A 115,343-nucleotide genomic window follows, 5' to 3' on the forward strand; every position below is an offset into this window, starting at 1 on the left:
CCCGGACAACGGCACGGTATCGGACATGTACCCTACCTTGCTGGCGGCGGCCGGCTATGCCTTCTCGATCTGGGGCCTGATCTTCGTCCTGGATATCGCCTATGCGGTCTGGCAGCTGAATGCGGAGCGCCAGCCCGTGCCGGCCGTGCGTACGCCGGCAGCCCTCGGCTTCGCGCTGACCGCGGCATGGATGCCGGTGTTCTCCTGGGGCCAGTTCTGGCTGGCGCTGCTGATCATCTGGTGCGCCTGGGCCGCACTGCTGTGGGCGTCCGTGAAGCTGGTGGATGCGCCGTCCCAGGCTGGCCTCTATCCCTGGCTGGCCAAGCTCCCATTGCCGTTGCACGCAGGCTGGCTTTCGCTGGCGATCTTTCTCAATACGGCCCAGGTCGTGGTTGCGTATCGGCTGCTGGATACCACCGCCATGCTCGGCTGGAGCCTTGCGCTGTTCGGCCTGGCCGCGGCGCTGTTGCTGATCGTCACTGCGCGGCTGCGAGGAAATTGGGCGTTCGTGGCAGCAGCGATCTGGGGACTGGTTGCGGTCGCCGTGAAGCAGTTCGGCGCAGGTCTCGACGGCAGCAAGGTCATGGCCTGGGCCGCGCTGGTTGTCGCCGCTGTCGTGCTGGTGCAAGCCGTGGCTTTGCAGCTGCGCCGGAGTTGATCAGGGCTTTGTCGGATCGAGTCGTTCGTTGACGGCTCGTATCTGTCGCACCGCCGACAAAGTAAGCACGGACAGTTCGGATAAACGGCCTTCTGGTGGTTGTTCGCGCTCGATCCGCACAGTGATTTGTACGCTCTTGTCGGTCAGCCGGCTTAACGACGAGGTTATCCCGACCGGCCAGTCGTATGTGTCCACGCGGTCGATAAAAGCGCGACGGTCCGCCGAATCCAGGCATTCGGCGGCCCTGCTGGCATTGTGGCTGCCAAATTCCCATGAGGTGTTTGGCAGCAGATAGGCGCAAAGTGCCTTTCCCGGGGCATATCCGAAGTGTCGACAGTCATGCGTCATGAGCGTTTCTGGCGTATCGCCGCCCCACCCTCCTCTAAGCACAACCGAGTGGCTTTCGCCGGGCTTGACGCTGGCGGCGAATGCGGCAATCCGGGAGCACAGCTGGTCCTCGCTGCTCGCGGCTCGCAGGGTGCAGGACGACAAGGCCGGCAGAACGAGCAGGACAAGGCAGTGAGAGCCGGGGCGGTTCATGATGGCGTTCTCATGGGGTTATGGGTGTCCTGGTTACGTCCTGGTTACGCAGGCAGCGGGGACGCCGCTGGGGATCGTCTGGCTTGGTGGTTGGCCGGTTCTGCATTGTGGGTGTCCTGGTTTTCCGCCTCCTGGTTTTCCGCTGCGCGTGGTCGTGGGTGTCCCAATTACGTCGGGGTCCCAATTACGTGCCAGTTACGCTGGAAAGCGTCCGGCCTGGCTGTCGGCCGGTCGGAATTGTGGGTGTCCCGGTTCATGCCGGCTCGTGCGCTGGCGTGGGCAGACACTCAGGGCGTGCCACCTTTGACGTAAATAGCAAGGTAGGTGATCGTTGGGGCACCGATGCCAAGGCAACCAGGCTGCGACACCTGGAATACGGAATGCAGTTTGTAGCCTTGGGCCGCGCGAGACGAAAAGCGCTGGCCAAGCGCGGTAACAGCAGTGTTCGAGAATTGCGCGCCAATCGGCTCTATCAGATATTCCATTTGCTCTCTCCTTACGGCAAGTCAACGCCTCCACGCCCCGGCTTGCAACGCAACAGACGGAAAAGCGTTGCGGTAAGGCCGCCGAAAAAACCACGCTTGCGGAACGCAAGCTCTGAATAGCGGGAACAACTGGGGTCACACACGCAGCGCAGACCGACCGCGGCCGGCCTGACGCGCCTGTAGGCCCGAAGTGACCGAATGCATGTGCGCAGCCAAAGCGGATGACGTGGCAACTCAAGCGCGTCAACTTCAGCATCCAGGCTGGTGCGGCCAGCGAAGGCTCGCAGCACGGACGGCGCCAAGTCAGCACCTACTTGCAGGTCGATTTCGATGCCGTCGAGCTTTATGCGCGCCATGAATTCCCCGTCATGAGTGCCGAATGCTTGTGCTGAAATCAAGCCACGCCGCGAAGCGGCATCGGTTTGAATGAATTGACTGTGGACCGTCAAGTCGGTCGCCATTGCATTTCAGCGACCAAGCAAGACCTGCCAGATCAACTGCCATCAGTCCCGGCATCCTCCCATCCCTGCGGCAGATTCGCTTTTGTTGCCGATACGCTGTTCCAGCATGCCGCACTGCGGCTGGCGGTACCCGAGTGGCCCGGCTCCGGATCACCCGACTGGAATCGTTTTCGTGGAGAACGCGATACCGGGACGATCAAAGACCGGACCGTCGTCGGCACCGGCCTGAGCGCACAGCAGCCAAAGCGTCGCGGAGTGCAGTCCCTGTGAGTATGGCGTCGCCCCCTCTCCCGCTACCGGCGGTGCCGAGATCGGCGAGATAGGGACATTCCTGGTGCGTCGACCTGGGACAGGCTTCGCCAGGTCAGCGAGCAATGTCGATACGTGCGCCGAGATGAAAGGCAGACGAATCGGGACACCCATGTTATCCGGCGTCTTGCATACCGACACGCAAACGCCAGTGCACCAGGTTGCCGCAGAGAAGCGAAAACCAGCGCCAGGGCGCCGATCATCGTCGTGCGCAAAAACAACAAGGCCGCCCTCGGGCGGCCTCGTCGCATTGCAGATGCCGGCGCCTGGCCGGCAGTACTGTCCTACTTGGTCCGCACGATCGCCGTCAGCGAGGTCGCCGGCATCGGAGCTACGCCAGTGCGCTGCTGTACTATCGCCGGTTGCGCCTGCCCGCCCGTCACGCCGAAGCGCAGCCAGCGCGGACCGCCGCCGCCGCCGTAGCCACCGGTAAACATTACGCCATTGCTCAGGGGCACCGTCGCCATCGGGAAGCCGCCGAGGCCGCCGTAGACCGAACGGTAGTTCCAGCTCAGATGGGTGTATTCCGGAGCGATGCCGGCGACGGCGTCATCCACGTAGCTTGCCACGGCCATGTCGCGCGCCCATAGGTTGGGATCGGCGCCCAGCCGTGCCTGCAGATTGGCGATGCCCTTGGTCGTAGCATTGGTCAGCGCGGTGAAGAAGCTGGCTTCCGAACCACCGAGCCGATCCGCGGCGTAGCGCAGGAAATGTCCCATGACCGCGTCCTGCTGCACCTGCGATTCATGTTGGTTGACGGCGCCGATCGCAAACGGCGTACGCCGCAGCGGCCCCACGCGCACGCCATTCAACGGTGCTGTCGTCGGATTCTGCAGGTAAAAGCTGCGCACATTGCTGTAGCGCGGGTTGATGTAACTGTTGAACGCCGCCACGCGCCGCGATGCGTTCGGGCCTGTGGTCAGGTCGGCGAGCTGGATATTGCTACGGGTGGTCAGGCCGAACGAGCTGTTGAAGAACAGCAGCTCCTCGGAGATCCACGCCAGTCCTTCGTCCAGCCAGGGTTCTTCCAGCTCCGGAGCGCCGTTGACGTACATGCGCCGCGATGCATTGACCAGATGGGTGTGATGATGCATCAGGGTGCGCACGGCGTTGCCGGCCACGAAGCTCAGTGTGCGCACATTGCTGTTCACCTGGCCGGTCGGGTCGGGCACCATCATGTAGAGGTATTCGCCTTCGTTGCTGCGCGGACAGCTGCCGGGGTCGGCGCTGAACAGGTCGCGCGTTTCGAACGCCCCGGGAGCGAAGCTGCTGCTGGCCGGCGGCGACAGCTCGTTCAGTGCACGGGTAAAGAACACGACGACGCCGCCGTTGCTGTCGAGGTCGGTGACTTCGCCGAAGTTGGCCAGCTGACTGTCGCGCCCGCCCGAGTACACCGACGAACCCAGTACGCCGCCCGCTGCCGTGGTGCCCGGCGCATTGCCGTCGAAGATATCGCGGATCTGTTCGAATTCCAGGCGCGAGAATCCGCCGGGTACGGCGGGCACATAGGTGCCGGAACCGGCCGGCTGCTCGATCACTTCCTGCACCAGGTACAGGCGCGGCTTCGCCGGCGTGGACACGGGCGACACCGCTTCGACGCGGCCCTTGCGCATGTCCAGCGTGCCGCTGCAGCCCGGTGCGGCCTGAATATCGAGGATCTGGTCCACCGCCGGCGGGCCGCCGCCGGTGAGCTGGGGCCTGGTCTGGATTTTCACCTGTGCGAACTTGTCTGCCGAGCTGAAATCAGGCAGATCTGCTGCCTGTTCGAGATGGAATTCGCGCATCTCGGGATCCGTCAGCGGCGCCAGGCCCGCGGCCAGTGCGCCCGAGTCCGGGGCGATCGGCGTAGGCGGACCGGTCACCGGGACGATGTTGTTGGCCGTGGTGCTCACCGAGAGCGCGGCGCTGTCGGCGGTGTTGACGGGGATCAATGTGTACTCGCTGTCCGCCGCCGCACTGTTGACGCAGAAATCGCTGGCCGCGGCCGGATCGAGCAGCCGCACCTCGCCCAGGTTCAGGGTGACGCAGGCCGCGGTGCCGACCGTAATTGGCAAGGCACGCGAGGCGACGCAGCCGTTACCATCGGTGGCAACGATGCGCGCCATCGCGCTACCGAGGGAAGCCGGTGTCGGCGTGCCGCTGAGTATGCCGGCGCTGGACAGGCTCAGACCGTCAGGCAGCCCTTCGGCGGTGTACTGGTAGGTGCCGCCGGCGCTGACCGAGAACTCCACCGGCGTATACGACTGCAGAATATTGGCATTGGGCAGGCTGCCCGGGGCCACGTTGGCGGGCAGGCATTGCGCGCCCGCGGCGCCGGCGAACAGGGCGGCGCTGCCGGCCAGGACAGAAAGCGTCTTCTTCATGCGCGGCCTCATTCGACGTCAAACTGCATCAGGGTGACGGGGACGCCGGACGCATTGTGGAAAACCACCTGGTCGAAGCGCGCGCTGTGCACGTCGCTACCGCTGAGCTGCTCCACGAAGATACGCACCTGGGCGCTGGAGGTGCCGGCCGGCGCCGTGGCCGAGCCGACGAAGCCGCTGCCCGGCGCCGCATTGCCCGGTATGCCGCCCCAGACCGTGTCGCTGAGCGGATAGGCCGTGCCGATCACCGCGCCCTGGCCCTGGGCGCCGTCGAATGTGGATGAGCATTCGACGTTCGGGAAGAACGCCACTTCCATCATCGCGCGCGCCAGGCCGACGGTCTGGCCAGTCAGGAACTTGACGCGGGCGTAGTAGGAATAAGTCTGGCCTGCCGTCACCGGCACGCACTGAGCCAGGCCGATCTGCGAGCCGGCTTCTTCCACCGTGAACTCGGCCGAGCCCGACGTCGGCATTGCGTCGACATCGTCGGCATTCCACGTACGTGTACCGTCGCCGGGCGCGGTGGAACCGAAGTCCAGCCAGCCACTGAGGTCGGTGGCGAAACCGGTGTTGTTCACCAAGTTCTGCGCCTGCCCTTGCGCGCCCCAGAACAGGATCAGGCCGGCCACGAACAGATGAAGGTAATTACGGCGCACGTACACCTCCCATAGTGGACTTCCCCGATTGCGTTTTCGTGAAAACTGTCGAACGCAAGTCGTCGCGAACTCGCGCACCAATGCATGCGCCGAGACTATGCGCTGCGCCAGCGCCGTGCAACAGTCTCCATTTTTCACAAATCATTGACAAAACAGCGGCTGGTCGCGCTGGCGACATGACTTGTTCGACCTTACAACGACTACTTCAAGCAAACCTCCGCTCCGCTCGACGAGCGTTCTCGGATACCTATAAAGCAAGCCGTAGCGCCAACCGAATGCCCTTGAGCCAACGCTGCCCAAGCTTTTCCGCCCAGGCCGCAAGATCGTGCGCCGATCCGACAGCACGGTACCAGCCATCACCATAGCCGCGGACACGCAGCGTCCAGCGGGAGGAAGATTCTTCGATCCGGGCAAGCGCCACTGGAGCGCCCGCCGTTATCTTGCCGGGTTTTCCGGGCGCCAGAACACGTCCTGTCCAGTCGAGAATCTGCAGGTATTCCCCTGCGCTCAACGACAATTTCGGCAGCGGCGTCCCCATGACCGGCCGCATCGGTTCAGTGAGTGTTTCAGGCGAATTTCCACCTGTCGAAATCCGCTTATGCACACTGGTATGCGTGGACTCGTCCAGCCGCTCTACCGTGCCCGCCCGGATCGGATTGAGATCCACATAAGCCATAGCCGCCAGCACAGCACGCTCATCACAGAGAACCTGACACTTGAAACGCCCCTCCCAGAAACGTCCTTTACAGTCGTCTTCCCGATTGGCACGGCGTGCGATGGGCTCGGCCAGGCAGCGCATGAACCAGGACAGATTGCTCAGCCGCCTGCGGATCACGGCAAGCCGTTCAGGGTTGGCGACCAGTTGCTCACATCTGAGCTTCACATCGTCATCGCCGGCCGCAGGGAAAAGCCGAAGCCAGCGCGCCGCCACCTCGGCATCACTCCACGACGAAGCCAGCGCCGGATTGATCTGGACAACGAGGTGGAGGTGATTACTCATGATCGCAAATGCATGGATCGCCACGGCGAAACACTCGCCCAACAATCGCAAGCGATCCTCGACCCAGACTTTGCGATGCTCGTAAGATCGACCGGTATAGCGATCTTCGCCACAGAGAAAAGCACGGCGTACGCAGCGTTGAATGCAGTGGTAACACCCTTCGGCATCGGGTGCGACGAGATGAGATCTGGCAACGGTCATGGCCAACAGCATGACCGACTGCATAGGCGGATGCGTGAGGAATCATCCGGGGTGGTGGTCAGAGGATTCTGAGTTGTGGGTGTCCCGCTTATCGCCGCCTATCGTCTTCGATGGGTGTCCCATTTGTTGCTGTTGTTCGGCATAGGCGGATGCGTGAGGAATCATCCGGGGTGGGGGTCAGAGGATTCTGAGTTGTGGGTGTCCCGCTTATCGCCGCCCATCGTCTTCGATGGGTGTCCCATTTGTTGCCCCATTTGTTGCCTTCGATGGGTGTCCCATTTGTTGCTGTTGTTCGATGGGTGTCCCAATTGTTGGATTCGCCCCATCTGCAGCCCGATCCAATCAGCTGCAATCAATCGAAGTAGACCGAAACTCCCACTCCGCCCTGAATGTCGGCCGCGGCCTCGTTCAGACCAAAATCCGCCGAAATATCCAATTGCACGGAAGGTGTCGCCATCCAGGTGAACCCACCGCCCGCTACCGCCGTCGCCGCCACTCCGCTGCCATCGCTGTAACCGGCCTCGATGAAGGCGCCACCACGCTCGCCGAGGGCAAAGCCCATGCCCGGAGAAAATGTATAGGTTTCCACACCGTCAAGGCGATTTACGCCGGCATACAGCGACAGCGAACGCGAGCCGCCAAGATCGATACCAAGCGTACCGGCAAGATCGTACTGGGTTCCTCCTGCGCTGAACGCCGCATCGCCGGTGGCCAGAGTGACGCCGCCGAGCACGGCCCAGGAGAGGGTTTCCGACCCCGACGGCAACGCCGCCTTGAGCGCAACGCCCAGATCGCCGCTACCGTTGATGCTGCTGCGAAAGCCGGGACCGCTCGCACGCTGATAGTTGAACGCCGCGCCGCTGAGCTGCATTTCCAGCCGCGGCGCCAGGCCGAAGCGCAACGTAGTATCGGCGCTGTAGCTGCGCGAACGGACGCCGCCTTCGTCGTCGAATGCGAAATCCGGCAGGCCTTGTTCCAGCGACAGTGCGCCGACCGCAATCGTCAAAGTGGAAAAGGCGATGCCGGGGCGGTCGAAGGCCGGGCCTTCGTCGGCAGCGGCAGTATCAGCCGCAGCAAGCAACGAAAGCAGCATTGCCATGGAATGCAGACAGCGGCTGTAGCGCATTTTCTTTCTCCGCATGAATCCGCCTCTGCAGATCGCTGCCGGGTACTAAACAGGTTTGATGCCGCCCACGGGACAGGTTTCGATTCCACGCCAATGGGCGTGGCTCCGGCCAGAGCAGGATGCCAGTCCGCTGCCAAAAGGAAAAATCCGACCGGTGGATTTCCCGACTACAGAACCGACCATGCCAATCCAGCTGTGCGGAATGAACCACCAGCTTTCGCCCTGGATCCGTCGTTGCAGGTCGGACCCTGGCACGCTGCTCAGCCGACCGCCGACGCTTGCAGCCGCATGCAGGAACCAGTCGCGCGAAAACATCGGAACGTGCGCCATAGGCCCGGAAAAGCGCATGCTTTTGCAGCATGCCCGATCATCGTCGACAAAGTCCGCGGCGATGGCCAGTGCACGCGCTCGATTCCGCAGGCGTTCCGCCCGCGCCCTTGCCACAGCTCTGGCAAGCCTCGCCATCGAACACTGACACGCCCGGCCTCCGGTTCGCAGGATCGGAGCTTCGCGCCCCGCCACTACCAATCAGCGCGTATCCGACTCCCATCCTGCTTCCTGTCCCACGCGCGCAGATCATCGCGGATATGCGAGATGCGCTGCCGCCCCAGCGCGTTGCGTTCCTCGTCCAGCACCACCGCATCGAGCAGTTCGGCCAGGCGCTGGGCGGTGGGCAGCATGGTGTCCCAGGCATCCAGCGCGGGCAGCGGTCCAGGCAAGGCCATGAAGAAGCTCAGGCCCGGAGTGCTGAGTTCGTCGATGCGGCTCATGTCGAAATGGCCGGGCTTGACCATGTTGGCGACGCTGAAGATCGGTCCCAGCTCGCGCTTGCCGTCGACCAGGCGGTGGAAGATGCCAAGGTCGCCGAATTCCATGCCGCATTTTTCCGCCGCGACAACCAGGTCGCTGCCGCGGATGGCGGTGCCGGCGCGCGCAGCGATGAACAGGGTGACGATGCGTTCCACCGGCTGCTCGGGACGCTGGCCCAGGCTGGAGCGCGGCGGTGCGGCGAACAGATCGCCGGGGTCGCTGTAGCGCGGTGCGGTGCGGGCTGTGCCGGTATCGGCGTCGGTGTCGTAGTCCTCAGCCGGATCACCGGCGTCGTCGGTGGCGCGCATCGACGGCAGGCCGTCGTCCTCGGCATCGCCGCCGAGGGTGGGTTCGCGCCGGCCGGAGGCCTCGCCCTTGCCGCCGGCGACGCGGCGGCCCTGGCCGGGCTTGCGCGGCGTGCCCAGGAAATAGATCACGGCGAGCACGATCGCGCCCAGCACGATCAGGATAAGCCGCAGTTCGTTGGCGCTCAGGCCTTGCTGTTCCATGCCCTGTCTCCCTTGCTCAGGCTGCGCCGACCAGCTTGGACGCCTCGGCCAGGTCGACCTGGACCAGGCGCGACACGCCGGGCTCGCGCATGGTGACGCCGCAGAGCTGGTGCGCGGCCTCCATGGTGGTCTTGTTGTGCGAGACGAACAAGAACTGCACGTGTTCGGACATTTCGTTGACCATGTTGGAGAAGCGGCCGACGTTGGCCTCGTCCAGCGGCGCGTCCACCTCGTCCAGCAGGCAGAACGGCGCGGGGTTGAGACGGAAAATGGAGAACACCAGGGCGACCGCGGTCAGCGCCTTCTCGCCGCCGGACAGCAGCGAGATCGAGGTCACGCGCTTGCCGGGCGGCCGCGCCATGATGGACACGCCGGTGTCGAGCAGGTCGTCACCGGTGAGTTCCAGGTACGCATGCCCGCCGCCGAACAGGCGCGGGAACAGCTCCTGCAGGCCGCTGTTGACCTTGTCGAAGGTTTCCTTGAAGCGCTGGCGCGTCTCGCGGTCGATCTTCTTGATCGCGCCTTCCAAGGTCTCCATCGCGGTGCTGAGGTCGGTCAGCTGCGCGTCGAGATAGGTCTTGCGCTGGGACTGTTCCTCGTATTCCTGGATCGCGGCGAGGTTGACCGGTTCCAGGCGGCGGATCTTGCCTTCCAGTTCGGTCAGCGCCTGGGCCCAGTCGCCGATGTCGGCATGGGCCGGCAGGCCGGCGATGACGGCGTCGAGTTCCAGCCCTGCCTCGGCGATGGCCTGGGCGAGATTGTCGGCGCGCAGCTTGAGGCTGTGCTCGGACATGCGCCGCTCGGCCAGCGCTTCGCGGCGCTGGGTCAGCACGTGATCCACGCGCTGGCGCTCCTGCTCCAGCCGGCGCAGTTCCGCGTCGCAGTCTTCCAGCGCGCGGCGCGCGTCGACCAATTGGCGGTCGACCAGCAGGCGCTGGTTGAGATAGGTCTGCCGTTCGCCGTCGAGTTCAGTCAGCGGATCCTCGTCGGCAGCGAGTTGGGCGGCGATGTCCTGGCGGCGCGTCTCCAGTTGGGCGATCTGCGCCTGCATGCGGCCCAGCGCCTGTTCCAGCGAACCGATCGCGCTGCGCTTGGATTCCAGCGACAGGGCCAGCTGGTGCGCCTGCTCGCGCGCTTCGCGCGAGTTCATGCGCGCTTCCTCGCGCTGTTCCAGCGTGCGCCGGCGCTGGCTTTCCAGCTGCTGGCGCTGCTGTTCCAGGTCGCCCATGCGGATCACCGCCGCATCCAGGCGGCCGCGGGCTTCCTTGACCTGGGCCTCGTCCTCGGCCAGCTTGGCGGCGAGCTGGGCGATCTCGGCATCGACCTTTTCCAGCCGCGCCTGGGCCGTCTCGACCTTGCCGCGGTGACTCTGCAGCTGGCCGCCGATCTCGGCCAGGCGGCGGTGCGCCATGTACAGCTCGCGCTGGGCGTCGTCGCGCTGGCGCTCGCTTTCCACTTTGCTCGATTTCAACTCGTCCAGTTGTTCGGCCAGATCCTGGGCGCGCTCGTCCAGCGCCTCGCTCTGGCCCTGCAGGGCGTGAATCTCGCGCTCGCGCGCGAGCACGCCGCTCTGCGCACCGCCGCGGCGCAGCACGCGCACATGGCCGGCGCCGAACCACTCGCCGCTGCGCGTGATCACCGACTGGCCGGCGGCCAGTGCGGCGGCGAGGCGGCCCGCCTCGTCCAGATCCTGCGCCAGCTGTACCTGGGCCAGCAGGCCCAGCACCGCGGCCGGGCCGCGCGTGACGGCGGACAGGGTGCCGGGCACGGCCTCGCCGCCCTGGGCACTGGCGATCAGCACCATGTCGGCTTCGCGCAGGCCGGCAAGCTCGGCGGCGTAATCCTGCGGCGCCTCGACCAGCACGCCTTCGAGCAGGCCGGAAAGCACGGTCTCCACCGCGGTTTCCCAGCCCGCGTCCACGTCCAGCGCCTCGCCCAGGCGGCGCGCGTCGCTCAGGCCGGCCTGGGCCAGCCACTGGCTGGCGGCGCCTTTTTCCTGGCCCAGCGCGGCGTGCTGCAGCGCCTCCAGCGAGGCCAGGCGCCCGCGCAACGTCTGCAACTGCTGGCGCGTATCGCTCAGGCCCGACTGCGTGCTGCGCTCGGTTTCGAGCAGGCGCTCGTAGGCGGTCTTGCGCTCGTCCAGCAGCGCGGTCAGGGTTTCCACTTTTTCGCGCTGGTTTTCCTGCTCGTCGCCCAGCGATTCGGCCGCGGCGCTGAGCGCGCCCAGGTCGGCGGCGCGCTTCTCGCCTTCAAGGGTTTCCAGGCGGCGCGCCACGTCCAGGCACTGGCGGTCCAGGTAGTCCAGGCGGGTGCGCTCGACCTCGGCCGCGCGGGTGGATTCCGAACTGGAGGCCGAATACTGATCCCAGGCCTGCTGCCATTCGGCCAAGCGCGCCTCGGCGTCGCGCAGCACGTCGGCGGTGGCCTCGTCGGCCTCGCGCAGCGCTTCCAGGCGCGGCTGGCCCTGGGCGACGGCTTCGCGCAAGGTCTCGATCTGTTCCAGGTCGCCGGCGATGTGCTCGGCCAGCTCGCGGTGAGCGCGCTCGGTTTCCTCGCGGCTCTTGTCCAGGCGCTCGCGCAGCTCCCGGTTGTGGGCGATCTGCTGCTCCACCCGGGCGATGTCGGCGCCGACCTTGTACACCTCGCCCTGGACCAGGCCCAGGTGTTCGTTGGCGCTGTGGTGGCGCTCGCGGCTGGCTTCGATCTGGGCTTCGATCTGGCGCTGGTCGGCGACGAATTTCTCGATCTCGATTTCCGCCTGGCGCAGCGCATTGCCCTGTCCTTCCACCTCGTCGGCGATGGCGCGGTAGTTCAGTGCACGCAGTTCGGCTTCTTTCTGCTTCTGCTCGGCCTTGAGTTCCTGCCAGCGCGCCGCAGCCTTGGCCTGGCGGTTGAGGTGTTCGAGCTGCTTGTCCACTTCGTCGCGCACGTCGCGCACGCGGTCGAGGTTCTCGCGCGTGGACTTGATGCGGTTTTCGGTTTCCTTGCGCCGCTCCTTGTACTTTGAAATACCGGCGGCTTCTTCAAGGTGATGGCGCAGGGCTTCCGGATCGGATTCCACCACCTGCGAGATCATGCCCTGCTCGATGATGGAATAGCTGCGCGCGCCCAGGCCGGTGCCCAGGAACAGATCGGTGATGTCGCGGCGGCGGCAGCGCGCGCCGTTGAGCAGGTACTGCGACTGGCCATCGCGGCTGACCACGCGCTTAACCGAGATTTCGTTGAACTTGGCGTATTCGCCGACGATGGTGCCGTCGGAATTGTCGAACACCAGCTCGACCGAGGCCTGCCCCACCGGCTTGCGTGCGCTGGAGCCGGAGAAGATCACGTCGGTGAGCGAATCGCCGCGCAGGCGGCTGGCGGCGCTTTCGCCCATGACCCAGCGGATCGCGTCGATGATGTTGGATTTGCCGCAGCCGTTGGGACCGACGATGCCGGTCATGTTGGTGGGCAGGTGCAGCGTGGTCGGATCGACGAAGGACTTGAATCCGGCCAGTTTGATCGTGGTCAGGCGCATGGGGTTACCGCGGCGCACGCTGCTGGGCCGGAGCGGTGAACGCGGGAAGGCCCGACCCGGCCCTTCCTTCTGCCGCCGGCAGGCTCAGCGCATGCGCCTGCATTGAAGACTTGCCGTGTCCGACTGCCGCCAGAAGGCGCGGCCGGACGCCAGTTTCCCCCGCCGGAGGCCCGGCGCGTGGGCTGGCAGTATAGCCGAGGGTACCGGCGCCGGGGGCGCCGCCCGCACCGGCGGCGAGGCTGGCGCCCGTGCTCGGGCGCCAGTCATCTTCCGCGTAGTTTCAAATGTTTGCAGCGTATTGCTGGGACCGATTCCAGCTCTGCGGCGGGCTCAGCCCTGCTTGGCCGGGGCAGGCTGCGCGGGCGCTTCCGGCGCCGCTGCGGGAGCACCGGGGACGCCCGGCGTACTGCCCTTGGGGCTCTTGAGGTCCAGGATCACCGCCTCGGTGCGCATCTTCTGCATCCAGGCCTCGCTCTGGCGCTGCAGCATCAGCCGGCGCAGCTCCGCGCTGACATCGGCAAAGGCCGGCGGGGAAACCGGCTTGCTCGCGCTCAGGTGCAGCAGGTGCCAGCCGTACTGGGTCTTGACCGGCACCTTGGTCGAGTCGCCGGGCTTGAGGTTCTTGATCGCGCTGATCAGCTCCGGCGCCGGCAGCTGGATCAGGCGCACGTCGGTGAACTCCCGCGCCTGCTTGGCCTTGTCCTTCCATTCGGCATAGACCGCGGCCCAGTCCTTGCCGCCGAGCAGTCCTTCGGCCGCCTTGAGCGCATCGGCTTCGCTGGCGAACAGGATCTGGCTGAAGTCGTAGCTCTCGCTGCCGGCCTTGGCCACCTGCTCGTCGTATTCGGCCTTGACCACCTGGTCGGCGATGGGATGGGTGCGGTCGTAGGCCATCACGGTGGCATTGGCCACGCCCTGCAGGCGCTGGGCCTCGACCGCGGCGTTGAACTGGGGATCCTTGTCGTAGCCCTGGCGGCGGGCGTAGTTGGCCAGCAGCACGTAGTCGGACAGTTCCTTGATCGCCGCCTGGCGCTGCTCGGGATTGGACAGGTCCAGGCCGCGGCCGCGGGCGACTTCGTCCAGCAGGGCCGAAACCACGGGCTGCTCGTTCACGCGCAGCACGGCTTCGCCGCCGGAATACTGGATCACCGGCGCCTGGCCGCTGTCGCCGGAGGAACAGCCGGCCAGCACGGCGGCCAGCAGCAAGGGCATCACTCTACGCATGGCAACTCCTCTAGGAATTTCTGATCATGTGTCCGCAGCGCGGTTCGTACACTCGGCCGCCGGTCTGCACAACCCCGCCGCATGCCTACTCGCAGGCGTCCGGTCGCCCCTTGAATCCAGGGGTTCGGCGCAATCCCGGGCGGGATCCCGGCTTGTCCGGGGGAATGCCTACTGCTCCTGCGGCGCGCGCGCCTCGATGGCGAGCGCGTGGATATCGGTCTGCATCAGCTCGCCCAGCGCCGCGTAGATCAGGCGATGGCGCGCCAGCGGCGCCTTGCCGGCGAACTGCTCGCTGACCACGCGCACGCGGAAATGGCCGCGGCCGTCGCGCGCGCCTTCGTGGCCTAGGTGCTTGTGGCTTTCGTCGATCACATCCAGCTGCTGCGGCGCCAGGGCGGCCTGCAGCGCGCCGCGGATCTGTTCCAGCCGGGTCACGGCAGGACCTTCCGGAACGGCTTCACCGTCACGCCGGCATAGACGCCGGCGGCGACGTAGGGATCGGCCTCGGCCCAGGCCCGCGCGGCGGCGAGATCGGCGAATTCCGCCACGATCAGGCTGCCGCTGAAGCCGGCCGGGCCGGGATCTTCCGCGTCGACGGCGGGGAACGGACCGGCCAGCAGCAGGCGGCCTTCCGTTTTGAGCTGCTGCAGCCGCGCCAGATGCGCGGGCCGTGCTTCCAGGCGGCGCGGCAGCGAGCCTTCGGCATCCGTTCCTTCGATCACATACCACATGGTTCAGGTCCTTTCGCAGTCCGGCGCCCGCCGCGGCTGGCGCCGGCGGCGGGCGAGCGAGAAATGGAACCGGCGTCCCGCGGGGCGCGGAAACGCAGGGAATCCGCATTCTAGCGGATTGCCCCAGCCCGGCTGCGTTAAAGCCCTGTCAGTATCGCCCTACGGGTTCTGGTCGAAACCGTCGAGGAACAGGGTCGGCTCGATGCTGCGCTGGTCGCCATTGTCGGCCGGGTTCAGTTCCGTCTCCGCCATCGCCGGGTTGAGCGCGGCGCTGGCATCGAGCGTGTTCAGCGGCACGCCGGCCTGCAGCGGAATGTCGGCGAAGAACGTCACCGACGCGCCTGCCGCCAGCATGCCCGGGATCAGCGTATAGCTCCGGTTGCCGGGCTGGGCCGCCGCGCACAGGCCGGACTGGGTGGACTGGCAGCTCCAGCGCACCGGCGGCGCATCCTGCGGAGAAACAGCGGTGCGCAGGGTCGGCTGGCGCGCACCGTAGGTGCTGTCGTTGCGGAAGCGGATGCTGCAGCGGACGAAGCGCTCCTGCCGGTTCTGCGGCGCGCAGGCCACGTCGGTGCGCAGGTCCAGCGGCACGTAGATGCGCTGCTTCAGCAGCACGATTTCGTCGCCGGGCCGGGTTTCGCTGTCGTCGGAAGCGACGCTGGCGGAAAATTGCACATGATTGCGCGCATCGGCGGGAACGCTCATCTGCAGGAGGTAGTCCGCACTGCTGCCGGCGGCCAGGCTGTCCGCGAGATTGCACTGCGGGTATTGCGTACCCGCGGTGCAGCCGGCGGCGGCGACGAAGCTCAGGTTGTTCGCCGTGGCGACGGTACGCACGCGCTGCGCCGCATCCAGGCCGCTATTGGTCACCGTGACCAGCAGCAGCACATCCTGTCCGGGCACCAGGCTGGCGGTGGGGGAAATGGCGGCCGCGATACTGAGATCGACGCTGCCGTAATACCCCTGCGCCTTGAGCAGCGAACTCCAATCCGGTGACAGCGCGGCCGCGGCGGCGGTGGCCGCAAGCCCACAGGCGAAGAGCGCGCGGCGCAGGCCGCTGTTGCGTGCATTGGAATTCATTGACGTCCCTGATACGTGGTTGAAACAGCGGTCTGCCGCGCCAGTAGCCCCAGCAGCAGGGCTCCCAGCGTCCACACCCATAGTCGTAAAAAGCTGAGTTCCGTGATCGCGAGCAAAACGAATACGAGCAAGGCCGCTGCCGTCGCACACGCCAGCGGCTGCTCCTCGCAGCACAGGCGCAGCGCACGGCGCCGCATCGTCTCCGCCAGGGCCAACAGCGCCGCAAGACCGGCCGCACCCAGTTCCGCCAGCACTTCCAGCGCAAGGCTGTGCGGCCAGGGCGTGAGGCGCGGATCCACCAGGGCGGCGGCCGGCACGGCCGAGGACTCCCGGTAGGCAAGGACGAAATTGTGCAGTCCCACCCCCAAGGGATGTTCGGCGAAGACGTGCAGCGCCGCCTGCCACAGCTGCAGCCGCGCCAGCATCGACGGCAGCAGCGTCGCCGCGGCCATCAGCGCCAGCAACGCCGCCGCCACCGTCGCCAGCAGCAGCGGCAGCGCGAACAATCTGACGCCGCGGCGCAGCAGTTCCTGCGCGGCGAGCGCGAGCAGCACGGCGCCCAGCAGCGTCAGCGAATGCAGCCACAGCGCCAGCGCGAGCAACACGGCGGCGGCCGGCGGCCCTAGCCAGCGCGGCGCGGCGGCGCGCACGAAAGGCAGCAGACAGGCAGTCCAGGCCAGGTCGTTGGGCACCACCAGCCAGGCCGCGCCGCTATCGCGCACCCAGGCGGCGGGTTCGCCGCCCGGCTGGCGCCACGCGGCGAACGCAAGCAGCGCGATCTGGGCCGCGGCGGCCAGGCCCAGCGCCGGCGCGATCCAGCGCGCCAGCGCCGGCCAGGCATCGCCGCGCACAAGCAGGAACCACAGCGGCACCGCCGCAAGCACGGGCACGCTCAAGGCCAGCGAACGGCGCGGGTCCAGCCCCGCGAGCGAAGCCACGGCCGCCACGGCGAGAAAGGCCAGCAGCGACCATTCCAGCGCGTCCGGCGCGCGGCTCAGGTCGATGCGGTCGCGCCACAGCGCCAGCGCGGTTGCCAGCACCAGGCAGGCCCAGGCCGGCCCCAGCGTGACATCGGCGCCCTGCAGTGCGAGAAAGCCGGCGAGGCCTGCTGCACTGGCCAGGCCTGCCCCCCGCAGGCCGGCCACGGAATTCAGGCTTCCGGACGCATGTACGGGAACAGCAGCACGTCGCGGATCGAGGCGGCATCGGCCAGCAGCATGACCAGGCGGTCTATGCCCACGCCCAGGCCGCCGGTCGGCGGCAGGCCGTATTCCAGCGCGCGGATGTAGTCGGCATCGAAGTGCATGGCTTCGTCGTCGCCGGAATCCTTGGCCGCGACCTGGGCCAGGAAGCGTGCCGCCTGGTCTTCCGGATCGTTCAGCTCGGAAAAGCCGTTCGCCAGTTCCTTGCCGCCGACGAACAGCTCGAAGCGGTCGGTGATTCCCGGATCGCTGTCGTTCTCGCGCGCCAGCGGCGAGACCTCGGTCGGGTACTGGGTGATGAAGGTGGGCTGCACCAGGGTCTGCTCCACCGTGGCCTCGAACAGTTCCAGCAGCAGCTTGCCCCAGCCGTAGGACGGCTTGACGTGGATGCCCTTGCGCGCGCAGTGCGCGGCCAGGGCGTCGCGGTCGCGCAGTTCATGTCCGGCAATTTCCGGATTGAACTCGCGCACGGCCTGCTCCATGGGCCAGCGCCTGAACGCGGGGCCCACGTCGATATCGCGGCTTTCCCAGCGCAGCGCCGTGGTGCCCAGGGTGGCCTGGGCCGTGTCGCGGATCATGGCCTCGGTCAGGTCCATGATCTCGTTGTAGGTGGCGTAGGCCTGATACAGCTCCAGCATGGTGAATTCGGGGTTGTGCCGGGTGGACACGCCCTCGTTGCGGAAATTGCGGTTGATCTCGTAGACGCGCTCGAAGCCGCCGACGACCAGGCGCTTCAAATACAGCTCCGGCGCCACGCGCAGGTAGAGTTCCAGATCCAGCGCGTTGTGATGGGTGACGAACGGCCGCGCGGTCGCCCCGCCCGGGATCACGTGCATCATCGGCGTCTCCACTTCCATGAAGCGGCGCGCCGGATCTTCCAGCCACTTGCGGATATGGCCGATCACCGCCGAGCGCAGCTTGAACACGCGGCGCGATTCCTCGGTGACGATCAGGTCGACATAGCGCTGGCGATAGCGCTGTTCCACGTCGCTCAGGCCATGCCACTTGTCCGGCAGCGGGCGCAGCGACTTGGTCAGCAGGCGCAGGCTTTCCACCTTTACCGAAAGTTCGCCGGTCTTGGTGCGCGTCAGCAGGCCTTCGGCGGCGATGATGTCGCCCACGTCCCAGCCCTTGAAGGCGGCATAAGTTTCTTCACCGACCGCGGCCTGCTGCAGGAACAGCTGCAGCCGCGCCGACATGTCCTGGATCTGGGCAAAGCTGGCCTTGCCCATCTGGCGCTTGGCCAGCAGGCGGCCGGCCACGCGCACGCGGCGCTGCAGGGCATCGATGGCCTCGGCGGACCACTGCTCCTTGTCGGCGAATTCGGCCTGCAGGTCGCCGGCGAAGGCGTCCGGGGCGAAATCGTTGGGGAAGGCGATGCCGGCGGCGCGCAGGGCCTTGAGCTTGTCGCGGCGTTCGGCGATCAGGCGATTCTCGTCGGCGGCGGACGGGGCATCCTGGGCGGTGGTTTCGGTCTGGCTGTTCATCGCATTCGTTTCCGGTTCGGCCCGCCGGCGGCGGCTTGCACGACGGGGGTAATCGGCCGCCACGGGCGGCGGCCTGGGCAACTTACTTGGCCGTCGCGCGCTTTACCAATGACATTAGCTTCGCATTGTCCTGCTGGCCTTCACTGAGCTTGGCCGCGCCTTCGGCCGAAAGCCGGGCGCCGGCGTCGATCAGTACTTCGGCGTTGTCGTATTTGCCCACGATCAGCGCCATCGACAGCGGCGTGAAGCCCTGCGGCAGGCGCACATCGAGCTTGGCGCCGCCGGCGATCAGGCGCTTGACCACGGCCGGCGTGCACTGCTGCGCGGCCAGGATCAGCGGCGGCATCATGCCGCTGTCGTCGGCGCGCGCGCCGTAGCGGAACAGCAGATCCAGGGTCTTCAGCACGTCGGCCTCGGCGATGCGCTTGTCCATGCAGGCCGAGACGGCGAATTCCATAGTGCTCTGCGGCGTCTGTTCCAGCTTGCCGTTGGGATCCACGCCCAGCACCAGCATGGCCTCGACGATGTCGGCCTTGGCGTTGAACAGGTTCACCGGCAGGTTTTCCTGCATCACGTCGGTGCCGTCTTCCTCCATCAGCGCTTCGGCCTGCGCGCGCGTCATGCGCGCATCGGCAGGCTGTGCGGAGGCGAAGCCGGCGCAGCCCAGCAGGACGGCGGCGGCGAGATAAGCGTAGCAACGCATGCGTTTCTCCTTGAGTGCGAGGCACCGCGCCATGCCTGGCGCGGCCGTGTTCATTGGCCGGGCTTGATCGCGCGCTTGAGCACGGCCAGCTGGGCCGGATCCTGCGGCTTCTCGAAGAACAGCTGGTCGGCTTCCCCGGCCGTGATGCGCGCGCCCTTGCCGACGAGGAAGTCGGCGATGTCCCAGTGACCGCCGATCAGGGCCATCTTCAGCGGCGTGAACTGCTGCGCGTTGACCGGATCGGGCTCTGCGCCGCCGGCGACGAATTTCTCGATCACCGGCAGCGGACAGGACTGCACCGCCGCCATCAGCACGGTATTGCCCTGCGCGTCGCGCGCATTCACCTGGGCGCCGCGGCGGAACAGGATATCCAGCACGTCCAGCTGGCGTTCGACCGGGTTCTTGTTGCTGCAGGCGATCATCGCGCCAACGGTCAGCAGGCTCATGCCGGCCGGCCCCGGCGCGTTCACGTCGACGCCCGCGTCCAGCAGCGCGGACACCACATCCGGGCGGCTCTTGCCGACGGCATCGCTGAGCGAATCCGCCGATACGCCGACGCTGCGCGTGCGCAGCAGTTCCAGCGCCTGCTGTTCCTTGGCCGCGTCGGCGGGCCTGGCCGCCGCGCTGCTGCGGCCGCTGCGGCGGCGGCTGTCCTTCCAGTCTTCCAGCAGGGCGCCGCGGCTGCGGATATAGCCTTTCTGCTCGCTCGTATCGGCGCGGGCAATGGCGATGGCCTCGTCCAGCACCACATCGGACGCATCCAGCGTGCGCAGCGCCATCAGCGCGTCGCCGCGCAGGCTCCAGCCGGCCTGGCTGCGCGCCACGTCCAGCAGCACCGGCGGCGCCTGCTCGGCGAACCAGGCCTTGACCGCGGCCGGGCTGGCGCCGTCGGCGTCGCCGAGTTTCTCTATCGCCGAAATCAGGCTGTGCCGGGCGCTTTCGTCCCTGACCGCACGCAGGTTTCGCAGCAGCGGTTCAAGATCGCGCTGCGGATCGGCCGTGCCCTGCTCCACCTGGGCCTCGGCCCGCTCGATCAGCTGGGCAGGGCCGGGCGGCTGGCGCGCCAGGGCCGCGCCGGCCAGGGCGCAGCCCAGCGCGAGGGCAAGCAGGTTTCGCTGCAGCTTCATGCACTTCCTCCGTGAGTGGCCGCGGCTCAGGCGTCGATGCGCTTGGCGCCGGCTTCCAGGCCCAGCTTGAGGCTGGCTTCGATGTATTCGTCCAGGTCGCCGTCGAGCACTTTCTGCGTGTCGGTGCGCTCCACGCCGGTGCGCAGATCCTTGATGCGCGACTGGTCCAGCACGTAGGAGCGGATCTGGCTGCCCCAGCCGATGTCGGACTTGGTCGCTTCCAGCGCATCCTTCTCGGCGTTGCGCTTCTGCATCTCGATCTCGTACAGCTTGGCCTTGAGCATCTTCATCGCGCGGTCGCGGTTGGCGTGCTGCGAACGCTCGGTCTGGCAGGCCACGACCACGCCGCTGGGCACATGGGTGATGCGCACCGCGGATTCGGTCTTGTTCACGTGCTGGCCGCCGGCGCCGGAGGAGCGGTAGACGTCGGTCTTCAGATCGGCCGGATTGACTTCGATGTCGATATCGTCGTCCACCTCGGGCGAGACGAAGATGGACGAGAACGAGGTGTGGCGGCGGTTGTCCGAATCGAACGGCGACTTGCGCACCAGGCGGTGCACGCCGATCTCGGTCTTGAGCCAGCCATAGGCGTAATCGCCCTCGACCCGGAACGAGGCGCTCTTGATGCCGGCGACATCGCCGGCGGAGACTTCCATCAGCTCCGTCTTCCAGCCCTTGTTCTCGCACCAGCGCAGGTACATGCGCAGCAGCATCTCGGCCCAGTCCTGCGCCTCGGTGCCGCCGGCGCCGGCCTGCACGTCGACGAAGGCGTTGGCCGCGTCCATCTTGCCGGAGAACATGCGCTGGAATTCCAGCTTGTCCACCTTGGCGGCAAGCGATTCCACATCGTCGGCGACCGCGAGCGCGGTGCCTTCGTCGGCTTCGGCGACGGCCATTTCCAGCAGTTCGGCGGCGCCGTCCAGGCCTTCGACCAGGCTCTTGATGCCGTGGACGATCTTTTCCAGCTGGGCGCGTTCCTTGCCCAGGTCCTGGGCCCGTTGCGGGTTGTCCCAGACGGTGGGGCTTTCCAGCTCGCGGCTTACTTCTTCGAGGCGTTCAGCTTTGCTTTCGTAGTCAAAGATACCCCCTAAGCGACTGCACCCGACCCTTGAGGTCGTCGATGCGCGCGGAGATCGGATTGGTCTCGATCATGGTCGTGGCAATGGTTGAGCGGGGAAAAAGATTGGCAGAATACCAAAACGGGGGGCCCAGCTGGCGATCAGGGCGCTCAGCTGGCCGGAAAGGGGGCCCGGCCACCCTCCGCAGTCCGGGGCGTCGCAGGAGCGAATCCGTCTGACGCCACGGGCCGGCCGTTGTAGCAGACGGCCTTTGTCGAGCCGCAGTCACCGCACCATTCCGGCCGGGCCGGACCAACTGGGGAAATGACATGCTTCGATCTGTTCGTGTGTCCGCCATGATCCTCGCTTTGCTCTGCAGCACCGCAGTCCTTGCCCAAGGCACCATTACCGATGGAGCCGCCACGTTTGCCCGCACCGGCACTCCCTTCGACGCCACCCCTACCGGCAACTTCACCGGTGTTTCCGCGACCACGGTCCAGGACCACCTGTTCGAAGCCGGCTGGTACTTCCGCGTCTCCGGCGACACGCGCGAGTTCTTCTTCCCCGCGCCGTCGACCCAGAACTACACCGCCAATACCGCGACCCTGGACTGGACCGACGTCGGTGCCCGCGGCCTGTTCTCCGCGCGAGAAGTGTCGGTCGTGACGAATTTCAACGGCCCTTCCGGCCGGGTCGAGCAGACCATGACCATCACCAACCTCAGCCAGACCAATCCGCTGGTCATCGACATCTTCCACATGCTCGACTTCGACGTGCAGCCCACGGCCGGCAATGACTCGGCCACGCAGATCGGCACCACCCGCATCGGCCTGACCGATCCCGGCGGCGCCACCGGCGAATACGTCGGCATCGGGGCGAGCGCCTTCATGGTGCGCCCGTTCGGCGGCACCGACCTGGGCGCCGTACTGGACGACGCCGCCGTGACCAACCTCGACAACAGCGGCCTGCCCTTCGGCCCCGCCGACTACACGTCGGCCATGCAATGGGCCAGCCAGACGATTGCCCCCGCCGCGTCGGCCAGTTTCGTGGTGCAGTTCTCGGTCAATACGACGACGGTGCCGGTGACGCTGCAGTCGTACTCCGTCGATTGAAGACTCGCCCTCCCCTGGCTCGCCTGGGGAGGGTTTTTCCGGTTTCATACGACAGCCTGGGTATCCATGGCGAGCACGGCCATGGGTAGCGCTCAGAACACCACGACGTCGGTATCGCTGAAATTCGCCGTGGTCACGAGCAGTTCGACAGCGACCGGTGCGGCGCATTCTTCACACCCGTAGACGCGCGAGACCGCATCCCCGCCCAGCAGCCGCGGCTGCGGAGCGCCGCCTGCGAAGGCCACCTCGGCCGCGGCGATGAAGAACGCGGTCTCGGACACGGCGATGCGCTCGCCAGGCTGCAGCAGCAGGCTGAAGCGGCGCGTTTCCGGCGCATTGGCCTGCGGCAGGTGGATGGGATAGACCGGCGTCTGCGGCATGGGGAAGGCATCGCCATTCAGCACGCGGCGCACCGGAAACAGCTGCAACGGACCCAGGCTGCGTTCGGCCCGCAGGCCCGCCTGGGCGGTCAGCGTGCGCGCCAGTCCCAGCCAGTGCTGCCGCGCCGGATCGGCACCGCCGGCGATCGCATCGCTGCGGCCGCAGGCCAGGCGCATCTCGATGGCGTAGTCGTGCAGCAGGTGGCGCGCATAGGCGCCGTGCACGCTGGGCGCGGCCTGGCTGCAGAGGAACTCGCCGCTGGCCCGCATGGCCCGCGCCGGCAGCAGCGGCAGACGCTGGGCAGCGGCGCCCGTGCCGGTCACATCGAACAGCGCGGCGAAATCGAAGGGCCAGTCGCCGCGGCGCAGATAGGCATTCGCCGCGAGCAGGCTGGCCAGGTTGAAGGCCAGCACCAGCCCGGTCAGCGCCGCGGCGCCGGCGCACCGCCAGCCGCGCGGCGCCGCAGCGCCGGCACCGCCGCCCAGCGCCGCCAGGCCCAGCGCAATGCCGCCGAGCGCGGCGATGCGCAGCGGCGTGGTCATGTAGTAGGTGGTCTGGGCGCGGATCAGGGCCGTGGTCAGCGCAATCGCGGCTATCGCCGCCAGCACCTGCAACGCCAGCGCCGCGCCGCCGGGTTGCCGGCGCAGCCGCCACAGTCCGGCGGCGGCGCCCAGCGGCAGCAGCGCGAGCAAGGTCAGCGCGACAGGCAGCAGTGCCCGCGGCAGGTTCAACATGTGCTGCAGCCAGTACAGCGCGCCGCCGAGCGCCGACTGGTACAGCACCTCCGGCAGGCTGGCCAGGTTGCCCGTGCTGCGGCCGTCGCTGAGATAGACGCCGCCGGCACGCAGGTCGGCGAAATCGTTGTTCCAGCTCCACAGCAGATACGGCAGCAAAGGCAGCAAGGCCAGCGCCGCAGCAACCAGCAGCGATTTCAGGCGCAGTTCCCGCCGCAGCGCCGTCGCCGCCAGCACGCCCAGCACCGGCCAGGCGAAACCGACGCTGCTCGGATGCGCATGCACTGCCAGCACCAGACCCAGCGCCATGCCCGCCAGGTATCGGGTGCGCGGCGCGCGGCGGTAGCGCAGCAGGCACACCAGCGTGGCCAGCAGCAGCGGCGCGGTGAGCACGTAATGCTGCGGCAGCAGCCATTCGAACGAACTCCAGGCCGGCAGCGCGAGCAGCACGGCCCAGAGCAGTCCCGTACCGCGGCTGTGCAGTTCCTTGCCCGCCAGATAGGCCAGCGGATACTGCAGCGCCGACAGCACGCCCAGCAGCAGCAGCACGCCCAGCCAGCTGCGCGTCAGCGCCAGCAGCGCGGCCAACAGCCAGTACCAGGCCGGTCCCAGGTGGATAGTCGCCGCCAGCACCGGCCCGGCCAGCGGCACCTCCTCGCCGTGCAGGAAACGCCAGGCGACGAAGATGTCGCGGGCCAGATCCAGATGCGTGGCCGCGTACGGCACGCGCGCCAGCGCCAGCAGTACCAGCACGGCCAGCAGCACATAGCCGGCGATGCGGCACGTGCGCGGCCTGGCCGGGGCGGCGTTCAGGCGGATTTCCGGGCCTGCAACTTTATCCACAAAGTCACTCCGCCGGCCGCTACAGCGGTTCGATATGGCGGATCAGCAGGCGCAGCCGCTCGCGCCCGTTCCAGTCGTCGATGCCGAGCTGGAAAGCCGCGCGCAGCCGCGCCGGCGGCGGGCTGCCCTGGTAGCCGCCGAACATCACCGCGGCCAGCGGCTCGCGGCAGCGCGCGTGGCGCAGGTTCAGGCGCAGGTGAGTCTCGCCCATGGTCTTCCAGTCGATCAGCTGGAATTCGTCGTCGAACAGCGGCTCGGGAAAGGCCTGGCCCCAGGGCCCGGCGAAGCGCAGCTGGCGCGCCAGTTCCAGGTCGTAGTCAGCCGCATCGAGACAACCGTCGGTGTGCAGCACCGGATCGAGCAGGGCCGCATCCAGCCGGCGCCGCGCGACCGCATCGAAGGCGGCGGCGAAATCGTGCAGGCGTGCCATAGAAAGGCTCAGCCCCGCGGCCATGGCATGGCCGCCGAAGCGCTGGATCAGGCCGGGTTCGCGCGCATCGACTTCGGCCAGCGCGTCGCGCAGGTGGAAGCCGGCGATGGAACGGCCCGAGGCCTTGATTTCGTCGCTGCCCTCGCCGGCCGGCGCGCAGGCAATCACCGGCCGGTGCAGGCGCTCCTTGAGCTTGGATGCGACCAGCCCGACCACGCCCACATGCCATTCCGGCTCGAACAGCACCACGCCCAGCGGCAAGGTGTCGGCGCCGTGGCGCGCGAGGTATTGCGCCACGGTAGCCTCGCCCTGCTCCACCATCTGTGCCTGCAAATCGCGCCGTTCGGCGTTAATCGCCGACAAGGTATCGGCCAGCTCGCGCGCGCGGCGCGGCTCGTCGCAGAGCAGGCAGGCTATGCCCAGGCGCATGTCGTCCAGGCGTCCGGCTGCGTTGATGCGCGGCCCCAGCGCGAAACCGAGATCGCCGGCGCACAGCGTGGCCGCATTGCGCTTGCTCGACTCGATCAGCGCGGCCACGCCGGCGCAGGCCAGGCCGGCACGGATGCGGCGCAGGCCGGCTTCGACCAGGATGCGGTTGTTGTAGTCCAGCGGCACCAGGTCGGCCACCGTGCCCAGCGCGACCAGGTCCAGCAAGGTGGACAGATCCGGTTCGGCACGCCCGGCGAACCAGCCGCTGCCGCGCAGGCGCGCGCGCAGCGCCAGCAGCACGTAAAACATCACGCCGACGCCGGCCAGGGCCTTGCTGGGAAAACCGTCGCCGTCGAGATTCGGATTGACCAGGGCCGCGGCGGCGGGCAGCGCATCGCCGGGCAGATGATGGTCGGTGACGATGACGGCGATGCCGTGCGCGTTCGCCGCGGCTACACCTGCATGCGCGGCGACGCCGTTGTCGACGGTGAGGATCAATTGCGGCCGGCGCGGCAGCAGTTCCTCCACCAGCGCCGGACTCAGCCCGTAGCCGTGGGTGAACCGGTTCGGCACCTGGAAATCCACCTCGGCCGCGCCGAGCAGGCGCAGGCCGCGCACGGCGACCGCGGTGCCGGTGGCGCCGTCGGCATCGAAATCGCCGACAACGACGATGCGCTGCTGCTGGCGCAGCGCCTGTTCCAGCAGTTCGCAGGCGCGCTCCATGCCGCCAAGCTGCTGCGGCGCGAGCAGATGCGCCAGACGGTGTTCGACCTCGCGCGCCGCGGCGATGCCGCGCGCGGCGTAGATGCGGCGCAGCACCGGATGCATGCCCTCGGGCCAGCCGTCGTCAACGGCGGCGGCCTCGCGGCGCACGATGCGCCACGGTCTCATGCGCGCAGCGGACGCACGCGGCGCCAGAAGCGCCAGCGATGGCCGGGCCTGACCACGGCGCGCTCGCCGCTGGCCAGGTACAGGCGCAGTTCGGCGACGCGCTTGCTGCCGAGCGCGTTTTCCGCCAGCGGCAGCCAGTGCGCGCCCAGTTCGCCCAGGGACTGGGCATCGTCGAGATCGATCAGGGTATGCCCGTCGAAGCCGGCCAGCTCGCCCGGTCTGGGCGCGACCACGGCGACCTTGGCCCGCGCCGCCAGCGCCGCCAGGGCCTCGTCGCGGCTCAGCACGCGGCTGAGCGGGCTCTTGACCCAGTCCGGCAGGCTGCCCGCGCCCCAGAACCACAGGCTGTTGACCGGCAGCTGGCCGCGCGCGGCGCGCTGCTGGTTGAGCGGATGGTTGTGCAGCACGATCTGCGCTTCGTTGAGCAGGCTGCGCCAGCGCCGGCCTTCATCGCCCTCGGGCAGGTGCAGGCGCAGATCGTCGCCGAGGGCCTGTTCCGGCGGCACGAACGCGGGCAGCTTCGCGCCGGTCGGCGCGCGCAGATACCAGCGCGACGGCCGCGCGGCGTCGATGGGAAAGCCGCTGTCGCCGAACAGCGGCTTGAGCGGGCGCAGCAGTTCGGCGCAATCCTCGGCGCTGAGGCCCAGCTCGCCGCAGGCGAGCATGCGCGCGGTGGCCATGTCGGCGCGCACATGGGCCGGATCGGCGCGCAGCCAGGTGAAGCCGGCGGCATCGCCGCAGTCGGCCTGGCGCGTCAGCGCCGCGACCGGGATGCGCGTGCCGGCAAACTGGAAAAATTCACGAATGACGGTTTCGCGGCCGACGGCGGCGGCCGGCAGCGCATCGCCGCGGGTGAACCAGCGCGCCAGCGGCGCGCCGGCGAGGCGGCTGTCGGCGGCCAGGCGTACGCGCGGCGGCAGCAGCAGCGACAGTATGTTCATGCGACTCCCTCCGCCGGCTCACCGGCCGCGGCGGCGGAACCGCGCCGCCGCGCCGGGTGCCGCATCAATCGTAGCGGACTGCCGTGATCTCGTAGCGCTTGACGCCGTTGGGCGCCTGGAACTCGAAGGAATCGCCCTGGCTCTTGCCGATCAGCGCGCGCGCGATGGGCGAGCTGACTGCGATCAGGCGCTGCTTGATGTCGGCTTCGATGTCGCCGACGATCTGGTAGGTGACCTGGTCGCCCGAATCCTCGTCCTCCAGCTCCACCGTCGCGCCGAACACGATGCGCGGCGCCGCTGCCAGCTTGGCCACGTCGATGACCTCGGCATAGCTCAGCGTGGCTTCCATTTCCTGGATGCGGCCCTCGACGAAGCCCTGCTGCTCGCGTGCGGCGTGGTACTCGGCGTTTTCCTTGAGGTCGCCGTGGGCGCGCGCTTCGGCGATGGCTTCGATGATGCGCGGGCGGTCTACGGTCTTGAGCTTCTCCAGCTCGTCGCGCAGGCGCTCGGCGCCCTTGAGGGTCAGTGGCGGACGCTTCATGCTTTCAATTCCTTGTGCAGCTCTTGCAGGCTGTTGACGCTGCCGTCCTCGCGATAGTCCAGCGAATGCAGCAAGGCACGGGCGCCGGCAATGGTAGTCGAATAGGTGATGCGCTGCTGCAGCGCCTCGCGCCGGATGGAGAAGGAGTCGGCGATGGCCTGCTTGCCCTCGGTCGTGTTGACGATAAAGACGATCTCGCCGTTCTTGATCAGGTCGACCACGTGCGGGCGGCCCTCGATCACCTTGTTGACGCGCTCGCAGGCCAGGCCCTGGGCCTTGAGCCATTCGCAGGTGCCGCTGGTGGCGACCAGCGAATAGCCGCGGCGCAGCAGGTCCTGCGCCACCAGCAGCAGGCGCGGCTTGTCCGGATCGCGCACCGACACGAACACCTTGCCCTTGGGCGGCGCGGCGATGTTGGCCGCTTCATGCGCACGCGCGAACGCGGCGCCGAAGCTGCGGCCCACGCCCATCACCTCGCCGGTGGAGCGCATTTCCGGGCCCAGGATGGGATCGACGTTCTGGAACTTCAGGAACGGGAAGATCGCTTCCTTGACCGAGTAATACTGCGGGATCACTTCGCGCGTCGCGCCCTGGGCGGTCAGGCTCTGGCCGACCATGCAGCGCGCGGCGATCTTGGCCAGGGCCACGCCGGTGGCCTTGGACACGAACGGCACCGTGCGCGAGGCGCGCGGATTCACTTCGAGGATGAAGACCTTGTCGTCCTGGATCGCGAACTGGGTGTTCATCAGGCCGACCACCTTCAGCTCGCGCGCCATCGCCTTGACCTGCTCGCGCAGCTGGTCCTGGATCTCCGCCGACAGCGAATACGGCGGCAGCGAGCAGGACGAGTCGCCGGAATGCACGCCGGCTTCCTCGATGTGCTCCATGATGCCGCCGATCAGCACATTGCCTTCGGCGTCGGCGACGATGTCCACGTCGACTTCGACGGCGTTGTCGAGGAAGCGGTCCAGCAGCACCGGCGAGTCGTCGGACACGCGCACCGCCTCGGTGATGTAGCGCTTGAGGTCCGCATCCGAATGCACCACTTCCATGGCGCGGCCGCCGAGCACGTAGCTGGGACGCACCACCATGGGATAGCCGATCTCGCGCGCCAGCGCGAGGGCCTCGTCCGCCGTGCGCGCGGTGCGGTTGGGCGGCTGGGCCAGGCCCAGCTTCTGCACCATCTGCTGGAAGCGCTCGCGGTCTTCGGCGAGGTCGATGGAATCCGGCGTGGTGCCGATCACCGGCGCGCCGTTGGCCTCCAGCGCGCGGGCGAGCTTGAGCGGCGTCTGGCCGCCGTACTGCACGATCACGCCCCTGGGTTTTTCCTTGTCGATGATCTCCAGCACGTCTTCCAGGGTCAGCGGCTCGAAGTACAGGCGGTCCGAGGTGTCGTAGTCGGTGGAGACGGTCTCCGGATTGCAGTTGACCATGATGGTCTCGAAGCCGTCTTCGCGCAGGGCCAGCGCCGCGTGCACGCAGCAGTAGTCGAACTCGATGCCCTGGCCGATGCGGTTGGGGCCGCCGCCCAGCACCATGATCTTGTCGCGCGTGCTCGGCAGCGCCTCGCATTCTTCCTCGTAGGTCGAATACAGGTACGCGGTGGACGTGGCGAATTCGGCGGCGCAGGAATCCACGCGCTTGTACACCGGGCGCACGTTGAAGGCGCGGCGCAGGTGGCGCACGGCGTTCTCGTCGGTGCCCAGCAGCGCGGCCAGGCGCGAGTCGGAAAAGCCCTTGCGCTTGAGGCGCAGCAGGCGCGCCGCGTCCAGCGCGCCGAGGCCGCGCACTTTCACTTCGGCCTCGCAGCGGATCAGGTCTTCGATCTGGGCCAGGAACCAGCGGTCGATATGGGTGAGCGCGTAGATCTCTTCCAGGCTAAGGCCGGCGCGGAAACCGTCGGCGACGTAGAACACGCGCTCCGGGCCCGGCTCCTTGAGTTCGCGCTTGAGGCGCGCCACGCCGTCGTCGCTGTTGAGATCCAGGCGCGTCGGGCTGAGGCCGTCCTTGCCGGTTTCCAGGCCGCGCAGGGCCTTCTGCAGCGATTCCTGGAAGCTGCGGCCTATGGCCATCACTTCGCCGACCGACTTCATCTGCGTGGTCAGGCGCGCATCGGCGGCGGGGAATTTCTCGAACGCGAAACGCGGAATCTTGGTGACGACGTAGTCGATGGAAGGCTCGAACGAGGCCGGGGTCAGGCCGCCGGTGATCTCGTTGCGCAGCTCGTCCAGCGTATAGCCGACCGCGAGCTTGGCCGCGACCTTGGCGATGGGAAAGCCGGTCGCCTTGGAAGCCAGCGCAGAGGATCGCGACACGCGCGGGTTCATCTCGATCACGACCACGCGGCCGTTCTCGGAATTCACGCCGAACTGCACGTTGGAACCGCCGGTGTCCACGCCGATCTTGCGCAGCACGGCGATGGAGGCGTCGCGCAGGCGCTGGTATTCCTTGTCGGTGAGGGTCTGCGCCGGCGCCACCGTGATCGAGTCGCCGGTGTGCACGCCCATGGGATCGAGGTTCTCGATCGAGCAGACGATGATGCAGTTGTCCGCGGTATCGCGGACCACTTCCATCTCGAACTCCTTCCAGCCGAGCACGGATTCCTCGACCAGCACCTCGCCCACCGGCGACAGTTCCAGGCCGCGGCTGACGATCTCGACGAATTCCTCGCGGTTGTAGGCGATGCCGCCGCCGGAGCCGCCCAGCGTGAAGGACGGCCGGATGATGGTCGGGAAGCCGACCTTGGTCTGTGCGTCCAGCGCCTGTTCCAGCGTGCGCGCGATCTCGGCGCGCGGGCATTCCAGCCCGATGTCCTTCATGGCGTGGCGGAACAGCTCGCGGTCCTCGGCCATGCGGATGGCTTCGCGCGAGGCGCCGATCAGTTCAACCTTGTACTTTTCCAGAATGCCCTTGTCCGCCAGTTCCAGCGCGCAATTCAGCGCGGTCTGGCCGCCCATGGTCGGCAGCAGCGCGTCGGGCTTTTCCTTGGCGATGATGCGCTCGACCGTGGCCGGGTTGATCGGCTCGATGTAGACCGCGTCGGCGGTCTCCGGGTCGGTCATGATCGTGGCCGGGTTGGAATTCACCAGCACCACGCGGAAGCCTTCCTGCTTGAGCGCCTTGCACGCCTGCGCGCCGGAATAGTCGAACTCGCAGGCCTGGCCTATGACGATGGGGCCGGCGCCGATGATCAGGATGGTCTTGAGATCAGTTCTTTTTGGCACTGTCGTCTCCGGCGGAAGCTTCAGTTTCGGTCAGGACTTCGACGTCCTTGACCGAGCTGCTGGGAATATCGAGTTCTACGCCGCCGTCGGCCGGGCTCAGCCGCAGCCGCAGGGCGGTCTGGGTATGGCGCACCAGGGTTCCGGCGCGGCGCGAGCCCAGGGTGGTGCGTACCACGATCTGGGCGCCCACGTGGTTGCCCAGCTGGGCGTAGCTGACCACTTCGACCACGCGCACGCGGCCGGCGGCGAACACGACGGCGCTGGCCAGGCTCAGACCGGCCAGCACCGCGATGCGGCGCATCAGGGAAAAACCGTTCATGGCCGGACTCAGGCGGCCGCGCGCTGGCGCGACTGCATCATGTGGATGAAGGGATCGAACAGCGCGATCACGTCCTGCGGACCCGGGCTGGCTTCCGGATGGCCCTGGAAGCTGTAGGCCGGCGCGTCGGTCAGCGCAATGCCCTGCAGCGAGCCGTCGAACAGCGAACGGTGGGTGGGCTTGACGTTGGCCGGCAGGGTGGCCTCGTCCACGGCGAAACCGTGGTTCTGGCTGGAGATCATGACCCGGCCGCTGGCAATGTCGATCACCGGATGGTTGGCGCCGTGGTGGCCGAACTTCATCTTCAGCGTCTTCGCGCCGCTGGCCAGGCCGAGCAGCTGGTGGCCCAGGCAGATGCCGAACAGCGGCAGGCGCGCAGCGACGAATTCGCGGATCGCGGCGATGGCGTAATCGCAGGGCTCCGGATCGCCCGGGCCGTTGGAGAGGAACACGCCGTCGGGCTTGAGCGCGAGCACCTCGGCCGCCGGCGTCTGCGCCGGCACCACGGTGATGCGGCAGCCGCGGTCGGCGAGCAGGCGCAGTATGTTGTGCTTGATGCCGAAGTCGTAGGCGACGACGCGGAAGCTGGCCGGACGCTGGGCGAAGGCCATGCCGTCGAGGTCGTAGCTGCCTTCGGTCCACTCGTAGCTGCGCGCCGTGCTGACCACCTTGGCCAGGTCCATGCCCTTGAGGCCGGGGAAGGCGCGGGCCGCGGCCAGCGCGGCTTCGGCGTCGATGGTGGCACCGGCGACGATGCAGCCGTTCTGGGCGCCGCCGTCGCGCAGGATGCGGGTCAGGCGGCGGGTGTCGATATCGCTGATCGCCACCAGGTTGTGGCGGCGCAGGTAAGCGTCGAGAGTCTCGCTGGAACGCCAGTTGCTCGCGAGCAGCGGCAGGTCGCGGATCACCAGGCCGGCGGCGGCGACGCTGGTGGATTCCACGTCGACCGGATTGCAGCCGGTATTGCCGATGTGCGGATAAGTCAGCGTGACGATCTGGCGCGAGTAGGAAGGATCGGTGAGGATTTCCTGGTAGCCGGTCAGCGCGGTGTTGAACACCACCTCGCCGGTCGTCATGCCTTCTGCGCCTATGCCAATGCCATGGAACAGGCTTCCGTCGGCGAGGGCAAGGAGTGCTGGCAGTGTCATGCGGTCGCCTTATGCGTAGTGGCCCGGCACCTTGCCAATATCAGGTGCGCGAAAACCCGCGGACTGGCTCTACCAGTCCGTGGATTCGGGCGAAAAGGGAATCGAGGCGAGGCGCGATTTTAGGGCGCGGCGGGCTGGGTGTCCACTGTGGCCGGGAGCCGGGAGTCGCGATCCGGGATTGGAAAAAGCACGGCGCGGTCCTGTTTGCCGGCCTGTTCTGCGCGGATTACCGTGGTGAAATCCGCACCGCATTTGCAGCGCAGCAAGCCTTGCAGTGCGCTGAAACACGCAATGGCGGCAGATTCTTTTTCCCGCGCGCGGCGCCGGCTGCGCCTGGCGCCGCGTTCGCCTCGACCCACCGCCGTCGTTTGCAATGCGACGAATGTCCTGTCCGCCGATTCAGCTGCCATCCGACCGGAGCCGCACGCATGCAAACCTTGTCGCCATCCGCCGCCAGCGTTCCGGCCCGCGGCAGCCTGCTCGCCGGCACCGGCCTGGGCCTGGGCGTGCTGCTGGGCGGCTATTTCCTGCTGTGGCAGGTTGCGCCCAGCCTGCAGGAAACCTTGCCCGCACTGCTTTTCCTGGTACTGCCCTGGCTGGGCCTGGGCGGACTGGCCGTGTTCCTGCTGCGCGAAGGCCGCTCCCGCACGGCGCTGGGGCTGGGTGTGGCCGGGCTGATCGTGCTCGGCATCGTGGCGCTGCTGATCGGGCTGGTGTGGTTGCTGTTCGCCAACAGCAACGGCTGGCATTGAACCTGCGCCGCGTCCACGCACACGTTTTTCCGCGGTGCCCACGCAATGCGGCGCTAGTGCGTTTGGCTGCGCGTGGGCATCGTCAGGCGGGCGGGGCCGTTTCCGGCCCCGCCGGCCTGGAGAGGAACCGCACAATGGATAACCCGTCCGCATCCGGCACCTCCCTGGCGCAGCGCGGTGGCGTGGGACGCGATATCTGGCTGGGCCTGCCCATACTGCTGGGCGGCTATTACTTCGCGGCGAAGTTCGCGGCCGGTTCGGCATCGTGGTGGGAAAACCTGATCTATGTGAGCCTGCCCTTGCTGGCGCTGGGCGTGTTCGCTGCCGGCTTCGGCGCGAGCAGACGCTCCACGGTCTTCGGGCTTTTTCTGGCGGCCGTTGTGCTGCTGGCGCTGGTGATCGCGTTCTGGCTTGTGGCCGTGCTGTTCGCCGACCCGGCGCAGCATCACTGACATCCGGCGCGACGCCGGCTGTCCCGGCTGCGCACGGCATTGGAATCGGACCCGTGACCTCCCGCAGCCGGCGCGCAACCAAACATCGGCATCGGCACTGCGCAGGAAAGCCCGCTACGCTGCGCCTAGCCGCAATCGCCGAGAATATCGTCCATGCCGTAGCTGCCCGGCGGCGCCGCCGCCAGCCGGCGCGCCGCCAGCAGCGCGCCGCGGGCGAAGATGTCGCGATTGGCGGCACGGTGGGTGAATTCCACGCGCTCGTCCTCGCTGGCGAACAGCACCGTGTGCTCGCCGATGACGTCGCCGCCGCGCAGGGCGTGGAAGCCGATCTGCCCCGCCGGGCGCGCGCCGGTCTGGCCGCTGCGGCCATGTGCGGCCACTTCGGCCAACCCTACGCCGCGGCCTTCGGCCACGGCCTGGCCCAGACTCAGCGCCGTACCCGAAGGCGCGTCGGCCTTGCGCCGGTGGTGCATCTCGACGATCTCGCAGTCCCAGTCCGGCAGCACCTTCGCGGCCATGCGCGAGAAGCGCAGCATCAGCGCGATACCCAGGCTGAAATTCGAGGCCCACAGCACCGGAATCCGCTCGGCCGCGCGGCGCAGCGCGGCGAACTGGGCCTCGTCCAGCCCGGTGGTGCCGCTGATGAAGGCCGCGCGGCGTTCCAGCGCCAGCGCCAGGGCGCCGTCGAAGGCCTGCGGACCGCTGAAATCGATCAGCGCCTGCACCTCGGTTTCCGGATCCAGTGCCGCGCGGAATTCCAGATCCGCCGTCTGCGCGCCCAGGATGCGCTGCAGGGGCACATCCACCAGTCCCGAGCCCGGCCGCACCAGAGCCGCACTGATGCGCACGCCGCCCTGCCCCGGCGCCGCACGCAGAATCGCCTGTCCCATGCGTCCCGCGGCGCCGTGGACGGCGACAGAGACGGGTGATACGGCTTCGGTCATGGCGGACGCTCGCAGTCGGGAAGACAGGATTGTTCCAGCTGCGTGGTGGCGCGTGAAGTGAAGGTTGGGGATTGGAGGTTGGGTATCGCCGCGGTGCGGCAGGCCGGGCGCGCGGGCTCGACCGGCGATCCGGGCCGCAGGCCTGGCGCCGATCGCCGGCCCGTCGCGCGTGTTACGCATCGGGCCGGTGCTGCGGCAGCGGCCCCTTCCGATTCGATGAAGCGGATTTCCGCACGCCGCCCGCGGCTGCGGGCGGCGTTTCAGGCGGGATCAGTCGACCGAGAACGTCTGCAGGCCGACGGGCACCAGGTTGCAGCCGGTGCCGGCGATGTTCAGGTCGTAGGTACCTGTCGCGGCGTTGAAGCCATCGACGATGACGAAGTACTGGGTACCGGCCGTGGCGTTGAAGGTGACAGTCTCGGTGATATTGGCGCCGCCGTTGTCATCCATGGTGATGCACTGCCCGTCGGCCAGCGACGGCAGCGCCGTGCAGGCGGCGCCCGGAGCGGCCAGCACGTACAGGGCAAGATCCCAGCCCGTCGCGCCGGTGGGATCGGCGGTGACGGTGACGCTGCAATCCTGGTCGGTCACCACGCCGTAGGCCCGGTCGAGCGCGGCACCGGTGCCGCCGAACAGAGTCTGTCCGGTACCGCAGACCGTGGCGATGTCGTAATCGTTGGTGGCGCCGACCGTGGTCGAGGAAATGGTGAAGGGATTGACCGGCGACGGGCTCGCCGCCGTGCACACGTCGCCCTCGACCGGGCCGCGGGTCGCTGCCCAGCCGGCGCTGACGGCTGCATATTCCGCGGCGAGCGCCTTGTCCAGTTCGCTGCGTTCTGCCGCTGAGGCTGTGGGATAGCGCTCTTTGTAGCTGTTCAGGTCGACAGCATTCTGGGCCAGGGCCGCAGCAGCCGGCAGCAGCGCGAACGTCGTGGCCAGGGCCAAGTTCTTCAGGATCATGAGCAAGTCTCCGCAGGGCAGACAGCAGGGACGCACGCGACGGTACCGCGCCGGGGTCGCTGCCGGTCGGATGGACTGATGGATGAGACGGGATCATCGCCTCCCCCAGAGGCGAAGCCCGACACTCGCTCAAGCCCGGGCAGGCGTCAAGTACCCGCCCCGCCATGCGCGCAGGGTGCCGGCGCCGCCGGGCGGGCGGCGCCAGGTCTGTTGCAGGTCACGCAAACCGCTCAACCGCAGTAGGCGCGGACGATCTTGTTGGTGGCGGGATCGGTTTCTATGGTCACGCGCTCCTGGCGGAAGTCCAGGGTGACCGGGCTGTTGGGGGTGATCTGGCGCACGATGGTCGATCCGGTGAGTTTCCTGGCCTGCTCGTCCGTCACGCGGTCCTTGCCGACCAGCGCGTCGGCAGCGTCGCGGTTGCACACGGCCTGCGGCTGCGCCGCGCCGTTTTCCGCCGCCGGCCGTTTCGATTCCGCCTGGCAGGCCGCCAGCAGCAGCGGGACCAGCAGTACAGCGGTGAAAGCCGGCAATTTGCGTCCAGGGTTCATGGCGATGCTCTCCTTGATCGGTGACCGCGATCCGCGCGATATGCGTGCGACGTTCGGCGCGTGCCAGCTTACTGCCGTCCTGCCAACCGTGGCGAGGCGCACAGGCTGGAACGACGCGACACCGGCGCAAGCGGAAACGCCCTGCCCGCTCAGCCGCCGGCGCAGAACCGGAGAGCCCGCCTGAAACCAAGGAAAAAAATGGATATTCAGCCTATGCGCAGCGGCGGCGGATAGACGCGGCCGCTGCGCAGCGGCCGGAAGCATTCGCCGTCGCGGTAGAACGTTTCGTCGGCCGTGGCCGCATGCCAGCCCGCCACGCCGGAGATCGGCAGCGCGCGCAGTTCCTGCGGATCGTTCAGCGCGGCGCCGGCGGCAATCGCAGCGGCAACCGCGGCGGCGGCATCGCCGCCGCCGGCAGGATCGAACACGGCCAGGGCCTTGCCGGTAATCAGCTTGCCCGGCGCCAGCGCCATCTCCAGCAGCGCATGGCCGAACACCTGGGCGCCGATGCGGCCGTCCAGCCAGGCCTGGCGCGAACGCCAGAACAGGCCGTGCCAGTCGTGCGCATCCCACAGCGCCAGCAGGGCCGCGTCGCGCAGCACCACGATGACGCCGCCTTCGTCGAAGTGGGTCAGCGCGCACTGGGCGCGGCTGCGCTGCTTGTCGCCCATGCGCGCGATCTCGGCCACTTGGCGCGCATTCAGCGCCTGCTTGATGGCGGGGAAGCGGCGCCATACCAGGGCGTTGAAAAAGTCATGCCAGTTTTCAGCGCGCGTGGCGATCTCGCCGCGCGCATGGATGCGCGATTCATAATGCAGGCCGTCGGCCAGCAATTGCGGCGTCTGTTCGACGAAGCGCCAGCCGGCGTCCCAGCCGGCATTGAGTTCGTCGATGGCCGGAAACTGCGGCGACTGCAGCCACTGCGCATGCTCGGACCACAGCGACAGCGGCGGCCGGGCCAGTACCGCGGGATCCAGCTGCGCGCGGGCGGGCGCGATGAAACGCATGGGCCGGCGCGGTCAGCCCGGCAGGCGGGCGAACAGGTCGTGCTGGTCGGCGTTGATCACTTCGACTTCGGCGAACTGGCCCGGGCGCAGCTTCTGGCCGTTGTCGACATGCACCACGCCGTCGATCTCCGGCGCATCCGCGGCGGAGCGGGCGACCGCGCCGTCGGCGTCGACGCTGTCCACCAGCACGGTGATGCGGCGGCCGATCTTCTCGCCCAGGCGCACGCTGCTGATCTCGGCCTGCACTTCCATGAAGCGTTCCAGGCGTTCTTCCTTGATCTCGTCGGGCACCGGATCCGGCAGATCGTTGGCCTTGGCCCCTTCCACCGGCGAATAGGCGAAGGCGCCGACGCGGTCGAGCTGGGCTTCGCGCAGGAAATCCAGCAGTTCCTCGAATTCTTCCTCGGTTTCGCCGGGGAAACCGACGATGAAGGTGCTGCGTATGGTCAGCTCCGGGCAGATCGCGCGCCACTTCTTTACCCGCGCCAGCACCTTGTCCACGGCGCCGGGGCGCTTCATCAGCTTCAGGATGCGCGGGCTGGCGTGCTGGAAGGGGATGTCCAGGTAAGGCAGCAGTTTGCCTTCGGCCATCAGCGGCACGACTTCGTCCACATGGGGATACGGATAGACGTAGTGCAGGCGCGTCCACACCTTGAGTTCGGCCAGGCCTTCGCACAGCTCGGTCATGCGCGTGCGGTAGGACTTGCCGCGCCATTCGCGCTCGGCGTATTTCATGTCCACGCCGTAGGCGCTGGTGTCCTGGGAGATGACCAGCAGTTCGCGCACGCCGCCCTTGACCAGCTTTTCCGCTTCCTGCAGCACCTGATCCACCGGCCGCGACACCAGATCGCCGCGCATGGACGGGATGATGCAGAACGAGCAGCGGTGATTGCAGCCCTCGGAAATCTTCAGATAGGCGTAGTGCTTGGGCGTGAGCTTGAGGCCCTGCGGCGGCACCAGGTCGAGGAAGGGATCGTGCTTGGGCGGCAGCTGGGCATGCACCGCGTTCATGACGCTGGTGTAGTCCTGCGGGCCGGAGATGGACAGCACATCCGGGTGGGCCTGGCGGATCACGTCGGCCTTGGCGCCCAGGCAGCCGGTGACGATGACCTTGCCGTTCTCGGCCAGGGCTTCGCCGATGGCGTCCAGCGATTCCTCCACCGCCGCGTCGATGAAGCCGCAGGTATTGACCACGACCACGTCGGCGTCGTCGTAGGTCGGGACTATGTCGTAGCCTTCCACCCGCAGCTGGGTCAGGATGCGCTCGGAATCGACCAGCGCCTTGGGACAGCCTAGGCTGACGAAGCCGACCTTGGGATTCTGGCGGGACATGGCGGAACTCGGCTGAAAGGCAAGCCGGCCATTGTACGGAGCCCGGCCGCCGGCGTCGAACCGCCGCCGCGCCGTACGGCGCTGCCGGCGGACCGCAACGGCGGCGAAAGTAAATGCAACAGACGTGTAATTTGTTTACGCAACCGTCATGACGCCGCCCGCCGGGCTCGGGTTAGCATTGACCAGCTCCCGTATGGGGCGGGGGCTTGGTCAAGGACGCTTTTGCGCAATGCCGACCGGCCTGTCATTTCCTCTGCTGCGCCGGCGCGCCCTGACGGTCATGGCCACCGCCTTGCTGGTCTGCGGCTTCGGCAGCACCGGCCGCCTGTACGCCGACGATCTTTCCCCGGCCATGGCCGGCCAGCTGGCCGCCTCGGCCCAGGCCATCGCCGTGCGCCTGGGCAGCGTCTGGCACAGCACCGACCAGCTGGCCGGCCCGCTGCTGGGCCCGCTGGGCCGCATGCACCTGGCCCGCCAGGTCGGTCTGCTGGAACAGTCGCTCGGCGCCAGCCGCCAGGCCGGCGAGGCCTGGAAAGCCGTGGCCGCGCACGCCCGCCGCCTCAACGACACGCCCCATCTGATCGAGGCGCTGGACCGCAGCGTAGCCCTGGCCCTGGCCCGCGGCGATTACGACGATGCCTCCGCCCTGGCCAGCGAGCTGCTGGAACGCGCCCGCCGCCTGGGCCTGATGCGCGCCCACGCCGCGGCCGAGGGCTATCTCGGCGTGGTGGCGCGGCGCCGCGGCAACCTGGAACAGGCGCGCCAGCACCAGGAAACCGCCCTGGCCCTGCGCCGCAGCCAGGGCGACCGCGCCGGCGAGGCCCAGGTGCTGATGAATCTCGGCACCGTGCACCGCGACCTGGGCGATTTCGCCCGCGCGCTGGAACTGCAGATCGCCGCGCTGGAACTGCGCCGCACCCTGGGCAGCCGGGAAAAGCTGGACCTGTCCTACCGCAACATCGCCCTGCTCTACCGCGAGATCGAGGACACGGAACAGGCCAAGGCCAATTTCGAGGCCGCCCTGGCCTCCTCCGAAGCGAATCTGGATCCCCAGTCCATGGCCGGCGCCCTGGGCAGCTACGCCAGTTTCAGCAACGACATCGGCGACGCCGCCGCGGCCCTGACCATGGCCGAGCAGGCCCGCGCCATCGACGCCAGCATCGGCAACCGGCCCTATGTCGGCCTGGAAAACGTCGAGATCGGCCGCGCCCTGATCCGCCTGGGCCGCGACGAGGAAGCGCGCGCCGTGCTGGAACAGGCCCTGGCCACCGGGCGCGAACTCAAGCACCGCGAGATCACCGGCGGCGCCCTGCTCTACCTGGGCCGCATCGCCCTGCGCGCCGGCGACGAGCCGCTGGCCACGCGCCACCTGGACGAAGCCATACAGCTGCTCGCCGAAGCCGGCCTGAAATCGCCGCTGAGCGAAGCCTTCGCCGCGCGCGAGGAAATCGCCCTGGCCAGCGGCCAGCTCGCCGCCGCAGTGGATTTCGCCCACCGCCGCGCCGCCCTGCGCGAAGAACTGCTGGGCACCCGCGCCGGCCGCCAGCTGGCGGCACTGAAATCGCGCTACGAGCGCGCCGACGCCGAGCAGCGCATCCGCCTGCTCAGCCTCACCAACGAACTGCAGAGCCTGCGCCTGAACCAGCAGGCCCTGCTGCGCAATTTCGGCGTGGGCGCCGCGGCGGTATTGGGCGTGCTGTTGTTGCTGCTGCTGCGCCGCTACCGCGCCAGCCACCGCCTCAACCGCGAACTGCAATCCAAGAACGCGGAGATCAGCGCCCACGAGGCGCGCCTGGAAGCGGCCAACGCCAAGCTCAGCACCTATGCGGCCGAGCTGTACCAGGCCGCCATCACCGATCCGCTGACCGGCGCCTACAACCGCGGCCACCTGCTGCGGCAGATGGAGGAAAACCTGCGCCATGCGCAGAGCGCCGGCCAGGACCTGTCGGTGCTGCTGATCGACTTCGATCACTTCAAGGCCATCAACGACGAGCACGGCCACCAGTTCGGCGACCGCGTGCTGGCCGGCGGCATACAGATCGTGCGCCAGTGGCTGGAGCCGGGCGACCTCGTCGGCCGCTATGGCGGCGAGGAATTCGTGGTGCTGATGCCCGGCCGCGACGCCGCGGCCGCGGCACCCATCGCCGAGCGCCTGCGCGACAAGGTCGCCCAGGGGCTGACCGCGCTGGCCCAGTCGCGCCGCGCGCTGACCATCAGCATAGGCCTGGCCAGTCTGCGCGCCAGCGGCGCCGCCACGCTGGAAGACCTGCTCGGCGCCGCCGATGTGGCGGTGTACCGCGCCAAGGCCCAGGGCCGCAACCGCGTGGTGCCCTACGCAGCGTAGCGGCGGCGATTACGCCGGTCCGCCCGCGCCGGTCCAGCCTCGGGATGCCCGCCGGCGGCCGCTGTCGCCCGCACACACCTTTCGCACGGCCGAGCTGCTAACGTCGCCGGCGTGATTTCGCAGCGAGCAGCCGATGCGGAGGTCGGCAGACGCATGAGCCAGTACATCAACATTCCCACCGCCGGCATGCACTGCATCAGCGCCTACCGCGCCGATCCGGCCGGTACACCCCGCGGCGGTATCGTGGTGATGCAGGAAATCTTCGGCGTGAACGCGCATATCCGCCGCGTCGTCGACAGCTATGCCGAGGCCGGCTACGTGGCCATAGCGCCGGCCATCTTCGACTACGTGGAAAGCGGCGTGGAACTGGACTACGACGAGGCCGGTGTCGCCCGCGGCCGCGCCCTGGCCGCGGAAGTCGGCTTTGAACGCGCGGTCGAGGCCGTGGCCAGCGCCGCCCAGGCCATCGCCTCGGCCGGCCGCAAGGGCGTGGTCGGCTATTGCTGGGGCGGCACGGTCGCCTTTCTCTGCAACACCCGGCTGGCGCTGCCGGCGGTGGTCTACTACGGCGGGCGCAGCGTGCCCTTTCTGCACGAAAAGGCCCAGGCGCCGCTGCTGTTCCACTTCGGCGAACGCGACCCCATCATTCCCGCCGCCGACCGCGAAAAACATTACGCCGCCCAGCCCCAGGCCACGTTCCACGTCTACCCGGCCGGGCACGGCTTCAACTGCGACATGCGCGGCGACTACGACGCGCAGGCCGCCGCGCTGGCGCGCACGCGCAGCCTGGAATTCTTCGCCCGGGAGCTGGGCGGGGAAGCCGCATGAGCGCCGCCGACACCGCGTTTGCGCTGGATCCGCGCCTGGCCGCCGACTGCATCGTCGTCGGCGAGCTGGGCCTCTCGCGCGTGCTGCTGATGGACGACCTGCGCTTTCCCTGGCTGATCCTGGTGCCGCGCATCGCCGGACTGCGCGAGCTGGTGGAATTGGCGCGCGAGCAGCAGCACGAGCTGCTGGACGAGATCAACCGCGTCGCCCATGTGCTGCATGCGATCGCCCATCCGGACAAGATGAACATAGCCACGCTGGGCAATGTGGTCGCCCAGCTGCATGTGCACGTGATCGCGCGCCACGTGGGCGACGCGGCCTGGCCGCGGCCGGTCTGGGGTGTGGGCGAACGCATCGCGCATACCGCGGCCGAGCGCGAGCGCGTACTCGGCCTGCTGCGCGCCGGCCTGGCCCTGCCGCGGCTGGAATGAACGCCGCGCCGCGCGCCGAGGCGCTGGGCGACAGCGCCGTGCTGCTGCATTTCGGCGAAGCCATCGACGCGGCGGTCAATGCCCGCGTCCACGCCGCGGCGCGACATATCGCGGCGCTGCAGCTGCCGGGCATCGTCGAGCTGGTGCCGGCCTATGCCAGCCTGGCGGTGCAGCTGGATCCGGCCTGCTGGAGCGGCGGCGCGCCCGCGCCGGCGCAGCGCTGCGCCGCGGCGCTGCTCGACGCGCTGGCGGCCGCGCCGGAAGCACGAGGATCATTTTCCACAACAATAGAAATTCCCGTCTGCTACGGCGCAGGGTTCGGCCCCGACCTCGACGCCGCCGCCGCGCGCTGCGGCCTGGCCGTGCCGGAACTGGCCGCCCTGCATGCAGCGGCCGACTACCGCGTCGCCCTGCTCGGCTTCGCGCCGGGTTTTCCGTATCTGCTGGGACTGGATCCGCGCCTGCACCTGCCGCGGCTGGCCACGCCGCGCACGCGCGTGCCGGCCGGCTCGGTCGCCATCGGCGGCGCCCAGACCGGCATCTACCCGCGCGAACTGCCCGGCGGCTGGAACCTGATCGGCCGCACGCCGCTGCGCCTGTTCGATGCCGCACGTACGCCGCCCAACCGCATCGCCGCGGGCATGCGCCTGCGTTTCCGCGCGATCACGGCGGAGGAATTCCGCGCGCTGCAAGCCGAAGAGGACAAGGCGGCCGCGGACAGCACCGCGTAGCAGCGGCAGGGCCGCGCCGCCGCGGCCCTGCCCGCACTCAGCGCCCGGCCAGGGCCTGCCGCGCCAGCGCGGCCATGCGCTCGCCTTCGCTGTTCTTGAGCCCTTCCACACCGGAGCGCAGCAGCGGCTGCGCCGCGGCGCGGTCGCCGCCCTGCAGCAGCAGCAGGCCGCGCGCCGCATCCAGCCGCGCCGGCCAGTTGCCGTCGGCGGCAACGGATTCCAGCGCCTTGGCATCCAGGGTCTGCAGCAGCGGCGCCGCGGCTTCGGTCTGGCCCAGGTCCAGGCGCACGGCGGCCAGCCAGTAGGCCGCGGCCTGGCTCTGCGGATTCTCCGGCTTGAACTGCGCCACCAGCCGCGCATAGGCCGGCTCCAGCAGGGCCAGCGCCTGGCGCGAATCGCCGCTTTCAAACAGCACCTGGCTCAGGCTGATCGCGGTGACATTGGTGAAGGTGTGTTCCGGCCCGAACTTGGCGAGGAAGCCCTGGTGCATGCGCTGCGCGTAGTCCAGCGCCTGGGGCCAGTCGTGGCGCTTCACGGCGACATCGAGCAGGTCGCTGAGCACCATGATGTTGCGGGTGTGGTCCGGCCCGAGCAGCTCCACGATGGTCTTCTGCGCCTGCTTGAGCTGTTCCTCGGCCTTGGCCAGTTCGCCCTGCATGGTGTAGGTGCGGGCGATGGCGGCCTTGGCGAAGGCCGGCACCAGGCCGTTGTCGTCGCCGCGGGCGTTGATCTCGGCGATCAGGCTTTCGCCTTCCTGGCGCGCCTCCGCCAGCTTGCCGTTCTGGGTATAGGCGTAGATCAGGTCCATGCGCATGGAATCGCCGACGGTGAAGTTGTCGGGCTCCGCCTCGCGCTGCGCCGGCACGGCAATCAGGTATTCGGGCAGGGCCTTGGCGTATTCGCCCTGGTTCATGTGGTACATGCCCCAGGCCGCATTGCGCAGGTAGCGCGAATAGCTGTCCTGCGCGGCGCCGGTCAGGCGGTCCAGCGTCTGCAGCTGCGTATGCGCCTCGTCGAACTTGGAGGTGCGCGTGAGCACGCGGATCAGCATGGCGCGGGCGCGCAGCGCGTCCAGGCTGGCCTCGCCCTGGCTGCGTTCGTACAGGGCCAGGGCCTGGCGCGCCTCGGCCTCGGCCTCGGGCAGCAGGTCCAGCATGTTGAACAGCGTGACCAGGCTGTTGCGGATCGAAGCCTCGGTCTCGGGCTGGCCGGCGAAGCGCCGGGCGATGCGCTCGCGCGCGCCCAGCAGCAGATCCTTCAGGGTGACGCTCTGCCCCTTGGCCACCAGCAGCGGATTGGAACGGCCGATAAGATCCTCGTTGAGGAAGCGGTTGATCGCCACTGCGCGCTGCAGTTCCTGGCGCGCCGCATTGCGCGCGCGCAGCGCGGTCTGGTACAGGCCCAGCACGATCAGGATGCCGACGACCAGCGCCGTCATCAGCGCCACCAGGTAAGGCCGCCGCGCGCGGTTGCGCGCGAGCAGGTCGCGCGCCTGTTCCGCCTGCTGCTCCCGGCGCGCGGTGTGCTCGCGCAGGGCGCGGCGTTGCTCGCGTTCGCGCAGGCGCGCGGCGAATTCGGCCGCGCTGGCCAGGCGCCGCTGCGGCTCGCCGTCGGTGGCCAGGCGGATGTCCTCGCGCAGCAGGTCGTCGCCGATGTCCTGTTCCCAGCCCGACACCATGGGCCTGTTGAGACGGCCGGCCAGCAGCTGGTACAGCATGATGCCCAGGGCGAACACGTCGCTCTGCGCCGTCGGCGTATGCCCGGCGAACACTTCCGGCGCGATGTACAGCGGCGTGCCCGAGGACGAATCCGCCGCCAGGTTCTGCGTCATGGTCAGGCCCAGCCGGGTGATGCCGAGCTTTTCCACGCGCTCGGGATCGAGCAGGCGGCCGCTGCCGAAATCGGTCAGGCGGATCAGCCAGCCGCCGTCCTGCGGCGCGATCAGCACGTTGGCGGGCTTGAGATCCTTGTGCAGCACGCCGACGCTGTGCGCATCGGCCACCGCGTCGGCAATCTGCAGGAACAGCTCCAGGCGCTGCTCCTGGCTGGTCGCGGCCAGTTCGGTCTCGGCCCATTCCAGCAGGTTCTGCCCGCCGAATTCGCATTCGAGGAAGAACGGCGCGCTTTCAAAATTCCAGTCGATGATGTCGACGAAGTGGCGGCGGTCCTCCAGGCTTTCCTGCAGCACCCGCGCCAGGGTGACCTCGCGCTTGAGCGCGCGCAGGCGCTCGCCGTCGGCGGCAAACTTGTAGACGCGCTGCTCGCGCGTCTTGGCGTGTTCGGCCAGCCAGACCTCGCTGCCGCGGTTGCTGCCGAGCTGGCGCCGCAGCAGGAAGTTCTCCCGCCCCGGCACCGGCTGGCCGGCGCCGACGTCGAGCTGGCTGGCCATGCGCCGGCCCACGGCCACGCGCTCGACCGCGCCATCCAGGCGGTAGCCGACGCGCGGCTGGGTCAGCAGGCGTTCGGCATTGGCCTCGCCCAGGGCACGGCGCAGCTTGTTGATGGCGTTGGGCAGCACCTTGTCCACGGTGATGCGGCCGGCCCAGACCTCGCGCAGCAGTTCTTCCTTGGTCACCACTTCGCCGGCATGGCGCAGCAGGTAGAGCAGCACTTCCAGCGCGCGCCGCTCCACGTCAACCGGCAGGCCGGCGACGCGCAGTTCAAAGCGGGCTTCATCGAATTCGGCCGTGCCGAAGCGGTAGCTGTAGGAAGTTCGTTCGCTGGATTCTGGTTCGTTCTTCATCATTTCTGAACGCGCTGTACGCCGATGAGCCGTCTGCCGGTGTCGCCCGTGCCGCGGCGCGGCCGCCGCGTGCCTGCTGCCGCGCCCGCCGCCGGCGCCGTTGCGGCGCCGCCCAGCCCCGATTTCCCGCCGCGCCCAGGCTGCCAGAGCCTTTGGATGCGCGGCGTTACCCATCCGTTACTGCGTCGTTATCGGTCCGTGCCTACGAATTGCGCCGCGAACACTAGCATGGGTCACCAGCGTCGGCATCGGTAACTCCGTCACGGAGCAGTCACCGCCGGCGTACGGATGAACGAGGGAAATCCATGCTTAACCGAAAACTCACGCTTGCGGTGAGCGCGGCGCTGCTGTGCGCGCCGCTGGCCCAGGCCCAGACCTGGACGGTGGTCGCCGCCGAAAGCGGCAGCATCGTCAACGCCAACCTGCCCGGCGCCAGCCGCAGCATCACCGACTATCTCTACGGCGACACCGGCAACGACCAGTTCAGTTTCCGCGTCACCGCGCCCACCGCCAGCATCGGCTATTGGGCCAACCGCGCCGGCGTGCTGACCCAGTACGCCGCCACCGGCAGCAACGGCGTGCTCGGCCCTGGCCGCAGCGGCGCCGAGAGCGCCCACCAGTTCCTCAATCTCTACGGCAGCGGCGGCGCCGGCGCAGGCGGCCAGCGCAGCTTCATCGCCCGCGCCGGCGATCCGGCGGTGCCCGCCGGCATCAGCTACGGCGCATGGCGCTGGGATACCAACCGCAACGTCGAGATCGCGCGCACCTTCGTTTCCGACGCCCTGGGTCCGGGCCTGCCCGGCTGGATCTTCCCCAATGCCTCGGATTTCGCCGACCTGCGCAGCATGGACGGCGGCAAGGCGCTGCTGGACACCAGCGTGACCAACAGCACCAGCGGCGCCACCAGCCGCCTCATCGTCAAGCACGTGCCCGGCCTGGGCAACCAGCCCTGCGTCCGCGCCGGCGCCACCGAAGCAGCGCTGGCGCCGGGCCTGACCCCGGGCGATTCGTTCCAGACACCGTGGGGCATGGGCAATCTGTCGGTGTCGACCACGGGCCGCGTCTACGCCAATCTCAACGCCAGCGGTTCGCGCGGCGGCATCTGGGAGATCTGCAACGGCGCGCCGCGCGCGCTGGCCGCCGATGACGACGACGGCCCCCTGGGCCCGGACTTCGGCGTGGATACGGCGCAGTTCATCAACGACTTCTATCCGGCCTTCCCCGCCCAGGGCGGCCATATCTACTTCTTCGCCAGCTTCCGCGACACGCCGAACGTCACCAGCCGCCTGGGCCTGTTCTGGAACAACGACGCCGGCAGCGGCAACAAGCCGCTGGCCATGAATGAGGCCACCGGCTTCCACGGCCCGAACTGGGAAAGCACCACCTGGAAGAACTTCACCACCAACACGCTCAGCGTCGGCGGCCGCTACGCCGCGTTCTACGCCTGCGTGGACACGCCCGACAACGGCGATCCCTGCGGCTACTGGCGCGTGCAGCCAGGCCAGCGCCCGGAGCTGGTCGCGCTGCAGCTGAGCGTGCCCGGGCCGTTCGGCCCCGAGGCCGGCCGCACCTGGCGCAGCTTCGGCGCCAGCGCCGTGCTGCCCAACGGCGACCTGCTGCTGGAAGCCGCCACCGATCCGAACAACGAGACCGATCTGTGGCTGCTGGAACCCGGCAAGGCGCCGCGGCGCATCCTGCGGGTGGGCCAGCCCATCACCTTCCAGACCACCGGCGGCCCGGTCACGGCCAATGTCTCCAGCTTCGACCTGAGCAACGGCGGCGCGGCCTATGCCCGCGGCATCGACTCCTGGGTTGGCGCCGACGGCAGCGTGGCGGTGGTGGCCACGCTCTCCGGCTACGGCGAAGTGCTGCTGCGCTCGCGCCCGTCCGACCGGATTTTCAAGGACGGATTCAACTGAAGCCTGGAGTGGGGATTCGGGATTCGGGACTGGGGAAACCGGGGCGAACTGCGCTCTGAATCCCGAATCCCGAATCACGAATCCCTCCCCAGGATCCCGATGGCGGCAGCCGGGCAGGAAGCCCGACGGCCGCCCTTGCGAGGCGGAGCCTCCAAGTCCCTGCCATGGATGGTGGTTAGCCGGCCCCTTCCCTCTTTACCGGCACTGCGAGCGAGGTTCCTGCCCGAACCTCGCTCTCTTTTTTTGCGCGTCCGGCAGCGGCGGTTGCCACTGCAGCGGCGGCTTGCGATGCTCGGCCGATGCCGCCGCCACGCCTGTCCGCATGAATAGCGCCTGTGTTCCCCGTACCCGCCCCTCTGCGGCCGCTGCATCGCGGCGCGCGCTGCAGCGGTTCGGCACATGATCGAAGTGCTGCGCGCCGGCCTGCTCAGCAGCGTGCAGGACCAGGGCCGCCGCGGCCATGCGGCGATCGGCGTAGGCCGCGCCGGCGCGATGGATGCGGATGCGGCGAAACTGGCGAACTGGCTGGCCGGCAATGAGGCCGACGCCGCCGTCATCGAAATCACCCTCAGCGGCCCCGCGCTGCGCTTTGCCTGCGCGGCCACGGTTGCGCTCTGCGGTGCCGAGGCGGAACTGCGCCTGGACGGCGAACGCATCGCCGGCTGGCGGCCGCAGGCCGTTGCCGCCGGCAGCGTGCTGGACTGCGGCGGACTGCGCCGCGGCGCCCGCCTCTACCTGGCTGTGGCCGGCGGCATCGCCGTGGCGCCGGTGCTGGGCAGCCGCAGCGTCGATATCAACGCCGCACTGGGCCCCTGCGAAGGCCGCGCGCTGCGCGCCGGCGACCGGCTGCCGCTGGCCGCCGAAGACGGCCTGCGCCTCCGCCGCACGCCGGCCTGGTCGCTGGCGCCGGCGCTCTGGTTCGACCCGGATCCGCAGCGACGCCTGCGCCTGCTGCCCGGCGCGCACTACGCCGAACTCGAACCCGAAGCGCAGCAGGCGCTGCAGACCGCAGCCTTCCGCATCGCGCCCGAATCCAACCGCGTAGGGCTGCGTCTGCAAGGCGCGGCGCTGCGCCTGAGCCGGCCGCTGGAACTGGTTTCCGCCGGCGTGACCCGGGGCACCGTGCAGTTGCCGCCGGGCGGCCAGCCCATCATGCTCGCGGCCGAACATCCGACCACCGGCGGCTATCCGCGCATCGCCCACCTGATCGAAGCCGATCAGTCGCGCCTGGGCCAGTACCGGCCCGGCGACAGCCTGCGCCTGCGCCTGGTCGGCACGGACGAAGCCGAAGCCCTGCGCGTCCGCCGCGCCCAGGCGCTGGCGCGGGTACACCACTACATCGAACAGAAGCTGCTGGAGATCCGATGCGGCGCATAGACCTCAACTGCGACCTGGGCGAGTCCTACGGCGCCTGGCAGATGGGCCAGGACGAAGCCGTGCTGGACGCGGTCAGCTCGGCCAATATCGCCTGCGGCTTCCACGCGGGCGACCCCGGCGTGATGCGCCGCACCGTGCAACTGGCCGCGGCCCGCGGCGTCGTCATCGGCGCGCATCCTTCCCTGCCCGACCTGCAGGGCTTCGGCCGGCGCGAGATGGCGCTGAGTGCCGACGAGGCACGCGACCTGGTGCTCTACCAGATTGGCGCATTGTGGTCTTTTGCAAAAAGCGCAGGCGTGCCGCTGCGCCACGTCAAGCCCCACGGCGCGCTGTACAACATGGCCGCGCGCGACGCCGCGCTGGCCGCCGCCATCGCCGCGGCCGTGGCGGAATTCGACCGCGGCCTGATCCTGGTCGGCCTGGCCGGCAGCGCGCTGCTGGCGGCCGGGCGCAATGCCGGCCTGCACGTGGCCGCGGAAGCCTTCTGCGACCGCCGCTACCGCGCCGACGGCAGCCTGACGCCGCGGCGCGAGGCAGGATCCGTCATCCATGACGTCGATGCCGCCGTGGCCCAGGGCCTGTCCATCGCCTTGCACGGCCGCGCCGTCGCTGGCGACGGCAGCGAAGTGGCGATCAGCGCGGATACCTTGTGCATACACGGCGACAAGCCCGATGCGGCGGAATTCGCCCGCCGCCTGCGCGCGGAACTGGAACGCGCCGGTGTCGCGGTCGCAGCCCTGGGAGCGGCCGCATGAACTACTGGCCGCTGCTCGGCATCGCCGTTGTGGTCGCGGGCTTCGCGCTGCGCCTGAATCCCATGCTGGTCGTGGTCACGGCCGGTTTCGCCAGCGGCTTCGCCGCGGGGCTGGGCCTGCCCGAACTGCTCGCCCTGATCGGCAAGGCCTTCATTTCCGCGCGCGCGCCGCTGCTGATCGTGCTCACCTTGCCGGTGATAGGCCTGCTCGAACACGCCGGCCTGCGCGAGCACGCGCAGCGCTGGATCGCGCGCATGGCCTACATGAGCCTCTCGCTGCTGCTGATCTGCTACATGGGTCTGCGCCAGGCGCTGGGCGCATTGGGCCTGACCTCGATAGGCGGCCCGGCCCAGACCGTGCGCCCGCTGATCGCGCCCATGGCCGAGGCCGCGGCGCGCAAGACCCAGCCCGACTTGGCCAACGCCCAGCGCGAACGCATACGTGCACTGGCGGCGGCCACCGACAACGTAGGCCTGTTCTTCGGCGAGGACATCTTCATCGCCTTCGGCGCGGTACTGCTGATCCAGGGCTTCTACGCCAGCAACGGCATCGTGCTGGAGCCGCTGTCCATCGCGCTGTGGGCGATACCGACCGCCCTGGCGGCCTTCCTGATCCATGCCATACGCATCGTCGTGTTCCAGTACGGCCTGAAGCGACCGGAGACCGGGCCATGATCCAGCTGCACCATGTCTGGTGGCTGGCCGCGGCGGTACTGGCCGCCGCCACCTTCTTCGACCTGCGCGCGCGGCGCTGGGGCAATGCGCTGTTCTGGGGCATCCTGGCCGCGGTGTTCGCCGGCGGCGATGCGATCCTGGTCCAGGACGCTGCGGGCAATCACCTGCCCACGCAGTTGGTCGGCGTGGCCGTGGTGGTGATGGCCCTGCTCGCTGGCACCGGCGGCGTACAGCGCGCCGCGCCCGGGCCGGACGAAACCGCGCGGCGCGAAGCCTCCGCACAGCGCCTGGGGCATCGTCTGTTCGTGCCGGCGCTGATGATTCCGGCGGTGACCACCGTGCTGTTCCTGCTCGCACCGTTTCTCGTCGTCGGCGCCTGGCGCCTGCTGCCGGCGGAAAACGCGACCGTGCCGGCGCTGGCGCTGGGCTGCTGTGTCGCGCTGCTGGTTGCCTTGTATACAACGCGCTCGCGGCCGCAGCAGGCCCTGGCCGAATCCAGCCGCCTGCTGGACCAGCTCAGCTGGGCCATCGTGCTGCCTATGCTGCTGGCCGCGCTGGGCCGCGTGTTCGAGCACACCGGCGTGGGCGCGGCCGTGGCCAGCCTGATCGAGATGACCATTCCCACGGACAGCAAGCTGGCCTGCACCCTCGCCTACGGTCTGGGCATGATCGTGTTCACGATGATTATGGGCAATGCCTTTGCCGCGTTCCCGGTAATGACCGCCGGCATAGGCCTGCCGCTGCTGATCCGCCAGCACGGCGGCGATCCGGCGGTGATCGGTGCGCTGGGCATGCTGACCGGCTACTGCGGCACTCTGCTTACGCCGATGGCGGCGAACTTCAATATCGTGCCGGCGGTGCTGCTGGAACTGAAGGATTCCTACGGCGTGATCCGCGCCCAGGCCGTCACCGCGGCGCTGCTGGCCTGCGTCAATATCCTGCTCATGTACCTGCTGGCCTTCCGATGACCAAGCCCCTGCGCGTATTGCTGACCGGTTTCGATCCGTTCGGCGGCGAGAGCCTGAATCCGTCCTGGGAAGCCGTGCGCCGCCTGCACGGCCATATCCTGCGCGGCCACACCGTGGTCGCGGCCCAGTTGCCGACCTGCTTCGGCAAATCGCGCGCGCGGCTGCAGACCCTGCTGAAACGGCAGGCACCGCAGCTCGTCGTCTGCGTGGGCCAGGCCGGCGGACGTTCGCGCATCTCGCTGGAGCGCGTCGCCATCAATGTCGACGATGCGCGCATACCCGATAACGACGGCCGCCAGCCGGTGGACCGTCCTATCGTGCGCGGCGGACCGGCGGCGTATTTCTCCACCCTGCCGATCAAGGCGCAGTTGCAGGCACTGCAACAGGCCGGCATCCCCGCGGAAATCTCCCAGACCGCCGGCACCTTCGTCTGCAATCACGTGTTCTACGGCCTGATGCACGCCCTGCGCGACAGCCCGCAGGTGCGCGGCGGCTTCGTGCATATCCCGTTCCTGCCGCAGCAGGCGGTGGCGCATGCGGGCGCGCCCAGCCTCGCGCTGGAGACCATCGTGACGGGGCTGGCCACCTTGATCGACCGTGCGCTGGCGCGGCGGCGGGATATGAAGGTGCAGGCCGGGGCTACGCACTGAGGCCTACGCTGCGCGGCGGACGGTCGGCAATCGCAACGCGAACGGCAGACCGCCGCACCGCGCTGCACAGCGGAATCGGCGCCAGCCGCACCTCATTTTTCAATAGTGGATTATGCGCAAATCCGACACCTTCCAGCCCAGCCCTTCATCCAGGAAGGCCGACGTCACGAACACGTCGCCGTAGTCGCGGTCCACCTCAGGCAATTCCGGGCAGGGCCGGCCGGCGGTCTCCAGGCAGCTGCCGCGCGCCACCGGCAGCCATTCCACGCGATCCTCGTAGGCGCGGGTTTGCGCGTTGTAGACCCGGGTGCGGCCCAGGTCCAGCATGATCCAGCTCACATTGTCCCGCGTCGCCGTGATGATGAAGGCGTGGCGGCGGTTGGGCCGCAGCGGATACGGCACGCAGCTGCCGGCGACGATGGCCTCGGTACCGTCCCAGGCGGCGGTGAAATCCTCCACCGCAATGCCTTCGCAGACCCCGCCGGTGCCGAAGCCGTCCGGCACACGGCCGAAGGTGATGCCGCGGCCCAGCAGGCAGCCTTCGGCGTACTCCGGCGCATCGCTGAGCGGGCAAGGCACCAGCGAAGCGCCGCCGCGCAGGCCTATGCCCCAGTGCATGTCGCGGTCGCCGCCGGCCGCGCCCGTCTCCAGCTGGAAGCTGATCTGCTGGGTTTCGTCGTCGAGCACCGGCCCGTAGCGCCAGCGCGCCCAGTCGCGCGCGCCGCCGTTGCCGATATAGGAGTACGGACCGGCGGCGGAGGCCGCGCCGGCGAACAGAAGGACGGACAGCAGGGCCGTCCGTGCAAGGGTCGTGATCATAAAGCCGGCTCCGCCATTGCTGCGTGCCCCTGTGGCCCGAGCATGCCAACCGGCGAGGCCGGCTTCAAGACGCCGCCGGCGGCCTGCGTCATTTTTACCTATGCGGACTTGTGCACAACGATGAGCCCGGCGAGCCGGCGTTCAGTCGGCGCCCGCACCGGCCTTGGCGGATTTGTCTGCGTCCGCCTTGTCCGCACCGGACTTGCCCGCGCTGGCAGTGGCGCTGTCGGACGGCTCGCAGCGCTTGTCCGCTGCGCTGGGCCGCGGTTTGACGGTAAGCACCAGTTCGCCGGTGGCTGCATACGGCAGCTTCACCTTCACCGCATCGGTGGAATAGTAGAAGCCGCCTTTGGATGCGGCCTTCACCGAATCGCGCGCACCGGATTCGTAGGACTTGCCCACGTCCGCCTCCACCGTCGCGACCAGGAAGCGGCTGAGCTGTTTGACGCTGACGCAGCCGACCAGGTTGGTGGTCTGGAACGGGCGTATGTCGAGCTTGAGCGGATCCACCGCCACCGTCTCGCGCACGTTGCCTTCCTCGTCCAGCAGGTAGAACAGCGGCCTGAACACAGTGCGGAATTTGCTGGCGGAGGAATCCTGCGCGATCACGCGGACTTCGATCAGCGCTTCGTCCAGGCGCTCGCGCAATTGCAGGCGGCGGAAGAAGCTGCGGCCGCGTGGCAGCTGGGCCTCGGGCGAGGCCTCGTCCACACTGAAACGGGTGGGCTGGCCGGGCAGCAGGGTGATGGCGCCGGGCTGGGCCTCGATCACGCCGGGCTTGGGCTTGTCGGGCTCGCCGCCGAGCTTGCGCCGGGCCCAGTCGATGGGGCCGGCAGACACGAGCGCGGGCAGCGACAACAGGGCCGCCGCCAGCACTACGGATTGAAAGAAATTCCAAGGCATCGCAACAGCGACCGCACTATCCCTGCAAAGTTCGCCGCCGGCGGGGGGGGGCGCCGCCGCGGCACAGCCGCGGCAGCGTCGGAAAACGTCATTCCGTCAGCGGCTGCAGGTCCTTGCCGTCGCCGGCATAGGCCTGGATCTGCAGATAGTCGGCGATGACCTTGAGCAGGTGCTTGTGCTCGGCGGTGGCCTTGTCCGGATTGCGCAGCACCACGCCGGTGAGCTTGCCTTCGTCCTTGATGGACTGCAGCGATCCCAGCAGCATGTTCTTGCCCAGCGGATTGCCCTGGAACTCGAACTGGTCCTTCTGTACCGCCTTGACGTAGGCATTGCCGTCCTTCACGTCCTTGGCGGCATAGGCGGCGAAGGCGAGACCGAAGCAGGCGAACAGCGTGAGCAGGAAACGTTTCATCAGCGACTCCGGATCATGGGTGGTGCAGCGGGAGATTACTTGGCAGCGGCTTCGCCGCGCACTTCGGTGATTTCACCGCCTTCCTTTTCCTGCAGGAAGGTGCGCGCCTTCAGCTCGAAACCGACGCGGGCCAGGCCGGTGATATGGCGTCCGGTCACCTTCTGCTTCTCGCCGCGCTTGAGCAGCACGGTCCTGGCGGCGTTGTTCTGGTCGCGGCGGTAGCGCAGCGCGCCCTTGACGTCTTCCTCGGACAGGGTCGCACCGTCGAGGTCGAACTGGCCGTCCTTGTCCGCGATCAGGGTCACGTCGAAGCTGGGCGGGATGTCCGGTGCGGCGATGTGGTCGGGACGCGCGCGTCCGCCGCAGGCGCTCAGGGCGAGGGCGACGAGCAGAAGCAGCAATCCAGGCAGGATCCGGTTGAAGGCTCGGTAGTGCATCAGTCTGTCCAGGCAGGTGGGAGGCGAAGGTTAACACCGCCGGCGCTCGCCGGCAGCGGCGTTCAGGTGCGCGGCAAGGTGACGCCGCGCTGGCCCTGGTACTTGCCGCCGCGGTCGGCGTAGCTGGTCTCGCATTCCTCGTCGGATTCAAAGAACAGCATCTGCGCCACGCCTTCGTTGGCGTAGATCTTGGCCGGCAGCGGCGTGGTGTTGGAGAACTCCAGCGTCACATGCCCTTCCCACTCGGGTTCCAGCGGCGTGACGTTGACGATGATGCCGCAACGCGCATAGGTCGACTTGCCCAGGCATACGGTCAGCACGCTGCGCGGGATGCGGAAGAATTCCACCGTGCGCGCCAGCGCGAAGGAGTTCGGCGGGATGATGCAGACATCGCTCTTGATGTCGACGAAGCTCTTGGGATCGAAGGCCTTGGGGTCGACGATGGTGGAGTTGATGTTGGTGAACACCTTGAACTCGTCGGCGCAGCGCACGTCATAGCCGTAGCTGGAGGTGCCGTAGGAAATCAGGCGGCCGCCGGACACGTTCTGGCGCACCTGGCCGGGCTCGAACGGATCGATCATGCCGCGGCTTTCGGCCATGCGGCGTATCCACTTGTCGGACTTGATGCTCATGAGGTTCGCAGGTCGCAGGAAAGGATTCGGTGGGCGCCGCGCACGGGCGTCAGGTGTTCTGGATCACGATCTTGGGGAACTGGATGGCCTTGTTGCGCGCCTGCAGCGACAGCTTCGCCGCCAGCGAGCGGGCGATCTCGCGGTAGCGCAGGGCCAGGTCCGAGTTCGCATCGGCCGCCACGCTGGGCGTGCCGGCATCGGCGCCGGCGCGGATGCGGATATCCAGCGGCAGGGAGCCCAGCAGCGGCCGGTCGTACTGCTGCGCCATGCGCGCGCCGCCGCCCTGACCGAAGATGGGTTCCTCATGGCCGCAGTTGGAGCAGATGTGGGTGGCCATGTTCTCGATGATGCCGAGCACCGGCACCTCGACCTTCTCGAACATCTTCAGCGCCTTTTTCGCATCGATCAGGGCGATGTCCTGGGGCGTGGTGACGATGACCGCCGCGCTCATGGGAATGCGCTGGGCCAGGGTCAGGGCGATGTCGCCGGTGCCGGGCGGGAAATCGACGATGAGATAGTCCAGGTCCTGCCACAAGGTGTTCGTGGCCAGCTGCATCAGCGCCTGGGTGACCATGGGGCCGCGCCAGATCACCGGCGTGTCCTCTTCGATCATGTAGCCGATGCTCATGATCTGCAGGCCGTGGTTGCGCTTGGGACTGAAGTTCTGCCCGTCCGGGCTGTCGGGCTTGCCCGACGTGCCGGTCAGCAGCGGCAGCGACGGGCCGTAGACGTCGGCGTCGAGCACGCCGACGGTGGCACCCTCGGCCTGCAGGGCCAGGGCCAGGTTGACCGCCGTGGTCGACTTGCCCACGCCGCCCTTGCCCGAGGCCACCGCAACGATATTGCGCACGCCCGGCAGCGGCGACAGTTCCTTCTGCACCTGGTGGGCGTAGACGCGGTAGCTCACTGTGGCCACGGCGGACTCGACCTCGGGCAGCGCTTCCAGCACCTGCTTGATCTGCGCGGCCAGCACGCCCTGCCAGCCCGCGGCCGGATAACTCAATTGCACATCGACGGATACCCGGGCGCCGTCCACGCCGACTGCGCGCAGGGCGCCGCCGCTGACGATATCCTTGCCCGTGTGGGGGTCCTGGACGGCGGCCAGCGCCTGCCTGACCAGGGCCTCGGTTGCCTGGGACATGTTCACTCCTGGGGAACTTTCGGCGCGGATTGTAGTGTCAAACCGCCCGCGCCGCCGCCCCCGCGGCTGAATCCGCCGCAATTGCGCGATACGCCAAGCCCCGGCATCCTGCGCGCCGCTTCCCTTACTGTCCAAGGATTTCCCATGCTTCTGCGCCACCGCTCCCCGCTGCTGCTCGCCCTGTGCCTGGCCGTCGCCGCCTGTTCTGCCGACAAGCCGGCCGAGCCGGCCCCGGCCGAGAAAAGCGGCGACGCGGCCGTGGCCAAGCCCAGCGTGCGCGACCCGCGCGCCACCAGCAGCGCCGCCGACCGCCGGCCGGCGCCGGGCCCCGCGCCGGTACGCCCGTACGAAGCCGAGCGCCCGCGCCAGGTCGCCTACGCGCCGCGTCCGCTGGGCGTGCTCGAATGCGACCAGTTCGCCGAGAAGGCGGTCGCCTGCCTCAACAGCGGCGCCCTGTCGCCCGGCGACACCCAGGCACTGAGCGACCAGTTCCGCGCCGCGTTCAACGACATCAGCTACGGCAACCATCCGGATCTGGAAAAGGCCTGCCTGGATCTGCAGCAGTCGCTGCAGCCCAAGCTGATCAAGGCCGGCTGCAACAACCTGTAAGCGGCCCGCCCCGGGCCAGCGGCGCCGCATGCCATAATGCGGCGCCGCAACAGCGCCCAGGACAGCCATCGGATGACTTCACCGCGTCGCATACTCGTCACCTGCGCCTTGCCTTATGCCAACGGCGCGCTGCATCTGGGCCACCTGGTCGGCTATACCCAGGGCGACATCTGGACCCGCGCCCAGCGCATGAGCGGCAACGTCGTGCATTTCGTCTGCGCCGACGACGCCCACGGCACGCCGATCATGCTCGCCGCCGAGAAGGAAGGGCTGAGCCCGGAAGCCTTCATCGCGCCCATGCAGCAGTCGCACGAGCGCGACTTCGCCGATTTCCTCATCCGCTTCGATCACTACCACTCGACCCACAGCGAGGAAAACCGGCTGCTGGCCGAGTCCATCTACCAGCGCCTGCGCCAGAACGGCCACATCACGCCGCGCGTGATCGAGCAGCTGTACGACCCGGTCAAGTCCATGTTCCTGCCGGATCGCTACATCAAGGGCGAATGCCCCAACTGCGGCAAGCCCGACCAGTACGGCGACAACTGCGAGAACTGCGGCGCCAGCTACGCGCCGACCGAGCTGAAGAATCCGCGCTCGGTGGTGTCCGGCGCCGCGCCGGTGCTGCGCGAGTCCGAGCATTATTTCTTCGAAGTCGGTCATTTCAGCGAATTCCTGCGCGAATGGCTGGCCGGCGACACGGCCCACAGCGGGGTCAAGGCCAAGCTGCGCGAATGGCTGGACAGCGAACTGCGCGCCTGGGACATCTCCCGCGATGCGCCCTACTTCGGCTTCGCCATTCCCGATGCGCCCGGCAAGTTCTTCTATGTCTGGCTGGACGCGCCCATCGGCTACCTCGCCAGCTTCAAGGCGCTGTGCGACAGCGGCAAGAAGGCGGCCAACAGCGACGATCCGCTGCAAACCTCCGATTACGACGTCTACCTGCGCCGCGACAGCGCCGAATTCGATCCGGCCACGGAACTGCATCACTTCATCGGCAAGGACATCATCAATTTCCACGGCCTGTTCTGGCCGGCCATGCTGCACGGCGCCGGCTACCGTGCGCCGACGGCGCTGCACGTCAACGGCTACCTCACCGTCAACGGCGCCAAGATGTCCAAGTCGCGCGGCACCTTCATCCAGGCGCGCACCTATCTCGATGCCGGGCTGAATCCGGAATATCTGCGCTACTACTTCGCCGCCAAGACCGGCGCCGGCGTGGATGACCTGGATCTCAACCTGGAGGATTTCGTCGCCCGGGTGAACGCGGATCTGGTCGGCAAGTTCGTCAACATCGCCAGCCGCTGCGCCGGCTTCGTTAACAAGCGCTTCGGCGGCGTGCTCGCGGCCGCCCTGCCCGAACCGGACATGTATGCCCGCTTCGCCGCCGCGGCGGGCGAAGTACAGCAATCCTACGATGCCGGCGAATTCAGCCGCGCCATCCGCCAGACCATGGCGCTGGCGGACGAGGCCAACCGCTACATCGACGAGAAGAAGCCCTGGGTCATCGCCAAGCAGGAAGGCGCCGACGCCGAACTGCTGGCCGTGTGCAGCCAGGGCATCAATTTGTTCCGCGTACTGGCCGCCTGCCTGCGCCCCGTGCTGCCGGCCACCATCGCCCGCGCCGAGGAATTCCTCGCCAGCCCGCTGCCGCACTGGAACACCATCGGACAGCCGCTGCTCGCACACACGCTGCGCGAATTCCAGCCGCTGTTGACCCGTATCGATCCCAAGCACGTGGAAGCCATGATTGAAGCCAGCAAGGAAGACCTGCAGCCCGGCACCGATGCCGCCAGCGCCCCGGTGACCACCGCGGCGGCCAAGACGCAAAACGCACCGGCCAAGGCCGAGGCTGCCGCGCCCGCCGCGGCGCTGCCGGATATCGGCATCGACGATTTCGCCAAGCTCGACCTGCGCGTGGGCACCGTGCTGGTATGCGAATTCGTCGAAGGCTCGGACAAGCTGCTGCGCTTTGAACTGGACGCGGGCGAGCTGGGCAAGCGCCAGATCTTCTCCGGCATCCGCGCGGCCTACGCCGAGCCGGAAAAACTGGTCGGCCGCAAAGTCGTCTTCATCGCCAACCTCGCCCCGCGCAAGATGCGCTTCGGCATCTCGCAGGGAATGATCCTCTCCGCCGGCAGCGGCGGCGCCGATCTGCACCTGCTCGATGTCGACGCCGGCGCCAGCGCCGGCATGCCCGTCAAGTAAGCGCGCGCCGATGGGCCAGGACGGACTCGCCGCGCTGTTCCTGGCCACGGCGCTGGGCAACAGCCTGATCCTGGGCCAGGGCTGGGCACTGGACCGCCTGCTGGAACCGCGCGCGCTGCGTGAAGCGGCGCTGCACGGCGTGCTCACGGCCCTGGTCATGACCTTGGCCGCCGCAGGCGCCTGGCTGCTGCGCACCTTGCTGCTGCAGCCGTTCGGGCTGGAACTCTATGCGGGCTTCGCGCTGGTACTGCTGGTCGCCGCGGCGACCGCCGCGGCGGCATCGGCGCTGCGCCGCTGGCGCGCCGGCTTCGCCGCAACGAACTGGTGGCTGATCGCGACCAACGCCGGCGTGATCGGCACCACCGTCCAGGTGCAGCAGTCAGACACCGGCCTGGCCGCCAGCCTGGTCATCGGCTTCGGCAGCGGCTGCGCCTTCACCCTTGCCTTGCTGCTGCTCTGCGGCCTGCAGCGCCGGCTGCAGCCGGCACAGGTACCGGCCGCGTTCCGCGGCCTGCCCATCGCCCTGCTCAACACCGGCCTGCTCGCCCTGGCCTGGAGCGGCCTGACCGGACTGGGCCAGCGCTGATGCTGGAAGCCCTGCTCGTCGCCGTCGCCCTGGCCGCGGTCTTCGCCTTTGCGCTGCGCCGGCTGGCGCCGGCCGAAGCGCCGGCCGCGGACGAACTCACGGCGCGCATCGACGCCCTGCTGCCGCAGACCCAATGTGGACAATGCAACTTCGCCGGCTGCCGCCCCTATGCCCAGGCCATCGCCGAGGGCAATGCCGACATCAACCAGTGTCCGCCCGGCGGCAGCGCCGGCATCGCCGCCCTGGCGAAACTGCTGGGCCGCGAGCCCAAGCCGCTCGATCCTGCCCACGGCCAGGAAACCCCGCGCACGCTCGCCATCATCGACGAAGCCGTCTGCATAGGCTGCACCAAGTGCATCCAGTTCTGCCCCGTCGACGCCATCCTCGGCGCGCCGCAGGTCATGCATACCGTGCTGGCCGGGGAGTGCACCGGCTGCGGGCTGTGTGTGGCGCCGTGTCCGGTCGATTGCATCAGGCTGGAGATTCGGGATTAGGGATTCGAGATCAGGGGCCTGCGAAAGCGGTGAGGATCCGCTTGCGATGGGCCTGGCCGATGGCGTCGCGCTGGTGATCTGAACCCAGGATCGGAGTTGGCAGCAGGATCCGGCACAACCAGACAGCGCGCCGGTGTTCCGAATCCCCAATCACGAGTCCCGGCCCCTCCGCAACGCATAGAACTCGGCGACGAAATCTTCCAGGCGATTTTCGGCAATGGCGGCGCGCAAGCCGGCCATCAGTTCCTGGTAGTGATACAGGTTATGGATGGTCGCCAGCTGCGAAGCAAGGATTTCGTTGCACTTGTCCAGGTGCCGCAGGTAGGCGCGGCTGAAACCCGAAGCGCAGGTATGGCAGCCGCAGGCTTCGTCTATCGGCCGCGTATCGCGCGCGTACTGCGCATTGCGCAGGCGCAGCACGCCGTGGCGCGTGAACAGGTGGGCATTGCGCGCATTGCGCGTGGGCATTACGCAATCGAACATGTCGATGCCGCGGCGCACCGCCTCGACGATATCCTCCGGCCGTCCCACGCCCATCAGATAGCGCGGCTGCTGCTCCGGCAACAGCGGCACTGTTGCCTCCAGCGTGTGATTGCGCTCCGCCTCCGGCTCGCCCACTGCAAGCCCGCCGACCGCATAGCCGTCGAAGCCGATGTTCCGCAGCGCCGCGGCCGACCGGGCCCGCAACTGCGGATACACGCCGCCCTGGACGATGCCGAACAGCGCATTCGGATTGCCCTCATGCGCCCGGCGCGAGCGCTCGGCCCAGCGTAGCGACAGCTCCATCGAATCGCTCGCCTGCTTCTCCGTCGCCGGATACGGCGTGCACTCGTCAAAGATCATCACGATGTCGGAATTCAGCACGCGCTGGATGCGCATGGATTCCTCCGGGCTCAGGAATACCTTGGATCCGTCGATGGGCGAAGCAAAGGTGACGCCTTGCTCGGTGATCTTGCGCTTGTGCGCCAGCGAGAACACCTGAAAGCCACCCGAGTCGGTGAGGATGGGCCGGTCCCAGCCGATGAAGCGATGCAATCCGCCGAACTCGCCGATCACATCCAGGCCCGGCCGCAGGTAGAGATGGAAGGTGTTGCCGAGAATGATCTCCGCTCCGATTTCCTTGATATCCCGCGGCAGCATCGCCTTGACCGAGCCGTAGGTTCCCACCGGCATGAACGCCGGCGTTTCTATCGTTCCCCGCTCGAACGTGATGCGGCCCCGCCGGGCTGCGCCGGATGTGGCAAGCAAATCGAATTTCATGGTTTGGTCCTGGGTTCCGGGCTCGGGGCGAGTGAGAAAAAGTTCGCGATGAAAAATTTGTAGGCAATTTCAATTTCGGCCGGAACCAGATCCCGCATGGGATTCAGGCCCGCCGTTCAACATGCGCGACAGCGCGGCGCATCGCGGCTCCCTCTCCTCCGACCTCGTCGGGGGTGAGGGACGGGGTGAGGGGCGGCGCCGGAACCTGCGTTACCGTGAAGGTTTTCGCCGCGAGCTTCGACGCACAGCTTCGCGTGAAAACCTGGGCGTAGAGGCAAACTGAAACGTTGCCCCCTCACCCAACCCTCTCCCCCGAGCGAGCTTGGGAAGAGGGCTCAGGGCGCGGCTTGCGGAAGTGCCGCTGCGGCTGTGTTCTTCTTTCGCCTTCAAAACCTTCATCGCACCTGCTCAGACAACCCAGCGCTGCTGCACTTGCGCTTGCTCCTGCGCTTGATGCTGTTGCTGTTGCTGTTGCTGTTGCTGTTGCTGTTGCTCGTGATTTTGACTCGGCTTCGGTCTCAGCTTTTGGCTTCCGCCTCCAGCCTTCAGCTTCAGCTTTTAGCTTCTGCCTTTGGCCTTTGACCTTGCCGTTGCTTCTGCGCACACGGATGTGCGCCGCCTTACCAGGGCTCCATAAGCCGCGGCGAGGCGGCGAAGGACCAGCCCGCGCATCGCGCGAGTCGGCCGTTGGGCCAGGAAAGCCCTTCGGCCGACCCCGCAGCCGCCTCGCGCACCCGCAGGGCGCGGCTTCTGGGGTGTGTTTTCTTTGCCTACGTTCTTTTGCACAAGCAAAAGAAAGCAGGTCGGCCGCCGCAGGCGGACGAAACCGTCCCCAAAAAACACCGCAGACGCACAAAAACCCTTCAGTCGAACCAAGCGCTGCAAACGCCCCAAAACCACAACACACAAAACCAAAAAACCAATCAACCCAAAGAGAAAACCTCACCCTCCAGGCCAAATCAACATCCCGTCCCCATAAGAAAAAAACCGATACCTCCCCGCCACCGCGTGCCGGTAAGCCCCCAGCATGCGCTCCCGCCCCGCAAACGCCGAAACCAGCATCAGCAAGGTCGACTCCGGCAGATGGAAGTTGGTCACCAATCCATCCACGCTGGTGATCCGATACCCCGGGAAAATGAAGATCTGCGTCTCTCCGGAAAACGGATAGACCTCTCCGTCCCGCGTCGCGCTTTCCAGCGCCCGCACCACCGTAGTCCCCACCGCAACGACACGCCCGCCCGCGGCCCGCGTGCGGCGCATCTTCTCCACCAGCTCCGCGCCGACATTCAGCCATTCGCGATGCATCACATGCTCGCGCAGCTCGTCGCTGCGCACCGGCTGGAAAGTGCCGGCGCCGACATGCAGGGTGACATGGCCGAATTCCACGCCGCGCGCGGTCAGCGCGTCGAGCAGGGCCTGGTCGAAATGCAGGCCGGCCGTGGGTGCGGCGACGGCGCCGGGACTGCGTGCGAACAAGGTCTGGTAGCGTTCCGCGTCGTCCGCGTCGGCTTCGCGGTCGATATAGGGCGGCAGCGGCATGCGGCCCAGACGCAGCAACAGTTTTTCCAGCGTTTCCGGGGTGTCGAAGCGCAGTTCAAAAAACGGGCCGTCGCGGCCCAGCACCACCACCGGCGTGCCGTCCTGCAGCAGGATGCGGCCGCCGGGCCTGGGCTTCTTGGATACGCCGAGCTGGGCGCGCGCCTCGTGGGTGCCGGTGACGCGCTCGATCAGGATTTCGACCGCGCCGCCGGATTCCTTGTGCCCGAACAGCCGTGCCGGCAGCACGCGGGTGTCGTTGAATACAAGCAGGTCGCCGGGCCTGAGGCAGTCGGGCAATTCCGTCATCTGCCGGTCGGTAAGGGTATCGGCGGCCGCATCGACCACCAGCAGGCGGCTGGCCGAGCGCTGCGCCAGCGGCTGCTGTGCAATCAGCTCGGCCGGCAAATCAAAGTGGAAATCTGACTTTTTCACACAATCAACCGTGACACCGGATTCACGGTCCGGCGGACCGGCGATTATCCCCTATCCGCGCAGTCCCTGGCGACCGGCCCCTGCCTGCCCCCCGGGCATGGGCGCGGCGCCGGCGGCGGCGCAAAGGCGCGTCTTTCCCGGCGGACGGCACCGGCTCCAGCACAACGGAGACAGCGCAGCGCCGCGCTTCACCGGCTACGGCGCAAAAGCATCGCCCTGCCAGCACGGCCCGCCCTATCGCCCGGTCCCGGTCCAGCCGGCCACCACGACTCGCCCGTCCGCTCCCGCTCAGGCCGGCTTGCGGCGGCGGCGCCAGAAGAATACGCCCGCCCCCAGCACCAGCAGCCCGGCCGCCGCCACGTACGGCGCCGAACGCCGCAGCATCAGCTTGGCCCAGCGCATGCGCTCGAAGCTCAGGCGCCGGGCTGCGCCGGCAAAATCCGGCGCCGGGCAGTCATTGCCGAAATTGCCGGCCCAGGGCACCAGCGGCCCTTCTTTCACGTAGCGTTGGTAGTAGCTGCGCCCGGCGGCGTAGTCGCGGTTGATCACCCAGCCGGTGGCGCTGCACAGCATGGCGGCAAAGGCCTGCGAGCGCGCCGGCACCAGGTCGGCGGCCTGATTGGCCAGATCCGCGGCGACGTAGCGGTAGTGGAAGCGCTGGTCGGGCGTTACCTGGCTGGCGGCGACGCGCTGGATCTCGTCGGCACCGACCAGCTTCTTGTCCTGCTCGGCCAGGGCGACGGGTGCATAGATCTCGTAGCCGCCGCCGTAAACCGCCGCATCCGGCGCCAGCTCGGTGCCGAGGATTTCCATGCCCGACTCGCGCGCCAGCCTGGCCGCACGGAACAGGGCTTCGGCGCGCTCGATGCGGCCGAGTTTCGGTGCTTCCAGCCGCGCCTTGGCGTAAGCCGCTGCGGTCTCGCGCAGATCCGGCGCGAAATAGGCGGGCGCTTCCTCGTAACGGCCGGCGCGCAGCAGGCGCCGGCCCAGCAGGCTGCGCAGGAGCTGGTCGGGATTGGCCGGAACCCATTCGCCGTCGACCGGCTTGGGCGCGGGCTTGGGTTCGGCCACGTTGGCATCGACGTAGGCCTTGAGTTCGTCCACGCTGAGCACGCGCTCGGCCACGTGCGCCGCGTCGTTCCAGTACTGGCCGCCCGTATGCAGCAGGCGCAGCGCTTCGACGTAATCGCCGCGGCCCAGGGCCAGGATGGCGCGCTCGCCGTCGACGCGGCAGGCCGGCTTGAGGCCTTCGTACATGTAGCCTTCGTCGATATTGGCGCCCCAGTCCTCGCCGGCCGGGAAGGCGCGCGACGCCTGCGCATAGGCCGTCGCCGCAGCCTTGTCGTCGCCGGCGCGCAGGGCCAGCTTGGCGCGCACCCAGTAGGCCAGCGCGGCTTCGCTGCGCGCGGCCAGCTTGCCGGCCAGTTCGTAGCGGCCGGCGCGATACGCCGCCGCGGCGACGCGGTCGGCGCCGGCGATTTCGCCGCTGGCCGCCGCCACCGCGGCGTAATAGCGCTCCAGCAAGGGCGAAGGCTTCATCACGCCACCTTCCTCCACCTGCAGCTCGCCGCTGCGGGTGTAGACATAGGCGGCCAGCAACTGCTGCTGCAGCGGATCCTGCAGCGCCTTGACCAGCACGGCCTCGTCGGCGAACAGCTGGCGCGCGAGGAACAGCAGCGAGGCGCGCCCGGAGCCGGATCCCTGTGCCGCCTGCTCCGCATACAGCTTCACCGCCGCGGCGGTATCGCCGCGGTGCAGATGCACGGCGGCTTCCTCGCCGTAGCTCGCCACCGCCAGGCCCAGCGGATCGGCCGCACCGGCGACGACGGCGGCGCGCACGGCCTGGAAGGCCCGCAGCGCCGCGTCGGCATGGGCCTTCACCGCGTTATCGTCCAGTCCCGCGCCGCCGCCGGCGTAACTCAGGTCCAGGCGGCCGAGCATGTAGCGCGCCCACAGGCCGCGTTCGCGCTGTGCTTCCGGGGCCAGCGCCAGCACGGCTTCAAAGTGCTGCCGCGCCAGCTCGCTCTCGCCGGCGCTGAAGGCACGCGCGCCGGCGGTATACAAACGCACTTCTTCACTCAGCTCCTGACCCAGGGCCAGGGCCTCGGCGTCGCTCTGCGCCTGACGCATGGCCTCGACCTTGGCATAGCCGGCTTCGCCCAGCTGTTTCTGTTCCAGCTCGGTGCGCGACTCCTCCGGGCCAGCCCAGGGGTTCTCGTTCGGCTTCAGCGCTGCCTGCTGCTGCGCGACCAGGCGCGCGACTTCATGATCGAAGGTGCCTTCGACCAGCTCGAACACGCTGGCATGGCGGTCCTGCAGCAGCTCGTGCGGAAAATCCGGGCCGCAGGCATAGGCCGGCAGGCTGCCCAGCGCCGCGGCGACCACCCAGGCCAAGCGGCGCAGGCCGGATCGATACGAACGCGCGTGAATTCCCTTTCCCGGACTGCCGTACATGCCTGCTCCCGTGCTCGATGGCGCGCGCGGCGAATGCCCGCGCAGGGCGGCAATCTTGCCGTGTCGCGGCGTGTCCGCGCCAGCCTCGCCGGAACTACAGCCAGCCTTTCTGCCGTGCCAGGCGGTAGGCCTCGATGCGGTTGCCCACGCCGAGCTTGCCTATGGCCTCGGACAGGTAATTGCGCACCGTGCCCTGCGACAGATGCAGCTGGGCCGCGACCTCGCCGGCGGAAAGCCCCTCGCCGGCCAGGCGCAGCACCTGGCGTTCGCGGTCGTTGAGCGGATCGGCCTCGCTCCAGGCATCCACCGCCAGCTGCGGATCGATCACGCGGCCGCCGCGCTGCACCTTGCGCAGGGCATCGGCCAGCTGTTCCACCGGCGCATCCTTGAGCAGATAGCCGACCACGCCGGCTTCCAGCGCGCGGCGCAGATAGCCCGGCCGGGCGAAGGTGGTCACGATCACCACCTTGCAGCTGGCGCCGCGCTCGCGCACGCGCTGGGCCAGTTCCAGGCCGGTGAGATTGGGCATCTCGATGTCGGTGACGAGGATGTCCGGCGCGTGCTGCTCAATCAGGCGCCAGGCCTCCTGGCCGTCGGCGGCGGAGGCGACTACCTCGATATCGGATTCCAGCCGCAGCAGCGCCGCAAGCGCACCGCGCAGCATGGCCTGATCTTCCGCCAGGAGAATTCGGATCATGCGCGCAGACGCTTCGCAGGCAGCGGGAGGCGCGGCAGGTTACGCGGCCGCACGCCGGGGCTCAAGGCCGGCGCCGCAGCGCACCGGCCCTGCGCAGCCGGCCTCATGCCAGCTCCGCGGCGATCGTCGGCACGCCGGCCGGCGCGGCCAGGGCCAGCCCGGCCCGCGGCACGCGCACGCTGAGCAGGGTGCCGCGGCCGCGCACCGCATCCACGCGCAACTGCGCGCCGAGCGCGGCAAGGCGTTCGCGCATGCCGGTCAGGCCGTTGCCGGGGACTATGTCGCCGCCGCGGCCGTTGTCCTGCACTTCCAGCAGCAGATCCTCGCCGTCGCTGCACAGCTTCACCGTGGCGCGGGTGGCGTAGGCGTGGCGGTGGATGTTGGTCACGGCTTCGCGCACGACCAGGGCCAGGCACGTCTCGACCTCCGCCGGCGGCGGCGCCGCGCCCAGGTCGTACTGGAAGGCCACCCCGGCGGATTCGAGCAGCAGCTTGGCCGAGGCCATCTCCGCGGCGATGCCGGCGGCGCGTATGCCGGTGACTGCGCGGCGCACCTGGGCCAGGGCATCGCGGGCGATGCGCTCCACGTCCTGCACTTCCTGCCGCGCCGCGTGTGCGTCGCGTTCCCACAGGCGGTTGGCCAGTTCCGACTTCAGCGCGATCAGCGACAAGGTATGGCCCAGCAGGTCGTGCAGGTCGCGGCCTATGCGCTCGCGCTCGGCCAGCGCGGCGAGGCGGCGCACTTCCTCGTGCGACAGGCGCAGCGCGACCTGGCGGCGCTGGCTCTGGCGCATGAAATACGAGCCGACGAAACAGGCCGCGCCGACCAGGTAAGTGATGCCCACGGTCAGCGGCGCGCCGCGCACGGTGACCAGAATGTAGATCGAGAAACTGGTCGTCAGCAGCAGCGCCAGCAGCAGGGCGTTGCGCAGCGAACGCAGGTGCGGCGCGAAGGCGCAGGCGAAGATGACCAGCGAATTGGAGAACGGATTCAGCGGCGCCAGCAGCAGGGCCAGCGCCCACATCGCGACGGTGAGCAGGACCAGCTCGCGTCCCTGCGCCCAGTAGGCGCGGAAATACAGCGGCAGGAAGGCCAGCATGATCACTATGGTCGGCCCCAGCCAGTCTCTCGCGGCGATGCGCGGCAGCAGGAATGGCAGATAGAGAAAGGCCAGGTAGCCCAGCGAAATGAACGAGGCCCAGCCCATGTCCAGTTCGGCCGGAACCAAGCGGTCGCGCCAGGCGATCAAGCGGGGATTGGCAAGCAGGCTCATGGCGGCAATGCTGCCACGATACTCAGGGTTCGCGCTGCAGGCGCCGCGCGGCCCAGCCGCCGCAGGCCAAAGTGAAGATCAGCAGATACAGCAGGTGCCCCGTCAGCGCGCCCTGGCTGGGCTGCGCCATCGCCGCCAGGGCGAGCTGGGCCACATGCCAGGCCGGCCACAGCGGCGCCATCGTCTGGAACACCGCAGGCAGCGCGCTCAGCGGCAGCCACAGCCCGGCCAGCAAGGCCATGGGCAGATAGATCAGGTTGATCACCGCCGGCGCGGCCTGGCCGCTGCAGTAGCTGGCCACCAGCAGCCCCAGGGCGCAGAACGGCAGCACGCCGGGCACGATCACCAGGCCCAGCAGCAGCCACTGCTCCCAGGCCAGACGTACACCGCCGATACCGGCGCCGGCCAGGGCCAGCAGCACGAAGATGATGCTGCTGAAACACAGCGCCATGGCCAGCTTGGAAGCGACATAGTTCAGCGCCGGCATCGGCAGCGCCCGGCGCAGCGCGAGCAGGCCCTTGTCGCGCTCGTTGGCCACCGATACGCCGAAGCCGAACAGACCCGGCCCCATCACGCCGAATACGCTGTAGGTCGCCAGCAAATACTGGGTGACCTGCAGCTTGGAGCGGGGATTGGCCAGCAGCACGCCGAACAGCAGGAAGAACATCAGCGGGAACAGCAGCACCGGCACGGAAAAGCCCGGCGTGCGCAGCAGGCGCAGGAATTCCAGGCGCGCCTCCAGGCGCAGGCTGGCGCGGGAGACGGCGTCGAAAACCAGGGTGTTCATCAGGCGGCCTCGCGGGTGATGGTCTGCAGCGCTTCGGCCAGGCCGGCGCGCTGTACTTCGAGTTCGCGCAGGCCGCTGTCGGCGGCGAGCAGGCTGCGCAGCACCGGCTCGGCCTCAGCCGCGACGATGCGCAGCCATTCGCCCTCGCGCAACGCGCTGTGCACCTGCGGCCAGGCGCGCACCTGTTCCTCGGACAGGCTGCTGATGCAGCGGATCTGACGCTGGCCCACGCGGCCGCGGATCGCGGCGATGCTGCCCTCGGCCACCAGGCGGCCCTGGGCCAGCACGCCGACGCGGTCGGCCAGGGCTTCGGCTTCCTCCAGGTAATGCGTGGTCAGCAGCACCGCGCAGCCTTGTCCGACCAGCTCGCGTATGGTTCGCCAGAACTGCTCGCGCGATTCGGTATCCATGCCGGTGGTGGGCTCGTCCAGGAACAGCAGTTCCGGGCGGCCGCACAGGGCCACGGCGAACTGCACGCGGCGCTGCTGGCCGCCGGACAGGCGTTCGTAGCGCTGCCGCAGCAAGGGTTCTATGCCGGCCAGGGCGACGATATCGGCCAGGCTGCGCGGCTGCGGGTAGTAGCTGCGTGCCTGCGCCAGCAGTTCGCCCACGCTGAGCGCATCGGCCAGGCCGGCCGACTGCAGCATCACGCCGATGCGCCGGCGCGCGGCCAGGTCCTGCGGCGTGCTGCCGAACAGGCGCACGCTGCCGGCATCCGGCCGCAGCAGGCCCAGCATCAGCGCAATGGCCGTGGTCTTGCCCGCACCGTTCGGCCCCAGCAGGGCGTAGACTTCGCCGCCGCCGACTGCCAGATCCACGCCGGCCAGGGCCTGTATCGCGCCGCGGCGCTTGGAAACGCCGCACAACTCCACCATCGTCCGCGCCTGCATCTCGCTGCTCCGTTTGCCTGCGGTCAGACTAGGCCGCGGCCGGGTACGGCCCAAGTTGGCAGCATCAGCACTTCGCGTTGACAATCGTCATGCCGCACCGCCCCGGCTGCGGAAATTGGCCCTGTCCGGCAATATGGAATCGGCCCCAGGGGCCGACCAATGAGGTTGCTAGACTGGCACCACTTCCCGGCATCACTGCCAACAACCTTCGACCGGCGCGCCCTGCCTGCGGCAGTGCGTGCCGCCCTGTTTCGTGGAGCAAGCCATGCAGCTGATCGATAAACTCAATGTCCTGCGCAGCGCCGGCGGTGCCGTGCGCACCCGCGGCCTCGACGATGCGACCCTGGCCCGCTTTGCCGCGACCTCGCCCGAACTGGTCGCCGCCGTGGACCAGGCGCACGAGCGCTTCCTCGAAATCCAGTCCCTGCTGCCGGAACTGCTGCCGCTGGACGAAGCCGAGCAACTGCAGCGCGTGCAGGCGGACTTCATCAACTTCTACACCGACGATTCGGTCAATCCCTACGTGGCCCTGGCCGCGAACGGCCCCTGGGTGGTCACGCTCAAGGGCGCGGTGCTGCACGACTCCGGCGGCTACGGCATGCTCGGTTTCGGCCACGCCCCGGCCGCCGTGCTGGAAGCCATGAGCAAGCCCCAGGTCATGGCCAATGTGATGACGCCGAACGTGGCGCAGCTGCGTCTGGCGCGGGCGCTCAAGGCCGCCATCGGCACCGGCCGCGGCGGCAGCCCGTACAGCCGCTTCCTGTGCCTGAACTCCGGCTCCGAATCGGTCTCGCTGGCCTGCCGCATCGCCGACGTCAACGCCAAGCTGATGACCGACGCCGGCGCCCGCTACGCCGGTCGCAGCGTCAAGCGCCTGGCCGTCAAGGGCGCCTTCCACGGCCGCACCGAGCGTCCGGCGGTGTATTCGGATTCCAGCCGCAAGACCTACACCCAGCACCTGGCCAGCTTCCGCGACGAATCCAGCCTGCTGACGGTGGAGCCCTACAACGTCGAACAACTGCGGCAGATCTTCGCCGACGCGGACAAGAACGGCTGGTTCATCGAAGCCATGTTCCTGGAGCCGGTCATGGGCGAAGGCGACCCGGGCCGCTCGGTCACGCCGGAGTTCTACGCCGCCGCGCGCGAGCTGACCGAAAAGCACGGCTCGCTGTTCCTGGTCGATTCCATCCAGGCCGGCCTGCGCGCCCACGGCGTGCTGTCCATCGTCGATTACCCGGGCTTCGAAAAGCTGCCCGCGCCGGACATGGAAACCTTCTCCAAGGCGCTCAACGCCGGCCAGTACCCGCTGTCCGTGCTGGCCGTGAACGAGCGCGCCGCGGCGCTGTACAAGAAGGGCATCTACGGCAACACCATGACCACCAACCCGCGCGCCATGGACGTGGCTGTGGCCGTGCTCGGCCTGCTCACGCCGGCGGTGCAGGCCAATATCCGCGAACGCGGCCAGCAGTTCGTGCGCAAGCTCGAAGCGCTCAAGCAGGAGCTGCCGGGCTACATCACCAAGGTGCAGGGCACGGGCCTGCTGTTCTCCTGCGAACTCAGCCCCGAGTTCAAGTGCTACGGCAGCGCCAGCACCGAGGAATACATGCGCGAGCACGGCTTCGGCGTGATCCACGGCGGCGTCAACTCGCTGCGCTTCACCCCGCATTTCAACATCACCGAAGCCGAGGTCGACCTGGTCGTCGACGGCGTGCGCCAGGCCCTGCTCAAGGGACCGCGCAAGAGCGCCGACGCCAAGGCCGCCTGAGGCCGCCGAACAACGCCTGGCGGCGCCGCCGCTCGCACCACGGCCGCAGGAAGCGGCCAGCGGCGCCGTCAGGCGTTCCTTACCGCAGGGCCCGGCCGCGCAGGCGCCGGGCCCTGTTTTTTTCGCGCAGGACCCGCGCCCGCCGCACAGCGGGCACTGCCAACCGCGGCGGCGTCGGTTAACCTGCGGCGATCGCCCCCGCACCCGCCGCCATGAGCCTGCGCAAGAAACTCGCCGAATTCGGCTTCGAGTCCAACGACGACTACGACTATCCCCTGCGCTGCCTGTTCGAGGCCGAGATCGACCACCTGCGCTGCCTCAACATCAGCGGCAGCTCCGGCCGGCGCAAGACCGCGCTGGCCAACGCCCTGGGCCACGCACTGGAATACCCGCACCTGCTGTATCACGATTTCAGCAGCGCCGAGCCGCCGCCGGCACCCATCGTGCTGAGCGAGGAGGCCGTCGCCGAGGGCGGCACGCTGGAAGCGCCGCTGTCGGCGTTTGAACGCAGCCTCAGCGAAGCCTGCGCCTATTCCGAAGGCGCGCGCACCCTGCTCATCCTCGATCAATTGCAGGCGGCGGATTTCCACGACCACATCCGCCTCTACCATTTCGTGCAGACCCGCGAATGGCATTCGCCCCAGGGCAGCGCCGTCGCCAATCCGAACAATCTGCTGCTGGTGCTGATCTCCGAGGAAGCGCTGTACCACTCCCTGGCCAAGGTCAGCTTCCGCATCCATGCCGACGTCAGCCGCGGCTACCAGGAATATCGGCCCGAGGATTTCGGCCTCTCCCCGGGCGCCGCCGAATTCATGGCCGCGCTGGACGCGGTCTTCCATGCCCTGGGCGCCAGCCCCACGCCGCGCGAGTACGCCCATATCCTGCACGACGTGCACCAGCGCGTACGCACCGAGGAACAGCTGCGCCAGTCCCTGTTCGGCTGGATGGAACACGCCGACCGCAGCGCACTCTACGCCGTGCCGCTGGAAGCGCCCCTGGCCGCGGCAGTGCAGGCAATCAGCCGGTATCTGGGGATAGAGGAAATCGAGCTGGGAAGCTGAGGCTGCCGACTCCGGATCCGCGGGCGGCGCGAGCGCCGTGCGCCGCTGCCGCGGCAGGCGTGGAACGCCAGCACGGCCGATGCCCGCCCATTGAATATTTCGGCCATGGAATCGCCATCCGGCCAGATATTTATTTATTTTGTATAAATTTAAACTAATTATTTAATACTTATTTACCGAAACAAAACTGAAACTACCTTCCTGCACGGCAAAAACGTCTCGCGTCATCGAAAAATCTGCAAACACCTGTTCGTCTCTGCAAACTGATTTGCAGCCACAGGAATTCGTTGCCGCGCTCCCGCCGCGGAGTTCCGCACGCGTTGACTTGCACCCATATATGTCCCATCGTATTGACAAAGGCCATTTCTGACGTTTGCAACCAAAGCAAATTTGCAGGCGCAGCGGCCGCCGCCAAGGAGAGCATCGCAAAGAAGACCCAAGGATCCGCCGCTTTGCCGGCGGCGTCGCGGACGCTCCGCGCTGCACCTCCCTCCGCTGCAGCGCGCACACCGCGACGCCGCCACCGACAAGCCTGCTGATTTTTCCGGCGCCACGCCGCTACCGCGCGATCAGGGACGGCCGTCGCGACAGGCGCCACCGACACCGCATTCATGGAGACACGCTCATGCAGTACACCTTTGCCAACCTGTACCGCTGGCTGGCCCGCAGCGCGGCCGCCGCCGTCCTGCTGCTAAGCACCGGCGCCTGCGCCGAGAGCCAGCCGCCGGCGGAAACGGCATCTTTCGACGACCTGCAGCTCACCGCCTACCAGCAGTACGCCATCATGTGCAACACCTGCACCACGGCCGACCAGTTCAGGACCAAGGCGCTGATCACCTATCCGCGCGCCATGGACAGCGAGGCCTATGTCTACAACCTCAGCACCGGCCAGATACGCGCCATCAAGCTGGACTGGGACCGCGAACTCGCGGCCCAGACCGGCGGCTTCGAGCTTCCGGTCGACCCGGGCCTGGTCACCTATGTGCAGCAGGTCGGCAGCATGTACCGGCAGAACGGCAACAGCCTCGCGTTCAAGCTGATCCTGCGCGCCGACGGCTCGGCCTACTGGAAGCCCGCCAGCGGAGCCATCGTGGAACTGCGCGGCAGCGGTCTTGGCCTGCGCAGCGCCGGCGTAGCGGCGCCGGGAACCGAAAATGCCAAGACCGGCCCGGCCTTGCCCGGCGTGAACAGCCCCATCGATGCACGCGGCTACAGCTTTCCGTCCGGCTTCAGGAACGAGTACCCGAACTACCCGGAGACCAGCTACGACCTGGGGTTCGGCAACACGCCGGCCGGCAACATCGACAACTTCGTGCGCGACGTGGTCGCCGGGCTGCCCAACGGCGGTGTCGCCGGCGTGTTCAACGGCACCGTGCAGTCCAGCGCCGGCCTTTCCACGCCTGTCCCGCTGCTCCAGGGTGGCCAGCAGGTTTCAAAGAACGTGACGTCCAACATATCCGTCTTCATTCCGATGAAGGACGGCGGCTATGCCCGCGTCGAGTACGACGTCGTCACCGGCGAGGTCAAACTCAAGGAAGTGAAGGATTCGGCAGGCTCGGCGCTGCCCATGAGCACCGCCCCGCTCAACCAGACCGTGCCGGGCCGGACCTTCAATTTCCCGCCCACACCGCGCGGTGAGCAGGGCTTCTTCTCGTTCTCGGACTGGGCCCGCCGCAACGGTATTTCCCTGAGCGGCGTGTCGCTGGTCGGCAACGGCGGCAGCGTGAAGTGCTCGAACAACGGATCCACCCAGGTCATCTGTACGATCTACCCGTACTGAAGTCCGGCAACGGACAGGCGCAGCCCGCCCGGATGGGCTGCGCCTGTCCCGCGCTGCGGAAGCCGGCCAGCGGCGCAACGCCGGCTCCAGCGCCGGCTGCGATCCACGCTCCGACTGTCATTGCTCCGGTGCGCGGGCCGCTGGCACCGCAAGGCAGCACAATCCGGCCAGGAACCGGCCCGGACTCTTCGACCGCGGGATTGCCGCTCCGGACCATGCGCCACCCCGCTGAAACCATCCTGCTGTTTTCAACAAGCCGGCCCTTCGCCGCTGCGCCGGGGTCTCAGCTGTGACGCAGATCCGTGGGCGTCCTTCCCGTCCAGCGCTTGAACGCCCGCCGGAACTCACGCACATCGCCGAAACCGACCTGGCTGCCGACCTGGGCCACCGTCAGGCGCGGATCACGCAGCAGCTCCAGCGCGCGCTCGCAGCGCACGCGGTCGTGGATGCGGGTGAAGCTGGCGCCTTCCTCGGCCAGCTGGCGCCGCAGCGTGCGCTCGCTGCGGTACAGCGAATCGGCCACGTCGAGCAGGCGCGGGTTCTGGCTTACGCGCTGGCGCAGCTGGCGTTCCACCGCCGCGGCGGTTTCGCTGGGCATGCCGCGGGTGGATTCCAGCTCGCGCACCAGGGCGGAGAGCGCCTGGCGCGCGGTGACCGGGTTGTAGGTCGGAAATGGCAGGTCCAGCCAGTGCGACTCGATCACCAGGCAGTTGTGCGGCCGGTCGAACACGATGGGGCAGCCGAACAGCTCGCGGTATTCGTCCACATAGGCTGGCTGGGCATAGGCCAGCTCCAGCCGGCGCGGCCGCAGCGCCGGCCCGGCCAGTTCGCGCGCGACGGCGAACACGCTGACGAACATTTCCTCGCACAGGAACGGCAGCACCACGGGATCGGCCAGCGGCGCGCGTGCGTACAGCGCGACCTCGTCCGGCGCCAGATCCTGGATGCTCAGCTCCAGCAGGGCGCCGGTGGCGCGCTGGTGGGTGATGCCGATGGTGATGGCGTCGCTGAAATTGCGCGAGGTTTTCATCGCCAGGCCGAGCAGGCCGAAATTGCCGATATCCTGACGCCGCCCCAGCAGCAGGCCCAGGTTGGGATCGGTCAGGGTCTGCATCGCACGGCGGATGATGCCCAGGGCCTGGCGATAGGACACTCTCGCGCTCGGGTCGCAGACATCGCTGGGCCCCAGGGCCAGGCCGGCGAACCAGCCGCCCGCGTCCAGGCCGCGTTCTTCCGCCAGCTGTACCAGGCTGCACAGGATATTGGTCGGCAGTATGGCCGCGCTGACGCGCGGATCATCGACCGCATTGCTCGCTTGCACCATTGCCCGTGTCTGCCGCTTGGCCGTTTTTCCCCCCTTAGTATGCCGCTGGCGCCCTCGTTTGTAGTGCTGCGAACGCACAAGACTTTAACAATCGAAGCGGCGGAGCCTGCCATGCGTCAATGTATACCTGCCCTCGTCGCCGCCGTGCTGCTGGCCGGCTGCGGCGAGTCCACCCAGACACCGGATGCGTCCGCCGACACGGCCTACGCGGCCGTGCTGCAGCAGAAGCTGCTGGACGCCAAACCCGGCGACGTCATCGAGATCCCGGCCGGCCGCTTTGCCTTCGACCGCAGCCTGACCCTGCGCGCCAGCGGCATCACCCTGCGCGGCGCCGGCATGGACAAGAGCGTGCTCAGCTTCAAGGGCCAGAAAGCCGGCGCCGAGGGGCTGCTGGTCAACGGCGACAACTTCCTGATCGAGCACCTCACCATCGAGGACTCCAAGGGCGACGGCCTCAAGATCAGCGAGTCCAACCACATCACCATCCGCCACGTGAAGGTGCAATGGACCGGCGGCCCCAGTACCAAGAACGGCGCCTACGGCCTGTATCCGGTCAAGACCACCAACGTGCTGATCGAGGACTGCGTCGCGATCGCCGCGTCGGATGCCGGCATCTACGTGGGCCAGTCCAAGGACGTGATCGTGCGGCGCAGCCGGGCCGAGTCGAATGTGGCCGGGATCGAGGTGGAAAACACCATCAACGCCGACGTGTATGAAAACGTCGCCACCAACAACACCGGCGGCATCCTGGTATTCAACATGCCGGCCCTGTCGCAGCAGGGCGGCGCCATCCGCGTGTTCAAGAACCAGATCATCGCCAACAACACCGGCAACTTCGGCGCCAAGGGCACGCCGGTGGCCAGTGTGCCGGCGGGCTCGGGCATGGTGATCAATTCCAACGACGACGTGGAAATCTTCGACAACGATATCCGCGACAACAAGACCGCCAACATCATCGTGTCCAGCGTCTATTCCACCGGCTACAAGGACAGCAGCATGGCGGCGGGCTTCGACCCGTACCCCGAGCGCATCAATATCTACGGTAACCGCCTTTCCGGCGGCGGCGACTCGCCCGACGGGCTGGACCTCAAGGCGCTGAAGGTCGCCGCGATGGGCCTGACCGGTGCGTTTCCCGATGTGCTGTGGGATGGCTACTACAACAAGGAACGCAAGGTCGACGGCCAGAGCCGCGGTCCGGAAATCTGCCTGCAGGACGTCAACGGCGTGATCAACGCCGACGGCCCCAACGGCTACGACAGCCCCAGCACCGATATCGCACCGTTCCGCTGCAGCCTGCCCAAGCTGCCCGCGATCAACCTGGGCCGGAGCTGAGGCATGGGCACGACGGCGCGGAAGATCGCGCTGCTGCTGATGGCGCTGACACTGGCTGCCTGCCAGCGCAGCGTGCCGCCGGTGCAGTTTCATGCGCAAGGCCTGCCGCAGAAACTGTCGGACTGGCAGGTGCTGGTAAACGACGGCCGCACGCTGCGCCTCAACGGCGGCGTGCAGCCCTTCGACCTGAACACGCCGCTGTTCAGCGACTACGCCCACAAGCTGCGCACGGTCTGGCTGCCGCCCGGCAGCAGCGCGCGCTACGAGGCGGACAAGGCCTTCGATTTCCCGGTCGGCACCATCATCAGCAAGACGTTCTATTTCCCGCTGCCCGCCGGCAAGGGCTGGGACGGGAAATCTGTCGCCCGCACCGACCCCGCCGAAAGCCTGGTCAAGGCCGGGCAACTGGACCTGAGCCAGGTGCGCCTGATCGAGACCCGCCTGCTGGTACGCCGCAGCGAAGGCTGGATCGCCCTGCCCTACGTGTGGAACGAAGCCCAGACCGAAGCCACGCTGATGCGCATAGGCGCACTGATCCCGCTAGAACTCGTCGCCGCCGACGGCACGCGCGAAACCGCCGACTACCAGGTGCCCGACCAGAACCAGTGCGCCAGCTGCCACAACACCGACAACCTGGCCCGCGCACTGCAGCCCATAGGCCCCAAGGCCAGGCATCTGAACCGCGATTACGACTACGCCGGCGGCCGCGAAAACCAGCTCGCGCACTGGAGCCGCCTCGGCCTGCTCAGCGGTGCGCCCGAGCCCGCGCAGGCCCCGCGTGCCGCCGCCACGCACGACCGCACCGCCGCCCTGGATGCCCGCGCCCGCGCCTACCTCGACATCAACTGCGGCCACTGCCACAGCGCCAAGGGCCCCGCCAACACCTCCGGCCTGTCGCTGGACGTCGCCACCGACCCCGGCATCCACTTCGGCTTTTGCAAACAACCGGTAGCCGCCGGCAAAGGCACCGGCAACCGCCTCTACGACATCAAACCCGGCGACGCCGCGGGGTCCGTGCTGCTATACCGGATGGAAAGCGACGATCCGGCCGTGATGATGCCCGAGCTGGGAAGATCGGTGATGCATGCAGAGGGCGTGAAGCTGATCAGCGAGTGGGTTGATGCGCAGAAGGGGGATTGTAGTTTGTGAGGTGTAGGGGGATTCGGAATTCGAGGTTCAGGATTCGAGATCTGGGATTTTGGAGCTAGGAGTTGGGATTCGAGATTGGGGATCGGGATGCGGGAAGCACCGCAAGCCTGAGGCTCGCTCTCCCCCGACTGCGTCGGAGGAGAGAGCTAAAGCGTCAAAGCCGGCGCAGACAGGCCAAACCGGATCCCAAACAAAACCCCACACCACAGGCACACCCCTCCAATAAAAACTCACGATAAATCGCTCAACCCAACCAACCGCACAGCCAACCACAAAAAACAAAACCCACAATCCAACCAACCACCCAGAACAACAAAAAACCAGCAACAACCCCCGGGGAGTGGAAAAAATGAAACCCAATCACCTGACACTGAGCCTCCGCCGCGCCCTCCTGACCACCTGCGCCCTGGCCGCCCCCAGCGCCTTCGCCCAGCAGGCTGCCCAGGAAGAAACCGATACGCTGGAACGCATCGTCGTCACCGCGCAGAGCCGCGAACAGGAACTGCAGGAAGTGCCCATCGCGATCCAGGTCATCGACGAGAAGCTCATCGACCAGACCGCCGCCTACGACCTGCAGGATCTGGACACCTTCATCCCCGGCCTCAACGTGACCGGGCAGAAGACCCAGCCCTATTTCGCCGTGCGCGGCATCAGCACCGGCGACTTCGGCATAGGCACGGATCCCGCCGTGGGCGTGTACATCGACGGCGTGTATTCGGCCCGCTCCGGCGGCGCCGTACTCGCCTTCAACGATGTCGAGCGCATCGAGGTGCTGAAAGGTCCCCAGGGCACGCTGTTCGGACGCAACAGTGCAGCCGGCGCGGTGGCGGTGGTGACCAAGCAGCCGGGCCGCGACGTGGAGGCGCGCGTGCGCACACGCTTCGGCGACGACGGGCTGCGCTATATCGACGGCCTGCTCAATACGCCCCTGGGCGAGACCACGGCGCTGCGCGTCAGCGCGCTGCGCAACGAAAGCGACGGCTGGCTGCGCGACGCCGCCACCGGCAAACACCTCAACGGCGAGGACAACTGGGCCGCGCGCATGGCGCTGCGCTGGGATATCAGCAATTCCACCAATGCCGTGCTGACCTGGGATCACGAAAACCTCGACCAGCTCGCCCGCCCGGCCATCGGCATAGTGCCGCTGCCGGCCGCGCCGGACTGGCCGCCGACGCCGCCGGATCCGCTGCGCTACCTCGATCCGCGCCACGCGCCGCTGTACAACGACGTGGAAGGCAACGAGGAATCGCGCAGCTTCGACGGCGCCACGCTGGCGCTGAATCATGACGCCGGCTGGGGGCATTTCACCTCGACCACGGCCTGGCGCGAGTTCGATACGGTCAACCGCGAGGACGAAGACGGCACCAACCGGCGCTACCTGTACCTGGACACGGCCAATATCGAGAACAACCGCAGCTTCTACCAGGAGTTCAAGTTCTCCGGCGACACCGGCCGGCTGAACTGGGTCGCCGGCGCGAGCTACTACCGCGAGAAGGCCGAGCAGACTTCGCAGGTCAACGTGTTCACCGACAGTCTGGACACGCTGATCCGCACCACCGGCCTGGCGCCCACGCCCGATGGCACCTTGTTCGGCTTCTTCACCGGCGTGCTGAACTCCTTCGACGTGCCACTCAGCCTGCTCGACCACCGCTGGCGCGAAGAGATGAACAACACGGCCGATTCGCGCGCCTGGGCCCTGTTCGGCGACACCATCTGGAAGATCAGCGACCGCAGCAACTTTACCTTCGGCCTGCGCTATACCCGCGACGAGAAGAAGTTCAGCTGGCTCAACGGCCCGCGCAGCGCGCCCACGCTGGATGCGACCCTCGCCCAGATCGAACCGCTGATCGCGCAGCTGCCGCCGGAACTGCAGGAACAGGCCCTGTTCGCCCTGGCCGTGGCCAGCGGCGATTTCGTCTTCGCCAACGGCGCCGTGGAAGGCCGGCGCGTGCGCGACAACGACAGCTGGAGCGATCTCAGCCCGCGCTTCGTGTTCGATTTCCACCCCACGCCTGACACCATGCTGTTCGCCTCGCTGGCCAAGGGCTACAAGGCCGGCGGTTACAACAGCCTGGATATCGGTGCCAAGTTCGACAACGAAGACGTGTGGAACCTGGAAACCGGCATCAAGCAGGCAGTACCCGAGCACAACCTGCAGTGGAATGCCTCGGTCTACCACTACGTGTATTCGGACCGCCAGGCCATACGCCTGGATCCCAACGACGACGGCAGCGGCGTGCCGCGCTACCTGGTCGACACCAGCGACGAGAAAGCCTGGGGCATCGACGCCGGCCTGCAATGGCAGCCGAGCAAGGCGTTCAGCCTGGATGCCAACATCGCCTACATCAACGCCACCTACAAGGACAAGATCGCGCCCAGCGGTGCGGATCTCTCCGGCCAGGCCACCGGCGAACCCTACCTGTCGTTCTCGCTGGGCGGGCAGTACCGCTGGGACCTGGACTCCGCCGGCGACATCGTCGTCTCGCTGCGTCATTCCTACCGTGGCAAGAGCCGCTGCAACGCCGATTCGCAGCTGCAGGGCGACTGCAGCATCAGTCCCAACTTCGACGTGGGCGAGGCGCAGCAGCGCACCGACCTGCGCGTAGGCTGGAACGATGCCAGCGATCATTTCCGCCTCGCCGCCTTCGCCACCAACCTGTTCGACAAGCGCTATGTGGAAAACGTCGGCAATTACACCACCGACGTATTCGGCACCACCTACGCCACCATCAGCCCGCCGCGCCTGTACGGGGTGGAGCTGGAATACCGCTACTGATCCGCGCGGCCGCCCAGCCGCGGCCGCCGATACTGCCGATTTGTCCCGCAAAATAGCGGTATTTCCCTAGCCGGCCGCCGCCGCGGCCGGCTAGCCTCTTCGCATGGCGCAACGCCCCGGCAGGCTGCGATCAGGCAGCCTGCCGGCGCGATCCACGGAGGGATCGCCCGGCAATCCGCTCCCGCGCGGCGTACCGGAAAGGCGCACCCACTGCTTGCGCCGTCCGACCGGAAAACGGGCAGGAACCCGCGTTTCCGGCCATCTGCGAGGGGAAATCAGCATGCGGAAACTCTGGCGGCGCGGCCTGGGCATGGCGGCGCTTTGCAGCTGTGCGCCGGTTCTGGCGGAACCGGCCCACTACATCGTGTTCGCGCTGGATTCACAGGATCGCGCCCAGGCCGTGTTCTATGCCCAGGTGGAACTGGCAGACGGCGCCGCGCGTGCCGCGACACTCGACGGCGGCAGCGGCAACAGCGGCACCGACCGCTTCCTGTGGCAAGGCCTGCGCAAGGGCGAAGCCGCCGGCGGCGGCGAGATCCGGGTGCCGCGGCAACTGCGCGTGGAGCACGGCAACGCCGGCGAAACCGCGCTGCAGCACCTGTCGGCGGAGGATCCGCACCGCGCCTTCGTCCTGCGCCTGCCGCTGGCCCAGGCCGACACGCTGGAACTGGTCGGCGACCGCCAGCTACAGCGCTTCGATCTCGGCCAACTCGCCGCCACAGCGTCCACCCTGCCGCTGGCATCCGTGCAGCCGGCACGCCTGCTTCAGGCGCAGCGCAGCGGCAGCAGCACCGCCGCGGCCAATTCAGGCAACCGCCTGGATGTGCTGCTCATCGGCGACGGCTATACCGCAGCCGAACAGACCACCTTCGCTACGCATGCGAACGCGCTGCACACGGCCATGTTCAATGTGTCGCCCTACAAGGAATACGCGAGCTTCGTGAACTGGCAGCCGGGCTTCGTCGCCTCCAGCCAGTCCGGTGCGGACCATCCGCCCTACCAGGCCGGCTGCACCAGCACCAGCTGCTGCGCCGATCCCGCCGCGCAGACCGATCCGCGCGCCGGCACCTTCGTCAGCACGGCGCTGGATTCCACCTTCTGCACTGCGCAGATCCACCGCACCCTGTTCGCCAACAGCAGCAAGGTGTTCGCCGCGGCGGTGGGTTTTCCGGACTGGGACAAGATCCTGGTCACCGTCAACGACCCGGTCTACGGCGGCGCCGGCGGCAGCTTCGCCGTACTGTCGGCGCATGCGCTCGCGCCCAGCATCGTGATCCACGAATTCGGCCACAGCTTCACCGGCCTGGCCGACGAATACACCACGCCCTACCCCGGCTTTCCGGCCTGCAGCGATCTCGGCGTGAATCCCGGCTGCGAGGCCAATGTCACCAACCAGACCAATGCCAGCCTGGTGAAGTGGCGTTCCTGGTTCACGCCCGGCATACAGATCCCGACGCCGGCCGGCACCGCCGGCCTGGGACTGTTCGCCGGTGCGCGCTACCTCAGCGCCGGCATGTACCGCCCCACTGAAAACCAGTGCCTGATGAATGCGCTGGGCGCGAATTTCTGCGCCGTATGCCGCCAGGAATATGTGCGCAAGCTCTACCGCGGCGGCTTCGGCGTCCCGGCCGGCGGCATCGATCTGATCGAACCCGGCAGCGAATACCCGCCGGCGGCGGCGCCCGTGCACTACGCCCAGGGCACACAGCGCAGCTTCGGCGCCGCCCTGCTGCGGCCCAGCGTCGGCAATATCGGCCTACAGTGGTATCTGGACGGCAATCCGGTCGCAACCACGGAAAGCTATACCTTCCAGCAGCTCACGCCGACACCGGCGACACGCACCCTGGAACTGCGTGTGACCGACCAGACCGCACTGGTGCAGCCGGCCATGGCCGGCGATCTGCTGACGCACAGCCGCACCTGGACGATACAGGTGGGGAATGACCGGTTGTTTGACGATGGGTTTCAGTGAAATCTGAAACCGTTGATCGTGCGCCTGAAAAAACCCTCTCTCGCAAGCGCATTACGCGCCTGGGAGAGAGGGCTGGTTGGGGGCCGCACGTCAGTCCGCGGACGAGCCCGATTTTTGCCGGCCCTGCGCGTGTTGAATATTCCGGCAAGAATCCGGACTTATAGGTGCGTTGATCGTCGCCCGTAGCCCCGGCCCTCTCACCAGGCGCGCTTGGAGCAGAGGGAGTACCGGGCTGCTGCTGTCCGGATCGCTGACGCCGCCGGGCGCGGCGCTGCCGGCCGTATTGCTCAGCAGCGTGCCGTTGGCGGTCGCCGCATTCACGGCGCAGCGCACGCTGAAGCCGGCGCTGCCTCGGGTGGCAGGTCCACGCTTTCGGCCAGGGCCGCGCCGCTGCTCCAAGCCGCGCCGCCGGCGCTGCAACGCCTGCTCGGCGCCGGGCTCAGCTCTCCAGCCGCTGGCCGGCGGCGATCCAGGCGTCTATGCCGCCGTACAGCGGCCTTACCCGCGCCAGCCCCTGGCGCTGCAGCCGGCGCGCGACCACCGCCGCGGACGCTTCGTTGGGACAGGCGCAATAGATGACGACTTCGCGCCCCGCCGCCAGCCCGGCCGGCGCATCGCAGGCATCCAGATCCACCGGCACGGCGCCGGGAATGCGGCCGCTGCGCTGCTGTTCTGGCGGACGCACATCCAGCACCAGCGGCGGCGCGGGCCCCGCCAGCAGCGCCGCCAGCTCGGCCACGCCTATGCGTGCCATGCGCAACTCGCGCAGCAGCAGACGGCGCTTCCACCAGCGCGTCAGCACGTAGACCGCAAGCAGGGACAGCACCAGCAAGGTGCCCCAGCGGCCCAGATCGGCGATCACGCCCACGACTTCGTCGATGGCGTTGCGGAAGGTGACGCCCAGCAGCACGGCCACACCGGCCCACAGCAGCGCGCCCATGCCGTCGAACAGGAGGAAGCTGCCCAGCGGCGTGCGCGTGGAACCGGCCAGCGCGGTGGCGAGCGAGGCAAAACCCGGCACGAACTTGGCGAAGCTCAGGCTGGGCGCGCCCCAGCGCGTATACAGGCTCTGCGTCTGACGCACGCAGGAATCCGGCGACAGCGACAAGCGGCACACCGTGCGCAGCACACGCGAACCGTAGCGCCGCCCGGCCAGATACCAGGCCAGATCGGCCAGCAACGCCGCCACGGCCGCGACCGCCAGCACCTGCAGCGGGCCGCCCAGCGTGGCCGCACTCAGCGCCGCGGCCACCAGCAGCACCGGATAGGCCGGCAGCGGCAGCCCGCCCTGCTCCAGCAATACGCAGAGGAATACCAGCGGCAAGCCGTGAAGCTCGATCAGGGTGATGAAGCTGCGCACGGCTACGGCCTCGCGGGTCCGCCTTGAGTGGGCGCGCTGAATGTAGCGGAAAGACGGCGCTGCGTGTCTGCCGCAGCGAGGGGCGGCGTGCCGCGCTGTCTGCGTCCCGGTGTGCGCTCTTCGTCGAAGCCGGCGCCGCAGGCCGCTTCGAGATTTTCGGCGCAGTTTCCGCCATCCGGGCGATCTTCCGGGGACGGGATGAGGGCGAGGCGCGGACCGCGGCGCAACGCCGCGCCGCGCCGCCAACTGAAAATTCAACGAACGATTCAATTGCAGCGCAGAACAGGCGCCGCCGGCCGCTGCCTCAGGGCCGCGCCGACTTGCGCCGCGCACGCCGGGCGAAATCGCGCGCCACATCGGCCAGGCTGATGCTGTCCAGGCGTGCCAGCAGGGCCTGCTCGGCCTCGTCGAAGGCGCTGCTCAGGGCGGCGTTGACCGCCTGCTCGACCAGGCAGCCGGCGTGGTCCACGGTAGCGCTGATGGCAAACAGGCGCGGCGAATCCAGCGCGCGGTGGATGTCGGCCAGGCTGATTTCCTCCAGCTTGCGCGCCAGGCTCCAGCCGCCGCCGGGGCCTTTGAGCGAGCGCACATAGCCCTGTTCGCGCAGGCCGGCCAGGGTGCGCCGCACCACTACCGGATTGGTCGACAGCATCTGCGCGATCTGCTCGGACGTGGCCGCGCCGGCGAGCTGGTCCATGTGGATCAGCACATGCAGCATGCGCGAAAGGCGGCTGTCGTTTTTCATGCGGAAACCGGAACCGGGACGGACGGCGCACCTTAGCAAAAGACGCCGCCGCAATATGTAACTTCCACTGTTGCGTAGGATCGGCGAGCGATCCTAATATGTAACCTGACAAGTTCTTTAAGCCGGCAGCGGCGGCGCTGCACCCGACGAGGAAATTCGCCATGACTCCGTATGACGCCCTTATCGTCGGCGGCAGCTACGCCGGCCTGGCCGCCGGCCTGATCCTGGCGCGCGCGCGCCGCCGCATCCTGATCGCCGACGCCGGCGCGCCGCGCAACCACGTTGCCCGCCACGCCCACGGCGTACTGGCCCAGGACGGCCGACCCGGCCACGAGATCCTGGCCGCAGCGCGGGCCCAGCTCGCCGCCTACCCCGGCGTGAGCTGGCTGGCGCAGGAAGTCACCGCCGCTTGCGGCAGCGACGGCGATTTCCGTCTGCATGCCGCCGACGGCACTGCATGGCGCAGCCGCAAGCTGCTGCTCGCCAGCGGTGTGACCGACACGCTGCCGGACATCCCCGGCCTGGCCGAATGCTGGGGCGCAAGCGTGCTGCACTGTCCGTATTGCCACGGCTACGAAATCGGCGGCGGCGCGATAGGCGTACTCAATGCGACGCCGCACGCCGCCCTGCATGCGCAGCTGATCGCCGACTGGGGTGAAGTCACCCTGTTCACCCAAGGCGCCGACGTGATCGACGCGGAACAGCGCGCCCAGCTCACGCGCCGCCGCATCGCGCTGGAAACCGTGCCGGTACGGCGCGCCGAAGGCCAAGGACGGCAGCTGTCCGGCCTGCATCTCGCAGACGGCCGCCGGGTGCCGCTGCGCGCGCTGTTCGTCGCCGTGCAGACCAATCCGCGCGGCGCCCTGCCCGGCCTGCTCGGGTGCGCACTGGAGAGCACGCCGCAGGGCAGCATCCTGCAGACCGATGCGCAGAAACAGACCAGCATCGCCGGCGTCTACGCCGCCGGCGACGCGGCGCTGGCGCGCAGCAATATCACCCTGGCCGCAGCCGACGGGGTCAATGCCGCGGTGGCGCTGCACCATGCACTGATTGCGACGGACGATCCGGCGCGGCGCCTGGCCTGAACCCACGGTGCGCCGTTTACTCCGCGGCAACCAACCTATTTCTCCGAGTGCCGGCGCTGTGTGTTCCGGCGCCCGCTTCGTCCGCGTCCACACCGCTGTCCTGTCCGGCAATCGCCGCGCGCATGGACGAGGAACGAACCGTGCCGGCTATCGGCCAGCTGCCGCTTGTGCGCATCGGCGCGAACCAGGACGACGCCGGACATGCTCAGGCCTGCAGCGGCCAGCGGTTGAGCGGGATATGCACGGTTTTGCCGAGCAGGCTGTGCACCAATACGAATTCCCCGGCCGTCCAGCGGATCGGCTGCACCGCTTCGGTGACGGCGCCCTGCGGCGGATAGCTCAGCGTGACATGGGGCTCGAACGAGGCCGTGACACAGCGGCCCAGCCCGGCCTTGGCCAGCTCGCGCCCGAGTGCCGCGCGCATGGCGTGCAGCGCCGCATTGCCGCCGCCGGCCTTGAGTACCAGCGGCGGACGCGGGCGGTGCGGGCTGAAGCTCATGACCTGGTCCAGGCTCAATTCGAACGGCGCCGCGCGCAGCCGCGCCGCGGCAGTTTGGGCGGCCTGCACCGTATCCGCCGGCAGCCCGGCCCAATCGCCCACATGGAACAGCGTGATATGCAGCCGCTCCGGCTCCAGCAGCTTGCCGGCCAGGCCGTTGCGGCGGCAGAAATCCTCCGCCAGCGCGCGTATGCGCATGGCCGTGGCGGCATCGGGAAACAGCGCGAAAAACAGGCGGTCGGTGGGTTCGGGCGGGGCGGAATCGAACAGGCCGGATTGCGGGCTCATGCGGATCGGATGACGAACAGAGGAGGCCTATGATGCCTCGCCTCAGAGGCGAAAATCCGTTCCGCGCAGCGGCTCGCGCGGCGGCCATTGCGGGCAGAGCATTTCCACCACTTCCATCAGGTCGAAGAAGGCTTCGAGGGGATCGCCCTGCGGTATTACGCGATAGGGCATGCCGCCTTCGGCGAGCAGGGGATATTTGCTGTCGCGATCACTCATGCTCGGCTGGCCCATCGAGCAATTCGTGCAGCAGCTGCTCACGGCCGAACAGCGCGAAATATTCGCTCACCTGCGCCATGTCCAGTGAATCCCGTCCCAGCCGCAGCAGATCGCGGATATCTTCCAGATCCTGCAATCGGGCGGGGTTGTTGGCCAGGGCCTGGAGCTTGAAACCTATCAGTCCTTCGGCGCTGACGACATGCAGCTGCCCCAGCACCGTATCCCGTACCTGGGCGCCCGACAGCAGGCGTTCCGAATGCGGACGCCGCGCAAACAGCAGATCCAGGCCTTCTTCGCCACGGCGATAGTTGGCGACATCTTCCGTGCGGTAGATGCAGACATAGCCGAGCGCAAGCAAGACCTGATGCAGACGTTCCGCATCCGCCGCAGCGGCCAGGAAATCCAGATCGCGCGTCGCGCGCACTACCTTGTGCGCGGACAGCGCCAGACCGCCGATCAAGGCCGGCGGCCTGGTGCAGACATGGAACGCCTGCAACGCTTCGCGCAACTGCTCCGACAGGCGTGCCATGGCTCAGGCTGCCGTCATCACATATTGCGCCGATACTCCCCACCCACCTCATACAGCGCATGGCTGATCTGCCCCAGGCTGTGGGTCTTGACCGCATCCATCAGGCTCTCGAACACGTTGCGGCGCTCGCGGGCGGCGGCCTGCAGCGGCTTGAGACCGGCCTCGGCCTGGCCGTTGCGGGCGCGCTGGTAGCCGGCGACGTTGTCGATCTGCTGGCCCTTCTCGGCTTCGGTGGAGCGGATCAGTTCGATCTCGGTGACGATATCGCCGCCGTGGTCCTTGGGCAGGAAGGTGTTGACGCCGATCAGCGGCAGGCTGCCGTCGTGCTTCTTGTGCTCGTAGTACAGGCTTTCTTCCTGGATCTTGCCGCGCTGGTACATGGTGTCCATGGCGCCGAGCACGCCGCCGCGTTCGCTGATGGCCTCGAATTCCCTGTACACGGCTTCCTCGACCATGTCGGTGAGGTATTCCACCGCGAAGCTGCCCTGCCAGGGGTTTTCGTTGAAGTTCAGCCCCAGCTCCTTGTTGATGATCATCTGGATCGCGACCGCGCGGCGTACGCTTTCCTCGGTCGGCGTGGTGATGGCTTCATCGTAGGCGTTGGTATGCAGGCTGTTGCAGTTGTCGAACAGCGCGTACAGCGCCTGCAAGGTGGTGCGGATATCGTTGAACTGGATTTCCTGCGCGTGCAGCGAGCGGCCGGAGGTCTGGATGTGGTACTTCATCATCTGGCTGCGCGGATCCGCGCCGTAGCGCTCGCGCATGGCGCGCGCCCATATGCGGCGCGCGACGCGGCCGATCACGGTGTATTCCGGATCCATGCCGTTGGAGAAGAAGAACGACAGGTTGGGCGCGAAGTCGTCGATCTTCATGCCGCGGGCGAGGTAATACTCGACGATGGTGAAGCCGTTGCTCAGGGTGAAGGCGAGCTGGCTGATCGGGTTCGCGCCGGCCTCGGCGATGTGGTAGCCGGAGATCGACACCGAGTAGAAATTGCGTACGTTCTTTTCAACGAAGTACTGCTGGATATCGCCCATCATGCGCAGGGCGAACTCGGTGGAGAAGATGCAGGTGTTCTGCGCCTGGTCTTCCTTGAGGATGTCGGCCTGCACCGTGCCGCGCACCGTGGCCAGGGTCTGCGCCTTGATGCGGGCATAGGTTTCCGCGTCGACGACCTGGTCGCCGGTGACGCCGAGCAGGCCCAGACCCAGGCCGTCGTTGCCCTCGGGCAGCATGCCGCCGTACTGCGGCCGCGGCTTGCCGGCGTAGAGCGCGGCGATAGTGTCGCTGGCCTGCTGCCAGCGCGCGGCGTCCTCGCGCAGGTATTTCTCCACCTGCTGGTCGATGGCGGTGTTCATGAACAGGGCGAGGATGATCGGCGCCGGACCGTTGATGGTCATGGATACCGACGTCGTCGGCGCGCACAGGTCGAAGCCGGAATACAGCTTCTTCATGTCATCCAGCGTGGCGATGTTGACGCCGGAATTGCCGATCTTGCCGTAGATATCCGGACGTACGGCCGGGTCTTCGCCATACAGCGTGACCGAGTCGAACGCGGTGGACAGGCGCGCCGCCGGCAGGCCCACGCTCAGGTAATGGAAACGGCGGTTGGTGCGCTCCGGCGTGCCCTCGCCGGCGAACATGCGGATCGGGTCCTCGCCGGTGCGGCGGTACGGATACACGCCGCCGGTATACGGGTAGTAGCCGGGAAGATTCTCTTTCTGCAGGAATACCAGCAGTTCGCCCCAGCTCCTGTAGCGCGGTGCGGCGATCTTGGGGATTTTCTGGTGGCTCAGCGATTCGCGGTAATTGTCGACGCGGATGACCTTGTCGCGCACCTTGTATTCATTGACCTCGTCGGTCACCGACTTCAGCCGGGCCGGCCATTCGCGCAACAGGCGCAGGCTTTCCGAGGACAGCGCCTGCACCGCGTCGTTGTAGCGCCGGCGCAACGGCAGCGGCACGGTCGCGGCCGGATCCTGCTGCAGCTGGGCTTCGTCGTAGAGGCCCAGCGCCGCCGGCAGCGCGGTGTCGCCGAGTTCCTGCAGCGCCGTCCACAGCGCCTGGGCGCGGTTGGCGATATCGGCCTGGGTCTCGATCTGGCGGTTGATGCCGCGGCCCTGCTCGGCGATCTCGGCCAGGTAGCGCACGCGCGCACCGGGAATCAGCACGGTCGCCCGCGGCTCCTTCAGGCTGGTATCCAGCTGCGGCTGGAAATCGCAGCGCGCCGCCGCTGCGGAACCGGCGCCGAGCTTCTGCCGCAGCAGGCGGCACAGGTTGACGAACATCCAGCTGATGCCGGGATCGTTGAACTGCGAGGCGATGGTCGGATATACCGGCACATCCTCGTCTTTCATCTGGAACGCAGTGCGGTTGCGCTTCCACTGCTTGCGCACGTCGCGCAGGGCGTCCTCGGCGCCGCGCTTGTCGAACTTGTTCAGCACGACCAGTTCGGCGAAATCCAGCATGTCGATCTTTTCCAGCTGGCTGGGCGCGCCGAAATCGCTGGTCATCACGTACATGGGGAAATCGACCAGGTCGACGATTTCCGAATCGGACTGGCCAATGCCGGCGGTCTCGACGATGACGAGGTCGTAGCCCAGGCTCTTGAGGAAGGCGATGCAGTCCTTGAGCACGGCATTGGTCGCCACGTGCTGGCGGCGCGTGGCCATGGAGCGCATGTAGACGTTGCGGCTGCGCAGCGAATTCATGCGGATGCGGTCGCCCAGCAGGGCGCCGCCGGTGCGGCGCCGGGTCGGATCCACCGAGATCACCGCGATGCGCATGGCGGGGAAGCTGGCCAGGAAGCGGTTGAGCAGTTCGTCGGTGACCGAGGACTTGCCGGCGCCGCCGGTGCCGGTAATGCCGATCACCGGCGTGGCGCCGCGGGAGTCGAGATTGGGGATCGGGGATTCGGAGGAACGCGGGTGCGCCCACTGTTTGCGCAGCGCGGCAAGCTCGGCTTCGCTGAAGGCGTCGTTCTCGATCGCGCTGAGCATGCGGCCTATGCCGATCTCGTCGTCGATGGACGGCGCCTGCTTCTGCGAGTCCCGGATCCCCGATCCCGAATCCCGCGCGCCGGAGGCGCGCCGCACCACGTCCTCGATCATGGCCACCAGGCCCATGTGCATGCCGTCGTTGGGGTGGTAGATGCGCTCCACGCCGTAGGCCTGCAGTTCGGCGATCTCCTCCGGCGTGATGGTGCCGCCGCCGCCGCCGAACACGCGCACATGGCCGGCGCCGCGTTCGCGCAGCATGTCGACCATGTATTTGAAATATTCGACGTGGCCGCCCTGGTAGGAACTCAGCGCGATCGCGTCGGCATCTTCCTGCAGCGCGGCGCGGACCACGTCCTCCACCGAGCGGTTGTGGCCGAGGTGGATCACTTCCGCGCCCTGGCCCTGGATCAGTCGGCGCATGATGTTGATTGCCGCATCGTGGCCGTCGAACAGGCTGGCTGCGGTGACGAAACGCAGAGGCGCGGCCGCGGCCGCCGCATCCTGGGTCGCTACGAGTTTGGCTGGTGTGCTCATGGGGAGTCCCGGCTCGGAAGATGGCGGCAGAGTGCGGATTGTAGCCCGCGGCGGGGCCGGCCCTGCCGGCCGGTTGTCCGGACCAATCGGCCCCGTCTGCAGCCGGCCCCGGACTCGGCAAAGCGGTGCGGCAGCCACTATGATGCAGGTTTGCCCTGAGTGCCGGAGTCGTCATGCTGCATAGGATTGTCCTGTTGGCCGGTCTGCTCGCCAGCCTTCCCTGCGCCGCCGCCAGGGAGACGACCAAGGAGGCGGCCAAGGCGCCGGCCCGGGACGTGGCCTTTGTCAATCCCGGCTTCGAGGAAGCGCCGCAAGGCAAGAGCATCCCGGGCTGGCGCAAGAGCATGCATGCCGGCGAGAACGTGTTCGAGTTCGACGTGGTCAACGATGTCGCGGCCAGGGGCAAGCGCAGCTTCCGCCTGCGGCGCAAGGGCGAGCAGGTCTACGGCGCCCTGGACCAGACCATCCCGGCCGGCCCGCTGCTGGCCAAGGCGGTGGAAGTGACCCTGCAGGTGCGCAGCAAGGACCTGGGCGCCAAAGGCTTCTACCCGTTCCTGAACCTGACCCTGCGCAACGGCGGCCTGGCCGGCGAGCAGGTGCGCGGCGAGACCGTCACCGGCACGCTGGACAAGTGGAAGACAATAAAGATGAAGATAGACGTACCCTACGGCGTGCAGGGCCTGCAGCTGGGCCTGCTGCTCGACGACGAAGGCACGGTCTGGGTGGACGACATCACCGTGCGCATCGTCGGCGAGGCCAGGAACCCGGGCAAGAAAGACGGCCCCAAGCTGTTCATGATCCACTGAATCCGCGCCGCCTTTTCCGCCGCGCCGCCGCCGGAACAGGCCGCCGCGCCGGCGCCGTCTGCGCCTGTGCGGTGCCGCCGCTGCGGTTTTGCGCGCCGCCCGCGGCTAGAGCGTTCCACCCACCCGCCCACAGGGCTACACTACGCGCCACCAACGCCCGCCCCTCTCTGCGGGCGTTGGTGCGTTTGTCACCCTAATCAGACACTTAAGGCCTGGACTTCGCCTCGTTACGCGCCTGCCGGCGCACACCCGGACGCGCAGATCCAGCGTCAACAGACGGAGTAGTACGTCGATGATCTTTGAAACCCTCGCTCAGACGGGCCACGAGCAGGTCGTTTTCTGCCATAACAAGGACGCGGGCCTGAAGGCCATCATCGCGATCCACAACACGGTCCTCGGCCCGGCCCTGGGCGGCACCCGCATGTGGGCCTACAAGACCGAGCAGGAGGCACTCAACGACGTGCTGCGCCTGTCGCGCGGCATGACCTACAAGGCGGCTGTGTCCGGCATCAACCTGGGCGGCGGCAAGGCGGTCATCATCGGCGATCCGTCCAAGGACAAGTCCGAAGCGCTGTTCCGCGCCTTCGGCCGCTTCATCAATTCGCTCAACGGCCGCTACATCACGGCCGAGGACGTCGGCATCGACGTCAACGACATGGAATACGTGCTCAAGGAAACCGAATTCGTCACCGGCGTGCACCAGGTGCACGGCGGCTCGGGCGACCCCTCGCCGTTCACCGCCTTCGGCACGCTGCAGGGCCTGATGGCCGCCCTCAACGTCAAGTTCGGCAACGAGGACGTGGGCAAGTACAGCTACGCCGTGCAGGGCGTGGGCCATGTCGGCATGGAATTCGTCAAGCTGCTGCGCGAACAGGGCGCCAAGGTGTGGGTCACCGACATCAACCAGGAAGCCGTGCGCCGCTGCGTCGACGAGTTCGGCTGCGAAGCGGTCGCCCTGGACGAGATCTACGACGTGCCGGCCGACATCTATTCGCCCTGCGCCCTGGGCGGCACGGTGAACGAGAAGACGCTGCCGCGCCTGAAGTGCAAGGTGATCTGCGGCGCGGCCAACAACCAGCTGGCCAACGACGCCATCGGCGACGAAGTGGAAGCGCGCGGCATCCTGTACGCGCCGGACTACGCCGTGAACGCCGGCGGCCTGATGAACGTGTCGCTGGAAATCGACGGCTACAACCGCGAGCGCGCCATGCGCATGATGCGCACGATCTACTACAACCTGGGCAAGATCTTCCAGATCGCCAAGCGCGACGGCATCCCCACCTACAAGGCCGCCGACCGCATGGCCGAGGAACGCATCACCGCCATCGGCAAGATCAAGCTGCCGCACATGGGCAACCAGCAGACGCGCTTCCTGGGACGTATGCGCGGGCAGTGAGCCTGCGCTGCGGTGGCCGGCTTGCTGTGGCGAGCCGGTTTGCTGCGGCGGATCCGGACGCTGTTGCTTGATACGAAAACGCCGCGCATTGCGCGGCGTTTTTTGTTGTGGGCGTGGTGAGGCGATTGTGCTGAAGACGGCGGTGCCGGGACGGCCATGTCGAAGGCGACCGTGCCTGAGCCCTCCCCCGAGCAAACTCGGGGTAGAGGGAGTTTGCAGCTTTTACTCGATGGTCCGGCGGTTCTGGCTGTCGCGAACCCAAGGTCGGGCGACGCATTCGCTCCGAATTCCCGGCTCGAACACGCCATCGAATCCGAATCCCGAATTCCAAACCCCGAACCCGAATCCCGCCTCCCGACTCAATGCCTCAAACTGATCTCCCGCAACATCCACGCCAGCGTCCGGTCATCCCCTGACGCGCCATCGGCCGCCGGCACGAAATGCGTGTCGGCGCTGATGCTCAGGTTCACCGGCTGGTCGGCCGCGCAGCGCAGGTCGATGTTCAGGCGCGAGCGGGCACCGCGTTCCACACGGTGGTTCCAGCGACGGCCGTCGATGTCGATGTTGAGAGTCTGCGCCTGCGGCAGCTGCGGCGGCGTCCACAGGTCCAGTTCGATGCCGCGCAGCTTGCGCCGCGGCACGAAGCTCATGCGCAGGACCGGCGACACCCACTGGTCGGCCCAGATGCCGCTGGGTGCGGACGGCTGCAGCGCGTAGCCCTGCAGCGGCAGGCGCCAGGCGCCGCGCCATTCGGCCACGGTCTGCTGCAGCGCCAGGGTCTGCGCGCCGTCGCGCTGTTCGCGGCTGTACTGGTAGCGCAGCTGGCCGCGCAGGCGGGTGAAGCGGCGCGCCAGCAGTTGCAGGTCGGCACGGCTGAGGTTGCGGCCTTCCTGCCAGTCCTCGGGCATGGCTTCGGGCACGTAGATGGTGCCGTGCGGCGGCGCGGCTTCCTCGGCCGGGCGCTGCCGCGTGTACAGATAGATCGCGAACGACTTGCGCGACAGGTGGCGCTTGTCCTCGGGCAGGCGTATCGCCTCGAAGCCGTGCCAGCTGCGTTCGTTGGTCTCGAAGATCACCGCGCGATTGAACAGCGGCAGCACCGGCGTGGTGCGGTTGCCGGCGCTGTCCCAGGGATCGGAGAACAGCTGCAGCGCCCCGCCCCAGTCCTGCTCCCATTCCGGATTCAGGTAAACGATCAGGTTGAGCCGGCGGTGCAGGTTGGTGCCGGGGTGGTAGTTGAAGTCGACATGGGCGTCCAGGCTCTGCCCGTGGCGGTTCTCGTGGGTGCCGCCGCCGACGTATTCGGCGTCGTAGTGCAGGTCGGCGATGCCGGTGACCTGGGCGACGTAGCGCAGGAATTCCGGGGTCTGGATGAAATCGTCCAGCCGGCGGTAGGCCGGCGACAGATCGCGTACCTGCATGCGCACGGCCTTGCCTCCGACCTCGCCCATTTCATTGAGCGCGTAGCGGTCTTCAAAGCGCGGGAAATCCGCCAGCAGCTGCTGGCAGAAAGCAGGGTCCAGGAAGTTGTCGATGACGACGTGGCGGAACGGATCGGCCGTGCGGAAGCGTTCGGCGTCCATGTCGACGGACTGCCGGGCCTGGGAGGAAAGAGGAGACATGGGTGGCTGATGGAGGATGGTCTGAAATGCAGGTGGTGGGCACTGACACGGCGGTGGATGCAATCGTTCCGCACGGGTCGCCAGCCACCCGCACGGCAACGGCACAGGCTGTGCGCGGCTGCGCCGGCAGGCCGGCGTGCGCTCCGCCTGGCGTACCAGTGCCCCGCAAACAGCAAAGCCCGCGCCCGCCGATGAGGGCGGACGCGGGCTGCGGGCTCATCTATACGCCATCGCATGCCGTTTGAACAGATGGAAACGGGCCGCGCAGCCCCAACCGCCCTCCCGGCCGGCGGCGGCGGGCGCTAGAATCGGCGGCTGCGCCCTCAACCTGGTTATCCGCATGCGTCCTTTCCCCCTCGGTGAAGACCTCGACCTCCTGCGCGAATCGGTACGTCAATTTGCGGAGAAGGAAATCGCCCCGCGCGCCGACCATATCGACCGGGAAAACCTGTTCCCGGCGGATCTGTGGCGCAAGTTCGGCGAGATGGGGCTGCTCGGCGTCACCGTCCCGGGCGAATACGGCGGTTCGGAGCTGGGCTTCCTTGCCCACCTGGTGGCGATGGAGGAAATCTCGCGCGCCTCGGGCTCGGTCGGCCTGTCCTACGGTGCGCACTCCAACCTGTGCGTGCAGAACCTGTTCCACAACGGCAATGAGGAACAAAGGAAAAAGTACATTCCCGGCCTGTGCAGCGGCGAACTGGTCGGCGCGCTGGCCATGAGCGAGCCGGGCGCCGGTTCCGACGTGGTCGGTTCCATGACCTGCCGGGCCGAACTCAAGGGCGACCGCTGGATCGCCAACGGCTCCAAGATGTGGATCACCAACGGCCCCGACGCCGACGTGCTGCTGGTCTACATGCGCACCGCGCCGCGCGTGGCCGGTTCGCGCTGCATGACCGCCTTCATCGTCGAGAAGGGCATGAAGGGCTTCTCCACGGCGCAGAAGCTGGACAAGCTCGGCATGCGCGGTTCCAACACCTGCGAGCTGGTGTTCGAGGACTGCGAGATTCCGGCCGAGAACATCGTCGGCCAGGTCAACGAAGGCGTGCGCGTGCTGATGAGCGGCCTGGATACGGAGCGCCTGGTGCTGTCCGGCGGCCCCATAGGCCTGATGCAGGCGGCGCTGGACATCACCCTGCCCTACGCGCGCGAGCGCAAGCAGTTCAACGCGCCCATAGGCACCTTCGGCATCATGCAGGCCAAGATCGCCGACATGTACACCGCGCTGCAGTCTTCGCGCGCCTTCGCCTACATGGTGGCGCAGGATTTCGACCGCGGCACCAAGTCGCGCATAGACCCGGCCTCCTGCCTGCTCAACGCCTCGCAGAACGCAGTCAAGGTGACCCTGGAGGCGATCCAGGCCCTGGGTGGCAACGGCTATATCAACGAATTCCCCACCGGCCGCCTGCTGCGCGATGCAAAGCTTTACGAAATCGGCGCAGGTACCAACGAAATCCGCCGCATGCTGATCGGCCGCGAGCTGTTCCACGGCAAATCCTGAAGCCGCCGTCCCCGGCGCCGCGGCGCCGGGGACGCCCGCCCGGTGTTGCTGCCATGCGGATTGGCGCGGCGGCCGCAGGTTTCGGCGCGGCCAGGCGTCACCTGCCCGCGCAAACGGGTTAGACTGGGCCGGACTCACTGCGGGAGGGGCCGCATGGGAGTGCTGGACGACCGGCTCGAATTTGCCGCGGAGCCCATCAGGGCCTTGCCGCCGTGGAAAATCTTGATCGTCGACGACGAGCCCGAGGTGCATAACGTCACCCGGCTGGTGCTGGGCAATTTCCGCTTCGCCGAACGGCCGCTGGAACTGATCAGCGCCTATTCCAGCCGCGAGGCCGAGGAACTGCTGTCGCGCCACGACGACGCCGCCGTCGTGCTGCTGGATGTGGTGATGGAGTCCGAGCAGGCCGGCCTGGACCTGGTCCGCACCATCCGCCAGCGCCTGGGCAACCAGTTCGTGCGCATCGTGCTGCGCACCGGCCAGCCCGGCCAGGCGCCCGAGCACGAAGTCATCGCCGCCTACGACATCAACGATTACAAGGAAAAGACCGAGCTTACCGCGCAGAAGCTCGCCACCACGCTGTATGCGGCCCTGCGCGCCTACCGCGACATGCGCACCATCGAGGCCAACCGGCGCGGGCTGGAGCAGGTGATCCGCGCCTCCACCCAGGTCTTCTCGCACCAGCAGCCGCAGCAGTTCGCCTCCACCGTGCTGGCCCAGCTGGCCGAGCTGGTCGGTGCCGAGAGCGGCGCCCTGTGCTGCCGCATCAGCCATCCCAACGGCGCCCTGCCCGAGCATTTCCAGGTCATCGCCGCCAGCGGCGAATACAGCCGCCACCTGGCGGGCAATGCCGAGGAAAAACTGCCCGATGCGATAGTGCAGTCGCTGCACCAGGCCTTCCTGCGCAAGCAGCACGTGTTCGGCGACGGCCATTACGTGCTGCATTTCGCCGACAGCCATGCCTCCGAGGCCCTGCTCTACGTCGGCGAGAGCGGCGAGCTGGATGAGATCGGCCAGCGCCTGATGCAGGTGTTCTGCAGCAACGTGGCGATCGCATTCGAGAACCTGCACCTGAACCAGGAACTGTTCGACAGTCAGCTGGACATGGTCTACCTGCTGGCCGGCGCGGCCGAATCGCGCTCGCAGGAAACCGCCAACCATGTGCGCCGGGTCGGCATGCTGGCGGCGATGCTGGGCCGCCTGCACGGCCTGGACGACACGACCTGCGAACTGCTCAAGTACGCCGCACCGCTGCACGACATCGGCAAGATCGGCATACCCGACGCCATCCTCAACAAGCCCGGCGCGCATACGGCAGAGGAAACCCAGGTCATGCGCACGCATGCCGAGATCGGCGCGCGCCTGCTCGGCGGCTCGCGCCGGCCGGTGTTCCGCCTGGCCGCCGACATCGCCATCAGTCACCACGAGAACTGGGACGGCAGCGGCTATCCGCACGGACTGGCCGGCGGCGACATTCCCATCGCCGGCCGCATCACCGCGCTGGCCGACGTGTTCGATGCCCTGGGCAGCCGGCGCTGTTACAAGGAAGCCTGGCCCGAGGCCGGGATCCGCGCCTTCATCGCCGAACAGCGCGGCGTCAAGTTCGATCCGGGCCTGGTCGACCTGCTGTTCGCCAACTGGGACCAGGTGCTGGGCCTGCGCCGACAGCTGCCGGACTGAAGCGCCGGCGCGGGCACCGCTCCGTGCCGGACGCCAACGCAACGCCGCCGCAGGCTAGCCCGCTGCGCGGCTTCGGCGCGCACTTCCGGACAGGGGCGGAACGCCGTCTCAGCCCGGCTCCCAGACAATGTCGAAGCGCGTGCCCTGCCCCGGTGCGGAGCTGCAGCTGATGTGTCCGTGCAGCACCTGGGTGACCAGGTTGTAGACGATATGCAGGCCCAGGCCGCTGCCGCCTTCGCCGCGGCGCGTGGTGAAGAACGGCTCGAACACGCGCAGCCGCTCGGCCTCGTCCATGCCGCGGCCGTCGTCGCCGACGCTGAGCCGGATCTGGCCCGCGGCCGCGCCGATCTCGATGCGGATGGTGCCGGCGGCACCGGCGGCAAACGCATGCTGCATCGCGTTGAGCACCAGGTTGCTGACGATCTGGTACAGCGCGCCCGGCGAGGAATGCACCTGCACCGGCTCGGCGCAGACGATCTCCAGCCGGTACGGCGTAGTGCGCAGCACCGGCCCCAGCATGGTCAGCGTATCGCGTACGGACTGTTCCAGATCGAAGCGGCGCCACTCGTCGGTGGACTGGTCCACCGCGGTCTGCTTGAAGCTGCGCACCAGGCGGTCGGCGCGCTGCAGGTTGCGCAGGATCATGTCGCTGCCTTCGCAGGCGGCCTGCTGGAACTCCAGCAGCTCCGAGCGGCGCAGCTCGCCCGAGGCCAGCCGCGTGCGCAGCAGCGCGGACTGCTGCTGCAGGTGCGAGGCCGCGGTCAGGCAAACGCCCAGCGGCGTGTTGATCTCGTGCGCGATGCCGGCGACCAGGCTGCCCAGCGAAGCCAGCTTCTCCGCCTCGACCAGCTGGTGCTGGGCGTTGCGCAATTGATCCAGCGTGGCCTGCAGTTCGCGGTTGCTGCGGCTGACGTCCTCGGTGCGCAGCAGCACGCGCATTTCCAGCTCGTCGTTGAGCTTGCGCAGGGCTTCCTCGCTGCGCTGTATGGTCGCCGCCACGTGGCGCGCATAGGCCAGGCGGCGCTGGTTGCGCCGCATCAGCGCGAACAGGCCCAGCAGCACCAGCAGGCCGTAGCCGGCATAGGCCCAGTTGGAGCGCCACGGCGCCGGCGTGATATCTACCGCGATACTGGTTTCCCGCGGCGTGCCGCCTTCGCGCAGGGCCTGCACGCGGAAACGGTAGGAACCGGCGGGTACGCCGGAGAAGGTCACGCTGTGCTGGTCGGGCAATACCGGGATCCAGTCCGGATGCAGGCCGTCCAGGCGGTAGCGGTAATTCACGCGCGCGCCGGCGCGGTAGTCCAGCGCGGCGAAATCGAAGCCGAACACGCTCTGGGCATGATTCAGGCGCAGGCGTTCGGTATGGGCCAGGGTGCGCTGCAGTACCGCATCGGCCGCATCCGGCTGCGGCCGCACCGGCTGGTTGAACAGCAGCAGTTCGTTGAGCACCAGCGGACCTATGTCCGGCGCCGGCGGCAGCCGCTCGGGGGCGAACACCACCAGCCCGGCCGGGCTGCCGAGATAGACCTGGCCATTGCGGTAGCGGCAGGCGTTGCTGGAATAGCCGCGCCGGTCCAGCGCATTGAGCAGACCGATGCGTCGCGCGCCCTGGCCGTCGGCCGGATCCAGCCGCAGCAGGCCGTCGGTGGCGCCCAGCCAGAGCCGGCCGGCACCGTCCCCGGTCATGCAGACCAGGTTGCGCGAGCCCTCGTCGGCCGGCCAGCGCTGCGGCTCGAAGCGCGCCCGCGCCTGCGCCGCGTCGTAGTACACCCGGTCCAGCCCGGCGCTGCTGCCCAGCCACAGGCCGCCGTCGCGCGTGGCCAGCAGCGAACGCACCACGTCGCTGCCCGGCCCGGCGCCGGGCGTGCGGCTGCCGGCGTAGCGGCGCAGACTGCGCCGGTCGCCGTCCAGGCGCGCCACGCCGCCGCCGAACAGGCCGAACCAGATCGCCCGGTCCGGCGTCTCGGCAATACTGGTGACGGTGGCGACGGACAGGTCGAAGCCGTCGTCGGCCGGCAAGGTGTAATTGGTGAATTCGGTGCATTTGCCGCAAAGGCTGCCCAGCCCGCCGCCGTCGCTGCCCACCCACAAGGTGTCGTCCGCATCGACGTACAGCTCGTTGATCAGATTGCCCGGCACCGCGCGGGCATCCGCGGCGGTGCGGCGGAAGTGGCGGAAGCCGCGCGCACCGGGCTCCAGCCGGTCCACGCCGTGCGCATCCAGGCCCACCCAGAGCGCGCCGTCGCGCGCCAGCGCCAGCGCCGAGACCGCGTTGCTGGCCAGGCTGGCCGGGTCGTCCGCATCGTGGCGGTAATGCGCCAGCACACCCTGGCCGGGACGGAAATGCACCAGGCCGCCGTCGCGGGCCAGGCCTATCCACAGGCTGCCGTCGGGCGCGGCGAGCACGGCCTGCACCGCACTGCCGGGCAGGCTGTTCGGATCGGTGCTGCGGCGGTGGTAGACCGTGACCGCCTCGCTGGCCGGATCGTGCACGCCTATGCCCTGGCCGGAGCTGCCGCCCCAGATCAGGCCGTCGCGGTCCTCGAACAGCGCATAGACATCGGCCGGCGGGCTGGTCGGATCCGAGTCGTCGTGGCGGATCTCGATGAAGCGGTCGCTGGCGCGGTCATAGCGCGCCACGCCGCCGCTGGTGCCTATCCAGATCTCGCCGGCGCGGGTCTGCAGCAGGCCGCGCACCTCGCCGGAACGCAACGCGCCGCCGGCGCCGGCGCGGTAATGCGCCAGCACGCGGCCGTCCAGGCTCACCCGCAGCAGGCCGCCGTCGAGCAGGCCCACCCAGAGCTGGCTGTCGCGGTCCAGCAGCGCCCATTCCGTGTTCGGCGTGATGCCGTCGACCTGTTCCGGCAGCAGCGGCTTCAGCACCTCCGAGTGCAGATCCCAGCGCAGCACATTGGTTACCGCGACGAACAGCACGCTGCCGTCGGGTGCGTTGATCACGCGGTGCACACGCTGCAGCGGCGGCGGCCGGCCCAGGCTGAGATCGCGCGCCACGCCGCGCTGCGGATCGAAGCGCTGCACCGCCACGCCGAAGCTGCCGACCCACAGGTCACCGGAAGGATCCGCATGCAGGGTGCGGATGTAATCGCCGGCCAGCTGCGTCGCCGGGCCGGCGCGGTAGCTGACGAAGCGGTCGCGCTCGGCGTCGTAGCGCGCCAGTCCAGCGCCGGCGGTGCCCAGCCACAGGCTGCCGTCGGCGGTGGTGGCCAGGCTCATGACCACGTTGTCCGGCAGGCTGTGCGGATCGGCGCGGTCGTGGCGGTAGACGCGGAAGCTGCGCCCGTCGAAGCGATTGAGGCCGTCGCGCGTGGCGATCCAGATATGTCCGGCACGGTCCTGCGCGATGGCGCGCACGCGGCCATGGGACAGGCCCTGGGCCACGTCGTAGTTCTGGAAGCGCACGGCGTCGGGCTCGATGCTGGCCGCCGCCGCAGGCGGCAGCGGCAGCAGCGCGCACAGTGCGGCAAGCAGCAGCCGGGCCAGTCCGCGCAATGCGGTCTCAGTCCGTGCCATGGCGCGCTCCGGCGAAACGGATCAATACCTGTATGCCCTCGCCCGGCGCGCTTTCCACGCTTATCGTGCCGCCCAGCGACTGGGTGACCAGGTTGTAGACGATGTGCATGCCCAGGCCCGAGCCGCCGCGGCCGCGCCGGGTGGTGAAGAAGGGATCGAAGACGCGCGCGCGGGTGACTTCGTCCATGCCCACGCCGTCGTCCCGGTAGTCGATGCCGATGTCCTCGCCGCTGCGGCGTATGCCCAGGCGGATGGTACCGGCGCGCTGGTCGGCGAAGCCGTGGGTCAGCGAATTCGTCACCAGGTTGGTGATGATCTGGTACAGCGCGCCGGGCGCGGTCTCGCACACTACCGGCGCGGGGCAGTCCAGCTCGACCCGGTGCGGCGTCTTGCGCAGCAGGGGGCCCAATGCGGTGAGGATCTCGTTGACGCTGGCGCCCAGCTCGACCACGCGGCGATCTTCCGCAGACTGGTCCACCGCGACTTGCTTGAAGCTTTTCACCAGTCGGTCGGCGCGCTGCAGGTTGCGCAGGATCATGCTGGCGCTTTCGCTGGCGATGTGCTGGAACTGGTCCAGTTCGGCGCGGCTGAGCTTGTCCTCGCGCAGGCGCCGCGCCAGGCGCTGGGCTTCCTCGGCCAGGTGCGAGGCCGCGGTCACGCCTATGCCCAGCGGCGTGTTGATCTCATGCGCGATGCCGGCGACCAGGCCGCCCAGCGAGGCCAGCTTCTCCGATTCCAGCAGCTGGCGCTGGGTCAGCGTCAGCTTGTCCAGCGCGTGCTGCAGTTCCAGGTTGGCCGCGCGCAGGTCGGAGGTGCGCCGTTCCACGCGCAGTTCCAGTTCCTCGTTGAGCGCGCGCAGCGCTTCCTCGGCGCGCTTGAGCGCGTTGATGTCCTGGGTGATGCCGGTCATGCGCAGGGCGCGGCCGTCGCCGGCGCGGTCGACCACGCGGCCGCGGGTCAGCAGCCAGACCCATTCGCCGGAATGATCCGGCGTGCGGTAGCTGGCCTCGAACACGCTGCTGTCGCCGCGCAGGTGTACGCGCATGGCGTCCTCGAAGCGCGGCAGGTCGTCCGGATGCACGAAGGGGCGGTAGGCGCCGATGGTCTGGTCGGCGGCTTCAAAGGTGGCGGCCACGTGTTCCAGGCGGTTTTCCCGGTGCATGCGGCCGCTGGGCAGGTCTATGTCCCACAGCTCGCTGCCGCTGCCGGTGAGGGCAAGCTTGAGGCGTTCCTCGCTGAGCTGGATGCGCTCCTGTACCGCCTCGCGCCGGCGCCGCTGCGCGCGCAGGCGCAGGCTCAGCAGCAGAACGCCGGCGGCGCCCGCCAGCAGATAGGCCAGATAGGCCAGCGGCGACGCCCAAGGCGCCGGCTGCACCGTCACTGCGATGCCGCCCTGCTGGTCCACCCAGTCCCCGCCGTCGCGGCGCGCGCGCACGCGGAAGCGGTAGTCGCCGGCCGGCAGGTCGGTATAGGTGGCGAAGCGGCGCAGGTGATCGGTCTCGATCCAGCGCGCGTCGTGGCCTTCCAGGCGGTAGGAATAGCGCAGCGATTCGGCGGCGGAGAAATCCGGCGCGGTGAATTCAAACGTGACATTGTCATCGGAATACGCAAGTTCCACGATGCCGCCGCGCAGCAGGCTGCCGCGCAGCGGCGAGCCGGGTTCGCGCCAGCGCAGCGGCACGGGTTCGTTGTTGAGCGCCAGGCCCGTGACCAGGGGCGCGGGCACCGGCGCCGGGCGTATCGCCGCCGGATCGACGATGCTCAGGCCGTCCAGGCCGCCGAAGGCCAGGCGGCCGTCCGGCAGCACCGCCATGGAACCGATCCAGTAGCCGCGCGACAAGGTGCCGTCGCGCTCGCCGAAGTTGGTGATGCGCCCGCTCTCCGGCTCCAGCCGGCTGATGCCGACGGTGGTGCTGAGCCAGATGTTGCCGGCGCGGTCCTCGGCAATCTCGCCGACCGCGTCGGCGGCCAGGCCCTGGCGCGTGCCGAACAGGCGGAACTGGGGCTGGCCGTTGAGCAGGCCGGTCTGCAGCGCCGCACCGCCGCCCTGTACGCCGAACCAGAGCCGGCCGCGGCTGTCCTCGGCGATGGTCGAGATCGAATCGTTGCCCAGCGAAGCCCCTTCTTCGCCGCGCGTGCGCAGCAGTTCGGCGCGGCCGCTGGCGCGGTCCAGCCGGCCCAGGCCGGCCGAGCGGTAGGCGAGGAAGAATTCGCCGGCGCGCGTCTCGAACACGGCGTTCAAGGTGTCGCCGGCCAGGCTGGCCGGATCGGCCGGGTCGGAGACGTGATGGCGGAAGCGCGTGCAGCCGCGGCAGAGTTCATCCAGGCCGTGGTCCTGGGTGCCCACCCACAAGGTGCCGGCCTTGTCCTCGTAGACGAAGATCAGCGAATCCGCGGCCAGGCTGCCCGCGTCGGCCGGGTCGTGGCGGTAGCGCTCAAAGCGCGTACTGCCCGGCCGCAGCCGGTTCAGGCCGCCGCCCATGGTCGCCACCCACAGGCTGCCGTCGCTGGCGCGGATCACCGACTGCACGAAATTGTGCGACAGCGAACCCGCGTCGGCCGGGTCGTTGACATAGCGCTGCAGCACGCCGCGCTGCAGATCCAGATGCACCAGTCCGCCGCCTTCGGTCAGGCCGGCCCAGAGCGTGCCGTCGGCGTCCGCATGCACGCTGAGCACCGAGCGTGCCGGCAGCGCGCGCGGCTCGTTGGGCACTGCGTCCACGCGGATGAAGGCGCGCGTGCGCGGATCGTGCACGCTGAGGCCGTTGACCCAGGATCCCACCAGCAGCAGGCCGCTGCGCTCGCGCAGCAGACTCCACAGGCGGTTGGCCGCGACGGTGTAGTCGCGCGCCGCATCGTGGGCGTACAAGGTGAAGCGCTCGCCGGCCGGATCGTAGTGGCCCAGGCCGCGGTTGGGGCTGGTGATCCACAGCCCGCCGTCGGCATCGGGCAGCAGGCCGCGCACGGCGTCGTCGGGCAGGCTGGCGCCTTCGGCCGCGGCCGGATCGTGGCGGAAATGGCGCAGCAGGCGGCCGTCGGCGGCCAGCTGCAGCAGTCCGGATTCGGCGCTGCCGACCCAGATGCTGCCGTCGGCGGCCTCGGCCAGGGCATAGATCTCCATTTGCGCCGCCACCGGCGGCAGCGGCAGGCGCGTGCGCGCCGCGGCATCCACGTGCAGCAGGCCCTGGTGCGTGCCTATCCACAGGCTGCCGTCGCGCGCCTGCAGCAGGCTGCGCACCATGCGCAGCTCGGGCAGTTCGCCCAGCGGCGCGTCGTGGAAGCGCCGTGTGGCGCGGTCCAGCCATTGCAGGCGGCCGGCGACGCTGGCCACCCACAGGCGCTGCTGCGTATCCAGCAGCAGCGCGGTCACGTGGTTGGCGGCCAGTGCGTCGGGGCGTGCCGGATCGGCGGCGAAGTTCTCGAAGCGGTCCAGCGCCGCGTCGTAGCGGCTGAGACCACCGCCCTGGGTTGCTATCCACAGGTCGCCGCCGCTGTCGGGCTGTATCGCCCAGACGTGGTTCTGCGCCAGCGACCAGGGATCGGCGCGGTCGTGGCGATAGACCTTGAAGCGGCTGCCGTCGAAGCGATTAAGCCCGTCCTGGGTGCCGATCCAGACGAAGCCGCTGCTGTCCTGTGCCAGCGCCCGCGCGGTGGCCTGGGACAGGCCTTCGCCCACACTGAACGTACGGAAGCGCACGTCCTCCACGCCCGGCGCCAGGCCGCGCGGCGCCGGCTCGGCCAGACACAGGCCGGCCAGGCAAAAAAGGAGCAAAAACAGAGCAGCGCGAGCCACTGCAGACCCGCCGGCGAGAACGCGTGAGTTTCCCCTGACACGCATGCGCCGAGGCTAACTGCGCCCACCCGGCCGCACAAGCGAGATCCGCCACGCCATGGCCGTTATGCGAATTGCCGCAGCGCAACAGGCCGCGCATAATCGGGCGGTTCGGCGCCCTGGCGCCGCTACGTCCAGCCCCCTACTACGCTACGCGGAGAGTTCCATGTCCGATATCGTCATCGTCGGCGCCAAGCGCACCGCCATCGGTTCCTTCCTGGGCCAGTTCAGCGGCGTGCCCACGCCGACCCTGGGCGCCGCCGCGATCAAGGCCGCGCTGGAACATGCCGGCGTCGCCGTCGGCGACGTCAACGAAGTGATCATGGGCTGCGTGCTGCCCGCCAACCTGGGCCAGGCGCCGGCCCGCCAGGCCGCCCTCGCCGCCGGCCTGCCCACCGCCACCGCCTGCACCACCATCAACAAGGTCTGCGGCTCGGGCATGAAGGCCATCATGCAGGCGCACGATGCGATCAAGGCCGGCTCCACCGCCGTCGCCGTGGCCGGCGGCATGGAATCCATGACCAATGCGCCGCACCTGATCCCCAACTCGCGCAGCGGCAACCGCTACGGCAATTTTGAAGCCGTCGACCACATGGCCTGGGACGGCCTGACCAATCCCTACGACGGCAAGGCCATGGGCGTGTTCGGCGAGCTGTGTGCCGACAAGTACCACTTCACCCGCGAAGAGCAGGACGCCTACGCTGCCGAGACCGTGCGCCGCGCGCTGGCCGCCCAGGCCAGCGGCGCCTTCGCCGGCGAGATCGTCCCGGTCAAGGTCGCCGGGCGCAAGGGCGAAGTGGAATATTCCACCGACGAGCAGCCGGCCAAGTGCGACGTCTCCAAGATCCCCGCGCTCAAGCCCGCCTTCCGCAAGGAAAACGGCACCATTACCGCGGCCAGTTCCTCCAGCATCTCCGACGGCGCCGCCGCCACGGTGCTGATGAGCGCCGAAGAAGCCGCCCGCCGCGGCCTCACGCCGCTGGCCCGCATCGTCGGCCACGCCACCCACGCGCAGGAACCGCAGTGGTTCACCACCGCGCCGGTCAGCGCCATCGACAACCTGCTGAAGAAGATCGGCTGGAGCGTGGCCGATGTCGACCTGTTCGAGGTCAACGAAGCCTTCGCCGTCGTCGCCATGGCGCCGATGCGCGAGCTGGGCATCCCCCACGACAAGCTCAATGTCAACGGCGGCGCCTGCGCCCTGGGCCATCCCATCGGCGCCAGCGGTGCGCGCCTGGTGGTGACCCTGATCCACGCGCTGAAGAACCGCGGCCTCAAGCGCGGCGTGGCCTCGCTGTGCATCGGCGGCGGCGAAGCCACCGCGATCGCGGTCGAGCTGGTCTGAGTTCCACGATTGAACTTGTGTATCGCGCCCGGCGGCGTGCTCCATGCCGCCGTGCAAAAGCGGACAATGGCGGCGGCCGGCGCGGGGAGCTGCCGGCCGCCCGCAAACGCCCACCGTTCCTGCACCTGAGGGAGACGATCATGCAAGCCGTTCGCACCGTATTGAGTTTCGCCCTGCTCGCCGCCCTGGCCGCCTGCAGCGACCAGAGCCAGCAGGCCGCGCAGCAGCGCGCCGACGACGCGGCCAAGGCCGCGGCGCAGAAGATCGAGGAAGCCAGGAAATCCGCCGCCGAGGCCACCGCGACCGCGCAGCAGAAGGTCGAGCAGGCCGCCGGCGAAGTGAAGGAGGCCACCGCCAAGGCCGCCGACCAGATCAGCACGGCCGGCAACGAAGCCGGCTCCGCGATCAAGGAAGGCGCCCAGGACGCCCTGGCCGGCGCCAAGGCCGCGGGCCATGAACTCAAGGAAGGCGCCAAGGATATCGGCCACGAGATCAAGGAAGGCGCCAAGGCCGTGGGCCACGACATCAAGGAAGGTGCCAAGGCGGTCGGCCAGGAAGTCAAAGAGACCGCCGTGGAAGCCAAGGAAGCCGCCAAGGAAGCGGTCAAGAAAGACTGATTCCAGGCCCGTTCCGCCGTACCCGCAAACCGGCCGCGCACGCGGCCGGTTTGCGTTTCGCGGCGCGTTGATTGCAGTCACGCCCCCGGGGGAAACACGACGCCCATGATCGTAGGCATAGACCTAGGCACCACCCATTCGCTGATCGGCCTGTGGAGCGCGGACGGCGCGCGGCTGATTCCCAATGTCCTGGGCGAGTTGCTGACGCCGTCGGTGGTCGGGGTCACCGACGACGGCGAGGTACTGGTCGGCCGCGCCGCGCAGGAGCAGCTGGCGCTCAAGCCCGACCGCACCGTGGCCGCGTTCAAGCGCTACATGGGCAGCGCGCGGGAGACCCGCCTGGGCCGGCGCAGCTTCCGCCCGGAAGAGCTGTCCGCGCTGGTGCTGAAATCCCTGCTTGCCGACGTCAAGGCACATACCGGCGAACTGCCGCACGAAGCCGTGGTCAGCGTGCCGGCGTATTTCAGCGACGCCCAGCGCAAGGCCACGCGCAACGCGGCGCAGATCGCCGGCGTGCGGGTGGAGCGGCTGATCAACGAACCCACCGCCGCCGCGCTGGCCTACGGCCTGCAGGAGCAGCAGGACGAATCCAAGTTCCTGGTGCTGGACCTGGGCGGCGGCACCTTCGACGTGTCGCTGCTGGAATCCTTTGAAGGCGTGATGGAAGTGCATGCCAGCGCCGGCGACAACTTCCTCGGCGGCGAGGATTTCGTCGAGGTGCTGGTCGACGCCGCGCTGCGCGACCTGCGGCGCGATCCCAAGAGCCTGTCCGCGGCCACGCGCGCCGGCATCCGCGCGCGCCTGGAGCGGGTCAAATGCCAGCTCAGCCAGCACGCCGAAGTCAGCGTCAACCTGCAGTTCGACGACGCGGTCGTGCCCTGGCAGATCAGCGAAGCGCGCTTCGAGAACCTGGCGCAGACGCTGCTGGCGCGCATGCGCGCGCCGATCGAGCGCGCCCTGCGCGACTCCAACACGCGCGCGCAGGATCTGGACCAGATCGTCCTCGTCGGCGGCGCCTCGCGCATGCCCATGATCAGCCGCCTGGTCACGCGCCTGTTCGGCCGCCTGCCGCTGCGCCATGTGCAGCCGGACCAGACCGTCGCCCTGGGCGCCTGCGTCATGGCCGGCATGAAATCGCGCGACCAGGCCTTCCGCGAAGTGGTGATGACCGATGTCTGCCCGTATACGCTGGGCATCGAGATCTCCCACACCGACCAGAACCAGCACGTCCACCACGGCCTGTTCTCGCCCATCATCGAACGCAATACCGTGATCCCGGCCAGCCGCGTCGAACGCTACAACCCGATGGCGGATTTCCAGAAGGCGCTGGTGCTGCAGGTCTACCAGGGCGAATCGCCCGAAGTCGCCCACAACATCTTCCTCGGCAAGATGGAACTGCCGCTGCCGCCGCGGCGCTCGGCGGAGAACCCGGTCGACGTGCGCTTCACCTACGACGTCAACGGCCTGCTCGAAGTGCAGGCCAAGGTGCTGGCCACCGGCGCCGAACACCAGCTGGTGATCGAGCAGAACCCCGGCCTGCTGTCGCCGCAGGAAATCGAACGGCGCCTGCGCGAACTGGCCGAAATCAAGATCCACCCGCGCGAGCTGCAGGGCAATATCGCCCTGCTCGCCCGCGCCGCCCGCGTCTACGAGGAACACACCGCCGCGGCGCGCCACGAGATCGGCGTGCGCCTGCTGGAGTTCAAGGCCGCGCTGGAAACCCAGCTGCCGCCGCGCATCGAGGCCGCGCGCGAGTATCTGGGCACGCTGCTGGACCAGCTCGAAGGCGATTCGTCGCCGCTGCAGCCGTGAGGCGGCCGCAGCGCACCGGCGGCGGCTCTCTCCGCCGCGATCGCCCGCGCGGCGCCGCGGCCGGAGCTGTCGCGCCGTGAGCCCGCCCTGGTTCTGGCTCTGCCTGGAACTGCCGCCGGACGCCAGCGTGCGCGAGGTCAAGCGGCGCTACAGCCAGCTGCTCAAGCTCAACCGGCCCGAGGACAACCCCCAGGGCTTCCAGCAGCTGCGCGCGGCCTACGAGATCTGCCTGCGCCTGGCGCAGCAGCGCGAGGCCGGGCAGGCCTCCGCGGCGGAACCTTCCGCGGCGGCGCCTGCGGACGAAACCGCGCCGACGACGGCGCTGCCGGCCGAGACGCCGGAACAGGCCGCCGCGGCGCGCCGGCGCGCGGCGCAGACGCGGACTGCTGCGCCGCCGCCGCACGCAGCGGCGGCTGGCGTAGACGCGGAACCCATCACCGTCCTCGACGAGCCGCCGGCGCCGTCGCAGCCCGGGCCGCGACCGCCGCCGTTTCATCTGGAGGACGCACCGCCGCCGGCGCCGCACCGCGTCAACGGCGATCCGCCGGGGGCCGCGCCGCCGCCGCTCATCGACAGCGATCCGCCGCCGGCGCCACCGCATCCGGTCAATGCGGAAAGAATTGGAAAATTTCTGCCGGTGGACATTGTCCCGCCGGTGATGCGCGAGCCCGCGGCCGTCGTGGACGAGCTGCTGCAGCTCGACGGCAACGACGAAACCCTGGTCGAGCGCTGGTTCGCGCGCTGCCCGGAACTGATGAACTTCACCCGGCGCGATGCGGTGGAGCTGGAGCTGTTGCGCCGCATCGCCGCCGGCGCCCAGCCCGGCATGTTCGTGCTGCAGCGCGCCGGCAGCGAGTTCGGCTGGCGCGATCTGAGCTTCCCCCGCCGCCTGGCCGCGCAGGGCATCAGCGGCGCGCAGTGGCAGGCCGTGGAAAACGCCCTGCACGAATCCTTCGCCCAGGCCGAGTTCCAGGCGCATCTGCGTTCCGCACAGAAGCTGCAGGCCGAAAGCGCGGGGCCGAAGGAAGAGAACTATCTGCTGCGGCAGCTGCATTCCCGCCGCGGCCGGCGGCCCGCCCTGCGCGAAGCCTTCTCCGGCCGCCACGTGCTCAAGGTCAACAACCTGCTGTACGCCTACGCCGAACGCTACGGCGGCCGCGCGCTGTTCCATGTTTTCGGACCGGAACTGCTGGATTTCTGGCGCAGCGTCCATCCCAACGTGGCGCCGAACTGGACCCGCTTCCTGCTCGCTGCGCTGCGCATATTCGCCTACGGCGGTGCGCTCTGGCTGATCCTGCTCGTCATCGTCGGGCTGGATCATGATTTGCAGGTCGGCAGCCCCCGCCTGCCGGAACACATGCTCACGCTGTCGCTGAGCGTGTTTTCCGTGCTGCTGGTGCTGGTGGGCTATGTCGGCGCCCAGCTGGCCTTCCTGCATTTCCGGGAAAAAATCTGGCAGCGTTTCCTGCACTGGCGCGAACGCCAGCTCGAACGCTATGTCGAGCCCTGGCTGAAGCCTGCGCGTGCGCTGCCGCTGCTGCTCGGCATCACCGCGCTCGGCCTGCTCGCCGATCACCTGCTCGGCAACGGCGCCTCGGCGCTGCTGATGGCCGTGCTGGCGCTGCTGCTGTTCGGCTTCAGCGGGATGATCTCGCTGCTGCCGGCCGGCCTGCTGCTGGCCATGGCCCTGCTGCTGTGGGAACCGCGCGGCCCGCTGTGGCTCGGCGCCGGCGCCGGCGGCACGCTGGGCCTGCTCTGGCTGGGCGACCGCCTGGCCCGGCGCAAGCAAGCCGCGCAGTCGCACTGGGAACGGCGCTTCATCCACGTGCTGTTGCTGTCGGTGCTGCTCTGCGCCGTCAGCTTCGGGGTGAAGCTGGGACTGGCCACATGAACACGCCGCGGCCCGGGGCCTGGTCGGCTGTGCATCCCGCGCGCGCTGCCGTCGCGGTGCGCTGACGCTGCAACTGGCCTTGGTCCGACAGCGGCCCCTTCCTTCCGGCCGTGCTCTGCGGCGGCCTGCTGCAGGCCTGGCTGGTCGACGGGTTCGGCTATAACAGGATGGTGCGCCGGCAGGCGCTGGACGACGAGGGCCGGCATTTGCCCTGACCCGGCGGGCCGCCGCCGGCGCACCCTACGCCGGCGACTGCGGCAGCGGCAGACCAGCGCCGGCGCGCGCATTTCCCAAACCCCGGCGCGCTATGTTTTCATGCGCGCCTTTGCCAAAGCCTGGTGCGCGCGCATGACCGTCATCGAATCGACCATCGACACCCGCAGCCCGGAATTCCAGACCAATGCGCAGCAGCTGCGCGCCGCGGTGGAGGATCTCAAGGCGCAGATGGCCAAGGCCGCCCTGGGCGGCGGCGAGAAGGCACGCAACAAGCACACCGAGCGCGGCAAGCTGCTGCCGCGGGAACGCATCCGCGCCCTGCTCGACCCGGGTTCGCCCTTCCTGGAACTGTCCTCGCTGGCCGCCCACGGCATGTACGACGACGCGGCGCCCTGTGCCGGCGTCATCACCGGCATAGGCCGGGTGCACGGCCAGGAAATCGTCGTCGTCGCCAACGACGCCACGGTCAAGGGCGGCACGTATTTCCCGATGACGGTGAAAAAGCACCTGCGCGCGCAGGAAATCGCGCTGGAGAACCGCCTGCCCTGCGTCTACCTGGTCGACTCCGGCGGCGCCTTCCTGCCGCTGCAGGATGAAGTCTTCCCGGACAAGGAACACTTCGGCCGCATCTTCTACAACCAGGCGCGGCTCAGCGGCCTGGGCCTGGCGCAGATCGCCGTGGTCATGGGCTCCTGCACCGCCGGCGGCGCCTACGTGCCGGCCATGTGCGACGAGACCATCATCGTCAAGGAACAGGGCACCATCTTCCTCGGCGGCCCGCCGCTGGTGAAAGCCGCCACCGGCGAGGTGGTGGACGCCGAATCCCTCGGCGGCGCCGAAGTGCATACCGCGGTTTCCGGGGTGGCCGACCATTTCGCCGAGAACGACGCCCACGCCCTGGCCATCGCCCGCGACGTGCTGCGCCATCTGAACCGGCGCAAGGAGCTGCCGGTGGCGGTGGCGCCGCCGCGCGAACCGGCCTATCCGGCGCAGGACCTCTACGGCATAGTCCCGGCCGATACGCGCCGGCCCTTCGACATCCGCGAGATCATCGCGCGCATCGTCGACGGTTCGGAATTCCAGGAATTCAAGGCGCGCTACGGCAAGACCCTGGTCTGCGGCTTCGCCCATATCCACGGCTATCCGGTCGGCATCGTCGCCAATAACGGCATCCTGTTCGCCGAATCCGCGCTCAAGGGCGCGCACTTCATCGAGCTGTGCAACCAGCGCAACATTCCTCTGGTATTCCTGCAGAACATCACCGGCTTCATGGTCGGGCGCAAATACGAGAACGCCGGCATCGCCAAGGACGGCGCCAAGATGGTGACCGCGGTGGCCTGCTCCCACGTGCCCAAGTTCACCGTCATCATCGGCGGCAGCTTCGGCGCCGGCAATTACGCCATGTGCGGCCGCGGCTACCAGCCGCGCTTCCTGTGGATGTGGCCCAATGCGCGCATCAGCGTGATGGGCGGCGAGCAGGCCGCCTCGGTGCTGGCCACGGTACGCCGCGACGGCCTGGAAGCCGCCGGCACACAATGGAGCGGCGCGGAAGAGGAAGCCTTCAAGGCGCCCATCCGCGCCCAGTACGAGCGCCAGGGCCATCCCTACTACGCCAGCGCGCGCCTGTGGGACGACGGCGTGATCGATCCGGCCGACACCCGCCGCGTCCTGGGCCTGGCGATTTCGGCCAGCCTGAACGCGCCGATCGAGCCGCAGCGCTACGGCGTGTTTCGCATGTAGCGCCGCGTTGCGGCGCTACAGCGGGGGATTCGGGGATTCGGGATTCGCAAGAACGCGGCTCCGGGCAAGAAAACCCCGTCGAGGTACAGCCGCAGGAGGGTACGCGCCGCCGGGCATGCCTCCGAATCGCCAATCAGGCATCCCGAATCCCCTTTCCCATCCCGCTTCCAACACCGAATCACACATCCCGAATCCCTGGGCCGCCACACGGCAGCCTAACCCCTACCGTTCAGCGGCGTTTCATGACGACTGTGCGGGCGGTCACGCGACAGACGCCGACGGCGCGTTAATGTTGGCATCGCCAGATCCGGGGAAATCCAACATGTCTCGCCTGACCAGCCGTTGCGGCGCAGCCCTTGCCTGCGCCGTCCTCAGCGTGTTCGCCGCCAGCGCGGCCCACGCCCGTACCTTCCTCAAGAATGGTTTCGACACGCCGACCGACCGACCGGCCAGCGATGCCGAAGCCGCCCGCTTCCTGACCCAGGCCACCTTCGGCCCGAATGCCGCCGATATCGCCGAGGTACGCCTGCTCGGCTATTCGGGCTGGATAGACCGGCAGATGAACCTGATCGCCATGACCGCGGCGCGGCCGCACATGGAAGCCATCGCCGCGGCCATGGTCGGCACCAGCGACAACATCGGCCAGAACCAGCGCATGAGCCGCTGGTTCCACACCGCCGCGACCGGGCCCGACCAGCTGCGCCAGCGCGCCGCCTATGCGCTGTCGCAGATCTTCGTGATCTCCGACAACGGCAGCCTCAGCGGCGAGCCCATCCAGATGAGCGAGTACTGGGACCTGCTCGCGCGCAACGCCTTCGGCCCCTACCGCACCCTGCTGGACGAGGTGACCTACAACCCGTCCATGGGCAAGTACCTCAGCCATTTCCGCAACCGCAAGGCCGGCACCGGCCGCGAGCCGGACGAAAACTACGCGCGCGAGGTGATGCAGCTGTTCTCCATCGGCCTGTACGAGCGCAACATCGACGGCTCCTACCTGCTCAACGGCGGCCAGCTGGTGCCGACCTACGACCAGAGCACCATCACCAACTACGCCAAGGTGTTCACCGGCTTCGGCTACAACAACGCCGGCACCAATATCTTCGGCGGCACCAACACCTACCTGCCCATGTCCTGCGTGGCCAGCGAACACGACGTCACTGCCAAGACGGTCGTGGGCAATACCACCATCCCGGCCGGGCAGAGTTGCGCCAACGATGTGCGCGACGGCCTCAACCTGCTGGCCTCGCACGCCAACACTGCGCCGTTCATCGCGCGCCAGCTGATCCAGCGCTTCACCACCAGCAACCCCTCGCCGGCCTACATCACCCGCGTGGCGCAGAAGTTCAACAACAACGGCGACGGCGAGCGCGGCGACCTGGGCGCGGTGATCCGCCAGATCCTGCTCGACCCCGAGGCGCGCAACACCAATCCGCCGGCCAGCTTCGGCAAGCTGCGCGAGCCGCTGCTGCGCCTCACCGCGGTGCTGCGCGCCTGGCCGTTCCAGCTGCCGGCGCCCACCGCCTACGGCGAGATCCGCATGGGCATGACCAATCCCATCGCCTCGTACGCGCAGCGTCCGCTGGGCGCGCCCACGGTGTTCAATTTCTACGAACCTGACTACCAGCCGCCGGGCCCGCTGGCCGACGCCAACCAGTTCGCGCCGGAAATGCAGATCATCAACGAAACCACGACCTACTCCATTTCCAACAGCCTGGAGGACTACACCTTCCAGTACTACGTCGGCATGCCCAATCCGCCGGCCGACCGGCCGCTGATCGACGTCGGCGCGCTGGCCGCGCTGTCATCCTCGCCGGCGGCGATGGTGGAAGAGGTCAACCAGAAAATGCTGTACGGCTCGATGTCGGCCAACATGCGCAGCACGCTGACCAGCATGCTGAGTTTCATGAACGGCGCCACGCCCAGCGAGAAGGCCCGCTCGCTGCTGCAGCTCACCGCCATGTCGCCCGAATTCGCCACGCAACGCTGAGGAATGCCGCGATGAAACAGTCCGAACACAACCGCCGGCAGTTCCTCAAGGCCCTGGGCACCACGCTGTGCGCCGGCGGCGCTTCGGCTCTGCTGCCCCAGCTCAAGCTGATGGGCTCGGCCGTGGCCGCCACCCGGGCGCCGGTGCAGGATTACCGCGCACTGGTCTGCGTCTATCTCGCCGGCGGCAACGATTCCTGGAACATGCTGCTGCCCTATGACACGGCCCGCCACGGCGTCTACGCCACGGCGCGCGGCGGCATCTACAACGCCACCACCAACGCAGCCGGCCTGGGCATAGACCGGGCGCTGCTGACCAGCCAGTTCCAGATCACCGACGCGGCCGGCAGCGGCCAGTACGCGGTGAACCCGGGCAATGCCAACTACCCGACCGGCATGAGCGACGTCGCGAACATCTACCGCGAAAACAAGCTCGCCTTCATCGCCAACTGCGGCACCCTGGTACGCCCCATCACCAAGACCGAGTACAACGCCACGCCTTCGCTGCGCCCGCCGCAGCTGTACTCGCACAACGACCAGGAAAATCTCTGGCACCTGGCGCGCACCAGCTTCGCCAACGAGGGCTGGGGCGGCCTGGTCGCCGACCGCGTGCGCCTGGACAACATCAACCAGGCCCTGTCACCGTGCATCTCGCTGGCGGGCTCCAACCGCTTCGAGGTCGGTCTGGATACCTTCCCCTACCAGATGTCCTCCAGCGGCCTGACCGGT

Annotated in this window: 91 protein-coding genes (2 of these 91 cut by a window edge); 37 read left to right on the top strand and 54 right to left on the bottom strand. The window is 68.3% G+C overall.

Annotated elements, in window-relative coordinates; translation table 11 throughout:
* Nucleotides 1-658, top strand: partial view of a TspO-related membrane protein gene (locus NM961_RS09390; RefSeq protein ID WP_255913943.1) — the 3' portion only. Its footprint begins 74 nt before the window's first position; 658 of the gene's 732 nt are visible here — the last part of the coding sequence; its start codon lies off the left edge, out of view; the stop codon is at nt 656-658.
* On the opposite strand, the gene NM961_RS09395 is transcribed toward NM961_RS09390, so the two are convergent.
* The 18 genes from NM961_RS09395 to prfB form a co-directional block, all read right to left on the bottom strand.
* Nucleotides 659-1,198, bottom strand: a complete 540-nt coding sequence (locus NM961_RS09395; RefSeq protein ID WP_255913944.1) for a hypothetical protein — start codon at nt 1,196-1,198, stop codon at nt 659-661.
* Between the two features lie 287 nt (nt 1,199-1,485).
* Complete coding sequence (locus NM961_RS09400) at nt 1,486-1,683, bottom strand: hypothetical protein (RefSeq protein WP_255913945.1); 198 nt, start codon at nt 1,681-1,683, stop codon at nt 1,486-1,488.
* A gap of 11 nt (nt 1,684-1,694) precedes the next feature.
* On the bottom strand, nt 1,695-2,144 hold the full coding sequence (yidD, locus tag NM961_RS09405) for a membrane protein insertion efficiency factor YidD (protein WP_255913946.1): 450 nt from the start codon (nt 2,142-2,144) through the stop codon (nt 1,695-1,697).
* Nucleotides 2,145-2,737: 593 nt separating this feature from the next.
* Nucleotides 2,738-4,816 (bottom strand): Ig domain-containing protein, encoded by a 2,079-nt coding sequence (locus NM961_RS09410; protein WP_255913947.1) that lies wholly within the window; start codon nt 4,814-4,816, stop codon nt 2,738-2,740.
* 8 nt (nt 4,817-4,824) lie between these two features.
* The gene (locus NM961_RS09415; RefSeq protein WP_255913948.1) at nt 4,825-5,472 is read right to left on the bottom strand and encodes a hypothetical protein; all 648 of its coding nucleotides are present in this window, start codon (nt 5,470-5,472) and stop codon (nt 4,825-4,827) included.
* A 247-nt stretch (nt 5,473-5,719) separates the two neighbouring features.
* Complete coding sequence (locus NM961_RS09420; RefSeq protein ID WP_255913949.1) at nt 5,720-6,685, bottom strand: transposase; 966 nt, start codon at nt 6,683-6,685, stop codon at nt 5,720-5,722.
* 340 nt (nt 6,686-7,025) lie between these two features.
* Nucleotides 7,026-7,799 carry a transporter gene (locus NM961_RS09425; protein ID WP_255913951.1) on the bottom strand — a complete coding sequence of 258 codons (774 nt, stop codon included), beginning with the start codon at nt 7,797-7,799 and terminating at the stop codon, nt 7,026-7,028.
* A 521-nt stretch (nt 7,800-8,320) separates the two neighbouring features.
* Nucleotides 8,321-9,118, bottom strand: coding sequence for a cell division protein ZipA (gene zipA / locus NM961_RS09430; protein WP_255913952.1), 798 nt, complete (start codon nt 9,116-9,118; stop codon nt 8,321-8,323).
* A 16-nt stretch (nt 9,119-9,134) separates the two neighbouring features.
* Nucleotides 9,135-12,635, bottom strand: a complete 3,501-nt coding sequence (gene smc, locus NM961_RS09435; protein WP_255913955.1) for a chromosome segregation protein SMC — start codon at nt 12,633-12,635, stop codon at nt 9,135-9,137.
* A 330-nt stretch (nt 12,636-12,965) separates the two neighbouring features.
* Nucleotides 12,966-13,859 carry a peptidylprolyl isomerase gene (locus NM961_RS09440; RefSeq protein ID WP_255913956.1) on the bottom strand — a complete coding sequence of 298 codons (894 nt, stop codon included), beginning with the start codon at nt 13,857-13,859 and terminating at the stop codon, nt 12,966-12,968.
* A 168-nt stretch (nt 13,860-14,027) separates the two neighbouring features.
* Nucleotides 14,028-14,294 (bottom strand): BolA family protein, encoded by a 267-nt coding sequence (locus tag NM961_RS09445; RefSeq protein WP_255913957.1) that lies wholly within the window; start codon nt 14,292-14,294, stop codon nt 14,028-14,030.
* Nucleotides 14,291-14,590, bottom strand: a complete 300-nt coding sequence (locus NM961_RS09450) for a YciI family protein (protein ID WP_255913959.1) — start codon at nt 14,588-14,590, stop codon at nt 14,291-14,293. Before NM961_RS09450 ends, NM961_RS09445 begins: the two co-directional genes overlap by 4 nt.
* 159 nt (nt 14,591-14,749) lie before the next feature.
* Nucleotides 14,750-15,670, bottom strand: a complete 921-nt coding sequence (locus tag NM961_RS09455) for a COG1361 family protein (RefSeq protein ID WP_255913960.1) — start codon at nt 15,668-15,670, stop codon at nt 14,750-14,752.
* Nucleotides 15,667-16,815: an O-antigen ligase family protein gene (locus tag NM961_RS09460; RefSeq protein ID WP_255913961.1), complete on the bottom strand. Its 1,149-nt coding sequence runs from the start codon at nt 16,813-16,815 to the stop codon at nt 15,667-15,669. The genes NM961_RS09455 and NM961_RS09460 overlap by 4 nt, the downstream gene beginning before the upstream one ends.
* A gap of 5 nt (nt 16,816-16,820) precedes the next feature.
* A complete protein-coding gene (lysS, locus tag NM961_RS09465; protein ID WP_255913962.1) occupies nt 16,821-18,359 on the bottom strand; it encodes a lysine--tRNA ligase in 1,539 nt (512 codons plus the stop codon).
* 82 nt (nt 18,360-18,441) lie between these two features.
* The gene (locus NM961_RS09470; protein ID WP_255913963.1) at nt 18,442-19,062 is read right to left on the bottom strand and encodes an ankyrin repeat domain-containing protein; all 621 of its coding nucleotides are present in this window, start codon (nt 19,060-19,062) and stop codon (nt 18,442-18,444) included.
* Nucleotides 19,063-19,112: 50 nt separating this feature from the next.
* Complete coding sequence (locus NM961_RS09475) at nt 19,113-20,189, bottom strand: ankyrin repeat domain-containing protein (RefSeq protein ID WP_255913965.1); 1,077 nt, start codon at nt 20,187-20,189, stop codon at nt 19,113-19,115.
* 26 nt (nt 20,190-20,215) lie between these two features.
* A protein-coding gene (gene prfB / locus NM961_RS09480; RefSeq protein ID WP_255913966.1) for a peptide chain release factor 2 occupies nt 20,216-21,341 on the bottom strand; the annotation gives its coding sequence in 2 pieces (ribosomal slippage) (nt 20,216-21,265 and nt 21,267-21,341; 1,125 coding nt in all).
* Nucleotides 21,342-21,576: 235 nt separating this feature from the next.
* Here prfB and NM961_RS09485 point away from each other — a divergent pair.
* Nucleotides 21,577-22,359, top strand: a complete 783-nt coding sequence (locus NM961_RS09485; RefSeq protein WP_255913967.1) for a DUF3237 domain-containing protein — start codon at nt 21,577-21,579, stop codon at nt 22,357-22,359.
* 92 nt (nt 22,360-22,451) lie between these two features.
* Here NM961_RS09485 and NM961_RS09490 read toward each other — a convergent pair whose 3' ends face one another.
* The 7 genes from NM961_RS09490 to carA all read right to left on the bottom strand — a co-directional run bounded on the left by NM961_RS09490 (nt 22,452) and on the right by carA (nt 32,240).
* The gene (locus tag NM961_RS09490) at nt 22,452-24,317 is read right to left on the bottom strand and encodes a hypothetical protein (RefSeq protein ID WP_255913968.1); all 1,866 of its coding nucleotides are present in this window, start codon (nt 24,315-24,317) and stop codon (nt 22,452-22,454) included.
* Between the two features lie 19 nt (nt 24,318-24,336).
* The gene (gene recJ, locus NM961_RS09495; protein ID WP_255913969.1) at nt 24,337-26,067 is read right to left on the bottom strand and encodes a single-stranded-DNA-specific exonuclease RecJ; all 1,731 of its coding nucleotides are present in this window, start codon (nt 26,065-26,067) and stop codon (nt 24,337-24,339) included.
* A complete protein-coding gene (locus NM961_RS09500; protein ID WP_255913970.1) occupies nt 26,064-27,008 on the bottom strand; it encodes a phosphoglycerate mutase in 945 nt (314 codons plus the stop codon). The genes recJ and NM961_RS09500 overlap by 4 nt, the downstream gene beginning before the upstream one ends.
* 64 nt (nt 27,009-27,072) lie before the next feature.
* Nucleotides 27,073-27,549: a transcription elongation factor GreA gene (gene greA, locus NM961_RS09505; RefSeq protein WP_255913971.1), complete on the bottom strand. Its 477-nt coding sequence runs from the start codon at nt 27,547-27,549 to the stop codon at nt 27,073-27,075.
* Complete coding sequence (carB, locus tag NM961_RS09510; protein WP_255913972.1) at nt 27,546-30,773, bottom strand: carbamoyl-phosphate synthase large subunit; 3,228 nt, start codon at nt 30,771-30,773, stop codon at nt 27,546-27,548. Before carB ends, greA begins: the two co-directional genes overlap by 4 nt.
* Entirely contained in the window at nt 30,757-31,092 is a 336-nt protein-coding gene (locus NM961_RS09515; RefSeq protein WP_255913973.1) for a hypothetical protein, read from the bottom strand. Before NM961_RS09515 ends, carB begins: the two co-directional genes overlap by 17 nt.
* An 8-nt stretch (nt 31,093-31,100) precedes the next feature.
* On the bottom strand, nt 31,101-32,240 hold the full coding sequence (gene carA / locus NM961_RS09520; RefSeq protein ID WP_255913975.1) for a glutamine-hydrolyzing carbamoyl-phosphate synthase small subunit: 1,140 nt from the start codon (nt 32,238-32,240) through the stop codon (nt 31,101-31,103).
* Nucleotides 32,241-32,668: 428 nt separating this feature from the next.
* On the opposite strand from carA, the gene NM961_RS09525 reads away from it, so the two are divergent.
* Nucleotides 32,669-32,992, top strand: a complete 324-nt coding sequence (locus tag NM961_RS09525) for a hypothetical protein (RefSeq protein WP_255913977.1) — start codon at nt 32,669-32,671, stop codon at nt 32,990-32,992.
* A 134-nt stretch (nt 32,993-33,126) separates the two neighbouring features.
* A complete protein-coding gene (locus NM961_RS09530) occupies nt 33,127-33,444 on the top strand; it encodes a hypothetical protein (RefSeq protein ID WP_255913978.1) in 318 nt (105 codons plus the stop codon).
* A gap of 125 nt (nt 33,445-33,569) precedes the next feature.
* Here the strand turns inward: NM961_RS09530 and dapB are convergent, their stop codons facing one another.
* From dapB to rimO, 5 genes are all read right to left on the bottom strand, one after another.
* The gene (gene dapB, locus NM961_RS09535; protein ID WP_255913979.1) at nt 33,570-34,388 is read right to left on the bottom strand and encodes a 4-hydroxy-tetrahydrodipicolinate reductase; all 819 of its coding nucleotides are present in this window, start codon (nt 34,386-34,388) and stop codon (nt 33,570-33,572) included.
* Nucleotides 34,389-34,658: 270 nt separating this feature from the next.
* Nucleotides 34,659-35,348, bottom strand: a complete 690-nt coding sequence (locus NM961_RS09540) for a hypothetical protein (protein WP_255913980.1) — start codon at nt 35,346-35,348, stop codon at nt 34,659-34,661.
* A 230-nt stretch (nt 35,349-35,578) separates the two neighbouring features.
* Entirely contained in the window at nt 35,579-35,899 is a 321-nt protein-coding gene (locus NM961_RS09545) for an I78 family peptidase inhibitor (protein WP_255913981.1), read from the bottom strand.
* Between the two features lie 206 nt (nt 35,900-36,105).
* On the bottom strand, nt 36,106-36,906 hold the full coding sequence (locus NM961_RS09550) for a DUF3025 domain-containing protein (RefSeq protein WP_255913983.1): 801 nt from the start codon (nt 36,904-36,906) through the stop codon (nt 36,106-36,108).
* A 12-nt stretch (nt 36,907-36,918) separates the two neighbouring features.
* Nucleotides 36,919-38,238 (bottom strand): 30S ribosomal protein S12 methylthiotransferase RimO, encoded by a 1,320-nt coding sequence (rimO, locus tag NM961_RS09555; RefSeq protein WP_255913984.1) that lies wholly within the window; start codon nt 38,236-38,238, stop codon nt 36,919-36,921.
* 229 nt (nt 38,239-38,467) lie between these two features.
* Between rimO and NM961_RS09560 the strand changes: the two genes are divergently transcribed.
* The 4 genes from NM961_RS09560 to pxpB all read left to right on the top strand — a co-directional run bounded on the left by NM961_RS09560 (nt 38,468) and on the right by pxpB (nt 42,572).
* Nucleotides 38,468-40,582, top strand: a complete 2,115-nt coding sequence (locus NM961_RS09560; protein ID WP_255913985.1) for a diguanylate cyclase — start codon at nt 38,468-38,470, stop codon at nt 40,580-40,582.
* 153 nt (nt 40,583-40,735) lie between these two features.
* The gene (locus tag NM961_RS09565; RefSeq protein WP_255913987.1) at nt 40,736-41,410 is read left to right on the top strand and encodes a dienelactone hydrolase family protein; all 675 of its coding nucleotides are present in this window, start codon (nt 40,736-40,738) and stop codon (nt 41,408-41,410) included.
* The gene (locus NM961_RS09570; RefSeq protein ID WP_255913989.1) at nt 41,407-41,841 is read left to right on the top strand and encodes an HIT domain-containing protein; all 435 of its coding nucleotides are present in this window, start codon (nt 41,407-41,409) and stop codon (nt 41,839-41,841) included. The genes NM961_RS09565 and NM961_RS09570 overlap by 4 nt, the downstream gene beginning before the upstream one ends.
* On the top strand, nt 41,838-42,572 hold the full coding sequence (gene pxpB / locus NM961_RS09575; protein WP_255913991.1) for a 5-oxoprolinase subunit PxpB: 735 nt from the start codon (nt 41,838-41,840) through the stop codon (nt 42,570-42,572). Before NM961_RS09570 ends, pxpB begins: the two co-directional genes overlap by 4 nt.
* A 37-nt stretch (nt 42,573-42,609) precedes the next feature.
* On the opposite strand, the gene NM961_RS09580 is transcribed toward pxpB, so the two are convergent.
* On the bottom strand, nt 42,610-45,315 hold the full coding sequence (locus NM961_RS09580; protein WP_255913993.1) for a protein kinase domain-containing protein: 2,706 nt from the start codon (nt 45,313-45,315) through the stop codon (nt 42,610-42,612).
* 305 nt (nt 45,316-45,620) lie between these two features.
* Between NM961_RS09580 and NM961_RS09585 the strand changes: the two genes are divergently transcribed.
* From NM961_RS09585 to pcp, 6 genes are all read left to right on the top strand, one after another.
* Nucleotides 45,621-47,234 (top strand): hypothetical protein, encoded by a 1,614-nt coding sequence (locus NM961_RS09585; protein ID WP_255913995.1) that lies wholly within the window; start codon nt 45,621-45,623, stop codon nt 47,232-47,234.
* Between the two features lie 399 nt (nt 47,235-47,633).
* The gene (locus NM961_RS09590) at nt 47,634-48,611 is read left to right on the top strand and encodes a 5-oxoprolinase subunit C family protein (protein WP_255913998.1); all 978 of its coding nucleotides are present in this window, start codon (nt 47,634-47,636) and stop codon (nt 48,609-48,611) included.
* Entirely contained in the window at nt 48,599-49,366 is a 768-nt protein-coding gene (locus NM961_RS09595; RefSeq protein WP_255913999.1) for a 5-oxoprolinase subunit PxpA, read from the top strand. Before NM961_RS09590 ends, NM961_RS09595 begins: the two co-directional genes overlap by 13 nt.
* Nucleotides 49,363-50,040 (top strand): DUF969 domain-containing protein, encoded by a 678-nt coding sequence (locus tag NM961_RS09600; RefSeq protein WP_255914000.1) that lies wholly within the window; start codon nt 49,363-49,365, stop codon nt 50,038-50,040. The genes NM961_RS09595 and NM961_RS09600 overlap by 4 nt, the downstream gene beginning before the upstream one ends.
* On the top strand, nt 50,037-51,008 hold the full coding sequence (locus NM961_RS09605; RefSeq protein WP_255914001.1) for a DUF979 domain-containing protein: 972 nt from the start codon (nt 50,037-50,039) through the stop codon (nt 51,006-51,008). Before NM961_RS09600 ends, NM961_RS09605 begins: the two co-directional genes overlap by 4 nt.
* On the top strand, nt 51,005-51,658 hold the full coding sequence (pcp, locus tag NM961_RS09610) for a pyroglutamyl-peptidase I (protein WP_255914002.1): 654 nt from the start codon (nt 51,005-51,007) through the stop codon (nt 51,656-51,658). Before NM961_RS09605 ends, pcp begins: the two co-directional genes overlap by 4 nt.
* A 99-nt stretch (nt 51,659-51,757) precedes the next feature.
* On the opposite strand, the gene NM961_RS09615 is transcribed toward pcp, so the two are convergent.
* The 6 genes from NM961_RS09615 to apbC all read right to left on the bottom strand — a co-directional run bounded on the left by NM961_RS09615 (nt 51,758) and on the right by apbC (nt 56,002).
* Nucleotides 51,758-52,477, bottom strand: a complete 720-nt coding sequence (locus NM961_RS09615) for a hypothetical protein (protein WP_255914003.1) — start codon at nt 52,475-52,477, stop codon at nt 51,758-51,760.
* A gap of 141 nt (nt 52,478-52,618) precedes the next feature.
* A complete protein-coding gene (locus tag NM961_RS09620; protein WP_255914004.1) occupies nt 52,619-53,380 on the bottom strand; it encodes a hypothetical protein in 762 nt (253 codons plus the stop codon).
* Nucleotides 53,381-53,468: 88 nt separating this feature from the next.
* Nucleotides 53,469-53,792 carry a hypothetical protein gene (locus NM961_RS09625; protein WP_255914005.1) on the bottom strand — a complete coding sequence of 108 codons (324 nt, stop codon included), beginning with the start codon at nt 53,790-53,792 and terminating at the stop codon, nt 53,469-53,471.
* 35 nt (nt 53,793-53,827) lie between these two features.
* On the bottom strand, nt 53,828-54,229 hold the full coding sequence (locus NM961_RS09630; RefSeq protein WP_255914006.1) for a hypothetical protein: 402 nt from the start codon (nt 54,227-54,229) through the stop codon (nt 53,828-53,830).
* Nucleotides 54,230-54,291: 62 nt separating this feature from the next.
* Nucleotides 54,292-54,861, bottom strand: a complete 570-nt coding sequence (gene dcd / locus NM961_RS09635) for a dCTP deaminase (RefSeq protein ID WP_255914007.1) — start codon at nt 54,859-54,861, stop codon at nt 54,292-54,294.
* A gap of 49 nt (nt 54,862-54,910) precedes the next feature.
* Entirely contained in the window at nt 54,911-56,002 is a 1,092-nt protein-coding gene (apbC, locus tag NM961_RS09640; RefSeq protein WP_255914008.1) for an iron-sulfur cluster carrier protein ApbC, read from the bottom strand.
* Nucleotides 56,003-56,146: 144 nt separating this feature from the next.
* Here apbC and NM961_RS09645 point away from each other — a divergent pair, with 144 nt between their 5' ends.
* The 4 genes from NM961_RS09645 (at nt 56,147) to rsxB (ending at nt 59,896) form a co-directional block, all read left to right on the top strand.
* Entirely contained in the window at nt 56,147-56,611 is a 465-nt protein-coding gene (locus tag NM961_RS09645; protein WP_255914009.1) for a hypothetical protein, read from the top strand.
* A gap of 72 nt (nt 56,612-56,683) precedes the next feature.
* On the top strand, nt 56,684-58,816 hold the full coding sequence (metG, locus tag NM961_RS09650) for a methionine--tRNA ligase (protein WP_255914010.1): 2,133 nt from the start codon (nt 56,684-56,686) through the stop codon (nt 58,814-58,816).
* Between the two features lie 10 nt (nt 58,817-58,826).
* The gene (locus tag NM961_RS09655; protein ID WP_255914011.1) at nt 58,827-59,402 is read left to right on the top strand and encodes an Rnf-Nqr domain containing protein; all 576 of its coding nucleotides are present in this window, start codon (nt 58,827-58,829) and stop codon (nt 59,400-59,402) included.
* Nucleotides 59,402-59,896, top strand: a complete 495-nt coding sequence (rsxB, locus tag NM961_RS09660) for an electron transport complex subunit RsxB (RefSeq protein ID WP_343231911.1) — start codon at nt 59,402-59,404, stop codon at nt 59,894-59,896. The genes NM961_RS09655 and rsxB overlap by 1 nt, the downstream gene beginning before the upstream one ends.
* A gap of 150 nt (nt 59,897-60,046) precedes the next feature.
* On the opposite strand, the gene tgt is transcribed toward rsxB, so the two are convergent.
* From tgt to NM961_RS09695, 7 genes are all read right to left on the bottom strand, one after another.
* Nucleotides 60,047-61,156, bottom strand: a complete 1,110-nt coding sequence (tgt, locus tag NM961_RS09665; RefSeq protein WP_255914012.1) for a tRNA guanosine(34) transglycosylase Tgt — start codon at nt 61,154-61,156, stop codon at nt 60,047-60,049.
* A 942-nt stretch (nt 61,157-62,098) separates the two neighbouring features.
* Nucleotides 62,099-63,127 (bottom strand): tRNA preQ1(34) S-adenosylmethionine ribosyltransferase-isomerase QueA, encoded by a 1,029-nt coding sequence (gene queA / locus NM961_RS09670; protein ID WP_255914014.1) that lies wholly within the window; start codon nt 63,125-63,127, stop codon nt 62,099-62,101.
* Nucleotides 63,128-63,415: 288 nt separating this feature from the next.
* Entirely contained in the window at nt 63,416-65,581 is a 2,166-nt protein-coding gene (locus tag NM961_RS09675; RefSeq protein ID WP_255914015.1) for a hypothetical protein, read from the bottom strand.
* Between the two features lie 94 nt (nt 65,582-65,675).
* Entirely contained in the window at nt 65,676-66,278 is a 603-nt protein-coding gene (locus NM961_RS09680; protein ID WP_255914017.1) for a response regulator transcription factor, read from the bottom strand.
* Nucleotides 66,279-66,381: 103 nt separating this feature from the next.
* Entirely contained in the window at nt 66,382-67,551 is a 1,170-nt protein-coding gene (locus NM961_RS09685) for a sensor histidine kinase (RefSeq protein ID WP_255914019.1), read from the bottom strand.
* A 22-nt stretch (nt 67,552-67,573) separates the two neighbouring features.
* The gene (locus NM961_RS09690; protein ID WP_255914020.1) at nt 67,574-68,338 is read right to left on the bottom strand and encodes an ABC transporter permease; all 765 of its coding nucleotides are present in this window, start codon (nt 68,336-68,338) and stop codon (nt 67,574-67,576) included.
* Complete coding sequence (locus tag NM961_RS09695; RefSeq protein ID WP_255914021.1) at nt 68,338-69,228, bottom strand: ABC transporter ATP-binding protein; 891 nt, start codon at nt 69,226-69,228, stop codon at nt 68,338-68,340. Before NM961_RS09695 ends, NM961_RS09690 begins: the two co-directional genes overlap by 1 nt.
* Nucleotides 69,229-69,493: 265 nt before the next feature.
* Here NM961_RS09695 and NM961_RS09700 point away from each other — a divergent pair, with 265 nt between their 5' ends.
* The 3 genes from NM961_RS09700 (at nt 69,494) to NM961_RS09710 (ending at nt 73,834) form a co-directional block, all read left to right on the top strand.
* Entirely contained in the window at nt 69,494-70,993 is a 1,500-nt protein-coding gene (locus tag NM961_RS09700) for an aminotransferase class III-fold pyridoxal phosphate-dependent enzyme (RefSeq protein ID WP_255914023.1), read from the top strand.
* Between the two features lie 212 nt (nt 70,994-71,205).
* Nucleotides 71,206-72,054 (top strand): hypothetical protein, encoded by an 849-nt coding sequence (locus NM961_RS09705; RefSeq protein ID WP_255914024.1) that lies wholly within the window; start codon nt 71,206-71,208, stop codon nt 72,052-72,054.
* Between the two features lie 625 nt (nt 72,055-72,679).
* Nucleotides 72,680-73,834, top strand: a complete 1,155-nt coding sequence (locus tag NM961_RS09710) for a hypothetical protein (protein WP_255914025.1) — start codon at nt 72,680-72,682, stop codon at nt 73,832-73,834.
* A 283-nt stretch (nt 73,835-74,117) separates the two neighbouring features.
* On the opposite strand, the gene NM961_RS09715 is transcribed toward NM961_RS09710, so the two are convergent.
* The gene (locus NM961_RS09715) at nt 74,118-75,158 is read right to left on the bottom strand and encodes an AraC family transcriptional regulator (protein ID WP_255914028.1); all 1,041 of its coding nucleotides are present in this window, start codon (nt 75,156-75,158) and stop codon (nt 74,118-74,120) included.
* A 111-nt stretch (nt 75,159-75,269) separates the two neighbouring features.
* Between NM961_RS09715 and NM961_RS09720 the strand changes: the two genes are divergently transcribed.
* From NM961_RS09720 to NM961_RS09735, 4 genes are all read left to right on the top strand, one after another.
* Nucleotides 75,270-76,490 carry a parallel beta-helix domain-containing protein gene (locus NM961_RS09720; protein ID WP_255914030.1) on the top strand — a complete coding sequence of 407 codons (1,221 nt, stop codon included), beginning with the start codon at nt 75,270-75,272 and terminating at the stop codon, nt 76,488-76,490.
* Between the two features lie 3 nt (nt 76,491-76,493).
* Nucleotides 76,494-77,639 carry an SO2930 family diheme c-type cytochrome gene (locus NM961_RS09725; RefSeq protein ID WP_255914031.1) on the top strand — a complete coding sequence of 382 codons (1,146 nt, stop codon included), beginning with the start codon at nt 76,494-76,496 and terminating at the stop codon, nt 77,637-77,639.
* A gap of 349 nt (nt 77,640-77,988) precedes the next feature.
* Complete coding sequence (locus NM961_RS09730) at nt 77,989-80,415, top strand: TonB-dependent receptor (protein WP_255914033.1); 2,427 nt, start codon at nt 77,989-77,991, stop codon at nt 80,413-80,415.
* Between the two features lie 280 nt (nt 80,416-80,695).
* A complete protein-coding gene (locus tag NM961_RS09735) occupies nt 80,696-82,387 on the top strand; it encodes a M64 family metallopeptidase (protein ID WP_255914034.1) in 1,692 nt (563 codons plus the stop codon).
* Nucleotides 82,388-82,826: 439 nt separating this feature from the next.
* On the opposite strand, the gene NM961_RS09740 is transcribed toward NM961_RS09735, so the two are convergent.
* Both NM961_RS09740 and NM961_RS09745 read right to left on the bottom strand, forming a co-directional pair.
* Nucleotides 82,827-83,747: a DedA family protein/thiosulfate sulfurtransferase GlpE gene (locus tag NM961_RS09740; RefSeq protein ID WP_255914035.1), complete on the bottom strand. Its 921-nt coding sequence runs from the start codon at nt 83,745-83,747 to the stop codon at nt 82,827-82,829.
* 304 nt (nt 83,748-84,051) lie between these two features.
* A complete protein-coding gene (locus NM961_RS09745) occupies nt 84,052-84,492 on the bottom strand; it encodes an Rrf2 family transcriptional regulator (RefSeq protein WP_255914036.1) in 441 nt (146 codons plus the stop codon).
* A 161-nt stretch (nt 84,493-84,653) separates the two neighbouring features.
* Between NM961_RS09745 and NM961_RS09750 the strand changes: the two genes are divergently transcribed.
* Nucleotides 84,654-85,577 carry an NAD(P)/FAD-dependent oxidoreductase gene (locus NM961_RS09750; RefSeq protein ID WP_255914037.1) on the top strand — a complete coding sequence of 308 codons (924 nt, stop codon included), beginning with the start codon at nt 84,654-84,656 and terminating at the stop codon, nt 85,575-85,577.
* A 205-nt stretch (nt 85,578-85,782) separates the two neighbouring features.
* On the opposite strand, the gene NM961_RS09755 is transcribed toward NM961_RS09750, so the two are convergent.
* The 4 genes from NM961_RS09755 to NM961_RS09770 are packed head-to-tail and all read right to left on the bottom strand — an operon-like array spanning nt 85,783 to nt 90,642.
* Complete coding sequence (locus tag NM961_RS09755) at nt 85,783-86,364, bottom strand: 2'-5' RNA ligase family protein (RefSeq protein ID WP_255914038.1); 582 nt, start codon at nt 86,362-86,364, stop codon at nt 85,783-85,785.
* A 42-nt stretch (nt 86,365-86,406) separates the two neighbouring features.
* A complete protein-coding gene (locus NM961_RS09760) occupies nt 86,407-86,580 on the bottom strand; it encodes a hypothetical protein (RefSeq protein ID WP_255914039.1) in 174 nt (57 codons plus the stop codon).
* A complete protein-coding gene (locus tag NM961_RS09765; protein WP_255914040.1) occupies nt 86,573-87,109 on the bottom strand; it encodes a hypothetical protein in 537 nt (178 codons plus the stop codon). Before NM961_RS09765 ends, NM961_RS09760 begins: the two co-directional genes overlap by 8 nt.
* Before the next feature lie 17 nt (nt 87,110-87,126).
* Nucleotides 87,127-90,642, bottom strand: a complete 3,516-nt coding sequence (locus tag NM961_RS09770) for a methylmalonyl-CoA mutase family protein (RefSeq protein ID WP_255914041.1) — start codon at nt 90,640-90,642, stop codon at nt 87,127-87,129.
* Nucleotides 90,643-90,815: 173 nt separating this feature from the next.
* Here NM961_RS09770 and NM961_RS09775 point away from each other — a divergent pair, with 173 nt between their 5' ends.
* Nucleotides 90,816-91,448 (top strand): hypothetical protein, encoded by a 633-nt coding sequence (locus NM961_RS09775; RefSeq protein WP_255914042.1) that lies wholly within the window; start codon nt 90,816-90,818, stop codon nt 91,446-91,448.
* Between the two features lie 292 nt (nt 91,449-91,740).
* Nucleotides 91,741-92,844, top strand: a complete 1,104-nt coding sequence (locus NM961_RS09780; RefSeq protein ID WP_255914046.1) for a Glu/Leu/Phe/Val dehydrogenase dimerization domain-containing protein — start codon at nt 91,741-91,743, stop codon at nt 92,842-92,844.
* 359 nt (nt 92,845-93,203) lie between these two features.
* Here NM961_RS09780 and NM961_RS09785 read toward each other — a convergent pair whose 3' ends face one another.
* Nucleotides 93,204-94,466, bottom strand: a complete 1,263-nt coding sequence (locus NM961_RS09785) for a 2OG-Fe(II) oxygenase (RefSeq protein WP_255914047.1) — start codon at nt 94,464-94,466, stop codon at nt 93,204-93,206.
* A gap of 340 nt (nt 94,467-94,806) precedes the next feature.
* On the opposite strand from NM961_RS09785, the gene NM961_RS09790 reads away from it, so the two are divergent.
* A complete protein-coding gene (locus tag NM961_RS09790; protein WP_255914048.1) occupies nt 94,807-95,964 on the top strand; it encodes an isovaleryl-CoA dehydrogenase in 1,158 nt (385 codons plus the stop codon).
* A 153-nt stretch (nt 95,965-96,117) separates the two neighbouring features.
* Nucleotides 96,118-97,644, top strand: coding sequence for a DUF3369 domain-containing protein (locus NM961_RS09795; protein ID WP_255914049.1), 1,527 nt, complete (start codon nt 96,118-96,120; stop codon nt 97,642-97,644).
* 108 nt (nt 97,645-97,752) lie between these two features.
* On the opposite strand, the gene NM961_RS09800 is transcribed toward NM961_RS09795, so the two are convergent.
* Together NM961_RS09800 and NM961_RS09805 are read right to left on the bottom strand one after the other, a co-directional pair.
* Entirely contained in the window at nt 97,753-101,175 is a 3,423-nt protein-coding gene (locus NM961_RS09800; protein WP_255914050.1) for a sensor histidine kinase, read from the bottom strand.
* Nucleotides 101,162-104,947, bottom strand: a complete 3,786-nt coding sequence (locus NM961_RS09805) for a two-component regulator propeller domain-containing protein (protein ID WP_255914051.1) — start codon at nt 104,945-104,947, stop codon at nt 101,162-101,164. The genes NM961_RS09800 and NM961_RS09805 overlap by 14 nt, the downstream gene beginning before the upstream one ends.
* A 226-nt stretch (nt 104,948-105,173) precedes the next feature.
* On the opposite strand from NM961_RS09805, the gene NM961_RS09810 reads away from it, so the two are divergent.
* The 7 genes from NM961_RS09810 to NM961_RS09840 form a co-directional block, all read left to right on the top strand.
* A complete protein-coding gene (locus NM961_RS09810; RefSeq protein ID WP_255914052.1) occupies nt 105,174-106,352 on the top strand; it encodes a thiolase family protein in 1,179 nt (392 codons plus the stop codon).
* A 140-nt stretch (nt 106,353-106,492) separates the two neighbouring features.
* Nucleotides 106,493-106,969, top strand: coding sequence for a hypothetical protein (locus NM961_RS09815; protein ID WP_255914053.1), 477 nt, complete (start codon nt 106,493-106,495; stop codon nt 106,967-106,969).
* A 105-nt stretch (nt 106,970-107,074) separates the two neighbouring features.
* Complete coding sequence (locus NM961_RS09820; RefSeq protein ID WP_255914054.1) at nt 107,075-108,781, top strand: molecular chaperone HscC; 1,707 nt, start codon at nt 107,075-107,077, stop codon at nt 108,779-108,781.
* 76 nt (nt 108,782-108,857) lie between these two features.
* On the top strand, nt 108,858-110,672 hold the full coding sequence (locus NM961_RS09825; RefSeq protein WP_255914056.1) for a J domain-containing protein: 1,815 nt from the start codon (nt 108,858-108,860) through the stop codon (nt 110,670-110,672).
* A gap of 348 nt (nt 110,673-111,020) precedes the next feature.
* Nucleotides 111,021-112,628 (top strand): carboxyl transferase domain-containing protein, encoded by a 1,608-nt coding sequence (locus tag NM961_RS09830; protein WP_255914057.1) that lies wholly within the window; start codon nt 111,021-111,023, stop codon nt 112,626-112,628.
* A gap of 322 nt (nt 112,629-112,950) precedes the next feature.
* Nucleotides 112,951-114,615 carry a DUF1800 domain-containing protein gene (locus NM961_RS09835; RefSeq protein WP_255914060.1) on the top strand — a complete coding sequence of 555 codons (1,665 nt, stop codon included), beginning with the start codon at nt 112,951-112,953 and terminating at the stop codon, nt 114,613-114,615.
* A gap of 11 nt (nt 114,616-114,626) precedes the next feature.
* Nucleotides 114,627-115,343, top strand: the beginning of a protein-coding gene (locus tag NM961_RS09840; protein WP_255914061.1) for a DUF1501 domain-containing protein. Its footprint extends 771 nt past the window's final position; 717 of the gene's 1,488 nt are visible here — the first part of the coding sequence; the start codon lies at nt 114,627-114,629; its stop codon lies off the right edge, out of view.

The sequence above is a fragment of the Tahibacter harae genome (genome assembly GCF_024437735.1).
In the GTDB taxonomy this organism is placed as follows: domain Bacteria; phylum Pseudomonadota; class Gammaproteobacteria; order Xanthomonadales; family Rhodanobacteraceae; genus Tahibacter; species Tahibacter harae.

What these genes read in the sequence shown, in the direction of transcription:
- NM961_RS09395 (WP_255913944.1), bottom strand. Translation starts at nt 1,198, where the DNA reads ATGAACCGCCCCGGCTCTCACTGCCTTGTCCTGCTCGTTCTGCCGGCC.
- NM961_RS09400 (WP_255913945.1), bottom strand. Translation starts at nt 1,683, where the DNA reads ATGGAATATCTGATAGAGCCGATTGGCGCGCAATTCTCGAACACTGCT.
- yidD (WP_255913946.1), bottom strand. Translation starts at nt 2,144, where the DNA reads ATGGCGACCGACTTGACGGTCCACAGTCAATTCATTCAAACCGATGCC.
- NM961_RS09410 (WP_255913947.1), bottom strand. Translation starts at nt 4,816, where the DNA reads ATGAAGAAGACGCTTTCTGTCCTGGCCGGCAGCGCCGCCCTGTTCGCC.
- NM961_RS09420 (WP_255913949.1), bottom strand. Translation starts at nt 6,685, where the DNA reads ATGCTGTTGGCCATGACCGTTGCCAGATCTCATCTCGTCGCACCCGAT.
- NM961_RS09425 (WP_255913951.1), bottom strand. Translation starts at nt 7,799, where the DNA reads ATGCGCTACAGCCGCTGTCTGCATTCCATGGCAATGCTGCTTTCGTTG.
- zipA (WP_255913952.1), bottom strand. Translation starts at nt 9,118, where the DNA reads ATGGAACAGCAAGGCCTGAGCGCCAACGAACTGCGGCTTATCCTGATC.
- smc (WP_255913955.1), bottom strand. Translation starts at nt 12,635, where the DNA reads ATGCGCCTGACCACGATCAAACTGGCCGGATTCAAGTCCTTCGTCGAT.
- NM961_RS09440 (WP_255913956.1), bottom strand. Translation starts at nt 13,859, where the DNA reads ATGCGTAGAGTGATGCCCTTGCTGCTGGCCGCCGTGCTGGCCGGCTGT.
- NM961_RS09450 (WP_255913959.1), bottom strand. Translation starts at nt 14,590, where the DNA reads ATGTGGTATGTGATCGAAGGAACGGATGCCGAAGGCTCGCTGCCGCGC.
- NM961_RS09455 (WP_255913960.1), bottom strand. Translation starts at nt 15,670, where the DNA reads ATGAATTCCAATGCACGCAACAGCGGCCTGCGCCGCGCGCTCTTCGCC.
- lysS (WP_255913962.1), bottom strand. Translation starts at nt 18,359, where the DNA reads ATGAACAGCCAGACCGAAACCACCGCCCAGGATGCCCCGTCCGCCGCC.
- NM961_RS09470 (WP_255913963.1), bottom strand. Translation starts at nt 19,062, where the DNA reads ATGCGTTGCTACGCTTATCTCGCCGCCGCCGTCCTGCTGGGCTGCGCC.
- NM961_RS09475 (WP_255913965.1), bottom strand. Translation starts at nt 20,189, where the DNA reads ATGAAGCTGCAGCGAAACCTGCTTGCCCTCGCGCTGGGCTGCGCCCTG.
- NM961_RS09485 (WP_255913967.1), top strand. Translation starts at nt 21,577, where the DNA reads ATGCTTCGATCTGTTCGTGTGTCCGCCATGATCCTCGCTTTGCTCTGC.
- recJ (WP_255913969.1), bottom strand. Translation starts at nt 26,067, where the DNA reads ATGAGACCGTGGCGCATCGTGCGCCGCGAGGCCGCCGCCGTTGACGAC.
- NM961_RS09500 (WP_255913970.1), bottom strand. Translation starts at nt 27,008, where the DNA reads ATGAACATACTGTCGCTGCTGCTGCCGCCGCGCGTACGCCTGGCCGCC.
- greA (WP_255913971.1), bottom strand. Translation starts at nt 27,549, where the DNA reads ATGAAGCGTCCGCCACTGACCCTCAAGGGCGCCGAGCGCCTGCGCGAC.
- NM961_RS09515 (WP_255913973.1), bottom strand. Translation starts at nt 31,092, where the DNA reads ATGAACGGTTTTTCCCTGATGCGCCGCATCGCGGTGCTGGCCGGTCTG.
- carA (WP_255913975.1), bottom strand. Translation starts at nt 32,240, where the DNA reads ATGACACTGCCAGCACTCCTTGCCCTCGCCGACGGAAGCCTGTTCCAT.
- NM961_RS09525 (WP_255913977.1), top strand. Translation starts at nt 32,669, where the DNA reads ATGCAAACCTTGTCGCCATCCGCCGCCAGCGTTCCGGCCCGCGGCAGC.
- NM961_RS09530 (WP_255913978.1), top strand. Translation starts at nt 33,127, where the DNA reads ATGGATAACCCGTCCGCATCCGGCACCTCCCTGGCGCAGCGCGGTGGC.
- dapB (WP_255913979.1), bottom strand. Translation starts at nt 34,388, where the DNA reads ATGACCGAAGCCGTATCACCCGTCTCTGTCGCCGTCCACGGCGCCGCG.
- NM961_RS09540 (WP_255913980.1), bottom strand. Translation starts at nt 35,348, where the DNA reads ATGATCCTGAAGAACTTGGCCCTGGCCACGACGTTCGCGCTGCTGCCG.
- NM961_RS09545 (WP_255913981.1), bottom strand. Translation starts at nt 35,899, where the DNA reads ATGAACCCTGGACGCAAATTGCCGGCTTTCACCGCTGTACTGCTGGTC.
- NM961_RS09550 (WP_255913983.1), bottom strand. Translation starts at nt 36,906, where the DNA reads ATGCGTTTCATCGCGCCCGCCCGCGCGCAGCTGGATCCCGCGGTACTG.
- rimO (WP_255913984.1), bottom strand. Translation starts at nt 38,238, where the DNA reads ATGTCCCGCCAGAATCCCAAGGTCGGCTTCGTCAGCCTAGGCTGTCCC.
- NM961_RS09560 (WP_255913985.1), top strand. Translation starts at nt 38,468, where the DNA reads ATGCCGACCGGCCTGTCATTTCCTCTGCTGCGCCGGCGCGCCCTGACG.
- NM961_RS09565 (WP_255913987.1), top strand. Translation starts at nt 40,736, where the DNA reads ATGAGCCAGTACATCAACATTCCCACCGCCGGCATGCACTGCATCAGC.
- NM961_RS09570 (WP_255913989.1), top strand. Translation starts at nt 41,407, where the DNA reads ATGAGCGCCGCCGACACCGCGTTTGCGCTGGATCCGCGCCTGGCCGCC.
- pxpB (WP_255913991.1), top strand. Translation starts at nt 41,838, where the DNA reads ATGAACGCCGCGCCGCGCGCCGAGGCGCTGGGCGACAGCGCCGTGCTG.
- NM961_RS09580 (WP_255913993.1), bottom strand. Translation starts at nt 45,315, where the DNA reads ATGAAGAACGAACCAGAATCCAGCGAACGAACTTCCTACAGCTACCGC.
- NM961_RS09585 (WP_255913995.1), top strand. Translation starts at nt 45,621, where the DNA reads ATGCTTAACCGAAAACTCACGCTTGCGGTGAGCGCGGCGCTGCTGTGC.
- NM961_RS09590 (WP_255913998.1), top strand. Translation starts at nt 47,634, where the DNA reads ATGATCGAAGTGCTGCGCGCCGGCCTGCTCAGCAGCGTGCAGGACCAG.
- NM961_RS09595 (WP_255913999.1), top strand. Translation starts at nt 48,599, where the DNA reads ATGCGGCGCATAGACCTCAACTGCGACCTGGGCGAGTCCTACGGCGCC.
- NM961_RS09600 (WP_255914000.1), top strand. Translation starts at nt 49,363, where the DNA reads ATGAACTACTGGCCGCTGCTCGGCATCGCCGTTGTGGTCGCGGGCTTC.
- NM961_RS09605 (WP_255914001.1), top strand. Translation starts at nt 50,037, where the DNA reads ATGATCCAGCTGCACCATGTCTGGTGGCTGGCCGCGGCGGTACTGGCC.
- pcp (WP_255914002.1), top strand. Translation starts at nt 51,005, where the DNA reads ATGACCAAGCCCCTGCGCGTATTGCTGACCGGTTTCGATCCGTTCGGC.
- NM961_RS09615 (WP_255914003.1), bottom strand. Translation starts at nt 52,477, where the DNA reads ATGATCACGACCCTTGCACGGACGGCCCTGCTGTCCGTCCTTCTGTTC.
- NM961_RS09620 (WP_255914004.1), bottom strand. Translation starts at nt 53,380, where the DNA reads ATGCCTTGGAATTTCTTTCAATCCGTAGTGCTGGCGGCGGCCCTGTTG.
- NM961_RS09625 (WP_255914005.1), bottom strand. Translation starts at nt 53,792, where the DNA reads ATGAAACGTTTCCTGCTCACGCTGTTCGCCTGCTTCGGTCTCGCCTTC.
- NM961_RS09630 (WP_255914006.1), bottom strand. Translation starts at nt 54,229, where the DNA reads ATGCACTACCGAGCCTTCAACCGGATCCTGCCTGGATTGCTGCTTCTG.
- dcd (WP_255914007.1), bottom strand. Translation starts at nt 54,861, where the DNA reads ATGAGCATCAAGTCCGACAAGTGGATACGCCGCATGGCCGAAAGCCGC.
- apbC (WP_255914008.1), bottom strand. Translation starts at nt 56,002, where the DNA reads ATGTCCCAGGCAACCGAGGCCCTGGTCAGGCAGGCGCTGGCCGCCGTC.
- NM961_RS09645 (WP_255914009.1), top strand. Translation starts at nt 56,147, where the DNA reads ATGCTTCTGCGCCACCGCTCCCCGCTGCTGCTCGCCCTGTGCCTGGCC.
- metG (WP_255914010.1), top strand. Translation starts at nt 56,684, where the DNA reads ATGACTTCACCGCGTCGCATACTCGTCACCTGCGCCTTGCCTTATGCC.
- NM961_RS09655 (WP_255914011.1), top strand. Translation starts at nt 58,827, where the DNA reads ATGGGCCAGGACGGACTCGCCGCGCTGTTCCTGGCCACGGCGCTGGGC.
- rsxB (WP_343231911.1), top strand. Translation starts at nt 59,402, where the DNA reads ATGCTGGAAGCCCTGCTCGTCGCCGTCGCCCTGGCCGCGGTCTTCGCC.
- tgt (WP_255914012.1), bottom strand. Translation starts at nt 61,156, where the DNA reads ATGAAATTCGATTTGCTTGCCACATCCGGCGCAGCCCGGCGGGGCCGC.
- NM961_RS09675 (WP_255914015.1), bottom strand. Translation starts at nt 65,581, where the DNA reads ATGTACGGCAGTCCGGGAAAGGGAATTCACGCGCGTTCGTATCGATCC.
- NM961_RS09680 (WP_255914017.1), bottom strand. Translation starts at nt 66,278, where the DNA reads ATGATCCGAATTCTCCTGGCGGAAGATCAGGCCATGCTGCGCGGTGCG.
- NM961_RS09685 (WP_255914019.1), bottom strand. Translation starts at nt 67,551, where the DNA reads ATGAGCCTGCTTGCCAATCCCCGCTTGATCGCCTGGCGCGACCGCTTG.
- NM961_RS09690 (WP_255914020.1), bottom strand. Translation starts at nt 68,338, where the DNA reads ATGAACACCCTGGTTTTCGACGCCGTCTCCCGCGCCAGCCTGCGCCTG.
- NM961_RS09695 (WP_255914021.1), bottom strand. Translation starts at nt 69,228, where the DNA reads ATGCAGGCGCGGACGATGGTGGAGTTGTGCGGCGTTTCCAAGCGCCGC.
- NM961_RS09700 (WP_255914023.1), top strand. Translation starts at nt 69,494, where the DNA reads ATGCAGCTGATCGATAAACTCAATGTCCTGCGCAGCGCCGGCGGTGCC.
- NM961_RS09705 (WP_255914024.1), top strand. Translation starts at nt 71,206, where the DNA reads ATGAGCCTGCGCAAGAAACTCGCCGAATTCGGCTTCGAGTCCAACGAC.
- NM961_RS09710 (WP_255914025.1), top strand. Translation starts at nt 72,680, where the DNA reads ATGCAGTACACCTTTGCCAACCTGTACCGCTGGCTGGCCCGCAGCGCG.
- NM961_RS09715 (WP_255914028.1), bottom strand. Translation starts at nt 75,158, where the DNA reads ATGGTGCAAGCGAGCAATGCGGTCGATGATCCGCGCGTCAGCGCGGCC.
- NM961_RS09720 (WP_255914030.1), top strand. Translation starts at nt 75,270, where the DNA reads ATGCGTCAATGTATACCTGCCCTCGTCGCCGCCGTGCTGCTGGCCGGC.
- NM961_RS09725 (WP_255914031.1), top strand. Translation starts at nt 76,494, where the DNA reads ATGGGCACGACGGCGCGGAAGATCGCGCTGCTGCTGATGGCGCTGACA.
- NM961_RS09730 (WP_255914033.1), top strand. Translation starts at nt 77,989, where the DNA reads ATGAAACCCAATCACCTGACACTGAGCCTCCGCCGCGCCCTCCTGACC.
- NM961_RS09735 (WP_255914034.1), top strand. Translation starts at nt 80,696, where the DNA reads ATGCGGAAACTCTGGCGGCGCGGCCTGGGCATGGCGGCGCTTTGCAGC.
- NM961_RS09745 (WP_255914036.1), bottom strand. Translation starts at nt 84,492, where the DNA reads ATGAAAAACGACAGCCGCCTTTCGCGCATGCTGCATGTGCTGATCCAC.
- NM961_RS09750 (WP_255914037.1), top strand. Translation starts at nt 84,654, where the DNA reads ATGACTCCGTATGACGCCCTTATCGTCGGCGGCAGCTACGCCGGCCTG.
- NM961_RS09755 (WP_255914038.1), bottom strand. Translation starts at nt 86,364, where the DNA reads ATGAGCCCGCAATCCGGCCTGTTCGATTCCGCCCCGCCCGAACCCACC.
- NM961_RS09760 (WP_255914039.1), bottom strand. Translation starts at nt 86,580, where the DNA reads ATGAGTGATCGCGACAGCAAATATCCCCTGCTCGCCGAAGGCGGCATG.
- NM961_RS09765 (WP_255914040.1), bottom strand. Translation starts at nt 87,109, where the DNA reads ATGGCACGCCTGTCGGAGCAGTTGCGCGAAGCGTTGCAGGCGTTCCAT.
- NM961_RS09770 (WP_255914041.1), bottom strand. Translation starts at nt 90,642, where the DNA reads ATGAGCACACCAGCCAAACTCGTAGCGACCCAGGATGCGGCGGCCGCG.
- NM961_RS09775 (WP_255914042.1), top strand. Translation starts at nt 90,816, where the DNA reads ATGCTGCATAGGATTGTCCTGTTGGCCGGTCTGCTCGCCAGCCTTCCC.
- NM961_RS09780 (WP_255914046.1), top strand. Translation starts at nt 91,741, where the DNA reads ATGATCTTTGAAACCCTCGCTCAGACGGGCCACGAGCAGGTCGTTTTC.
- NM961_RS09785 (WP_255914047.1), bottom strand. Translation starts at nt 94,466, where the DNA reads ATGTCTCCTCTTTCCTCCCAGGCCCGGCAGTCCGTCGACATGGACGCC.
- NM961_RS09790 (WP_255914048.1), top strand. Translation starts at nt 94,807, where the DNA reads ATGCGTCCTTTCCCCCTCGGTGAAGACCTCGACCTCCTGCGCGAATCG.
- NM961_RS09795 (WP_255914049.1), top strand. Translation starts at nt 96,118, where the DNA reads ATGGGAGTGCTGGACGACCGGCTCGAATTTGCCGCGGAGCCCATCAGG.
- NM961_RS09800 (WP_255914050.1), bottom strand. Translation starts at nt 101,175, where the DNA reads ATGGCACGGACTGAGACCGCATTGCGCGGACTGGCCCGGCTGCTGCTT.
- NM961_RS09810 (WP_255914052.1), top strand. Translation starts at nt 105,174, where the DNA reads ATGTCCGATATCGTCATCGTCGGCGCCAAGCGCACCGCCATCGGTTCC.
- NM961_RS09815 (WP_255914053.1), top strand. Translation starts at nt 106,493, where the DNA reads ATGCAAGCCGTTCGCACCGTATTGAGTTTCGCCCTGCTCGCCGCCCTG.
- NM961_RS09820 (WP_255914054.1), top strand. Translation starts at nt 107,075, where the DNA reads ATGATCGTAGGCATAGACCTAGGCACCACCCATTCGCTGATCGGCCTG.
- NM961_RS09830 (WP_255914057.1), top strand. Translation starts at nt 111,021, where the DNA reads ATGACCGTCATCGAATCGACCATCGACACCCGCAGCCCGGAATTCCAG.
- NM961_RS09835 (WP_255914060.1), top strand. Translation starts at nt 112,951, where the DNA reads ATGTCTCGCCTGACCAGCCGTTGCGGCGCAGCCCTTGCCTGCGCCGTC.